Source organism: Parabacteroides gordonii MS-1 = DSM 23371 (genome assembly GCF_000969825.1).
Classification (GTDB): Bacteria; Bacteroidota; Bacteroidia; order Bacteroidales; family Tannerellaceae; genus Parabacteroides; species Parabacteroides gordonii.
The window spans coordinates 3,170,420-3,285,762 of sequence record NZ_KQ033919.1 but is presented as its reverse complement, the minus strand read 5'-3'; the positions used below and the strand labels follow the sequence as shown (position 1 = coordinate 3,285,762).

The window sequence follows — 115,343 nt, the reverse complement described above, 5'->3', positions numbered from 1 at the left end:
GATACACACGGGCAATTACAGAATATGGCTACCAAGATCGGTGACTTACTGCAAACAGTTGAGACAACCGTGGCCCAGTCCTGCTGGATGGTAGAAGAGAATCTGTCCGAGCCGGACTCATTGTTCCGTATCATTACGGCGGTAGCCGAAAACAATGACCTTATCGTAAGTAGCGGCATTGCGTTCGAACCCGACTATTACAAAGAAAAAGGGAAATATTTCATGCCGTATGTCTCACTAATGAACGGAAAGACCGAATGCACGGTACTGGGTAGCTCAAGCTATGATTACCCTTGTATGGATTGGTACCTGATCCCTAAGTTGCTCAAACAGAAATACTGGAGTGAACCTTATTATGACCAGGGAGGGGGGAATTTCATTATGACTACGTTTTCTATGCCTCTATACGATAAGGCTGGGGAAGTTTATGCCATCTTTACAGCTAACATTTCGCTGTCCCAATTCACAGACATGGTGTCGCAGTTAAAACCATATGATTCCAGTTTCACTTTTCTATTGAGTCGCAACGGTAGTTACTTAACAAACCCCGATCGTGACAAAATAATGAATGAAACGATCTTAACCGATGCCCTGGCCAGTAGAAATCCGGAAAAAGAACAGATCGGCAGGGAGATGTTGGCCGGCTATACAGGAACTGCCTTAATAAAACTGGACGGGAAGCCTGTCTATACTTTTTATACATCTATTCCTCATATCGGCTGGTCGGTCGGCAATGTCTGTCCACCTAATATTATCTTAAAAGAACTGGATACCATATCCAAAAATATAATCATTGTTTCATTAGCCAGCATGCTGATCCTGTTTTTTATTGTTTATATCATCATCCGCCGGTTAGTCAATCCTCTGGCTCAGTTCTCACAATCGGCACGGGTCATTGCTACCGGCCGGTTCAATGTAGAGTTACCACAGGTATATTCGCATGATGAAATAAAGACTTTACGCGATTCGCTAGCCTACATGCAACAGTCATTATTCGATTACGTGATCAAGCTACGTGAAACGACAGCCAGCAAAGAACGGATTGAAAGCGAGCTGTTTATCGCCAAAGAGATACAAATGGGAATGGTTCCCAAAACGTTTCCACCTTTTCCGGGGCGTCATGATGTGGACTTGTATGCCATATTACAATCGGCTAAAGAAGTGGGAGGCGACTTATATGATTTCTTCATTGAAGGCGATCGACTTTACTTTATCATCGGGGATGTATCGGGGAAAGGGGTTCCGGCATCTTTGTTCATGGCCATTGCACGGAGCTTGTTCCGCACGATCTCCCGTAAGATAGAGTCACCCGCTGAAATCGTAACCGCTATGAACAATTCCATTTCAGAAAACAATGAGTCGAATATGTTCATCACACTGATTGTCGGCATATTAGACTTACAGACCGGGACACTGAAACTTTGCAACGCAGGACATAACCCTCCTGCATTGATCCTCCCCGACGGAAGTGTGTCGTTACTGGATATGAAAAAGCATTTAATAGCAGGTATTATGCCGGATTATGTATATTCAGACGAGATAATCAATCTTGAAAAAGGGACTAAAATATTCCTTTACACCGACGGTATCACCGAGGCGGAAAACACGGCAAAGGATTTATACGGAGAAAAGAATCTCGTAAAAACACTGGCTGCCAATACCCATCAGGATATACATGCAATGGTAAACACGATCATTTGCTCGGTCGCTTTCCATGTACAAATGGCCGATCAAAGCGATGACATAACAATATTAGCAATACATTACGAACCGGAAACTAGTAAATAAGAAAGGATCCATTATGAAAATGAACAAAGAAATCAGGATAGCCAATGATTTGGCAGAGATATCCCATTTATATGAATTCATTGAAGAATTGGGTGAGGAACTTAATCTGTCTTCAGAGACCACGATGAATATAAACCTGGCGCTGGAAGAAGCTGTAGCCAATATCATCATGTATGCCTACCCGGAAAGAGAACAACATGAAATATTGTTGAAGGTAACTTCCTGCCCACAACAACTAATATTTTTACTAACAGATAGAGGGCAGTTATTCGATCCGACCCAGGTTCCTGACGCCGAAATCAATTTGCCGATCGAAGAACGAGCGATCGGCGGACTTGGTATTTTTCTTATCCGCAGCATCATGAACGAAGTTTCTTATCAACGTCTGGATGATGAAAACCTGCTGATCATGAAAAAGAACCTGTAAAGTAAGGCAAACAGGATCGCACATGATCCGTAATTGTAGTTTTTATATACCTTTGTCTTTTCTAATAAGAATACAAAGATGAATAAGAAGCTCTTCGCCTTTTTACTATTTCTTGCCTGCATCCCAATCGTACAGGCTCAAAAGAGTTATTCTATAAAAGGGATCGTAAAAGAAACGGCCAGCGGCGAACCGATCCCTTATGCTACCGTACTGATCTGGAACACATCACAGGGGACGGCAACCGATTCTGTCGGAAACTTCGAGATCACTGGCGTTGCTCCCGGAAGCTACCGGCTTCAGGCCTCTTTCATCGGCTATAAACCGACCGTTACGGCAGAGTTCCGGGTGGCCAACAAGGATATCTATTTCCCGGTCGAACTTGAAACTTCCAGCGAAAGCCTGCAGGAAGTGAATATTGTAGCTTCCCCTTTCCGTAAAACGGCAGAAAGTCCGCTCGGCCTGCGTGTTATCGGTTTTAAGGAGATAGAAAAGAGTGCGGGGGGAAACCGGGATATTTCGCGTGTCGTACAATCGTTTCCCGGAGTGGCATCCACTGCTGCCTTCCGTAATGACCTGATGGTAAGAGGGGGCGGGCCGTCCGAAAACCGTTTCTTTCTGGATGGGGTCGAGATACCTAATATCAATCACTTCTCCACGCAAGGAGCTTCCGGGGGGCCGGTCGGCATCATCAATCCGGACTTTGTGCGCGAAGTAAACTTCTATTCCGCGGCTTTTCCTGCCGCCAAGGGCAATGCGCTCAGTTCTGTCCTCGACTTTAAGTTGCAGGACGGGAATAAAGAAAAGTTCTCCCTGCGGGGTACACTCGGAGCTTCCGATGTGGGCGTATCGGCTAATGGCCCGTTGGGGGATAAAACGACCTATCAGGTTTCCGTGCGCCGTTCGTATCTCCAGTTCCTGTTCGATATGATCGGTTTGCCTTTCCTTCCGACCTTTACAGATGCCCAGTTCAAGATCAAGCATGCCTTCGACAAGAAGAACGAACTGACCTTTCTCGGGCTCGGCGCGATAGACGACATGAAGCTGAATACCGGAATGAAGGATATGAGCGAAAAGAACCAGTATATCCTGGCTTATCTGCCGGTTGTCAAACAGAAAACCTATACGCTGGGGGCTGTGTATAAGCATTATACCGGTCGTAATATCTACTCGCTTATTGTCAGCCGCAGCCAGATGAACAATAAAAACATCAAGTATCGTGATAATGACGAGAGCTCACCGGCAAACCTCACGCTGAATTACCGTTCGGATGAAATAGAAAACAAGTTCCGCAGTGAGAATATCTTCCGCCTGCCTTATATCCAACTGCATGTGGGGGGAAATATCGATTATTCGGAATATACGAACAATACTTTCCAGAAACAATTCACCACGATACCGAAAGAGATCAACTACCAGACAGACCTGGGGATCTGGAAATGGGGATTATATGCTACCGCGATCTACGAAAGCGTGAACGAACGTTTCACCGCCTCACTGGGCCTGCGTACGGATGCCAACAATTATTCATCCCGAATGAATAATATGCTCGATCAGCTGTCGCCACGCCTTTCGCTATCTTACCGCCTGGTTGGAGACATGTATCTGAATGCCAATCTGGGACGTTACTACGAATTGCCTCCTTATACCGTCATGGGGTTCAAGGACGAGAAAGGCTATTATGTGAACAAAGCCAACGAACTGCAATACATCCGTAGCGACCAGGCCGGACTGGGACTGGAATACCGTCCGTCCTCTTACCTGAAATTCACTGCGGAAGGATTCTACAAGCACTATGATCATTACCCGATGTCGGTTATCGACAGTATTCCTCTGGCATCCAAAGGTACGGATTACGGCGTATTGGGAAATGAAGCCGTAACCGCCACTGCTACCGGACGTGCCTATGGGGTCGAATTGATGGGACGCTGGTATAATTACAAAGGTCTTACCTTCATCGCCTCCTATACCTATGTCCGCAGCGAATATAAAGATGGACGGAACACGGGGAAATACCTACCCTCCGCATGGGATAACAAACACCTGCTAACCTTCAGCGGCACCTATTCACTTCCTAAAAACTGGGATGTAGGAGCTAAGTTCAGGGTTGTAGGCGGTGCACCTTACACTCCCTATGACGTAGAAAAGAGTAGTTATGTAGAGGCATGGGATGCCAGCGGTAGTCTTTATTACGATTACAGCCGTTTCAATAGCGAACGTTTGAAAGCGTTCACCCAGCTGGACTTGCGTGTTGACAAAACGTTTTATCTGAAAAAGGTGATGCTCGGACTATATATCGACATACAGAACGTACTCAATTCGAAGTATAAAGAGCAGGATGTCTATATCAAAACAGGGAAAATACTGAACCCCGAAGCCCCTCGGGAGAAGCAACGGTATGAATTAAAACCGATAGAGCGCATGACCGGAACGCTATTACCCAGTATCGGCATCCTGATTGAAATATAATAGCCTTGATTTTCTTATGTTTTTATTAACCATAGTTCTGCAATAGATAGTAAATTATTCCTATTTTTGTAGCCGGGAAAAACAAATAATAATTTGCCTGGGGAAAATCAATGCACAAAGCAGTTCTAAATAATATTATATGCCACATACAAATCCTGCTCACACTTGTGTGTCTTGTATGTGCTACCCCGACACAAGCCGAAGAGGTTCATCCGATCCTCATTATCAGTTCGTATAATCCGGATACCCGAAATACAACCCAGAATATCTCCGAATTCATGGAAGAATATAAACGGTTGGGCGGAACTGCTCCCGTTATTATCGAGAACATGAACTGTAAGAGCTTGCCGGAAGCCCCCCTGTGGAAAAGCAAAATGAATGCTTTGCTCAATAAATACAAGAATGAAAATACCCCGGAGGTTGCCATCATTCTCGGACAAGAAGCCTGGTCTTCTTATTTATCGCAGGATGAGCCGGTTTTAAAAGGAATACCCATCTTATGCGGAATGGTGAGCAGCAATGCGGTTATCCTGCCTGATTCAAGTGAAGTGCTCTCCGAATGGGATCCTGAAAGCATCGATATAGAAAGGTATATCAGCCAGGGGCATTTCCTGTCGGGATTCTTATATACCTATGATGTTAACAAGAATATCCAACTGATTAAAGGCCTTTATCCCACCACCAAAAACATAGCCCTGGTGACAGACAACAGCTACGGAGGCATCGCTTTACAGGCTTTGGTGAAGAAAGAGATGAAAACATTCCCCGACCTGAATTTGATCTTGCTGGATGGCCGGAAAAATAATATCTACACCATCATCGAACAAATTAAGAAGCTGCCTAAAGAAACAGCTATCCTACTGGGTACCTGGCGTGTCGACGTGAATGACGGTTATTATGTAGGCAATGCCACCTATACCATGATGTCGAGTAACCCCACTCTACCGGCTTTTACCTTAACATCCACCGGACTGAGCCACTGGGCTATCGGCGGTTATATCCCTGAATACAGGCCGATCGGAAAAGACCTGGCTAAACAGGCTATCGATATACAGGCCGGTAAGATACAACAAAAGGATTTGCATGCAATCAATATTCCGAATGTCTATACTTTCGATGCCCAAAAACTGAAAGAATTTAACATCGATAAGAACATTTTGCCGACCAATTCCATCCTGATTAATACCGAAGGCAATCTGTTTATAAAATACAGATTCGAGATTCTGCTGATCGTAGCCTGTATCTTGCTGATCTTCCTTTTAATGATCCTGTTGTTCCTGTTTAGAACCAACAGGCTGAAAGACATGCTAATGAACTCATTGGAACAGCAAAAAATCGTTGAGAGCGAGCTGCGCGTGGCTAAAGAGAAAGCGGAAGAGTCCGATCACCTGAAATCGGCCTTCCTGGCTAATATGAGCCATGAAATCCGTACCCCGCTCAATGCGATCGTCGGTTTCTCCGGATTACTGGCAATGGCAGAGAATTATGAAGAACGTGACGAATACATCAATATCATCAACAATAACAATGAGTTACTGTTACAGCTGATCAACGATATTCTGGACTTGTCGAAGATCGAGGCCAATACGCTTGAGTTTGTCTATTCCGATATCGATATCAACCAGTTGTTATGCGACATCGAACAAACCTCACGGCTGAAAGCGGCTGACGGCGTACAGGTTTCATTCGTTGAAAAACTTCCTCACTGTATTATCAGGACGGATAAGAACCGCCTGTCGCAGGTAGTAACCAACTTTATTAATAACGCAATTAAGTTTACGAAAGAAGGCAGCATATACTTCGGTTACAAACACAAAGAGAACAATCTATATTTTTACGTATCAGACACCGGATGCGGCATAGATAAAGACGTAAAAGACAGTGTATTCCAACGCTTCGTCAAACTGGATAGCTTTGCACAGGGAACCGGCTTAGGCTTGTCTATCTGCCAGATGATCGTACATAAATTAGGCGGGGAGATCGGAGTGGATTCCGAACTGGGACAAGGATCTACTTTCTGGTTCACACTGCCTGACACCGTTATTGAAGAGTCTCATATATCTGTTGCCGAAACGAATAAAACAGAGGTAAGCACAGAAAGCCCGACCGATAATAAAACCGCTACTTTGCTGATCGCCGAAGACAATGAAAGCAACTATACTTTAATCAAAGCGATCCTGAAAGATTACAACCTGCTACATGCCTGGAATGGGCAGGAAGCTATTGATTTATATCGAAAATATCATCCGGATATGATCCTGATGGACTTGAAGATGCCAATCATGGACGGCTATCAGGCAACAGAGGAAATACGTAAGGACAATACGATAATCCCGATCATAGCCGTTACCGCTTTCGCTTTTGCCGAAGATGAACAGCGGGTCAGCCAAAGCGGATTCAACGGATATGTAGCGAAGCCTATCAAACCGAACAATCTGAAAAAGAAGATTGTAGATCTTTTGTAACAGCAGTTTACAAAGCACGTGTTCCGGGAAACAGCATCGTGAATACGGTACCTTTTTCCATTTCGGAAGTAACCGTGATATTACCACCGTGACGATTCATAATCTGGCGGCATACACTGAGCCCGATCCCCGACCCTCCCGGCTTGGTGGTGAAGAACGGGACAAACACTTTATCCAACGCTTCCGGCACGATCCCGCTACCGTTGTCCGATATGGTTATAACCGGTATTCCGTCCTTTCTGAAAGCCTCTACACGTACTTCGGGAGAAGGGCTGTCGCCACAGGCTTCTACCGCATTCTTCAACAGGTTGATAAGTACCTGCTCTATCATACCCCGGTCTGCATATAATCTCAATTCGGACGGTTTAATAGAATAAATGAAATGGATGCCATTCACCGGTACCAGCTTTTGCAGGTCGTCAAACAAGGCCGACACAGGGAATATTTGCATGGTCGGCGCCGGGATACGGGTTAGTTTCCGGTAGTTCTCAACAAAGTCGAGCAAGCCCTTGCTACGACGGTGGATCGTTTGTATGGCTTGCAGCATGATTCCATAATCGCGCTCGTTCATTCCGTTCGATTCGGCCCGTTCCGTAACCGTCTCCGACAAAGAAATGATCGGAGCGATAGAATTCATTATCTCATGGGTTAGTACCCGGATCAGTTTCTGCCAGGCTTCCGTTTCCGCTTCGGCCACAACAGAATTATAAAGCCGTGAGCGGAAAGCGTTTAAAGCCTCATTCATAGAACGGGTGAGCTGTGCCTCCGCTCCACCCGATGAAGGTACCGGAAAAGACAAATTCAGGTCGCCATAATGGATATTAGCGATCAGATGCTCCATCCGGCGGATTGTTTTCTGCTGATCCCAATACAAAGAACAAGCCAGTACGATCAGGATCGCCGCCACCATAACCGTTGTGAAATACAGGCCTTTCAGCAGCAGGAAAGCTATTGCCAGTGACAACAGCACGATCAGAATAATCTTTATCAGGATCACATACCGTTTCATAGGCCCAGCTTATCGAGTTTCCGGTACAAGGCAAAACGGGTAATCCCCAATAGTTCAGCGGCACGGGTCACATTCCCGTCGGCACGGCGCAAAGCTCGTTCAATGGCTTCTTTCTCCAGGATACTCAGGTTGAGTTCTTCCGTCTCGATCTTCTTCCTGGCGGCAGACGGTTGAAGCATGAAATTCTCCGGTTTCAGCATTTGCCCGTCAGACAGGATGACGGCACGTTCTATGGCATGCTGCAACTCGCGCACATTACCGGGCCAGTCATAATTCTGCAATTTAGTACGGGCGTCACGGCTCAGGCCTTTGATCTCCTTCTTATACTTACGGGCATAACGGGTCAGAAAATAATCGGCCAGCAACTGGATATCGTTCCCCCTTTCACGCAGAGGCGGGATATGCAGTTCGATCGTATTGATACGGTAAAGCAAGTCCTGACGGAAAGTCCCTTCCTCTACCATACTCCGTATATTCATATTAGTTGCACATATCAGGCGCACATCGATAGAGACGGGACGGGTAGCTCCCAGACGGGTAATCTGTTGTTTTTCTATCGCGGTAAGCAATTTGGCCTGCATAGGCATACTCAGGTTTCCGATCTCATCCAGAAAGAGGGTTCCGCCCGTTGCCACTTCCATCCGTCCGGGCTTATCCCGGCGTGCATCCGTGAAAGCTCCTTTCTCATAACCGAAAAGCTCGCTTTCGAAGAGCTGTTCGGGAATACTTCCCAGATCGATCCCCACAAAAACCTGTCCGGCACGTGGCGAATGATGGTATAGAGCACGGGCAACCAGATCCTTTCCCGTTCCGTTCTCTCCCAAAATCAGGATATTGGCATCCGTATGGCGCAGCTTTTCTACAGTAGAGAAGATTTCCTGCATAGCATTACTTTCACCTATAATTTCAAAACCGCCTTCTTCTGCCGTTTCCAAAGCAGCGACCTGCCGTTTCAGGGTACGGACTTCCGTACGGCTTTCCCGAAGTTTCAGTGCGGCAGACAAAGTGGCCAGCAACTTCTCCTTCTCCCAGGGCTTTGGAATAAAATCGGTAGCACCGGCTTTAATGGCACGGACTGCCTTTTCGGTATCGGCATACGCAGTGATGAAAAGGACAACGGCATCAGGGTCTGCCTTTTTTATCTTTTCAAGCCAGAAAAAACCTTCCTGCCCGCTGATAGCATCCCGGCGAAAGTTCATATCGAGCAAGATCACATCCGGTGAGTAGCTTTCCATAAAATGCTCGATCCGTTCGGGTTGTGTGGTTACACGGATCTGTTCTACATACGGCTCCAACAGTAAGTTCAGGGCAAAGAGGACATCCTCATTGTCATCGATGATCAGTATTTTTCCCTGTTTCATATTTCGTTCTTTATTCATTCGCCATCCAGCAAAGTGTTTTATATCGGGGTTAAAGATAAGCATTAATACGACAAGAAGGATGTGCGGATGCGAACGTTTTTCGTGCGATATTGCACACGCTTCAGAGTATAAATTAATCAGAATAAATCGGTTATAAAATAATCACAAACCGGATTTATCATTATATTTGTACAACTAACAATTAATCACTTAAACTCTCATTATGAAAAGAAATCATTTTATCATTCCCTGCCTGCTGACACTCATTACAGTGTTCGGCTTCCTGCAACCGGAACAGGCCACCGGAACAGGCTCAGACAAAGAGACACCTTCGATCACGGCACCACCCACCGCATTGAAGCTCGACCCCTTCTACAAGAAATACATGAATGTAAACGGCATCCATGTCGTCAGTTCGTGGCGCGTACCGGATTCCTGCTTCTATGCCGCCTATGTGAGTATCAAAGCGTTAACCGATGTATTGCCTAAGGAAGTGCTCGAGTCGCTAACCAACCGGAATACCCGTATTGGTATCATGGCACGCTACGAAGGGACTACCGATATTCCCGAACATGCCTTTCTGGTGAATGATACGACTCTCAACTGGGATGTAAGAGCCAGGGGATTGGGCGGTACGATCGAAATGCCTTTCTCCACCTCTGCAGAAGAGAATATTCTCGCCTATCAGATCGATAAATATCATGCCGAGGATATTCTGATCCATGAATTTGCACACACAATCCATAACGTAGGCATAAGCCCTGTCTATCCTACCTTCAATAAAGAATTACAGGCTGCCCTCGACGAGGCTGTAGCCAAAGGACGTTGGAAAAATGTGTATGCTTCGACAAATATAGAAGAATACTGGGCGGAAGGTGTGCAGAACTGGTTTAATGTAAATGCTGAAGTCGATAACGACGAGGGAGACGGAAAGCATAATAAGATCAACACCCGCGAAGAACTTAAACGGTATGATCCGGGATTATACAATATCCTGGCACGCTTCTTTCCGGAAGTAAAGGAGCAGGTTAGCCGTCATAAGAAAGTAAACTTATATAACTGGCAGGAGAAACCCTGACCGCATCAGCTGTGCGTCTACGCACATTCTTTGTGCGCTGACGCACTGGGCTATTCTACCGTACGCGTCCTTAACCACTAGCTATCAGATGTTTAAAAATGTGGCATGTTATTTGTTTTTAAGAAAGCATGACACATACAAGAACATACATAATATCCGTTATCCTTGCCCTGCTGACCATCGGTTCGGCTTATCCGCAGGATACATTACGTCTCACGTTGTCCGAAACCATTCACATGGCTCAGGAGCAATCGCCCCAGGCAATCGCTGCCCGCCATTCATTCAGGGCGGCTTACTGGAACTGGCGTACTTTCCGGGCACAACAGTTACCCAGTCTGACATTCACCTCCACTCCTTCGCTGAACCGGTCGATCAGTTCGGTCACCCTGCCGGACGGAGGAGAAAGTTTCGTACACCGTAATCAGTTGATGGTGGATGCAGGATTTACGATCGACCAGAACGTCTCTTTAACGGGTGGTACCCTTTTCGTAAAAACGGCCTTGCAGCGACTGGATCTTTTTTCAGAGAAGACAAGCTCCTATAACAGCACCCCCGTCGTGATCGGTTACGAACAGAACCTGTTCGGATACAACCAATTCAAATGGGATCGTAAAATCGAACCGATCCGTTACACCGAGTCGAAAAAGAACCTGACGGAAACGCTTGAACTGGTTGCCGCACAAGCTACTTACCAGTTCTTCCAGCTAGCCACGGCACAGACAAACTGGGAGATCGCACAATATAATTATTCCAATGCCGATACACTCTATCAATACGCGCAAGGCCGCTACAATATAGGTACCATCACCGAAAACGAAATGCTGCAACTGGAGTTGAACCTGCTGACGGAACAGACCAACAAGATGAATGCCCGTATCGAAATGGACAACTGCATCCAGGCATTACGAAGCTATCTGGGTATCAACAATTCATCCGAGCTACAGGTGATCATCGGCGAGAATATACCTCATTTTGAAGTAAAGGTAGACCAAGCCCTCCAACTGGCTTACGAAAACAATCCCGAGCCGGAATCACTTCAGCGTCAACGTCTCGAAAGCGAATACAAAGTGGCCGTAGCCAAAGCGTCACGCGGATTTAAAGCCGACCTGTATATGCAATTCGGGTTAACCCAAACGAACGAGAAACTGAAGGAGGCCTACCGTAGCCCTCTGGATCAGCAATTAGTCAGTATCGGCATCCGCATCCCTATCCTTGACTGGGGAGTCGGAAAAGGGCAAGTCAAAGTGGCTCTCAGCAACCGCGACAAAGTATATACCGACGTGGAACAGGCACGCAACGACTTCGAGTTAAATGTGATCAAGATGGTCAAACAGTTCAACCTGCAAGCCGATAAAGTAGCCATTGCACAAAAGACCGACCAGACAGCCCAGCGCAGGAACGATGTTGCACAGAAGCTATACCTCCTGGGTAAGTCCACCATCCTCGACCTCAACGCCTCCATCACCGAGAAAGACCGGGCACGCAGGGATTATATCAATGCCTTATATAATTACTGGAACCTGTATTACGGACTCCGCAGCATGACCGGTTACGATTTCGAGCAAGGCCGTGAACTGACATTCAATTACGAACAATTAATGAAATAAGATAATGGATAAACCTATTGAAAAGAAACCCGTATATTACCGTTACCGCTGGCACATCGCCGGAGGGGTAGCCTTTATCATCCTTTTAGTCTACGTCTCGATCGTTGCTTCCGGCGGCCGAAAATTACGCACCGAAGCCGAAAACCTGATCATCGGCGAAGCGACAGCCGATAAGTTTCTGGAATACGTAGATGTGGAAGGTGTAGTTCAACCGATCCTGACCATCAAGATCAATACCCGTGAAGCAGGTAGCGTCGACCGTATCGTAGCCGAAGAAGGCACTATGATGCAAAAAGGCGATACGATCCTGACCCTGTCGAACCCGGATCTGATACGTACCATCGACGACCAGCGCGACGAATGGGAGAAGCAACTGATCTCTTATCAGGAAAAAGAGATTGAGATGGAACAGAAGAGCCTCGACCTTCAGAAACAGACGTTACAGACGACATATGAACTGAACCGCCTGAAAAAGAGCTTTGCCCTCGACGAAGAAGAATTCCGTATGGGTGTGAAAAGCAAAGCCCAACTGGAAGTGCAGCGCGACGAGTTTGTCTATAAAACCCAGAGCACGGCCCTGCAACTGGAAGGCCTGCGCCACGACAGTGCCGCTACGATCCTCCGCAGCGAACTGATGAAGAACGACTTGGAACGCGAACGGAAAAAGTATGCCCGTGCACAGGAGCGTATGGATAACCTGATCGTACGCGCCCCACTGGCCGGCCAGCTCAGTTTTGTGAAGGTTACCCCCGGGCAGCAGGTACAGAGCACCGAAGCGATCGCCGAGATCAAAGTGCTGGATCAATTCAAAATACATACCTCGCTAAGCGAATATTATATCGACCGGATCACCACAGGGCTTCCCGCCACCATCAGCTGGCAGGGAAAGAAATATCCCCTGCGGATCACCAAAGTCGTTCCGGAAGTAAAAGACCGCAACTTCGATGTCGACCTCGTTTTCACCGACGAGTCTCCCGAGAATGTACGTATCGGAAAGAGTTTCCGCGTGCAGGTCGAACTCGGACAGCCGGAAGAAGCCCTGGTCATCCCACGCGGCGATTTCTTCCAGACTACCGGAGGACAATGGATATATAAACTGAACGAAGCCGGAACGAAAGCCCGGAAAGTAAACATCAGCATCGGCCGCCAGAATCCGCAGCAATATGAAATTACAGGCGGTTTACAGCCGGGCGATAAGGTTATTGTCACCGGATATAGTACTTTTGGAGATGCGGAAGAGCTGATACTTAAATAAGGAATAAGAAAACAGATACCATGAAAATATTATTACTTGCTATCCGGTCGTTATCACGTTTCCGACTGTACACCGCTATCAATATAATAGGCCTGGCCATGAGCCTGGCCTGCGTGATGACCATATCCCGACATGTGTACAGGGAACTGACTGTAGACCATTTCAATAAAAATTTGGATCGGTTATGCCTGGTCACACAGCATTTTGAACAAGAAACAATGCCTCGTTTTTATTACAATTTCAATCCCGGAACAGGCATGGGTGATTCCCGCTTGATAAACAATCCGTCTGTTGAGAAAGTAGCCCCTTTCTCTTCTTTTACAGAAGACTATATAACAGTTAATGATGTAAAATACAATGCGCGAATCCTGGTTGCCGATACTGCTTTTTTACAGATTCTGGATTATCCGGTTATATCCGACAATAAACAAATTCCACTACAGGATCCGCAAAGTGCAGTTATTACACGGAAGTTTGCCCGAAAGCTGTTCGGAACAGACAAAGATATAGTAGGAAAAAGCATACAACACTCTATCGGTAAAACAATTACGATCACCACAGTAATCGACGACCCTGTCGATAAAAGTTCCATTCAGTTCGACCTCCTCGTTTCCTGGCAATTGCAAGAAAAATGGGGACGTGCTTTTGAAGCTATCGTATTATTGGCTCCCGGCACTGATATTGATAAACTGAATAAAGAATTTATCAGTAACATAAAAGAAGGAAGTAAGGAAACACCTAACCAACTGCTTCCCCTCGGCAAATTGTACTTTGACAAAACTGTCAACACGTTCGATGACACTTTTCTACGGGGAAACAAAAGCAATATCCTGGTTCTCTCCGGTGTCGCTTTTCTTATTTTGCTTGTAGGCATCTTCAACTTCATCAATATCTATACTGTCCTGATGCTGAAACGGGCACGCGAGTTAGGGATGAAAAAAGTATTTGGTGCCAGAGCTTTACAAATGCTGATGCAACTCGTTGGTGAAAACATAGTAATGATAGGCTGTGCCCTCTTTATCGCCTGGATATTAATTGAGATTAGCGGAGGAGCCATTGAATCGACCCTGGGTATCTCGCAAGTAAACAGTCTGACATTTGACTTTTTACTTTCAATGGGTATTCTCTTCCTGCTACCAGCCATCACCTCCGTGTATCCTTTTATCAGATATAATTACACGCCACCTATAACTTCACTTCGCTCGGTAAATCACAGTGGTAACTCTGTGGTCTCACGTTCTGTTTTTATTGCATTTCAATATATTATCACCTGCTGCCTGATAATCGTATCTTTGTTCTTTATGAAACAACTCCATTTTATGCTGAATGCAGATCTGGGATATAAAACAAAAGACATTATAAAAGCTCAGTTTATCAAACATCCTAGCAATGTATGGAGCATGTCGGATGAAGACCGTATAAAATACTTCAATAATATTAACCGGCTAGATGGCGAGATAAAACAGAAAATGGATGCCAGTCCCCTTTTTATTAATTGGGTATATGGAGATAGCCCCCACACGATACAGGAAGGCGGTATTCGTTTGAAAACAGCGGACGGAGAATATAAAGAAGTTTGCTCTGCCTATATGTCTGCACAAAATATACAGATGTACGGCTTAGCATTAAAAGAAGGGCGATTTTGGAACGATTCCATTGATAATACATATGGTTACCAGTTCATTATTAACGAGACAGCACAAAGATTATTTGGTATAACCGATATAGAAACAGTACAATTACAGCCGGATAGCCGTTTGTGGCTTACCAGCCGGGAGAATATGGAAACAAATCCTCCTTATCAGGTTATCGGTGTGGTAAAGGATTTCAAGTTCACGCACTTGTCCAAGCCCACCGCCCCGTTGGTTATTTCCAACTCCGGAAGTTATAACAGTCAAAAATTAATGGCTACCATCGTTCCCGGAAAAAAACAGGAAGCAATTACCTTTCTGAAGAAACTCCACAACGACACCGTAGGCGGTGAGTTTGAATATTCATTTGTTGAAGACGAAGTTGGTGCTCTTTATAAAGATGATAAAAAGGCTGCTTATATCTATTCCATATTCACAATCATAGCTATTCTAATCTCTTCATTAGGTTTGTTCAGTTTGTCTCTGTTTGATGTTCAGCAGCGATATCGAGAGATTGCCATTCGTAAGGTAAACGGGGCTACAACCAATGTTGTCATGCAAATGATGTTACGCAAATATTTCAAATTACTGGCATTAGCATTTATGATATCCATTCCGATCTCACTGCTGGCTATTTTCAAATACCTGGAAAACTTTGCCAACAAAGCTCCTGTCTCCTGGTGGATCTTTGCTGCCGCTTTGATCGTTACGGCCGGAATATCCCTGGCTACACTGATCTGGCAGATACATAAAGCGGCACAGACTAATCCGGCGGAAGCCATGAATGCGGAATAAACAAATACAACATATCCATGAAGATCATCCTGCTTGCCATACGTTCACTGGTACGTTTCCGGTTATACACGATTATTAATATTCTCGGTCTGGCCTTGAGTCTGGCCTGCGTCATCATCATCAGCCGGTATGTGTACAGTGAGGCAACGACCGATCATTTCAATAAAAAACATGAGCAACTGTACCTGAGTCTACGCCATCGGGGAAACGGCGAACTGCCACCTGTCCTGTGTACTACGGATAATGTACTCCTGAAGAAAAACTATATTAATCCGCTGGATATTCCGGAAATAGAGAAAAGGACATCCTTTGTTTCCCTCAGCGATGTAGAGATCAATATTGACGAGAAGAAATTTAATGCACACGTATTAGCTACAGATACTCTTTTCCTGCAACTGCTAGACTATTCGGTATTGGAAGGAGATCGTGCCCGCTTACTGGCCGACCCTAAAGAGGCGGTTATCACCAGCAGGTTCGCACAGAAGTTGTTCGGCAAAGAGAACCCGGTCGGCAAGAATATTGAGTATAACGGAAATATCCTGACGATCAAAGGGATCACGGGAAAGACGGTAACGCAAAGTTCTCTCAACTTCGACCTGCTGATATCAAAAGAGTTGCAATGGCGGTGGCCTCCCGTAAACTACTACACGATCGCTCAAGCTTTTCCCGGTATCAGTGCCACCCGGATCAATGACAGACTTAAAGCAAACCATAACGCGGACGATACCGATAATTTTCTTTTCCAGGTTATCCCGTTGGATAAGCTTTATATGGACAAGGCTGTTGACAAAGGGCAAAATACGTTCCGTCAAGGCAATGCAGACAGTCTGAAGATCCTATCGTTCGTTGCCATCTTACTGTTGTTGATCGGGGTATTTAACTTTATCCATATCAGTTCGGTCGTTATCATCAAACGCAGCCGGGAACTAGGGATGAAGAAGGTATTCGGAGCCAGGCCTGTACAACTGTTCATCCAGTTGTATGCCGAGAATCTGGTATTAACGGCAGCTTCACTCTTTCTCAGCTGGATGATTATCGAGATCACCAACCCGATGCAGATAAACCTGCTCGGTATTTCGACGGTTGTCGGATCGTCTTTTAATACGATATTATCCCTGGGGCTTCTGATTGGATTACCATTGGTCATTACTATATATCCTTTTTTCAATTATAGCTTCCGGCAGACAATCCGTTCACTGCAAGGCGCTGTTCCGGAGAAGAACAAGATGGGAACCCGCTCCGTCTTTTTAATCATCCAGTATGGTATTACCTGCTGCCTGATCATTTCTTCCCTGTTTTTTATGAAGCAGCTTCACTTCATGCTGAATGCCGATCTGGGATACCGGACAAAGGATATTATAAAAGTATGGTTCATGCGCCCTTCCTCTCAAATGAGTTATGGAGAGGAAGACCGGAAGCGGTCTGATGAGATTTCGTTCAAGGTGCAGAATGCCATCAAAGCGTCTCCTTTATTTCAGTCGTTTACCTATGGACTGAGTCCATACGAAATACCGAACGATCAACTCAATAAGCAGAATATGCGCATTCCCGGAGGAGAATGGCAGGAAGTATTTCATGTAAAGGTTTACAACAGTTTCTTCGATGTATATGAGATAGCTGTATCAAAAGACAAACTTCCGGAGAGCGAACACGAGATACTGATGAACGAAACAGCTAGAAAGCTCTTCAGTAAAGGAGGTCAGTCCCCTACGGAACTGGAAATGGAATCATATAATGGAATCCACTCATATCTGGTAAAGGGCTTCACGCCTGAATTCCAGGTCGTGCATCTCTCACAACGCAACCAACCGGTCATCATCACTTCCAAAGATGTAAAAGATGAAATGTTCTGGCCCGGAAAGTTAATGGCTTCTATTGTTCCCGGGCATCGGCAGGAGGCTATCCAATTCCTGAAAGAGTTTCATACCGGTACTGTCGGAGGAGAATTTGAATACACTTTTGTGGAAGACGAGATCAGTGCCATGTATGAGAAAGATCGGCTGGTCGCACGGATCTATTCCGTCTTTGCCCTGATCGCGATCCTGATCTCTTCGATGGGGCTCTTCAGCCTGTCGCTGTTCGATATCCAGCAACGGTATAAGGAGATAGCGATCCGTAAGATAAACGGGGCGACCACCTCCATGATCACCAGGCTGTTGCTGCGTAAGTATTGCCAGTTGTTGCTGGTCTCTTTTGTGATAGCCACTCCGTTATCCTGGCTCGCTATCCGGCATTACCTGAAAGATTTCTCTCATCAGACAGCTATATCCTGGTGGCTGTTCGCCATTGCAGCCATCCTGACTGGGGGGATTGCGCTTATCACAGTTATCTGGCAAATACGCAAAGCAGCCGGAACAAATCCGGCACAGGCTGTTAAAACAGAATAGGCGATCAGTGCGATAATGAACACATTACGTGCGAATACACACGGAGCGGCGGACGAAATTATCTCATAACAACAACTATATCAACAATTTACCCATTTGGCATACATTTTGCTTTTTATTTAGTAAACTTGTAACAAATATCAGTATAAGAATGAGTATGCTACGACACTATTTCAAATTAGCTATCCGCAACCTGTTAAAATATAAATCGCAATCTGTTATTAGCATTGTCGGACTGGCGGTGGGTTTTACCTGTTTTGCATTGGCTACTCTGTGGATACGGTATGAACAGACTTACGACACGTTCCATGACGGAGCCGACCGTATCTATGTGGTTCGGATAGCATCAGAAATGTATAACGACGGCATATCACAGATCACTCCCTATCCGCTGGCGGCTTTTATGAAAGAGACATTTCCGGAAATAGAGACAGCCTGCAATATGCAGGCTTGGAATTGCCAGTTCAAATACAAGGAAGTAGAATATAGTTCATTTGAAATAGGGGTCGACTCGGCTACAATGGAAATGTTCCGGTTCGATGTAATAAGCGGTAACCATAACTTCATGCTTCCTGACAATGAAGAAATAGCCATTACCGACCAGCTGGCTGCACAATTGTTCGGGAAGGAAGATCCGATCGGCAAGGAGATCGATATTTACGGAAAAAGAAAAATATGTGCCATCGTAAAACCCTGGGATATACACAGCAATATGCCTTTTGAAATCCTCGCGTCGAACAGGTACGAAAAAGAATGGAATATGTCCTCCTGGCAAACATTCATCAAAATAAGAAAAGGTGTCGATATAGAGACCTTCCGGAAGAAGCTGAAAGAGTTTAAGGCAGATAAGGATCCCTCTTTCGTAATCAGTAAAACGGAACTGACCCCGATCACAGCCATGCGCTACGACCGTCCTAGCCGGGAAGTAACAGTGAAATACGAACATATTCTACTGTTTGCCTCAGCCGGAGGACTGGTTATCCTTTGCGCTTTATTCAATTATCTGACCCTGTTTATCACCCGGATACGAATGCGTAACCAGGAAATAGCACTTCGCAAAGTATGCGGTTCATCCGACAGTAACCAACTGGTTCTGTTTGCCGTCGAGTATATGCTGACGCTGGTTCTGGCCTTATTCACCGGCCTGATCCTGATAGAGCTTGCCTTGCCTACGTTTAAAGAGTTATCCGATATCAAACTGGACAATACCGCTATCTATCTGGAGGCAGTTAAATACTCGGGAATCATCGTCATCCTTTCGTTCCTGTTGTCTTTATATCCGATCTACTATTTCAGACGCCAGACTTTAAATGCTATGCTGAAAGGCTCTGCGGGAAACAGGAATAAAAACACATTCCAGAAAATAAGTATGGCTGCACAATTCATCATCAGTATCTGTTTTATCTTTTGTGCTGTCATACTGATGAAGCAAATACATTTCCTGAACCGGGCTGATTATGGGTTGGAACGAACCAACCGGGCGAATGTCAATGTCTACCCGAATATCGATGGACTAAAAGAGGAGATCAGTAAGATCCCGTTCGTCACGGAAATATTTCCGGAGAAACTCCCTCCCCTTTTCCCCCGCTATGCACGCTCTTTCCGAAGCCTGAACGAATGGGAAGGACGTCAGGACTCTACCGCATCCGTACAATTTGAGACGATAGACTGTAATGAAGAATATTTAAAATTTTACGGGCTACAGCTTGTTGAAGGGACATTCCCGGCTAACAGTTCCGGCAAGCAGGTATTGATAAACCAGGCCGGGGTAAAAGCCATGAAGATGGATCATCCCGTCGGAAAAACAATGCTGAAAGGAGAAAGTCAGCTGGTCATTGCAGGAGTGGTTAAAGACTTCTATATCGCTCCACCTACCATACCCGCCAAACCGGTTATGCTGGAAACGACCAAAGAGTTCAATTCCAATTATGATGAAGGTATCCTCTTCAAATATCAGGAAGGAAGCTGGCCCGAATGCAAGCAACGGATAGAGCAACTGGTGAAAAAAATGAACCCGGATATCCGAAATTGCTCTATCGTAAATATGGAAGAAGAGTACGCCAAGTTCCTGAAATCAGAGAATGCCTTGTTGCTGATGCTGGATTTTGTTACGCTGGTCTGCGTACTGATCTCTTTGTTCGGTGTCTTCTCGCTTGTCACGCTCGATTGCGAACAACGCCGGAAAGAGATCGCTATCCGGAAGGTAAACGGAACTACGACACGTCATATCATGTACAAATTCTTTATGAAATATATGTTGTTGCTGCTCACCGCTACTGCCGTCGCATTCCCGGTCGGTTATCTGATAATGAAACCCTGGGTAGAGAACTATGTGATTCAGACAAGTTTCGACTGGTGGATATATCCGGCTATATTGCTTTCACTGGCAACCCTTATCTCTTTGTGTACAAGCTGGCGTATATGGAAGGCTTCCAACCAGAATCCGGCAGAAACAATTAAATCAGAATAAACGATTGAGTATGTTAAAGCACTATTTGAAAATAGCGATACGCAACCTGTTGAAGTATAAGCAACAGTCACTTATCAGCATTATCGGGCTGGCGGTGGGAGTTACCTGTTTTGCCTTCTGTTCTTACACCCTACGGACAAGCATGGCCTGGGAAAGAAGCATCACGGATATCGACCGGATCTGCATCCTCTACTCTGAAACGGAACAGGGATCAGAAATCTGTTACGAACATTACGCACCCTACGCTTTAGCCAAAGCTTTTCCCGAAATAGAATCGGCCATAGCTTACAGCAATATAGGCCCTTACACAGATAAACTCTGTGAAATAACGGCTGCTGACGGAACGGTCACTTACTTTAATGAAGTATTCCTGTTCTCGGAACCCGGATTCCTCGATTTTTTCGATATATGGCTTATCAATGGAAATGAAAAGAACATTCAACAGATACCGAACGCTATTCTGGTCACAGAGAAAACGGCTTACAAACTATTCGGTACCTTGGATGTCGTTGGAAAGACCTTTACAAACATCGATGACTTCAACGACCAAAAGGAAGTTTTCACCATTCAGGGAGTCATCGAAGACTTTCCCGTACAAAGTTCTCTGGAGAGATACAGCGGTATCGAACTGAATACCACGAACCCGGCAATTGCCGATCCGGAAAGTTCGATGCACTACAACGGGTATTCTTCTTATGTAAAGATTAAACCGGGTATAAATCTGTCTCAATTAAATAAGAAACTAGCGAATTATAACCTAGAATATCTCAAAGGGAAAGATGCCATTGCCGAATTAAAAGTGCAGCTCAAGCCGCTGACACAGCGAAGGGAGCTGTTCCTGAAAGGGAAATTCGACAGTGCGGAATTAATCTTCTTCGCTATCGGTGCGTTAGTCCTGCTGACAGCCTTGTTCAATTATGTCATCTTTATAATCGGACGGATGATGAACCGGATCCGCGAATGTGGTATCCGTCAGGTGAACGGGGCGGAAAAATGGTCGTTGTTCACGCTTCTTTTCACAGAGGCGGCCATCGCTTTTATTGTAGCTTGTTTTCTGAGTTTTATCATCACCGAACTGATTACTCCTTATATAAGCAACATACAGTTATACTACACATTAAACCGGTCTTTCATATTTAAACTGTTGATACAGTATAGCTTCGTCGGATTGATTCTGATTGCACTACTTTGCCTGGGAGTGATCGGTAAAATTGGAAAGTTCTCTATCATAGAGAGCCTGTTCAACGACAAAACGATCCGGCGCCACAGTATTCTGCGTCATTTATTTATTTCTATCCAACTGGTTATTTGTTTCCTTTTCCTGGGAATGACCTGGTTTGTCCTGCAACAAAGCAAACTTCTGGAATCCCGGCTAACCGCAGGATTAAGTGAGGCAGACAAAACCACTTTGTTCGAAGTATCTCTCAATGGGGACAAATTCGTTCCCATCCGACAGGATATGCTTCGTAAGTTCGAACAAAACCCGAAGATAAAAACGGTCTGCCGGAATGCGATGGGATTATCCGGAGCGTGGCAATTGGGTGAAGGCCGCTTTTCGTGGGACGGGATCACGGAACAGGAAGCAAAAACAACACTTAGCCATGTTTATACCGACCCTTCCTATTTCGATCTGATCAACCAAAAACCGGTAAAAGGAAGATTATACAAACCGGAAGAAACGGATAAGGCAATTATCAACGAGTCATTAGCCCGATTGTTAAACCGGGATCCGATCGGCATGCAGATCAGTGTCAGGTATTGGGGAAAAGAAATGACGAGTTATCAGATTGTCGGTATCTTACCGGATGCCATCAGCAACCTGAATGACTGGAATTCAAGCCAGTCCGTATTACCTTGCATCTACATGCCTTTTCCGGAGAATAGCGTCAATATGAGCTGCCTTGTAAAGGTAAGTCCGGAATACAGGAAGGATTTCACGGCCGAAGTAAAAGCGGAGTTATACAAATACGTCAATCAGGCGACTCCGATCTATATCAACAGTATGAAGGAACAGGCCGGGTTTTATCTCAATTACGAACAGAACCTGTTTCGCCTGATATCTATTCTTTCCATTGTCTGTATCCTTATCAGTTTACTGGGGATATACGCTTCCGTTACATTATCTACGGAAAGACGGAAAAAAGAAGTCGCTATCAGGAAGATCAACGGGGCTACCCCGCAAACGATCCTGTTCATGTTTTGTAAGAGCAGTATTTTACAGTTATTTATTTCTGCTGCTATTGCTTTCCCTTTACTGATAATGATATTGACATCATGGTTACAGCATTATACCGTACGGATCCCGATCGGAGTAATCCCGTTCATTATCCTGTTCATCCTGATGGTTATCGTCGTTGCTGCCACTATTATATGGCAACTAAGGAGGATTGCGAACCTCAACCCGGCAGAAATTATTAAAACCGAATAAACAAAAATCATATGAATATGAAACAGTCTCTATTCTTACTCAGCATCCTTTTTTTAGTCGTTTCCTGTTCCGGAGACCGAAGTAAAGGTTCTGTAAAAAATCATCAGATAAAAACGACTATCACAGGAGAGTTATCCGGAGAAATAGTTTTTCAGGGTAACAGCCGGCATAATTATTACGACATCGCTATTACAGACGATTATTATGCGTTTATGGATTATTATAGCGATACGCTCCTGCAAGTCCGGAATAAAGAAGATTTCTCATTGCATCAGATCGAGTTGAGAGAGAAAGATACTTTTGTTATCTCTTCTCCTCACTTTACAAAATATGACTTCACCTGCAACAAGATGAAGAATGGTATATCTGTCTGGGATAACGACTCACACAGTTTGAAACAAATCAACCTAGATGCCACGCAGGCTGCACCGCTAGTCACCGTTAACTCTACTTCTTCTTTCGAATTTACACCGGGTGACGGATGTACCAACTGCTGCATTACCCCTGATAAAACGTATGCAGTCATGTTCAATCCCGACAGATCCCAGGTATTTTATTCTGCGGACAAAACAGGCGGACTTTACAAAGTACCCCCCTACCCCGTAATCAAAGTGCCGATGATCGATGATGTTCGAAGAAGAGCATTCGCATCCGATCTCGTAGTCAATGAAGAAAAAGGAGTGATCGTTGCCGCCCTCCGTTTCATCGACAGTGTCAACTTCTACGACCTCAACGGCAATATGACCGATGCCATTTCCTTTGCCGACTATTATTCTATCCCTGTCGCGGATATCACGAATAAATATATGGATGCCGAGCATAGTAAGAAATGTTTTATCGATATCTGCTGTTCAGACCAGTATGTATTTTGCCTGTTCGACGGCTCGACAGACTTCACCGGCAATTCAGTGATTTATGTATTCGATTGGGACGGAAAACATAAGGCAACTTTACAAGCCGACCATAACTTACGTAAAATCGCCACAGAGAAATCAGGTAAATACTTATTAGCTTTGTCCCCCAACGAACAAGGTGGACGGGATGTGGTAAGATACAACCTGAAAAATAAAATCTGATAAACAAATAGTATCCATGTTACAACACTATTTTAAAGTAACCTTCCGGGAACAACTTAAATATAAAACACAAGCGATTGTCAGCATTATCGGTCTGGCAATCGGTTTTACGGCCTTTATCCTGGGGGGCTACTGGTTGTGGTGGGAAACGCACTTCGATAACTTCCATCCCCAGGGTGACCGGCTGTATTGCCTGACTACCTCCGGGATAGCTAGAAAAGCTACCGGGGCAGAAGCCGACCTCGACCAGCTTCATATCAACGACCGCGCCGAACTGAAGAAATTACTGCCTGAAATTCAGGAAATATGCATCTTTGCCAACACTACCTATACGATCAAAGAAAACAATACCAGCAAGTATATCTACGGACTGACTTGTGACCATTCCTTTTTCAAGATGTTCAGGACGGATTTCATCACCGGGACAAACAAAGGGGCCGTGCTGGACGGTTTGTCTGTTGTCCTCACTCAAAGTACGGCTATGAAATTCTTCGGTACGACCAACTGTATCGGGAGAGTGTTCGAACTGACCGGACATTACCGCCCCGTCGTCGTAGGGGTCATCAAGGATTATCCCGATAATTCGGATCTCATCTTTCAGTTTCTGATCATCAACAAAGTAAAACCCATACCGCATGTGAACCGGAATATAACCTATGTGCGCTTATATCCGGGAAGCAACGTCCGAAAAGTCAAAGAAAAGCTGGCCTTATACAAAAGCCATGCCGACGATCCGCATGGTGCAAATCATGTAGATAAATGGAAAATAAACCTGCGTACCCCGGCGGAAGTACACCTCTACTGCCATCCCGAACTGGAAAGCCGGATACGTAATATCCATATCCTGGCTTTCGCCGGGCTGATGGCTTTCCTCAGCGCTTTGATGAACCTTTTGGTACTATTTATCGGCCAGCAACAGCGTAAGAAACAGAAAAACAGAACCTACCTGTGTATCGGAGCATCGCCCAGGCAGATGCTGCTGAAAGGATGGATCGAGCTTTTCTTCCCTATGTTCTTTGCCTATCTGCTGGCATTCTGCCTGATGGAAGTCATTTTCCCTTATTACGAGAGTTATACCACCTGGAATCATTACGGCATTTACGAAGGGGTTTCACGGCATATCGATCAGTCTGCTTTGGTTCTGACCGGACTGGCTGCGATACTTGTCAGCACGGTGTTGTTCGGGTTATTCAGCTTTATTCCTATCCGGCAGGTCTTGTGTAATCCACAAAACCAGTCGGTATTTTTCAAAAGAGGACTGATAGCCGGGCAGATATTTATTGGCTCCCTGTTCTTTTTCACTTCGCTGGTTCTCTTCCAGCAACTTCATTTTATCCTTACCAAAGATAAAGGTATACGGTATGAAAACGTGTTGCAGGTAGATATGGGCTTTGAAAATGCCTATGAACACGACCTGAGAACACTAGCTCCGGAACTGCGTAACCACCCTTCTGTGGATGCAGTCTGTTATACCGCGGTCAACTCGCCAGTCTTTACTGAACAGGGGGATTATTATGGAACCTTTATCTCCCATTTATCTTTCGATCCGGCAGAAACAGACCCAACCCGGGAAGATTATATTATGTTGGTCAGTAAAGAGTTCTTTTCCCTGTTCGACCTCACACTGGAAGCCGGGGAATGGCTCGACGATAGTAATACAGACAATTTCCTGGTCAACAGAACCGGCTTCCGGAAACTGGGTTACAAAGATTTACTGGAACGAAATATCTATAAATACGACGGGAAAAGCCACATAGCTTCCAACCGGAAAGTAGCAGGCATATTGAATGATTACCTGTATGCCCCGATGCAATATCCGGTTCTGCCGATCTTTTTCCGCTTATATACCGATCAGGATATGAAAGAATATTCTCCGGTTCAATATTTCTATGTTCGCCACCTTCCGGGGCACCAAAAAGAAGTGACCGAATATATCAGGCAGGTCGTACAAAAGTTTAACCACAGCGGGATCCCCAACAGCAATTTATGTATCCGCTTAAGCGATCTGGTCGATAAATTCAATCGTCCGGAGAAGGTCATATTCAGTGTATTCAGTATCATTGCTGTCCTTTGTATCCTGATCTCCACATTCGGTATTTATTCGTTGGTCAGCCTTTCTGCCCAACAACGGAAAAAAGAGATCGCCATCCGCAAAGTGAATGGTGCTACTTTCCTGCATATCCTGCAATTATTCTTCCGGGAATATCTGATACTGGTCATTATCAGCAACCTGTTTGCCCTACCATTGGGATATATCCTGATGCAGCAATGGCTGGAAACCTATGCCAACCATATCAACCTGGCAGCATGGCCTTTTATAGCCGTATTCTTTATCACCTGCGGAATCGTCCTTCTTTCTATCTTCCGTCAAGTCAGACAGGCAGCACAGACAAACCCGGCAGAGTCGATAAAAGCGGAATAAAAAACTAAATAAACACAAATTCCGTGCAGTATTTCAGCTTCCCGCGCGTTTATTAAAAACAAATGCGGGAAGCTGAACGATTTTAGATGAGTAGAAGAATAATTATATGGATGTTGATATGCCTGAACGGTACGGAATACGTATACGGACAATGGACAGAGAAGGATTCGGTATGGCTTCAGAATATCATTTCAGGCAAGGAAAAGATAGAACTGAACCCGGAAGCGCTGAAAGCAATAGAATCCGGCACACTCATCAACACGGACAAACCGGCGTCGAATATGATCATGGCGCCGTCTGCCTCCCCCGCCTCTTCCATTCTAAAAGACTTCTCTGAATATGTTCGTCCCGAAGATGTAGAAGAGAAAAATCCTAACCGGAAAGTTGCCCTGAAAGATCTGCCACCGGCCGTCTTTATGCGGTACGGACTGGATAAACCATTACCTCGTTTTAAAATGTTCGGTTCTTTCTATGTCTCCCCCGATATCCGGGCAAATGCCGTGAAGCCGTCGGGTATCTCATTCGACGATCTGCTCCAACAGGTCTTTATGCCCAGTGCGCGTTCCAAAAGAAGAAACGCCCAACGTTGGCAGACACAGAAATATTACAACAATTATCCGTAATTTTTTCATACATTTGTCATCTCATTTACACGGCAACTTGTCGTTTTATGTTTAACACACTTGAATGATAAAATGGAAAAAATTATTTCGTACCTGCTTTCGGCCATCTATTATGTGTTATTTGGTTTTACATTGGCTTTCTTTCATGTAGTACAATGGATATGCTTCAACCTGTTTGGTTACAAAGCACACAAAAAAAGCGTGGATGTTTTAAGTTTTTTCCTGGTTGCCAACACCTACGTACTGGGAACAAGATACAAAGTGACCGGACTGGAAAAACTTCCGGCCAACCAGCCCTTGATCATTGCTTCAAATCATCAAAGCTTGTATGATATTACCTCCATCTGCTGGTTCATGCGCAAGGTACACCCTAAGTTTATCAGTAAAATCGAACTGGGGAAAGGCATCCCCAGCATCTCATACAACCTCAATCATGGCGGTTCCGTGCTTATCGACCGGAAAGACCCGAAACAGGCATTGTCAGCCATCCGTATAATGGCTGAATATATCGAAAAAAATAAACGTTCGGCAGTGATTTTCCCGGAAGGGACACGAAGTAAAACGGGTACCCCCCGCCCTTTTGCTGAAAACGGACTGAAAATCCTCTGTAAGTATGCACCGTCGGCTTACATGGTGCCGGTCACCATCAACAACTCATGGAAAATGACCAAATGGGGTTCCTTCCCTCTGGGACTCGGCAACCACATCGAACTCATCATCCACGACCCTATTCCCGTGAAGTCTAAACCTTTCGCCGAACTATTTGCCGAAACAGAACAGACAGTTACCGGTAGTATTACAATATAAATACGATCAAAAAAATAGCCCCCCGAAAGTCTGACTTCCGGGGGGCACATCATTTCTTCCAGAGGTATTTTACCTGATGGAAACTTCGCTATTACTTCACAATCACTTTAGTGCGAATCACATTCGAACCATCTTCCAGTATCACACCATACACACCACCTGCCAACTGAATACGGCCATCACCACTGACCTGTTGACGCTGCATACGACCATCCATGCTGACAATGGTTACTTTACCTTGTGTAACACCTTCGATCACGAGGTAACCTTGAGTACCATATATCCTTGCAGTTACAACAGACTCAATACCTGTCGGTATGCCGCTAAAGAGAGGCTTAATAGTTACATCCTGTGTAAGTGTCAGCGTACGCAACTGGCTCTTCACTTCTTTATCATCCGACCACCCGTTGAACATCACGCCACTTTCCGGATATGCGACCAATGTAATCACATCATTATAATAGCATACACCGTCTGCCGGGCCATCTACCTGTACTTTACCCATCACATATCCATTGTCATTCTTCGTAACTGTTTCTACTGAAACTTTCAACGGAGTAGGGTTAGCCAACGAGATCTGAACGGTAGTATTCTCACTTACTTTTGCGATGGTATAGGTTCCGTCTGTCGATTTCAGCTCTGTTCCGTTTACCTTTACAACGATATTACCAAGATCCGCAGCTAACGCTCCAAGTGTAAAACTAAAAGATTTATCCTTCAAAACAGCATTTACTCCCGGTTTGCTGATTACAACGCCACGCACTTCTCCTGCTTTCGGCAAAGTTACTGCGTATTGGCTGTTCGGGTCGATCACCGGATCACTTGGTTCTGGATCTACCACCTTAGGCTGGAAAGTCGCTTCAATAGCGACAGAGGAAGTCCCCACTGTATAAACTCCTGTATTATTCGAGCCGTTTACTGTCAGCGATTTCAGTTCCAGACCTTCACGAGGTTCAACCTTTATAGTCAGCACATCTCCTTTTGTTACAGCACTACCGGTAGGTAATGTTTGTCCCAACTGGTTAGTTACGGTTATTGTTCCTTCCGTCTGTACAAAAGTTACTATTTGCAGATCGGAAACACTAACGGAGACATAATCGACTTGCGCAGTGGTTCCTTCCCCCCCGGTTTCCACAGACAGATAATTCTTATCATATCCAGCTTCCGGTGTAAATACTACCGGCTGTTTATAAGATCCGGCAACAGAGAAAGATTTCGTACCATCTTTCCAGGTAAATTTACCAGGAATATTGACTGCCCCCCCTGTCAGGTCAGACAAAGAAAGAGTCTGTCCTTTGGCAATCACGGAAGCCTTTGGCATTGTATAAATAACCGGTTTAATCTTGTTGACAATAAAAGCGGCACTTTCAGCAGTAGTCTCCACGTACCCTGTTGCTTTATCTGCTGCAATCGACACACAAACAGTATATGTACCAGCATCGACAGGCAAAGCAACTACTTTACCGGAAGCATCTTTATAAGTTACCGATACAGAAGAACTAATAGTAGCCCAAGAAACAGGCTGATCATTCTTATCTGAGATCGTCAATCCCGTTTCAGGGTTATATGCTAGCGGTTCGCCCGTGAAATCGGTTTTCTGACTTCCTATTTCAATATTATACGTATCACCGGAGCCCTTGACAACACTAAAGTTTGTATTTTCTTTTATTGTAACAGTATAAACCAACATTCCATCTTCTGTAGTGGTAGGAGTAACCAGAGTTGGACTAATATCAGACGTTTTCTTCAACTCAACACCTTTTGTTCCTTTTGGATAAGTTACAATAGCTGTCAATTCTGTATCACCAGCAAAAGTATCTGTCGAAATATCCACCGGTTTATTGCCATTCAGCCATTGAATACTGTACGAGGTTGGCAACTCATTCATTGTAATCTTATACAGATCGAGGGCACTTCCCGGAACCATCACATTTACGTTTGCTTCTGCATCTTCAAAGTTTGCAGCATCAGCAGGCAAGGTCGGAGCGAAAGTTACTTTTACGGGATGAGATTTACCCGGAGTTGAAGCCGAAGGAGATGATGTTTCAAATGTACCCTTTATCTCAGCATTATTGAATATTACTTTACCACCGGTTATTTTGTACGTCTTGTCCTTTTCAACTGTTACAATCGGTAATGTCTCGATAGTCAATGAAGCTTTCGTTATTTCCAATTCGAAATCCTCAACACCTGCCACTACTTTTGGTATATAAGAGTCATTCTCTTCAAATACCAAAGTTGCTTTATATTTACCGGCATTGATAGGAGTATCAACTGGAGTAGAATTTGCATCATTCGTTTTATAGGTAATCTTCACATGTTCATTCAAATTAGCCGGAACGGTACTGAATAATACAGGTTTCACTTTACCATCATAAGTCTGTAACTGACCACTAACACCATCATTAATCACAGGTTTAATATCCACTTCCTGCATGGTCTTTGTTGTGATAGAAATAGTCACATCTGAGGTTTTTACAGTAAATGCAACTGTATATTTCATATCCTGACCAGACTTATCTTTCTCTACGGTTTTCAATTCACCTCCGTTGATAGTTATATCTTTTAAGCGATAAACTCCATCAGGGGCAGTTCCACCGGATAATTTTTTAGTTGTAAAAATAGCCTGATACGTTGTATTCGGTTGTAACTCAACAGCAGTTGCATCTTGAACATCTGTTGTAGTTCCATCCGGCTTTTGAATAGTCACTTTCTGATCTGCAATATAATCGATTGAAGAAGCCAATGCCGCTCCATTCACTTTAACAAAAGCATCTATTGAAGGATTTATAAAAGTAACAGAAACCGTAATAGATGTATTATCTGCATAATTAGCATTAGCAATATCCTCGCTATATGTATAATTTACAACATCGTCTGGATCTACCTTAACTTCAGATGTTTTATCAGCACCATTTACTGTCAGCTTAAAATCATATCCTGTATTCGGTTTGATCTTAACCAGCAGCTTTTCGCCGGTTGCAATCGTTTTACCTGAAGCCAGATCGGATGTTGTTGTACCGGAGACTTTCTGAACTGTAAAACTTCCACCTTCCTGCGTTTTGTTTTCGTAAGAAACAGGATGCTCCTTACCTAAAACAACTGCTGTAATCTGAGGAGCAACAGTTATTGTCTTTGCATCATAAAGCCCCTTAACTATAAATTCAATCGATTTACCTTTATATGGTTCCTGTTGGCCGGAGATAGCAGGAACCATGCCTTTTACCGTATAAACAGCCGTTTCGTAACCATCATTAGGTTCTAATGTAAAAAGGAGCTTCTCCCCTTGCTTTACAGTTTGAGGAGTAGTTACAAAATCAGCCGCAGTTCCACCGTTTATCGAGACTTTAAACGAATTTGGTTTTGCATTTACAGGTAACACACCTTGCAAGCTAAACTCAGCAGGATTCACTGTCAGATCAGTAAGTTTATACTGACGGCCGCCCGTTGTCAATGAACATTGGTAAGTACCTTGAACAAACTCTTTCGTTGTTGCATCGTAGAAACGGTATTCACCATCCCAGGCATCCGGTTGATGAACGGTTTTACTATTATCTTCTTCGTAAACATTATTCTTCTTTACTTGCCAGGTAACATTTGAATATTCAGGTTTACCGCCTACAGGAATATTAGCCTCAGTAATTAAGTTAGAGATACGGACTCCAGAATGAGCTTTACAGTCACTTATCGAGGAGACTGATAATGTTTGTACTCCCCAGGTAATTACACAAGCCGGATTACCCGGATTAGCGGATAAATTCAAAATATTATTGTCTGAAATATCCAATTTTGCTAAAGAAGTCAAAGCATTAAGACTTGTCAAACCTGTTAATTTGTTCTTAGAGACATTTAACTCGGTTAATGCATTATAGCTAGAAACATCCAGAGCTGCATTTAATGCATTTCCGGATAAATTAAGGCTTATCAACTTTGTTGTAACAGAAGGCAAAGAGACCTCACTAAACACCAACTTATTATCAGAAGCATCCAGCGTCTTCAACGCAGAAGCACCGGTTAAAGTCAACGTTTCCATTCCCAAGCCGGAACAAGTAAGAGATTCTAATGCAGAACCGGAAACGATCAGTTCCTTTACATAATTATCCTTACTCAAATTGAGAGTTTTCAGTTTACTATCGCCGGCTATTTCCAGCTTGTCCATCCGACCGGTCACAGTAGCAGTTGTAGCAGAAGTTGAAATAATTTCAACTTCTGCTGTGTACCCTTGCGCAAGGGTCACTTTTTTCCCATCGGTACTGAGCGTGACTTTTCCACTATGCGTTGTTGTTAAATCAGTCACCGTAGCTGCCTGATCCAATGTAACCGTTACCGGCATACCACCGGTGGAAGTCACTTTTATATTTACATCCGCTGCTCTCGCCATCCCCAATACCGCAAATAGCATCAGGAACGCATAAAGTAATCGTTGTTTCATAATCATGATATTTTTAGTTTATAATCTATTTTATGAAAGAAATTTGTGATTTTGTAATAAGGATTTTACCCTGTCAGTTGTAAAAAAGCCCCTGCCGGTCAACGACCTGCCGGGGCTTTGTCTTGTATCTGGTTTCGCTCTTCGCAGAGATACTATCAGATGAACTTTATTTTATTACTTTAGTATTAATACTGCCACTTGTTCGCCCTCACGGGATACTTGGTGTTTACACCACATGGCACTTTTAGAATTATTTGATTATAAAAAATCCTTTATTATTTAACCACTGCCTTTACAGCTGCTTCGCCCTCAACAGCTACAACTACGATACCGGCTGGTACTGCGATTGTTGCGTCGTCGGAAGAAAGAACTGTAGAAGCAAGAGTCTGGCCAAGTACGTTGCATACTGTCACTTTCTTAGCAGCAGCACCCTTGATTGTTACGATACCGTTACCACCTACAACTGTTACGCTGCTTGCAGTAATTTCTTCGTTAGCAGTCGGAGCACCTTCAGACTTCTTAGCCTGGAATACTTCAGCTTCCTGAATTTCCGGAGTTACAACCAATACGTGGTTAATAGTCTTCAACCAACCGCGAGTGTCCTTATCATACATTGTTTCGATATAGAAGTTTTCACGTTCAGCATCGCAATAACGGAAAGCGAATGTTGCATAGTTCAGACCGTTTTCGCCAAGAGCAGCATCGCTCAAGTCGTATTCAGCGCCACTCTTATCGAATGTCAGTTTAGAACCTTCATGTTTAGCATTTACAAAGCCCAGACGATAGTACTTAGTTGAGTTCTGATCGATGTTCTTATACATGTAAACAGGATTTGCACTCACTGAGTCGATCATGTTAACCAGGTAAGCAGCTTCTGTGAAGAGATGACGGTTATGTTCAGGAATACTTGAATTCTGTTCATAAGTATCTACATTACGCAGACCCAGTAAGAAGCGAGTACATTCCGGACGAGATACGTTAGCTGTATCCAGGAAGATAGCATTGTTCTTACCCAGGTTTTTATCCAAACTTTCCAATAAACCTACGTTAGCACCTTTAACAGTGTTTTCGCTCAACAGATAGTTGCCTGCTGCATCGTCAGCCTTGAAGAATTCCAAAGTATCACGGCTGAATTCGCCACGAAGATCTTTGTAGTTGAATGCCTGTTGTTTTTCAACACTGAAGATACTTGAAGCATAGCTATTAGCATATCCGTCAGAGATCAGGCTGCTCGGCTGTACTTCAGCAGTCATCTGGTTAACGAACAAACGAGCACCATAAGCAGTCTTTGTAGAAGTACCGTTACCTGTCTGAGTTACAACCAGCGGATCAACCAATACGAACTGAGTAGGATCTTCAGTAGAGATCTGTTTTACATAGAATGCGCGACGGTTCTTCACATTTTCTGTTCCTGACATTTCATCAGCATCCAGATTGGTAGAGAACAGGTTATCATCAAACTTAACCTGGATTGAAGTCAAACGATATTTACCGCTTTCCAGTGTGATATATTGACGAGTCTTAATACTTGAAGGTTCGATACCTGAGTTAGCATTTACTTCATCTTTATAGATATAGTATTTAGCACGAACCAACATTTTAGCAGTATCCACAGCATTGCCCTTTGCAGGAACATAACCATAGATCAACTCATCTGTACCCATTGTTTTCTGAGAATAGATATCTTTATCTTTCACCAGAACTCTTTCCATTTTGTATTCACCCTTAGCATCCTGAACCAGTTTCAATACACCGTCTACACTTGTCAGAGAGAAGTGAGTATCACCCAGGTTCTTCATACCGATAGCATATACACTCGTATCAGCAATAGCTTCAGCCTGTGTCATATCCAGATAACCCATAGTACGGTTAGTCAGTTCTGCCTGCGGGATCATTTCGATACGGATAGTATCACGGTATGTCTGCATCAAACCGGCTGCATCGTAATAAGTAGCCATGTTTGCATAAGTATTCGGTTCAGAAGTCTTCCACCAGTAGCTAGTACCCCAAGTACGTCCTGACTCACGGTTGATGATTGTGTAGTAACCACCGTTACCCTTAACATACCACTGAGCAGAAGGAATAACTTTCTTATCTTCAGAGTAAACCAGGTTACCGATATTGCTCAGATCGTTTTTGTGCATATCAGCATTGATACCAGTATTGTTCGGATTATTACCGTTTTGAACATCACCTCTATCCCATTTCTGAGTCATTGCATTCCAATAAGTAAATGTAGCATTGGTTGCAGCCAAATCTTCATAACGATAGTCACCTTCTTTTGTCAGATCAGAAGAAAGTTTCTTCGCATTCCGGATATAATAGAAACCTTCTGCGATATCAGCAACTTCGTTCAAATCCGATTCAGTCTTAGTTGTCTTCAATGTGATGTAAGTCAACAGACCGTTGTATTTAGCATCGTTTACATCATGAGGACCAGCTGTCAATACAACATGAGTCGGAGTCAAAGTAACCAGACGAGCTAAGTTGCTGTGAGCTGAAGCATATTGAGGTGCATAGATAAGCATAAGGCCAGCATCAGCTGCAGCCACTTCGTTTGGATTAGCTGTTTTGAACTCAGCCATATTAGTCGTAGTTACTGTAGAAGCCGGATCTAATACCCAAACATTTTGATCACCTGTACTAGCTGCATCAAAAGCTGCAGACAGAGCAGTCGCAACAGCTTTATTTTCTTGCAATACGTTTCCTACTGCATTCCATAACATAACATTAACATCTGCTAAACCATTTGTTGCATATCCGTTACGTTTAGTTACATCTGTCATATCTGTTACAGCCCACGGAGAAAGATAATGAAGAAGACGATTACCTTGTTTTACACTTGCAATTTCCTGTGCATAAGAAGGATAGTATCCTCTGGCAGCTCCACGTTTATTAACCGGATCAATACTAGGATCAGCAGCACATTCAGCTATTAGCATCGTATAATCTGTACCAATTGTTCCGGCAGCCCAGTTAGCAGCAACAGAAGTACCTACTGCTGTTCCGGCAGCATCTTTTGCCATCTGCTCCCACCAAGAAGCCGAATTATTCTTATCAGCCTTATACAACATTTCAGCTTGCAAGCGTAAACTTTGAGTAGACGGATAGAAGATAGGACGGAAGTTTGACTGACGTTTCAATTGTGTATAAGCACTCATTGTATTAGGAGCTTTACTTAACTTATCAGCAGCAGTAGCACCCAATAAATCACCATACTTCTGAGCATCAGTCATTACAGATCCACCCATCATCAACTCGCCATCCGAGTTTACAGTTCTTCCATCAGCAGCAACAGCATATCTCGGATATAAGATCTGCCCAACTGTTAATTTCAGATCGTAACGACCGTTTGGATTCGGATCATAATAAGCAGTATCAACATGCAGATATTCTTTCTTGAATTCAGATGATTCATTTTTCGTTGCATTTGTAACAAAGCGAACATAACCATCAGGAGCATCACCCGGTACACGGTCAAAACCGCTTTTTGCGTTTTCTGCTTTGAAAGCCCCTGACAACATTACATTTGTATCTCCCTGAACATCGGGATCAAACACAAAGTTAAAACGATTCGGAGTTTTCTTATCTTCTGTCAACAAAACTTCATTTCCTAATTCAGCATTAATCTGATCTGCTGTCAGGATGATAGGATTGGCTTCCCAACTTTCAAATGTGACAGGATAGAAAGTCGCGCCATTAATAGTTACAGCATCAGTATTAACCGCAAATGCTTTGTTACTATTCATTTTAACGGCTCCTAAAGTAATTTCACCGCCAGATGCAACTTTTCTTGCTAAACGAATAGTCATTCCATTATTATACTGGGCACGCAATTGATTTTGCAGAACAGTTCCGGCAGTAGGTTCAATCTTTGAGTTAACAGAAGCAACCTGTCCGTCAGCCCAACGCCAGTTTGTTTGTCCATTAACCACTTCCAAAGCAATTTCAGCTTCTCCAGCAGCATTAGGAGTTCCAACTACTTTATCGATAGACAACTGCATGATAGCTTCAGAAGCCTTATTCTGCAACTGATAATACAGAACAGTACCTGCTGCATCTTTGTTTGCAGTAACTTTCCACAAAGTACGATCCAATGTAATACGGTTGTTAGATACATTCGCGTTATTCACATTTTCAACCTGTACTTCAAAATGTCCTTGCCCTGAAGTAGCATTGTCTGCATCCACCCAAACCATTGTCAGAACTTCTTTTCCATCACCAGCTACAGCCGAAGCTGCATGGAAAGACTCACTTATGGCAAACTGAAAATAACGACCATCAGCAACACCGTTTACATGTTGCAATGAAGATATAGGCTTTGCACCATAAGTCGTTTTTAGTTCAAAAGGGGACACCGCAGGAAAAAGCTTATTTCCCCGACTACTTGCATCTTCTTGTACAAATTGATTAAACAGTGCACCGGCAGCAGAAGCCTGGACTGTATAACCATCTGTTGTGGTAGATGCAGCATCAATCCTTACCTGTGCCCATCCGTTTGCTCCCGTGGCCAACATCGCGATGGCCATCAAAGTAGAAAACTTTCTGTTCATAAATCTAAATTTTAATATTAATAATAGTGTTAATGAAATTAGTTCTTATAAACTCTTTATATATCCTAGTCAAGTATGGATGACTAGCCAAAACGATCGTTTATTCTAGTCACCATTTTTTGTCATAAGGCAATTGGTAATGAAAAGGCACAATTTTGTACAGACTTTGTTATTATCTTGATAAGAAAGAAGATAACTGAGAAAAAATTATTTAGAAAAGAATTGCAGTTTCAAAAGTTATAATTAATTTTGTTGGCGAGAATAAACGATCGTTTTAGTTAGTCACTCATTTTTCTATATCACTCTTTATTTTCATAGGATTAACTTACATTCATCATTCATAGTAATTATCTTTGTATTATAATAATGTACGTGCGTACATTAAAATATTACAGTAATATAGTTCAAATCATCACACAGCCCCAACTGAGATATAGCACCTTATATATCAATACATTATAGACAACACAACCAACTTAAAGCGGTATTATTCTGCTGTTAACAACTCCATCAGCACAGGAATAGCAGAACTAAGACTTTTCATCAGGAATCCTAAGAAAAGAAGACAGGACAAATTATGGCAATTCTCCAATATTTTATAAAAGTAACGCTAGCCTTACATATTTGCAAGGCATATCTTACTATTTTGTAAAGCAAGCCTTTCTTTTTTGTAAACTAATCTTTACAATAAAAAAATAATAGAGGAAATTGCTTAGATATGCAGACCTTTAAACTTAATATTCCCGATGAAAATCCTAAAACTTTCACTCATTCCAGATATGGGCTCCACATATACGAAATCGACAAATGAATATTTTTTTTCAACCTTTATGCAGTATTTTCATTTTTTATCCGTTTTATTAGTAATAATTGTTATAAAGAAAACGTCTTAGATGCAGCATTCCTTTGAATTATTGCGTCTTACGATTAAGAAATAATACAAAAAAGTACAGACATTTATGACTAAATTACAGATATTGGCACTTTTGCTAGTCTCAATCGCTCTGATATTCTTTACCTCCTGCGATAGTGAAAACTTCCAGGAGCCGGATGTATATAAGGTGACTCCCGATCTGCGTGCGAGGATCAATACCGGATTAAGATTAACAACCAAGTCCGATAGAAAAATATTTAATGAGAAATTCGACCTGTTTCTGGAAAAGTGCGATGAAATGACAGTGGCCGGTAACCCGCATATGTATATGGAAACGGAAGAATATAAGGATTTCAAAAGTTTCGTTTTATCCACTTCCCCTAATGTTTATTATTTGGTGATGGATAAATTCCTGAAAGGTAAACCGGACTTTTTCTCCTATATCGCCTATGACCTGCTTGTCAGCTCCAAACCGGCTCTTGCTGACGAGATCTCTGAAAAGATGAAAGCCGTAGGAACACTGGAAGAAAGTTTCTACTTATATCCTCAGCTATGTCTCGATATATGGGTTAACGCATTGGAAAATCAATAATAAACGGCACAATATGAATACGATTAACGCTCGGTATTCATATTGTGCCATTATTTGTTTTATTCCCATTCGGGAGGTTCCTGGTTCAATAAATTCTTTACAAAGAAATCGTGGATGCGGTGCATTTCATACGGCCCGCCTAAAGCATGTCCTTTGCCCGGCAGATAGAGTTGCTCGAACTTCTTGTTCGCTTTCATCAGGGCATTGACAACCTGCAAAGTAGAAGCGGGATCGACATTATCGTCCAGTTCACCGTTAACCAGCAGCAACTTACCTTTCAGGCGATACGCATTATCCACATTCGAAGAAGCACTGTAAGACTCGTCGATAGGATACCCCATCCATTGTTCGTTCCACCAGATCTTATCCATCCGGTTATCATGGCAACCGCATAAAGCGACCGCCGCCTTATAGAAGTCGTTATGAAACAGCAAGGCAGCCATTGCATTCTGTCCGCCTGCCGACCAGCCGTAGATACCGACCCGCGACGTATCCATCGACGGGTATTTCTCTGCGGCCGCTTTTATCCAGGCGATCCGATCCGGAAAACCGGCATCCTTCAGGTTCTTCCAGCATACGTCATGGAAGGCTTTCGAACGGTTGGATGTTCCCATTCCGTCGATCGAAACGACCACGAAACCTAATTCCACCAAACGGGAGATCAGATGATGGGCGGGTTTAAAATCCTTATCCACATGCGAGTCGTGCGGCCCGGCATAGATCATCTCAACAACCGGATAAGAACGGGACAGATCGAAGCCGGTAGGACGATAAATATTCCCCCATATATCCGTTTTACCGTCTCTCCCTTTGGCACAGAATACTTCAGGCATTTGCCAACCTTCCGCCACCAGGTCGCTGACATCGCACTTTTCAAGTACGGTTACCACAGAAGCATCATCCGTCTTTCTTAACTGGCTGACAGCCGGGAAGTCAGGTCGTGAATAAGTATCTACGAAGTAAGCCCGGTCTTTAGAGAAAGAGATCCGGTGATTCCCATTTTCGGGAGTCATATCGGTAAAGCCTGTCCCATCCAGATTGATACGGCAATAATGAAGGTTGTAAGGATCTTCTCCCTTATTGAAACCGGAAGCATAGAAATAGACCGTGCGGCTGGCTTCATCCACAAAGTCAACCCGGCGAACTACCCATTCGCCTTTGGTTACCTGTTGCTTTACATTTCCCGTATTCCCATCCATCAGGTAAAGATGGCGCCAGCCGTCGCGCTCCGAACTCCAAAGCATTTCCTTACCATCGTTCAGGTCGTAACGGTAGTTCTGGTAATAATGGATAAAAGTCTTCGACTGCTCATCGGCCAGATGACGGATACTACCGTCGGTGGCATCTACCTCGCCTACGATATAACGCTGATGCCCGCGCTGATTGAACTCAAAGGTGAAAGCACGGCTATCCTTGCGCCAACCGGTCAGATACAAGGAGAACTGATTAGCATACGGCTCTACGTCCAACGGGATCTGCCGGCGTGATTCCACATCCAGCAAGACAGGCAGGCAAACTTCAATCACATCGCCGGGCTTGGCATAGTCGCGCCACTGAAGAATAGGCTGGCGCTGGCTTTCGGGACTGGACTGAATAAGCGGGATACGGCGTTCCTGCACGCCACGAACCTTCACAGTGGCCAGTTTACGGGAATCGGGCGACCAGATCATATAGGAACTGTAAAACAGGTTCGTCGTCCCGTCGGTTGTCAGGGCTATTTCTTCTTTCTTCTTCTCTTTTTCTTCCCCGGCAGGACGGATATATACGTTGTTGTCCCTGATATAGGCTTCCCATTTATTATCGGGAGAAACGACCGGTTTTGCCTCTTCACCGGTTCTCCGCCGGTTCTCATTCTTATCTTCTTCTTTCAACAGGATTTCAGCCAAAGGCTTTTGTTTCCCGGTCAGGAAAGAGGCCAGCTGCTTCTTATCCGTTCCCCGTTGCTTTTTTCCGGTCTTTGCATTCACCAGATAATAGAAATCTCCTCCTCGTTCATGATTCTTATACCAGAAATAATGCGAACTGTCGAGCCAGGCAGGTGCAACAGCAGCAGCATACATCCTGGAAGAACATGTCAGAAAGGTATCTGCGCGCAGGTAATCCGCGGTAGTGACCTGCGCCGTAGCAGTTACTATCGGCAAAGCCAGCAGTAAAAGTCCCAGACAAGATAAAAAGGTAAGTTTTTTACACATAAATACTATTGTTTTGAGGTTATACAATGACTACAAATCCTATTGCTCCAGCCACCAGTCGATCATCTTGCGGGCCAGGCTGAGCTTCCGGGGAAGTTCCGGCAGATTATCTTTCGTAAAGAATGCGCCTTCGCTCAGTTCTTCATCCTGCAAACGGATCGTTCCTCCGGCATAATCGGCAATAAAGCCCACCATCAGGTTGCTGGGATAAGGCCAGGGCTGGTTACCGAAATAGGTGATATTGCGGATTTCCAATCCGGTTTCCTCCATTACTTCCCGCTTTACACATTCTTCCAGCGTCTCCCCTGTTTCCAGGAAACCGGCCACCAAGCCATGAAAAGATCCTTTGAAATTACGGGCATGAACCAAAAGAATAGAATCTTCTTTACGGATCAATACCAGAATAGCAGCGGAAACAGCCGGATAAATCTCGTATTTACAGGCCGGGCATTGTTTGGAAATGGCTGTCTGCATCACCGTCTTTGTTCCGCATGAAGGGCAAAAGCGGCTGTGCTGATCCCAATAAACCAGTTCATAGGCCTTTCCCGCCATCTTATGCAAAGCGCCATCCAGAAAATCATACGAAGCACGCAAGCCCATCGGCTGATACCCGGCTGTCTCTTCCAAGGGGATATCTACAGATGCAGTACGGCAGGGTATATCCTGAAGTGAACCGACTTCCAACACATGGCCGACTTGAACAGGGGGATTGATACTATAAGGGATCGTATAAGTTTCACCTTTTTTCTGAAGCAGTAACTGATCGTTGAAGAAAATAAACCAATATGCTGGCGTATTATTTATATTGTTCATCACTTTTTTCGTTTGAATGATGCAAATATACAGACTAATGTAAAATATACATCAAAAAAAGATTTCTATTTAAAATATTCTTCCGCCCCAATCGTCTACCAAAATAGAAGGCATGTCTTACTAAGCAATTTTAATTATTAAATGGAAACAGAAAATGTTCGGAAGAAAGAGAAAAGAAGTAATATCTTTACAAGTCTTTGCATACGAGTGTAGCGGATGCGGGCATTGTGTAAAGAGATGCCGGAGAGATGTATTGAAGATGGTGAACAACGGTAGCTGTAGCTACGCTACCGTTATCAATCCGGATAATTGCGTAGGATGCGGCAACTGTGTAAATGTTTGCAATACCCATGCGATCGAATTAATAACAGAGTAAAAAACAACATCAAAAAATCAAATCACAATGAGAAATTCAGGAAAACTAAGAGGAGCATTAGCCATATTATTTTTTATCGCCCTGTTTGCACTGGCCGGTCTGGCTGTTATGTATCTGTGGAACCTTTTGATCCCGGCTGTTATCGGCTGGTCGGCTATCAACTACTGGCAGGCGCTGGGCTTCATGGTGCTGACCCGCATCTTGTTCGGTGGCTTCGGGAAGTTCGGCCCTTTCGGACACTTCGGACATCACCCGGGTGCATTCTGGGGTAGCCGGGAAGAGCATGAACGCTTCCATGAGCAAATGAGAAATATGCCGTGGGAAGAACGCCGGGAGCATATACGCCGTCAGATGGCAGAATTCCGCAACGGCAGGAACGGGATGCAGCGCCCCGGTTCCGACAATAAACCGGAATGATGGAGCACTTAAACAAGACCCTCCCGAATGAGGAACGGAGTGTACGCATTGCGGATATCTTCAAGAAATACCAGGCACAGCTGCGAGGTTTTATAGCCCGGCGTGTCTCATCCAAAGAAGACAGCGAAGATATCCTGCAAAACGTATTCTACCAGTTTATGAAAAACGACCAGGCAGATAATCCGATCGAACAGATCTCTGCCTGGTTATACTCCGTTGCCCGCAACCAGATAATCGACCGTAGCCGTAAGCACCGGGAGGAGGAAATGCCTTATCTTTCGGGGTATGATGAGGATGGTACCTTTCTGAAGGAACTGTCCGAACTGATGCCGGATGAAGATCAGTCGCCGGAAATGGATTATCTCCGTGCGATGGTTTGGGAAGAGCTGGAAAATGCATTACTCGAATTGCCGGATGAGCAGAGAACCGTTTTCGAACTGACGGAACTGGAAGGTGTCCCGTTCAAAGAGATTGCCGAATCGACCGGAATACCGGTCAATACGTTGATATCACGCAAAAGGTATGCGGTTTTATTCCTTCGGAAAAGATTAAGTAGTTTGTATGATGAGATTCTTTAGACGTAACGTTATAAGAAAGTCTCCCCTAGCAAATATGCCGGAGGAGACTTTTTTTGTCTGTTTTTGCTCTTCACAGAGATCGAACAGAAGAACTTTATTTCATTACTTTAGTATTAATACGACCGCTTGTTCGCCCTCACGGGGTAATTGGTTGATTCTTGTCCGATATCACCGCGCAGTCAAATTTAAATTTATTGATTATAAATAGTTTCTTATTTTACGATTGCCTTAACAGCAGCTTCGCCTTCAACGGCTACTACAACTACACCAGCAGGAGCAGCGATTTCAGCCTTATCAGAAGAAAGAACTGTGTTAGCAATTGTCTGGCCAAGAACGTTGCTGATAACTACTTTCTTGTCGGCAGCACCCATGATTGTTACGGTACCTTCGCCAGCGATAACTGTTACTTCAGAAGCATTGATGTTTTCGTTAGCAACAGGAGCTGATGATTCAGCAGCCAGATCAAACTTGTCACCGGCTTCGTAACCCTTAGCAACAACTACTACACCGTTGATGTTCTTTAAATAACCGTTGTTAGATACATCCGGGCGTTTACCATTAGCTACATAAGCATCATAATCATAGTAACCTGTCTGGATCTTGAATGAACCGTCTGATTCATGGTTGATCGGGTTGATATACTGGAAGGCAAACTTAGCTGTATTGAAAGCACTTGTACTCAAGTCGATCACGTCAGATGTTTTTCCACTCTTCTTATAGTTCTTGTCAGTGATATACAGTTTATCGCCTGTGCGGAAACCATATACGAAACCTAACTTAGCAAAGTTTTCACCTGCTTCACCTACATTAATATACTTGTTAGTGTGGATAGCACCCTTCGTGTAAGCAATATAAGCAGTATCAACCAGGTTAACCAGGAAGCGACCATAAGTTGTATCCGGATGAACTGTCGGGTGACCCGGGATAGTACATTCCTGTTCAGGTACATACTTCGGATTAACAACCAACAGATACTGGTAGCGGCTGTTGTGGCCACGGTTCACATAAGCAGTATCGACATACAAAGCAGGAGCCATGTCTTTCAACTGAGCTTTATTACCCAGGTTCAGGAATTCACCGTTTTCATACATCTGATCATATTCATTTTCCTGACGGAAGATACGGATCGTATCACCCATGTTCTTCAAGCGATATTCAGGAGCAGCAACCAACTGAAGGTCGAACAGGTCGTTAGAATTTACTTGTTCGTAAGCAGCTTCAACTTCCACAGCACCCTGTTTAGTTGTTGTTGCGCCATACAACTTCTTACCCAAGTCTATCTCAAACGATTTGTTAGTATTCTGTGATACACCAACCAGGTTATACAAACCATTCTGTTTTTCTTTCAGGATGAAACGGTAAGCAGCATTCAGATCTTTGGAAGTTGAATAACTCTTAGAGTCCTTATCGCAAATCATAGACAGGATATCCAAAGTCTGAGGATTTTCGTAAGTCAGATATTCGTCGTTAGCAGCATTCTGTAAAGCGTAGCTGATGATAGCCAGCGTGTCGCTGTAAGTCTGATATCTTCCCTTAGCATCATAGTAACCCACCTGAGAGATCTGATAGATTGAATCTGTCGGAGTTTTCAATGTACCGAATGAGCCATAAGTAGCTTTTGCTGTCAGCGGAACCAGTTTCCATGTTGCAGCGCCTTCCAATTCTTTAGTCAGCCCCAGCAGGTGTTTGCCTGAATGGTTTTCTGTAACGTAGAAGTTAGTTTCTTCTGTTGAAGCTACAGCCAGACGATATTGATTATCTTGTACATCCAATGCTTTGAAGTTAGCGTAACCGTCCATCTGAACAGTGTTGTTATCCAATTCTGAAGCAGCAGAAGGAGTGATAACCAATGTATCGCGTGAAGAAGTTGAGAATCCGAACGGATTGCGATCGGTATAGCTTACAGCATACTTGTCGTTACCCAATGAATACATATTTGCCACTTTAACTATTTGTTTCTGTGATTCACGGTTTGTGAATGTAAACGCATAAGCCTCAGATTTCTTAGTTGCAGTATTCTTTACACCGTTTGTAGCAGTTACAGCCCATTGTCCTTCCGGTTTGTTGAATAAGAACTTGCTAGCCTGTACAGCAGCAACATCACCATCTTCACCCATAGCCAACACTTTATTGTTTACTTTGGCATTTTTAGAGATGAATGTAATATTTACATACTTATAGTTCAACGGATTGTTAGCTTCATCTGTTGTTAAAACAAATGCATCGCTACCAAAGGATGCGTAAACTAATACACCAACCTGAGACGGTAAAGTCTTACCTGCAGACAGGAAGTAACCTTCGTCATTATTATATGAAATAACCCGATAAGTATTTGTGTTAGTAGCAGGAGCTACACCCTTTACTTCAATAGAGCTGATTGCATTCTGATCTGCAGCACTATGATTGACAGAGAAAGTATAAGCGATCTGTTTTCTTACATCGTAAGCAGCATCACCAGATTTAGAGTTCATGATAGTCTTCATATCATCTTCAGAAATCGTCTGGAATTTGAAACCACCATTTACTCCGTTGAATTCAGTGATACCTTCAACCGACCATTTTTCTTTCTGATTCAGGTTCAGCACGATGATACCTTCGTCGTTTGCCAACATATAAGAAGTTACAACGTCAGTAGACTTATAAGATTCAAATCCGGTAACTTTGCTACCATCCATCTTTGGCTTAACAACTTTCAGCTTACCCAGGAACGGATTACCCTGTAAGTCAGTTACGCCATCTTTCTTATTTGACAAGGTCATTGTGAAACCATCACCTAACTTTGCTACCAAAGCACCGGCTTCATAAGCGGTTGAGGCGGCTTTGTGGAAAGAGAACGCTACAATATTTGTTGCAGTAGCAAATTCACTTGCACCATAACTACCACCAGTATAAGTTATTACTTTCTTGCCAGTTTCGTCAAGCAAATAATACAACAGACCATTGCCATCAACTGCAGGAACTTCTTTTACGATAAATTTCTGAATATTAGCCAAATCAAGAATTTCACCATCAGCATTCACAAAACGATAAACATTACCATCTGAGTTAACAGCTTCTGCAGTCCAATATGCAGCATTTCCTGCAGCAGCATCTGCCAAAGCAACTCCGGCTGTTTTAGAAATATACTTATCCGCTACATTATTGCTAGATCTATGAATCATAAATGTTTCACCAGCAGCAAAGGCTACAGATGCATCTTTATATAAAGCATCTGCAGTAATATTGGAAGTCAGTGCACCATCACTTGCTGCAATAACATTAGATGTCAAAAAGTTAGTACCAACTTTCTCTCCACTTACATACAAATTAGTACCAGCTTTTTCAACCTTAGCACCAGTAGAACCTAATGTAACAGTTGCAGCTGAACTAATGCCAGCAACTTTAACAGCAGGATCAGAAGCCAAAGAAATAACTCCGTCAGCATCTACATTCCACATGTATTGATCAGGGGTATAACCTAGAATCAGTAATTCTTTATAAGTACCGCAATCTACCAGATCAGCCTTTCCATCAGCTTTAACAACCAGATACTTATTAGCACCAATGGTGATAGGAGTAGGTTCTGATGTCTCAGTCAATACAGGAGTAGTTACCATGTAGAAGTAAGCAACTGCTTCTGATGCCTTATTAGCATCTGCTCCTTGCGAAAGATCTAAGTAATTTGATCCATCATCCGTGATTTTAATACCGTCTAAATCTCCGCTTCCGGCAGCTAACGTCTGCAGAACTCCTGCAGAAGCGTTAAAAGACCAAGTTCCTGTTGAACCTTTCAACCCACCAGTACCTGTTTGTTTCCATATCAATTTTGTTTTAGAAGTCCCAATTGTCCAAAGACTATTAGATGACTCTATATTAGCATTAGAAACTTGTTCGAATGCTAAATTACCACCACTTACAGTCAATACATTTATCGGATCTCCATTTGTCGGGAGTTTTTGTGCTGCAATAATCACGTTTTGATTATCAGCTACATCCCCACCTTTCACCAACACCACACCGGCCTCTGCCGTGAATGTTGCACCGGCAGCCAGGAAGACTGCCATAAGCGTAGAAAACTTTTTGTTCATAATCTTTAAAATTAATTGTTTATAAATTAGAGTAAAAAAACTAACAACTAATTTTACGGAGGGTGAGAATATCCTCGCGAATGATTATGAACAGGCATAAAAAAGACGCGAACGTATTGCTCATTATCAACTCTAAGGCATCTGGAAAAGCCCCGTATGGTGATAATGAAACAATAGCCCGCGCCTATACGATATAATATAATCCACCACAAAGGTAGATAAACTCATACGTAGTCAGCGCAAGCATTTACTGTCCATTATTCCCCCATACTTAAAATTTTCCAGATTTTTAGAGTAGGAATAATCTTCGTAAAATACTTACAATATGTAATTGATACCGTATATCGCAAGCCTCTGCTCGCTACGGAATCTGTTGCAAAGGTAAAGAGGTTTTTCGAATCAGCAAGGAAAAATGCTCCTAATTTTCCGAAATAGGAGTATTATCGGACGAAACAACACGATTTATGCAACGTATTACCTGGTTTGGCGAATAAACACCAACCAGCCCAAGAGGCGTAAGCCGTCTACGAGATGGCATTAAACTTACAGCCATTCGCATCCGGAAGGATCGTTGACTGGTAAATTACTGGTCTTTAGAAGATAAAAATGCCATATATTGTAATACTGTTGTGTCATAATATATGGTACTCTAGTGTCATAATATATGATAATTCAGTATCACAATATATGATACAGTAATATTACCAATCCGGGTTGATCTGTCTTGTCCTGAAATAGGTTCAGTTAATAGTGTAATCCTTAAATAGGTTATCATTGAAATACTAACTCCTTGTTCTCAAAACCTCCATATCAACCTATTCTACACCTGTGTCTCGACGATGCTTATATCCGAGCTTCGAGAGCGTCAAGAGCCGGATACAAAGCGATATCTGTCGTCATATATCTGATAATTAGATATATATCACATGTAAAAAGACCGGCATGTATCCGGTTTCAGGACGAGACAGTGATAGTAGGGTGATAGATGAGTGATAGTTAAAATCGGCAACTATCACTGTTGCGAGCCTTGATTATAACGGTATTAAATGGACTAGTGATAGTATGATAGTTGTTTCTCTAAATATACTTAGTAAGTATTGTAGACTCACCTTTTTCTATCCTTTTAGTATATTAAAAAATATTAGTCGCGATACTAATTCATTTTACCCGCTATATTAATCCCAATTAGTCGCTATACTAGTATCATTTTGTCAAATCATCATCCGTCTGTGCGTTTCCGAACCCTATTCGTGCGGATATGCACAGAGAAAGAAATCCGAGAACCAAACAACATCGTAATAAACAAGCATTTACAACATTGGCACAGCTTTTGTTTTCTTCTTATCAAATTAAATATCTATTACTCATGATTAGAACAGTAGCATTAGAGAAAATTTTCCGCACAGAAGAAGTGGAAACATGGGCTTTGAACAAGGTGAATATTGAAGTGAAAGAGGGAGAGTTTGTAGCGATTATGGGGCCTTCCGGTTGCGGTAAGTCTACGCTGCTGAACATTCTGGGACTGCTGGACAACCCTACGGCCGGTGAATATTATCTGAACGGAACCGAAGTCTCCGGTTTTACCGAAGCGCAACGCACCAAATTACGCAAAGGGATTATCGGGTTCGTATTCCAGAGTTTCAACCTGATCGACGAACTGAACGTATACGAAAATATTGAACTTCCCCTGCTCTATATGGGTGTTTCGGCTTCCGAAAGAAAACAAAAAGTACGGGAAGCGATGGAGCGTATGGCTATCGTTCACCGGGAGAAGCATTTCCCTCAACAGCTATCCGGCGGTCAGCAACAGCGTGTTGCCATTGCCCGCGCCGTCGTTGCCAACCCGAAACTGATCCTTGCCGATGAGCCTACCGGTAACCTGGATAGTAAAAACGGGCAGGAAGTAATGAATCTGCTTAGCGAACTCAATAAAGAAGGAACTACCATCGTAATGGTAACCCACAGCCAGCACGATGCAGGGTATGCGTCACGCATCATTAATTTATTCGACGGGCAGGTGGTTACAGAAACCGTCGTTTAAATCAGGAGAACCGTTTTAAACAGAAAAAATGCATTGAATAGATAAAAAGCGTTATTTTATTACGAAAAAATCGTAATTATTATGATTAACAGAATTATATTCATATATTTCAGTCCGATTCGGTGAATATTTAATTCTAATTCCATTGATATGAAACAAACAATTACATCACTTATTGTTTTCTTCTGCTGCACGATGTTGCAGGCAAAAGAACGGATAGTCGAACTTCCGGCATTCAACGCATGGAGTTCCACTTCTATCGAAGTACAGAAAATCGTACTGAACGACACGGCAACGATCGTATATATCGACGCTTTTTATCGTCCCAACAACTGGATAAAAATTGCCAAAGACAGTTATCTGCAGGCGGACGGGAAACAATACAAAATCCTGTCGGGCATCGGTATGGAACTGGATAAAGAAATATGGATGCCTGAATCGGGTACCTATTCTTTCCAGATGATCTTCCCGCCGCTACCTGAAAATACGGCGACTGTCGATTTCTCCGAAGGAGATTTCGAGGGGTCATTCAGTATCTGGGGCATCCACCTGGACGGCAAACCGGCTTACTCTCCCCTTGCCGGAAAAAAGAACCCGAAGGAAGCGCCTGTATTGGAAACTCCCGAACTTAAAACCGGTATAGCTACACTGAAAGGCCATATTGCCGGTTTCATCCCGGAAATGAAATTGCAGGGAGCTACATGGACATACAATCCGGTGACCGGTGATGTGGATGAAAATAAAATCATCGTGGATAAGAACGGAGATTTCACCCTGGAAATTCCCCTTAACCATATCTCTGTGGTCAATGTATCAGCCAGCTTTATGCAGGTTCCGGTCTACCTGAAACCGGGAGAAACGACTTCCGTGGAGATAAACTTCCCGGAAATATGCCGTGCACAATCCAAATTGCAGAAAGATAAACCGTCGTTAGGCGAGAAATATTATTTCAGCGGGGCTTTGGCTGCCTTAAATAATGAAGCTTGCAACAGTCCGTTGCGCTATCTCCCGGTCAATATCAATTCGCAGGAAGAATATGAACAGATGTTCAAGGATGTTGCCGGTATGAATATCGACCAGTACAAACAATACTGGCTAGATCGCAGGGAGAAAGGGATCAAAGAGCTGGATAAATATCCGGAAATCAGCGATGCATATCGTAAAATTCTATTAATAAATGCAGATATAGAAACATCCACACAATTAATGGGATATTATGTGCTGGAGTACGCCTATCGAAGAGCCAACAATATTCCACGTGACTCGGCTGCCGTAGGATTTGTACAGCCGGTTATCACGGCCGGATACTACGATTTCATTCCCCGGCTTGTTCCAAACGATCCTATCGGATTGTATGCTTCTAATTACAGCTATATATTAAGGAGCCTTCAATATGCCAATATCTCCGGGCAACCGACTCCGGAAGGGGCTAAAGAAGCACCGGACAACACCGCTGACCTTGCCAAATTAATGGGCACGGACAAAGGTATTCTGTTCGACCTGATCGCTTCTCAGAAACTGGCACGCCCCATCCAGGAGTTCAAGCCGTTAACCGACGAGGAACTGGCTCAGGCCGGAAAGATTTCTCCTGTCATTAAAGAGGTGCTCACAACGATGAACGACAAACTCAAACAGACGATTGAAGAGAACAAAAAGAAATCCGGCTACACGGTCGACCGGGTAAACATAGCCGATATCCCTGCCGAAGAGTTGTTCAACGCCATCACGACTCCTTATCGCGGAAAAGTGGTATTCGTCGACTTCTGGGCAACATGGTGCGGCCCTTGCCGTATGGCTATGGAGCAATCGGAGCCGGTGAAGAAAGAGTTTGAAGGGAAAGAGGTCGTATTCCTCTATCTTGCCGCCGAAAACTCTCCGAAAGGAGCCTGGGAGCAAATGATCCCCGACATCAAAGGCGATCATTACCGCGTCACTTCCGACCAATGGGATTACTGGGGAAAGAAGTTCGGTATCCAGGGCGTACCTTCCTACATGGTACTAGCCAAAGACGGAACCCCGGTTCATTTCCAGGTCGGTTTCATGGGAGTAAACAGGATGAAGGAGATGATCGAGGAGCAATTGAAGAAATAAAATTCAGAATATAGCACTTAATGAAGGCGGAGTACCGGTAAAGGTCTCCGCTTTTTTTGTGGTAAAATCAAAAAGTCGTAATATTGCATATCATAAACATAACACACGTAATCGATCTTATGAGGTATCTTAAACAATTGGGATTTTTTATTTGTCTGAGTGCTTATTGTACACTTTCTGCACAGGAAGCAAAAAAGGCAATGACATTCGAGGAGATGGTTAGCTGGAAACGGATCACCGAACAATCTATTTCGCATGATGGCAAATGGGTAGCCTGCAAAATGGAACCCTGGAGAGGAGACGCCAGCATACTGGTTTATAACGCTAAAGGAGAAATGACAGCCTCTTTCCGTCCGGCAGGACATGCTGAATTTTCAGCATCTTCCCGCTATCTGCTGGTCACAAAAAAGCCGGAACTGGAAAAAGTAGAGGCCTTAAAACTGAAAAAGGCCAAAGAAGAAGAGATGCCTGCAGACGAACTGATCATCTTCAACCTTCCCGATAAGAAAGAGACGATCGACTCTTTAAAATCATACAAACTCTCTGAAACCGCAGACTGGATCGCCTATAAAAGAAACAGTAAATCAGATACCGTATTGCACGTCCGCTCACTGGACAGACTCAAAGAGGCGATAATAGCTGACGTAAAAGAGTTTGGTTTCGCTAAAAAAGGAAATATCTTATATTATACAACAGACTCCACCTTATCCACCTTCACTCCCGACAAAGGCCGCTCGTTGATCTTTGAAGGAAAAGGAGTTATCAAAAAAGTTTCTTTCGATGAAACAGGTAACAAAATAGCTTTTCTGCATAGCCCCGATAAAGATTCTACAGCCACACAATGTACCCTTTATCTATCGGAAAATAATGCACCTGCCCGCCAGATCGCAGACCGGGAACAAAGTTTTATCCCTGCCGGCTGGGTGATCAGCGAAAATGGCGACCTTCGTTTCTCGGAGAATGCACAACGTCTTTTCTTCGGTACAGCCCCGGCTCCCCAACAAAAGGACACGACCGTATTGGCCGATAATCGTCCCGATGTACAGATATGGAAATGGGATGAAGCCGTACAATATACCCAACAGGTGTTCAACAAGGAAAAGGATCTGAAAAAGTCCTATGCCGCTGTATATAACATTCCCGAAAACAAGCTGATTCAGTTGGCTGACAAAGAAATTCCGACTCTTCAGACTGCTACGGAAGGCAACGCATCCATAGCATTGTTATCGACCAATCTGCCCTACGCAACAGAACAGATGTGGGAAGGCAGAAGCCGCTACGATATTTATACAGTCAACCTCGAAACCGGTGACCGCCAGCAAATCAAAAAAGCGACCAATACCCATATGCTTCTCTCCCCGAAAGGCGCTTATGCTTACTGGTATTGTGCACAAGACAGCTCCTGGTATACACGTTCTATGAGTGATGGTAAAGAATATCGTCTGACGACTCCCGCTTCATTTACAGCCTGGGATGAGGATAATGACGTGCCTGACTATCCGTCACCTCACGGGCTGGCCGGATGGACTGCCAACGACCAATATCTATTGATCTATGACCGGTATGATATCTGGAAATTCGATCCTACGGCTCAGACATCCCCCGTCAACCTTACTCTGAACGGACGCAAAGAACAGTTATCATACCGACTGGTTAAGCTGGATAAGGAGAAGAAGTTCATCAATCTGACTGAACCTCAATTACTGCTGGCTTTCAACGAGAAGACAAAAGGCTCGGGATATTACAGCACACACCTTTCTGCTCCTGCCGTGCCTAAAACATTACTGGCCGGAAACTTCATGCTTAAAACTCCGGTAAAGGCAAAAGATGCCAATGCCGTCATTTATACATCCGAGACATTTGAACAGTACCCGGACATCCGCCTGTCAGACCTGGCTTTCAAGAAATCTGTCCGGTTAACAAACGGGGGCGAACAACAAGCCGACATAAACTGGGGCACAGCAGAACCGGTATCATGGATATCACTGGATGGGATACCCCTAGAAGGGGTTGTCTACAAACCGGAAAACTTCGATCCGAACAAGAAATACCCGGTTATCGTGAATTTCTACGAGCGTAATTCGGAAACCCTTTATGCTTACCACATGCCGGAACCTCATCGTTCAACGATCGATTATCATTTCTATACCAGTAACGGATATATCATTTTCAATCCGGATGTACGTTATGTAGACGGGTATCCCGGAGAAAGTTGCTATAACTGCGTTATGCCGGGTATCACTTCACTGATCGCCAAAGGATATGTTGATGAAAAAGCAATCGGCGCCCAGGGGCATAGTTGGGGCGGATATCAGGTTGCTTACCTGGCGACCCGCACAAGCCTGTTCTCTGCTATCGAGTCAGGTGCACCGGTCGTTAACATGTTCAGTGCATACGGTGGTATCCGCTGGGGATCGGGACTGAACCGTTCTTTCCAGTATGAACACGGACAGAGCCGTATTGGCGGTACACCGTGGGATTCACCGCTGCAATATATGGAAAACTCTCCTTTGTTCAATATGGATAAGGTGGAAACTCCGATCCTGATCATGCACAACGATAACGACGGTCATGTGCCTTGGTATCAGGGTATCGAGTACTTCATCGCACTCAAACGCCTGCAGAAACCGGTATGGATGCTAAACTATCCGGGAGAGATCCACTGGCCGATGCGGCTGGCAAACCGTATCGATTTCCAGAAACGTATGTTCCAGTTCTTCCAGCATTATCTGAACAAACAGCCAATGCCCCAATGGATGAGTGAAGGCGTTCCCGCTGTCGATCAGGAATTCAAGTTGGGTTACTGATAAGAACACTTCTTTTATATTACAAAGATATAATGATTAGAAAAATCTTTATATCTTTGTAATATAGATATATGAACGAAATGAAAACAACAGGAAACATATTAAGCATACAAGTGGATATTCCTCAGTCGGAAGTCTCTGTATTCGAGTTTCTGGCAAAAAAAATGGGGTGGAAAATTCGTTCTGAAAAGAAAGAAGCGGAAGAAGAAGTAAAGATTGAAGAAGAGAAAAAGCTGTTTTTCACTAATTCAAAACGTTCTATGGCAAAGCATATAGAAAAATACTTATCTGAATGAAAGTCCATCAGAGAGACATAATAGAAGTAAACTATCTTTTTCCGGACGGGACAACCAAACCTCACATGGCTATTGTTGTCTCAAATGACGAACTACAGGAAACTGAAGATTTCTTCTACATTGCAATGATTTCATCTAAAAATTATAATCCTCAATATACATATCCTTTAGATAATGAAATGTTGACGAAACCTCTATCTAAAAAGAGTTATGTAATATGCCAACTGATCGGAGGATATACTGAGCGGGATGTCGTAAAGATTTGTAGCCGCATTAAGAGCCCGGCCTTTCAGGAAGTAATAGAAAAGATCAAGCAAACAATATTTTAAAGACCTTTGTCCACATCTGTTATCAACAGGTTTATCAACAAAGTTATCAACAGGGTAATACACAGATACACAAACAAAAAGACCATATTTTACTATCCATTCGTAAACAAACGATAAAATCGTATTTAATAATCACCATTCAATAAATAATTCTTATTTTTGAACCAATCAATTTAATACCTGATATCATGAAAACATATCCCGTCCTGATTTGTCTTTGTGCAGCATGGATCAGCATACTGAGCAGTTGTAAAGGAAAAGAAGATAAAAGTGTCCCTTCGTTCACTCCTCCTAAATACAGCGGAAAGGTAGATCTATCCGCAGCCCCGGCCAATATAGATGTAGCAGAGGCGCTCGACAAATCTACAACACCTCTGAAGCTAAGCCAGATCGCTTCACAAATAGATTATTACATCGTTGGAGATGGGAACTATACGATTACACAAGCTATCGCCGTGCCGGACAGTGATGCTTTTATCACATTCAACAATCCCCGGATCTATTACCGGAAAGCCGGAATTCCCAGCAAGCGTTATGGCTTCAAAGCTTTAGTTTATAAGTGGAATAATGATGTGAACGGGCATAATCTGTTTTACGACAAAAAGACCACCCGGATGTATTGTGCTTTAAGCGGCAGGGATCAAAATAACAAGGAAAGCCTGGAGCTTTTCGATCCGCAAATCGGAGCATTACCTCCGTTGGATACAATGCTGACTATCGACCGGTATATTTTCCCAGAAATTTTGGAGGAGAAATATACCGTCAACCTGAGAAACGACAAGCTACTGGGCTTCTCTTCCAACGGCTACATGTTAAGTCATTATGAAGACTCCTGCGGTATCCCCACCAGCATGATGACCTTTAATCCGGCAGGAGAAACACTCTGCAAGTTTGATTTAAAGGGTAAATCCTCTTTATCCCGGGAGCAGACGGATAATATTCCTTTTTTCCAGACCTCTTACTGGAACGACACGCAAGACCGGATGACTTTTATGATCCCGTTCTGCGACACCGTATATCAACTTCGCGATCCGCAAACAGTCGTACCATTATACGCTATCAATTTAGGGAAACATGGCATTTTCGCTGACTATGAGGTTGGAAAAGAAATAAAAGACGGTAAAATATGGCTTCGTACCTTATACGAAAACCCGAAAGGGTTATTCATGGGAATGTACCAGAAGAACGGGCCAAAGATTTTATCCTGGCTGAATTTCGAATACGAATACAAACCGACACTGAGTTATCAGGCTGTTTATCTGAAAGAAGAAGGAAAAACATATATCCTCCCCAAGAGAGAGAAAGGATTCATCAACGATCTGGATGGCGGATTTACTTTCTGGCCGGACGGTCAGACGGATGAATACCTGTACATGATCCTCACATTAACTGAAATGAGGCTTAATGTGAAACGAACCGGCTCTCCACAGCAGCAGAAACTGATCGATATGCTCGATAACAAAAGAATAAAGGAAAATCAGTATGTGATGATCGTTGTTAAATAGACCGTTCTTTACAGGTTGTATTTCTTCATCTTATTATAAAGCGTCTGGCGGCTGATATTCAGCTGCTGGGCGCAAAGGGTAAGGTTGCCTTTCTTCTCGGCAAGCACTTCGCTGATGAACTGTTTTTCCATTTCGTCCAATGTCACAGGGCGGGAAACCGGAGTTGCTGAGTCTTCTATATAAAAATCATCGGCATCCAATAAGGAAGCATTGGAAAGTAATACCGCCCGTTCAATCGTTTGTTGCAAAGCGGCCAAATCGCCGTTGAGCATCATTGCCGACAGTTTTTGCAGAGCTTCAGGCGTGATGCCCGGAAAAGGTTTACCGTAGGCCGTCGCATATTTGCGCAGAAGGGAATTGACAAGTAAGACAACTACGGAATCTGTTTCTTCCGAAGGGAACCCGGAATCCTTCCGAAAGGAATTTTGTTTTCTCCCGGAACGGGCTTTCCAGGCAGCAAGGACGGTCGAGAGCAGTTTCTCGTTATCCCACGGCTTCACAACGAAATCGGCAGCCCCTCTTTTCAGGGAAGCGACGGCCAGTTCGATATCGCCAAAAGCAGTGATCAGGATCACTGCCGGAGGGTTTGGGCGTTCGTGGATACGATCCAGCCAAAACAGTCCTTCTCCCCCGCTCTGCTTGCCTGTCCCAAAATTCATATCCAGCAAAACGACATCCACGTCATCTTCCCGGAGCAAAGCAGGCAACAAGGTCGGTTGCGAGGTACAAACCACCGTTCGGAACTCGCGCGAAAGGATCATCCGCAACGTTTTAAGCACCGCTTCGTTATCGTCTACCACTATTATCTTTCCGTCTATCATAACCGGAGCAAAGATAAAAGGATAATCCGTTATTCTATTTCCAAAGAGAAAAAACTTTCAGCAGACAACCTGCGCCGAACGGAGCAGATGATGCTTTCCGAGGCGAGCATACTATCTGCTCCGGTCGGAGCAGGCTCCATGTAGAGAAGCACTGTCCAATTATTAGACGTTTCGCATCGGCAACCGGATTATTTTCTCTTATTCTTTGCCTTACAAACGAAAAGAGAATAGTTTTACGGAAAATATTATTCAGATGAAAACAATCGCATTCAAACTCGTCCTGCGTAGCTGGTGGCGGAATAAGACATTCTCCGTTATCTCGATCGTCAGCCTGGCAATCGGGATTGCCTGTACGAACCTGCTGGCCGTGTTTACCATTCATGAATACGGTATAGAGAAAGGGAACCCGAATAAGGAACATATCTGGGTACTCAGTCAGGACTGGCCGATGAAAAACGGGGAGAAAACGATATATGCGGGGGCTGAAATCCCCGGAATGCTGAAAGATAAATACACCGAGGTCAAAAGTTATCTCCGGATTAGCGGACAAACCGTCAAATATATTTCCATTGATAATGTGAAACATGCCCCTGTCCGCCTTGTCTCCGCAGATCCATCTTTAGCGGAGTTTTTCCCTTATAAAGTACTCTACGGAGATCTGAAAGAGGCCTTGACCCAGCCTGATAAACTGGCCCTGACAGAACAAACTGCCCGAAAACTTTTCGGGAAAGCCAATCCGATCGGTAAAATAATTCATTTCAGCCTTCCTGATGAAGAATTGAACACCAAAGGCAGTGCAAACAACGAACATGCTTACCAGGTTGCCGCCATTATTGCCGACAGGGAACAATCGTTTTTAAAGCTGGAAGCGATAACGGCTATTTCTGATTCTTTCTATGGCGGTACCAGCCTGTTACTGATGAACAGGCCGATCGACCGGAAAACTTTTGAAGCACAATTAAAGAAAGACAAAATACCGACTTTACAGGGTGACGTGGGAAATTACTACCTGAACACGCTACAGGAAAGTTACTTCTACACTTCCGAGCAACAAAAATCGGATTATCTGAATTATCGGCAGCCGGTATTGCTTTATGTCGGGCTGATCTCCGCTATCCTGATCCTATTGATAGCCTGTTTCAATTATATCAACCTCAACTTTTCACGCTTACTACAACAGGTGCGGATGATCCATACACAGAAACTGATGGGGGCAACCGGAAAAGAGATCAACCGGCAATTATTTATCGATACTTTTCTTACGGTTCTGATCGCTTTCTTTTTTTCCTTGCTGATCACACATGATTTATTACCGGTCTTCAATTCGATCGTAAACGGCCGGTTGCATACAGCCTTCTTCTTCAACTGGCAATCCCTGCCTTTGATCTGCGGGTTTATCTTACTTCTGTCTATTGTTCCGGCAGCTTATATGAGCCGGAAGATCTCCGGGCTTTCCAGCGCCGGCTATAAGGAGTTTTTCACCGGGAATAAAAAGAGAAGGATCGTTACCTCACTATCTATTGCACAATACGTTATCTCCATCGGTCTTATTATCGCCACACTGACGGTAAACGACCAGATCGGTTTTATCCGAAAAGGAGGTGAAAATTACAAGAACCTGATCGAAATAGGGAATTGGCTGGAAGACGGTTCTTACATCCGCCCCTTAGCCCGTGAATTAAAGAACCACCCGGAGATTGCGCATGTTTCCCTTGCCGGAGGTTCCATCCTAGATAGCTGGATAGTACAAACAGTCCTGAAAAATGAAGACGGCAGCGAAAGGTACGTTCCTCAACTCAATTACTTCGGCGATTCCGGCATCCTGGACGCTTTGCAGGTTAAGTTATTGGAAGGCCTTCCGCCCGATAAAGCCCTGGAAAAACAGGGCCGTCCGGTCTACATAAACGAGAAGTATGCCGAGCTATTGGTCAGCAAAGGGGAAGATCCCATCGGAAAGCCGTTGAGTGTCTTTGAATTCAATAATAACAGCGAAGATTCTGCGGATGGCACACCGGTTACAACAGTTGCCGGGATCGTCAGCAATCTTTATACAAATTCATTGGAAAATGAGGTGTATCCTTTTACTGTCCAGATCAATAACAGTGAAAAAAGTACATTCAACTATATCTACATACGTCTCAACGGTGATAAAGAAAAATCCATCGCCACTATCCGACAGGTATGGAACAAGGTCAATCCAGGGAAATATTTCTCTTATCAGGATGTTTACCAATACTTTTTATCCCGTAACCATAAAGCGACCGAACTGTCGCAACTCCTGCTGATGTATTCCTTCATCAGTATCTTCCTGACCTGTTTCGGGTTGTTCGGAATGGCTTTATATGCTACGGAACAACGCACCAAAGAGATCGGTATCCGGAAAGTGAACGGGGCAACAAGTTCACAGATCATGTTGTTGCTGAACAGGCAGTTTATCAATTGGATAAGCATCGCTTTTGTTATCGCAATTCCTATCACCTGGTCGTTGATGAACCGTTGGCTGGAAAGTTTCGTATATCGTACGGAGATCGGCATCGGTATTTATCTGACGGGCGGACTGTTCGTTCTGTTCATTACCCTACTTACTGTCAGCTGGCATAGCTACAAAGCGGCTTCCGGCAATCCCGTTAACGTTTTAAAAAGTGAATAAACCGGTTACAAATATGAAAACAGTAGCATTCAAACTCGTCTTTCGCAGTTGGTGGCGGAACAAAACATTTTCAGTCATCTCGATTGTCAGCCTAGCGATCGGCATTGCCTGTACTAATCTGCTGGCCGTATTTGTCATCCATGAATACAACCTGGAAGCGGATAACCCGAACCGGGAGACCATTTATATGATGGATCAGGATTCGCCGATCCAACCAGGTGAACGGGTTTGTTTCACTGCCGGTGGTATTGCGAACGAGATCAAAGAAAAATATCCGGAAATCATAGATCATGTCTGCCTCAATAATATCGGAATGGATTACATAAAAGTAAACAATACCCGTTTCAACCCCATCATAATCATGATAGCAGAAGCCTCGTTTCCCCATTTCTTCCCTTATAAGGTATTATATGGAGATTTGAACGAGGTGTTGACACAACCGAACAAGATCGCCTTATCGGAGAAATGCGCCCGAAAGTATTTCGGCAAAGAAAATCCGATCGGTCAAACGATCATAACAGGTGAAAACTATGCAATGACACGCATACAGGAAAACGAAGAGGGAAATAATGAAACGACCTATCAGATTGCAGCTGTCCTGAAATCGCGTGAACAATCTTATATCGACTTCGATGCCGTAATCGGAAATGACGGGCCACTCCCCGGAGGAGTATGTCTGTTTATGACTAATCGCCCGATCGACACCAAAAAGTTTGCCGAAAAAATCCATAAAGACGGCATACAAACCTTTGTACCTAATGGGAAATATAGCCTGTACACTTTACAAGAAAGTTATTTCAAAAAATACACACAGGAAAGTTATTTCTTCATGACCAGCCGACAGAAGACATTGCTTTATGTCGGACTGATCTCCGCCATTCTTATCCTGCTAATTGCCTGTTTCAATTATATCAATCTCAACTTCTCCCGCCTGTTGCAACAAGTGCGGATGATCCATACGGAAAAACTGATGGGAGCAACAAAAAACGATATCAACCGCCAGCTATTTATCGATACATTCCTGACCGTCATGGTAGCCTTCCTGTTATCTTTGCTGATAACACATGATCTGATCCCGATATTCAATTCGATCACTTCCGGAAAGATAGAGACTTCTTTTTTCTTTAACAGACAGGCATTACCGGTTATCACACTGTTCATACTCCTGTTATCGATCATTCCTTCCGTTTATATCAGCCGGAAAATATCCAAACTATCGGCCTCCGGCTACCGCGAGTTTTTCACCGGAAACAAGAAAAGAAGGATCGTAACGGCTCTTTCGATTGCCCAATATACAGTCTCTATCGGGCTGATCATCGCAACACTTACAGTTAACAACCAACTTCATTTTATACAAAACAAAGCGGAAGGATATCACGGATTAATCGAGGTGGGCAATTGGGGAGCAGACAATTCCTACTTACCGGCTTTTGCACGCGAAATAAGAAAAATACCCGGCGTAGAAAATGTAACACTTACAGGTGGTCCTTTACTAAACATGGGAATAACTCCCGTAGATATAAAAAACCAGAATGGAAGTGAAAGCCATTATATGAAAGCGCAATACATGGGAGGACGTGATTTCCTGAGAACATTAAAAATCGACATCATACAGGGAGTTGAGCCGGATAAGGCGCTCGGACAATTCCAAAGTCCGGCCTATATCACCCGGAAATATGCAGACCTACTGATTCCGCCGGGAGAAAATCCGGTCGGCCAGCTACTGAGTAAATACGACAAAGATTCAAAAGAATATGAAAAGGACAGTAACCACCCTAAAGTGGTCGTTGCAGGTATTGTCGAAAATATGTTTGCCAATTCACTCGAAGAAGATGTTTTCCCCAGTATCATTTACATCGGCCAGGATGATGATAAGCGATATGCTTTTGCAGAAATCAAAGTAGACAGAGAACGTCAGCAAACAATCGCTACCATTAAAGAAGTATGGGAAAAGATGAATCCCGGTAAATATTTCACTTTTCAGGATGTTTATAAAGAATTCATGCAACGCAACAGGAGAACAAGCGAACTGGCAGAATTAATGATCATGTACTCGCTGATCAGTATCTTCCTGACTTGTTTCGGCCTGTTCGGTATGGCATTATACGCTACGGAACAACGCACGAAAGAAATAGGCATCCGGAAAGTGAACGGAGCCAGTACATTAGGGATCATGTTATTGCTGAATAAACAATTTATAGGCTGGATAGGAATAGCCTTCGTTATTGCCATCCCTATCGCCTGGCTGTTCCTCAACCGGTGGCTGGAACAATTTCCGTATCACACCGATATGTCTGTTTTCCACTTCCTTCTTGGCGGAATCACCGTACTGTTTATTACATTACTGACCGTCAGTTGGCATACTTACAACGCAGCTTCGGGTAATCCCGTTAACGTTTTAAAAAGCGAATAGATTTCCTCACAGTTTCTTTCGCAGGAAACTCCAGTTTCTTCCATAGGAAACGCCAGTTCCCACCAGAAGAAACTCCAGTTTCCTGCAGAGGAAATTACAGTTCCCTTATTAAAAAAAATTAGGAAACTGCAATACGCTGAAGGTCAACCATTATTGACTTTTTTATAATCTGCCAGGAACGTAGCCAAACCACTATCGGTAAGCGGGTGTTTCAACAGACCTTTGATAGCTGACAAGGGGCAAGTTGCCACATCTGCACCCGCTTCAATACACTGGATAATATGTTGTGTACTGCGGATCGAGGCGGCAAGCACCTGTGTTTCGTAGGCATAATAAGAAAACATATCGACAATACCTTTCACCAGTCCAATACCGTCACTGGAAATATCATCCAGACGTCCAACGAAGGGAGATACATAAGTAGCACCGGCTTTTGCCGCTAAAAGAGCCTGCCCACGGGAGAATACCAGCGTACAATTGGTACGGATCCCTTCATCACTAAAATGTTTGATTGCTTTGATACCGGCTTCAATGCAAGGAATTTTCACCACGATATGCGGGTTCAGGGCTGCAAGCTCCTTGCCTTCCTTTATCATTCCTTCATAATCGGTTGCAATTACCTCTGCACTGACATCACCGTCTACGATCTCACAAATCTTCAGATAATGTGCACGCTGATTCTCTACTCCTTTAATCCCTTCTTTGGCCATTAACGACGGGTTGGTAGTAACGCCATCCAATACGCCCAAATCGTTTGCTTCCCGAATCTGATCCAGGTTCGCCGTGTCGATAAAAAACTTCATTGCTTTATGTGTTTATAAATGTTTCTATTTAAAGAACACATTTACTATCGTATAGTTTATTTTAGAGTGATGTATTTAGAATGTTGAAAAATATTAATAGAAAAACTGACAGTTAGAGAAAGCAAATAGAGAAAGAACAAATTAAGATACAAACATAAAATAAGGACAGATTATCAATCATTTGATCAAGATTAAAAACACATACTTTCCGGTACAAATTGCATTAGTTCTGTAAGAACTACATACTTACGGATGCAAATATAGTCTATTTTTGAAATAATAGGTTAAATATTGAAGAATAATCCGACAATACAAAGCTCTTTTGTTAACAACCATATAAACTATCAGTTTTCACAGAATAAGGAGATAATATCAATTCTAGGCACACCACTGTATATCAATAAATTACATTTATACTACCACGTTAGTTCTTACAGAACTCATATACATAATACGCAAAAAGCAGGCATCTGGAATGCAATAGGAACAGGGAAATTCAACAGAGATTCAAAGCGGCAATGTGATGAGAAATAGCAGAGACTTACAAATTGTTACACTCTTTATCAGATAACAAAAACTACTTATGCGAATAGCAGATGGACCAATATTTGAAAAATTATTCCGGGAATATTATTCTCACCTATGTAATTATGCCGGCCAATTTATTGCAGACAGCCAAACCAGAGAAGATATTGTACAGGTATTTTTCATTTCTGTCTGGGAAAAAGAGCACCTGTCCGTTACACGGGAGACTTTCCTCCCCTACGCGTATCGTGCCATAAAAAACAGCTGCATAAACTACTACAAATCAGAGATGATCAAGGAGGACTTCATCACCTTCCTTGCAGAAGAATGGAAAGATCAGTTGAATGAAGAGGAAGATTTCATATACCAGAAAGAAGTGCAACAGGCTTTGCAGAAGCTTCCTGAAAAATGTCGTAATGTATTCCTCTTGAAATGCGTTACTGAATTAAAGTATAAAGAAATAGCCGAGGTATCCAATATCTCCGTAAACACTGTAAAATATCACCTGGGAGAAGCTTTCCGCATCATGCGCGAAGAGTTGAAGCATCTCACCTTTTTATTTTTCCTGTTTTTTTTCTGAAACGACCTACCCATTTTGTCTTCTCCGATTGTCAATAATAAAAAAGAAGAAAAATGAAGTCTGAAACAATATATCAAATCATCCTTTCCGTTCTGGCCGACGAAGCCACAAATGAAGAACACATTCTCTTCTCGCAATGGATAAAAAAATCAGAAGAAAACAGGAAGGAGTATAACAGAATAAAACGATTGTATCAGATCTCATTACGCCTTCCCAAAGAAACACGAGTCGATACAGAACAGGCCTGGCAAATAGTACGAAATCAAACGATCGACAAAAAGAAAATATTTAAATTCCCTGTATGGACACGTTATGCAGCAATGGTTGCGATCATTGTATCTCTCGGCATAATCCTATTTAACGAAGAAGTTCCTTCCGATACTCTCAGCCAGATGGAACAAATTGATATAAAAGAGTTTGTAGAACCTACGCTACTTTTAGAGAACGGAGAGAAAATTGCATTGAGTGAAGAATCCTTTTCCATCAAACAAGAACAGGTTGTCATCAAGAATGACAAGGACAACAAACTCGTTTATGAAGCTAAAAAGGAGGTTACTAAAAAAACGGTTTTAAACAACCACCTGGTCATCCCCAAGGGAAGGACTTACCGGCTACATCTTGAAGACGGAAGCCGTATCTGGCTGAACTCTGAATCAGAGCTCATTTATCCGGAGCAGTTCATCGGAGACAAACGTGAAGTAACACTTATCGGAGAAGCCTTTTTTGAAGTTGCTCCCAATCCGGAGAAACCCTTTTTCGTAAAAACCAAAGGTATAGAAATCATTGTATTAGGAACATCTTTCAATGTCTCTTGCTACGGAAAAGAGAATACGATCAGTACAACTCTTGTAGAAGGCTCTGTCTCCATACATACGGAACAGGGGGAAAAACAGATAATCACGCCCTCCGAACAATTCACCTATAATAAGAAAAATCACCTGACAAATATTCAGACGGTGAATACGGAACTTTATACTTCATGGATAAACGGCAAATACATTTTCAAAGATGCAACGCTGGAAGAGATCATCGACAAATTACAACGTTGGCATGATATCTATCCGAATTATATGGAGGAAGAGCTGAAAAGTAAACGTTTCTCAATCACAATAGACCGTCAATCGACATTAGACCAAATACTGGAAGTGATTAGTTTCACTTCTGATGTAAAATTAGAGAAAGCAGGAAATAGTATTAACATCAAAAAGCAAAGGAGGGAAGAATGACGTAAATCACACAATGGAAAAACAGAAGAGGTAGTATGGATCAGATACTACCCCTACACAGATCAAAAAATTAAAATCATTTGTTTAACCTGTAAATTACAAATTTATGGAAAAAAGAATATCGGAAGGCTTTTGTAAGACACAAAAAGTCTTAAAACGATTCTTATTTTTAATTTCACTTATTTGTTCATTATCAACTATTTCGTTAGATGTGTTTGCTTACGAATCTATATTTGAACAAAACTACACCTTAAGTCTATCGTTTCAGAATGCCCGGATGGAGCAAATACTCGATGCTATATCGAAGCAGTCCGGAATCAAGTTAGCCTATAGTAATGAAGAGTTGGCTTCAAATAAAAAAGTTTCTGTCAACCTGAAAACATCCAATATAGAAGAGGCTCTAAAAGCCGTTTTGGGTAATGAATATACATTCAGACAGATTGACGATTACATTGCCATTGCCAGGAGATCCGCAAATAAGAATACCCCGGCGGTACCCAGCGTAAATGACGAGCGTTCATGGACGATTCAAGGACAGACGCTCGAACAAAGCGAACCCCCACTCCCCCTGCCTGGCGTAAACATCTCTATCAAAGGGACTCAGTTGGGTACGATCTCAGACATGGGTGGATATTTCTCTCTCAAAGCTAAAAAGGGAGATATTATTGTCTTCTCATACCTTGGTTTCAAGAATTACGAGTATGTAGTCTCCCGTGCAATCAGTAACTTAAGTGTGTCTCTGACGGAAGACATCGAATCATTGGATGAAGTTATCGTTACCGGTTTCTCGGAAGAAAAGAAACTGAACTCGATATCTTCTATTTCCTCACTGAATGTATCCTCAAACCTGATCAGCAAACCGGTGACTTCTATGTCGCAGGCTTTACAGGGAGGGATCACAGGCCTTTCCGTATCACAGGGTTCCGGTTTGCCGGGTGCAGATGCTGCAACCATCAAGATCAGAGGTGTTTCGTCCTTACAAACCAATAATGACCCGTTGGTCTTGGTAGACGGTGTTCCAATGGATATGAATAACCTCGATCCAAATACGATTGAAAGCGTAACCGTACTGAAGGATGCCGCAGCAGCAGCTATTTATGGAGCACGTGCGGCAAACGGTGTTATCGTTGTAAAAACCAAACGAGGAACACCCGGTAAAGTAAACGTTTCTTACAACGGATATTATGGTATTCAAAAGGCGACATATCTACCGGAGTTCATTGACGGTGCCGGATATATGGAAATGGTAAACGCTGCGAATATAAACATCGGAGGAAACCCGGTTTATTCACAGGAAGCAATCAACAAGACCAGAGATGGTTCCGACCCTGTAAACTATCCTAATACGGACTGGACTGACTTCCTGTTTAAAAACGGTTCTGTTCAAAGCCATTCTGTATCCGTATCCGGTGGTGGTAATCTGGCCCGTTTTGCATTAACAGCCAACTATCTGAAAAATGACGGTCTGGTAGAAAACACAAATTCAGACCGTCTGAATATCCGGGCCAATACTTCCGTCAGTCTATTAGATAACCTGTCTGTAAACATGGACTTCAACTCATACCGGACAAACAGGGAAAAACCTTTATTCGATAATGGCGGTGACATTTTCACTTATATCTATTCTACGCCACCTAATACCGTGATCCGCTATCCGATGAAAGAAGGTAACGATATCGTGTATTACGGGAACCGCCCCGAACAACGTAATCCTGCCGCCATTCTCGACCGGGGAGGTATTCGTACGAACCTGGAAGACAATATCAGTATCAATATAGCCCCTCGCTGGGAGGTGATCCCGAAGTTGATCCTTAGAGGACAATATTCGTATCGCATCAGTAGTAGTGCACAACGGGATGAGCGCAAAGCCTATAACTTCTTCGATTATAACTCCGAAGCATTTCTTCAAACCTGGGGAGCCTCTTATTCAGCCTCCAAAGACAGGTCCAGCTATTATTATATCGGTGCAACGGCTGAATATACCTGGGAAAAAAAGAAACACCGCTTATTCGGTATCGGAGGTTACAATCAGGAGTTAACCAACCAGGGAGACTGGGATCGCTGGTCGATGACTTCCATTTTTGCAAAAGTGAACTATACATTCGACCGTCGCTATCTGCTGGAGGGAACTATCCGCCGTGACGGTTCTTCCCGATTCGGCAAAGGAAATAAATTCGGAGTATTCCCCTCCATAGCAGCCGGTTGGAACCTGCACGAGGAGAGTTTTATGAAGCCGTTAAAAAATCAGATCAACGAATTCAAGGTACGAGGTTCATACGGATTATTGGGTAATGAGAATATCGGATTATACAAATATCAGACATTGATCGATGCAGGAAACGGGAACGAAACAGTTTTCGGTAACCCGGATATCACCTGGGAAACAGTCAATATGTTGAATATCGGAGCTGACATCCGCCTGTTTAGAGACTGGACCATCACTTTCGACTATTACGACAAACTGACCAAAGACATGATCATCATTCCACCTATTTCTTTCATCGGAGGAATAAGCGCTGCACCGCTGAACTCAGGAGAAGTAAGAAACCGGGGATGGGAATTCGATGTAAATTATGGCAAACAATATAAGACATTCGGATTCAATGTTCATGCCGGTTTATCACAAAATAAAAATAAAATAGAGTCTCTTTTCGGAGCTCCTTACGATAACGGAAACCGTATCCATGAAGTTGGACATGCGTTGAACAGTTATTATGTCTATCCGACAGATGGACTACTGCAGGAAAGTGATTTCACAAAAGATACCGACGGAAAATGGATACCCAAAGAAGGAGTCACGATCTTTGACGGACAACAGCCCGGAGATATAAAATATAGAGATGTATCCGGCCCCGACGGTACACCGGACGGCAAAATCACGACCGACGACCGTGTGATACGTGGAGACGATCAACCGGATCTGAACTATTTTGCCAATCTGTCATTGACCTATAAAAAATGGGATTTTGAAATACTATTCCAAGGGGTTACCGGTGTAGATGCTTACTACAACGAACCTTATTCATTCGGTTTGAATGTATCCGGTGACGGGCAAACCCCATTGGCTGTACAAACGGATTACTGGACTCCGGAAAACACAGGTGCACGCTATCCGAGAATGGCCCCGAATTCAACTTACGGCAGCAACTATCACACATCCGATTTCTGGCATTTCAATGCAAGTTATTGCCGTGTGAAATACATCCAACTAGGATATACATTCGATCAGCTGGGGTTGAAGAAAATAGGTATTTCAAACATCAGGTTATATCTGAATGCGCAAAACCCGTTCACCTTTGCGAAAGAAAAACTGACAGACCCGGAAAGCCGTGGACAGAAAGGTTCTTATCCACTGATAAAGACTTATTCTGCCGGCATCAGCCTGAATTTCTAATTATAAACCTTAAAAACAGAATATATGAAACTGTATAATCAAATAAACCCAAAGGCATTCCTGCTTGTATGTATGTTATTTATATGTAGCAGTTGTTCCGACTTCCTGACGAAAGACCATCCGACAGGAGTCACCGACGAAGACTTTTGGAAAACAATGAATGAATGCGAAAATGCATTAGGACAATGCAAATTATGGGTAAAAGGTGCATACGGAGGTGAAGAACTGGGGTTAGTATTCCTCGAAGGGGCCACCGACAATATGTATTTTCAATCGAACTTTGAACAACGCATTGTAAGTATGGGAAACGGTTCACTCGTTCCCCCCACCGACAACAACAGGCCATCCAGCTGGGAAGCGACTTTGGACAGTTGGAAAAACTACTACGTTCGCATCCGCAGATGTAACCGTTTCCTCAAGTTTGTAGATAATGCTTATTTTGCAGACGAAAAAGAGAGATCACGTATGAAAGCTGAAGTAAGGGTTTGGAGAGCTTGGTATCACATACGTCTGCTGTGTTGGTACGGGCGTAACGATGGTATACCTATTGTCGACACCGAACTGACTCCGACCGAGATCTATAAGCCCCGTAATACCGTTGAAGAATGTCTGGACTTCATCAATAAGGAACTGGACATGGTAATCAATTCCAACGACCTTGAATTCCTATGGGATGAAGGACGCCGCGACCGTATGTCGATTTCTTCAGCCCTGGCCCTGAAAATGGATGTAAACCTGCAATTCAAAAAGTATGACCTGGCCAAAGATGCCGCTAAAAAGCTTATGGATTCAGGCAAGTTTGAATTATACTATTCTACCGCAACGGATGATGATCCGGGCAAAAACTATCGTGACCTGTTCCGCTATGTAGGTGAACAGAATAAAGAGCGGATCATGTTCAAATCGAATGGACTGGATAACATCTGGTTCCGTAACATGGGGACACCGTTAGGAGGACAAGGGGTATCTGCTATTCTAAAATCTTTCGTCGATTGTTATGAAACCATAGATGGTAAAACCATTCAATCTTTATCCGCCGAAGAAAAAAGCAACTACGAAAAGAACCCGTTGTATAAGCCAAGAGATCCACGTTTATACGCAACAGTTTTCTTACCGGGAGATAACACCACCATTTCCAATTACACCTACGAGCCATTCAATGAGAGTGGTAGCGACTATGTCGGAAAAAATGGCGCAGTCCGCTCCGGATATATGATGAAGAAGTTCATCGATGAGCAGGATCGTGCCACAGGAAACGGTAGTCTCGATTATCCGCTTTATCGTTATGCGGAAGTACTGCTCGATTATGTAGAATGTCTGGTTGAATCCGGTGACTGGCAAAATCCGGATGTTGAGAAATACATCAATATGATCCGTCATCGTGCCGGTATGCCGAATATGGACAAGAATGTCTATAATACGCAAGAAAAAGTACGCGAATTATACCGCCGTGAACGACGTGTAGAGCTTTGCTTCGAAGGGAAACGCTATGACGATATCCGCCGTTGGGGAATAGGTTCGCAAGTGATGACCGGTCCGATCCAGGGTGCATGGAACCCGAATGATAACGCATTCGTTACGATCGAAAACCGTAATTGTACATTCCCGAAATACGATTCATGGCCACTTCCTCAGACAGAAGTAACATCGAATCCGAATATCAGCCAACCGACCGGTTGGTAAAAACTAAAGAGGAAATCCGGCTTGGATTTCCTCTTTTTCTTTATATAAAAACGAAACTTATTTCTTCACCGCCAGTTTACTCAGCTGCTTGATCTCCTTCAGATTGGAATAATCGTATTGATAGATGCCATCGTCGGCAATCATCATCAAGACATTGTCGTGCGGAATGACATCATAGCCTTCCATTCCTGAATAATGAGCCAAACGGTTAGCCATCAGAGTTTGCGGATCTTCGGCATTATAGATTTTCAGACCATCGTCACAGAGGAAAAGCGTTCCGTTATCGATACCCAGGCCTTTCGGTTTAGTCATAGTATAGGAAACGATTGGCTGAGGATTTTTCACATCTTTGACATTCAGGATGATCAGTTCGTTGAAATTCTGTCCGCAATTATTGCCTGAATGAACTGTTACATAAGCGATGTCATTCTCTACAACTACCGGGTCGCAACCATATACATGCCACATCATCGACTGATATTCGGGTTTCAACGGATTAGCGACCGAATAGATTATCATACCGGTAGGAGTTCCCATAAACATGCAATCCTTATAACTGAAAATAGTTTCCACACTTCCTCCGATATACATATTTTCAACCGCTTTTTCCGGTTTATCGCCCGCCAGATTAAAGATACTCATATAATCATTCAACACGACATACAGATAATCTTTATACAAACCAAAACGCGACATCGAACCGTTTACGCCTGTCGAACCGCCGGAACTACCACCCGAAGAATTTGTCATAGCATCATTATACACCTGCTCATTTTTATAATATTCATATGTATGGGTTTCCTCTTCCTGGGTCCAACCCACAACAATATTCCCATTCGTTGCAGCCAAATTACACAGTTCAGAATCTATATAACCTTCTTCAATTGGAGGATAACTCTGCGGAAACACATTCTCCAAACGGCTCTTTAACACCGGTAAAGCAGGATTACTGATATCAAAACCAACCAAGTCGATATATGAATCGGCATACAATATATTATTACGGATAGCCACATCGGCATTACCTATCAACTCGATAAAACCAACCGAAGCAGGAGAAGCCGGATTACGGTTATCGATAATATGAATACCTTTACCCGGTTCCGAGATATATAAATATCCTTCATAAAAACAGATCTTCCCTTTTTGGGTTATCTCTTCCGGCTGGGTAGTCACTTTCACCGAAGAACGGAACACGTCGGCAGACATTAATACGGGTTTATTGACCGTATAAGTGATTGTTTCCTTTACTTTCATATCATCGTTACACCCACAAAGGAGGCAGATCAACGACACACAAAACAAACTCATTAGTTTTTTCATCTTAAACAAATTTAGAGGATTAATAATTATAATATCTTATCAGAATTCGAACCGGAAACCTGCTCCCAGTCCAATGATTACCGAGTTTTCAGTGCGGATACTTACCGGTTGGTCATTATCGAAATAGTAAGAGATACGAGGTTCCAGATAGATGCTCCAATCCCGGTGAAGACGATAGGAAACACCCGCTGATCCGTTCAGCGACCACTGGACACCGGAAATACCTTTTTTCTCGACCAAGGTCTCTACTCCGCTAAGAGAAAATTCTTCCTGTGTTTGTTTCGACCTCAGGCCTTTTTCAAGCATCACACCGCCTGACATATATATATTCCATTTCGGATTACTCCATAGTTTAACAACCAGATTGACCGGTACACCCAAATAATGAAGATTCAACCGGGAGTTGTAAGAAGTCTTGCCGCCTCTGGTCATGCGCGATGCCAGATAAGTATACACCAGCCCTGTTTCCACCCCGATATATCGACTGAGATCTTTCCGGACAGTCACCCCGAAAGATAGCGGCAACGAACAATCGATATCGCCATACTCTTCAGCCGGGATCATGCCGTTATTAGTAAAAGGAGGCTCGACTTCCGGCGGAGGAAGAGGTATTCCGGGTCCGATACTATTATTCATGTCGCCATAGATAGCATCATCACTACTCCCCAATAAATTAAGAGAAACATCTCCCCCTGTCCCAAACGAGGCATTTACCGACCAGTCCTTTTTTTCCTTCTTTCTTTCCGGAGAAACAAACCTGTATTTTTTCGATTCATAGTGGTTCAAATCCATTTGCTTCCCCGGCTTCTTTTTCTCCTCTTTTTTAGTGTCCGTAGCAGGCTTATTAACTGTATCATCCGTATCCGGTACCACTTCCGGTTGCAAGGCTGTAACCTCTTCTTCCGGTTGTTCAGTAATATTTACAACAGGTTGTTTTACAGATGCAACGGCAACCAGTTTCTTCGTTCCGACCGCTTTGTCAACAGGAGGAATCACTTCTTCCGGAGATACTTCAGGAACAGCAGGAGTTATTTCTTCTGTGAATGAAGAAACTTCCTGTTCATTTATCTTGTCGCTCAGTTTCTCCTCCATCTGAAAAGGGAGAAGCAAAAGTATTACAGCCACGGCAGCAGCCACAGAACTACCGATCCACCATACGAAATTCCGCTGACGGGACTTCATACGAGGCTCGATCTCCTCCCAGCAAAGATCATCAACTGGCAACCGGTGATCCTCCAGTTTCCACTTCATGAATTCGCTGAAATCATCCAACTGTTCTCTATGATCTGTATCACTGCGCATTTTCATGCATAATTAATGATTGAACACTTTTCTGTAACACTTTCCTGGCACGGATAAACTGCGTCCGCGAAGTTACTTCGCTGATATGCAACATCTCCGCTATCTCACTATGAGAGTAACCCTCTATGGCATAGAGGTTAAACACCGTTCTGTAACCATTCGGCAGACGAGCAATACAGGCATGCAGGTCGTCGGCGGATAAACGGTCAAGTACCGATACATCCACCTCATCCGGAAATTCCCCGCACTCGTCAAAATTAACGCTCAACCGGATTGCATCGTTTTTCCTGAGATATTCGAGGGCAGTCGTAACAAACACCCTCCTCACCCATCCGGGAAAAGCCCCGGTACCGGTATAACTACCGATCTTGGTGAATATCTTGATAAATCCGTCTTGCAACAAGTCGCGGGCCGTTTCCCTGTTATTTACGTACCGCATACATACGCTCATCATGGCAGGGGCATACAGCTCGTACACTTCCTTACGAGCCCACGACTCCCCACGCTTGCATCCGGCAATTAACAGCTGTTCGTCCATAGGTAATATTACTCTCTATTTGTATGATGAAAACACCCCTTCGAAAGTTGCAACAACAATGAAGAAAATACAAAATAAATATTTTTTAGAGAAAAACCAATAGAATAAATACCTTATTTTAAAGTAAATAGTCTATCTTAGCGACAATAAAATGATGTTGTGTATGAAGCGGGGATATTTTATAATTATAGCACTGGTAGCATGTGTTTTTTGTGGTCATGCTCAGTCCACTATGGACTTTGTTCTTAACCGTGAAGGGAAGGTTACAGCCGTACCCAAGTTCAAAGAATTTGACTTTAAGATTCCGGAATTTTCATACAAGACATATACACCGTCCATCAGGACAGATCTTGAGAAAAAACTCAGGGAGTTCACTCCCGACTTCCCTCCCCAGGTAGACGAACGTCCGATGGATATGCAGGTATTATCTCTTGCTTACCGTCCTTTCTTTAATGTATTTGCTCCGATGATACGCCGCGTATCACCGATGGCATTCGATTTCCAGGAATTTGAATTCACCCCGATAAACGAAAAAACCGGAGTGCTGACAGTAGGCGAACAATATACCTGGCCCGGCGCAGGCGGTATCACCCGGATCAGTTCATCGTTGGTATGGCAGCAGGATCGTTGGACACTGACGGGGGGCGCCTTTGCCGGACGATACTTTACACCGTTCAATCCCAGCCCCGACTTTATGGGTGGATTCAATGCAACTGCCAGTTATGAGGCAACCGATTGGCTGACTCTCAGAGGCTGGGGACAATACACCTTTTACGAGAAAAGGGAGCGGAGCAATCCGCAAATGCTGCTGAACCCGTTTTATAATCACACGAGCGTAGGTGGCGCCTTCGAATTCAAAGTGAAAGAGGATTTCGGCATCGGTGTCGGTGTAAACTTCGAATACAATCCTTGGAGCAGGCGGATGGATCCCCAGTTCCTCGTCTACCCTGCATTAAAAAACAAAAATATACGAATCGGATTTAATTGATTTATTCTTCGTAGATCATCTTCTTTGTCATACCTCCGTCGACTGTGATATTCTGTCCGTTAATGAAATCATTTTCAGGAGCGGCCAAGAAAAGACAGGTACTTGCTATATCCGAAGGACGACCTACCCGGCCGGAAGGATGTTGCTTGTGGTCGGCTCGTTTCAATAAATGATATTCCTCGTTTTGTATCCACCCGGGACTGATACAGTTTACCGTGATATTATAGTCGCTGAAAGAGAGAGCCAGTGCATGCGTCAAAGCAACTATTCCGCCTTTGGATGCAGCATACCCCTCCGAACCCGGTTCACTCTGCAGGTAACGGGTGGAAGCAATGTTTATGATCCGCCCGTAACGCTTCTTCCCCTCTTCATTATTCCGGTGAATAGCCAGTGCGCGTGAAGTTATAAACACCGGCCGCAGGTTTGTTGACAGTATCTTATCGAACTGTTCAATACTCGTCTCCACCAATGGAGAAAATTCACTGATACCCACGTTGTTAACAATCACATCCACATCACCCCACATGTTGATAAGTCTGTTCATAACTTCCTGAAGAGCTTTTTCGTCACTTGCATCAGCCTTAAAAAACTGCACGTATGACGGCATAAGGTCACATAAGCGAGCCGCCGCTTTTTCGTCGGTATCACAAAAAGCCACCCGGGCTCCCATTTTACAAAATGCAGATACAATAGCCTCCCCTATGCCCCTGGCACCACCGGTCACAAAAACTCTCTTACCATCCATGATGCTTTGTGTTAGATTGTAATTTGCAAAGATAAGAAAAGATGACAGTTTGTTCCAAGAAATACTTTTTTCTTGCCGGAATGATATGTTAAAATATATTAGTCGCAATACTAATTCAAATTAGTGGCTATATTAATCGCGATTAGTCGCTATACTAGTGTCATTTTGATAGTCGGCCTGAGCAGCGTCGTACGGGTAGAAAGAAAGGCTTCCTGCCTCTGCCGGTGAGATTGTTAATTCATCAGAGATAAAAAAAGGGCTGGAATAATTACTTATATTTGCATATAGAAATACTATAATATATGATTGGAACCGAATTATTTAAGGAAGTATCGCCACTATCTTCCAAAGATTGTTTTATCGTTATCGAGCGTCTGAAATCGACATTTAATTTCCCCATTCACGTACACCCGGAATATGAATTAAACTTCATTGAACATGCCAAAGGCGCACAACGCATAGTAGGCGATTCCGTTGAAACGATTGGCGACGACGAGTTGGTTTTAGTAACGAACCCGAAACTGGAACACGCATGGGTAAACCACGAATGCAAATCACAAAATATACATGAGATCACCATTCAGTTCCACCGTTCGTCGCTACCGGAAGAAATGTTGGAGAGAAGCCAGTTCCAAAGCATCAAAGTGCTTTTCGAACGGGCACAGAAAGGAGTTGTATTCGGTACACAGGCGATCAACAAAGTCCGCCCTTTACTAAAGACCATCACTTGCGAAACGGACGGGTTTTACTCGGTGATGAAGTTGTTGATGATCCTGCATGAACTCTCTATTTCGGAAGACATACGGGAACTGGCCAGCCACTCGTTCATCCGCCAGGAAAAACCACACGAAGAAGACCCGCGTATCAACAAGATCCTCGACTACCTGAATAAGAATTACGATCAACAGGTACGCCTGTCGGACGTGGCCGACCTGATCAACATGAGCGAACCCTCCTTTTGCCGGTATATCAAGCAGCGAACATCCAAAAGCTTCGTGGATTTCCTGACGGACATCCGCCTGGGGTTTGCCATACGTGCCCTAATCGACTCGTCGCAATCGGTGGCTGAGATAGGATATGCCTGTGGCTTTAACAACCTGTCGAACTTCAACCGGATATTTAAAAAGAAAAAAGGTATGCCGCCTACTGAGTTCAGGGAGAATTACAGAAAAAAGAAGGTAATTGTTTAGTTCAGCCCTGATAAAATAACTAATTTCGCGAAACTAAATAAAATAACAAAAAAGACACATACCATGAAAAAGGGTTTATTTACAGCACTTGCGCTGTTACTGATCGTTTTCAGTTTTTCCTCTTGCCAAAAGACTGAGACTGTCAAAGTTTTGCAATTTAATATCTGGCAGGAAGGCACCGTAGTGGAGAATGGATTCAATGCCGTTGCCGACGAGATTATCCGCAGCGATGCCGATTTCGTCACATTAAGCGAAGTACGCAACTACCACAACACCCGTTTTTGCGACCGTATCGTTGAAGCGTTGAAAGAACGCGGACAAACCTATTATTCATTCTATACCGAAGACTCCGGTTTGTTAAGCCGCTATCCGATCACCGACAGCAGCACCGTTTATCCCCTGAACGATGACAGAGGAAGCATCTACCGCCTGGTGGCAAAAAAAGGAAACCAGGAGTTTGCCGTATACACCGCGCATCTGGACTACCGCAACTGTGCCTATTACGATGCCCGCGGATATGACGGGAATAACTGGGAGAAAATAGAACCGATTAACGACCTCGACTCTATCCTGGTGCTGAACCGTGCTTCTGTGAGAGACGACGCCATCGCCCGTTTCGTCAGCACTGCTGAAAAAGACAAGGCTGCCGGCCGTATCGTCATTCTGGGTGGCGACTTCAACGAACCTTCCCACCTGGACTGGACGGAAGCAACCAAAGACATGCGCGATCATTACGGCCTGGTTGTTCCCTGGGACGTTTCCGTCATACTGGAAAAAGCAGGATATAAGGACGCATACCGTGAAAAGTACCCCGACCCTGTTACCCATCCGGGATTTACCTGTCCGGCAGACTGTCCCGATATCGACCTGAAAAAACTGGTTTGGTCGCCCGAAGCCGACGACCGCGACCGTATCGACTTCATCATGTATTCACCGTTCGAAGGCCTTACCCTGACCGATATGACCATTGTCGGCCCCAAAGGCGATATCCTGCGCGGCGAACGGGCTACAGAAAAGACAGCCGACCCGATCATCGCTCCCCTGGGTACCTGGCCTACCGACCATAAGGCCGTACTGGCAACATTCCAGCTCACAAAATAATCTCTGAAAAATGAAAGACACACACAAATACGGCGGTTTAGCCTTACTTCCGGCAGGGATAGCCTGTTTCATCTTTTTCCTTTACACCTGTCCCTACCATCTGCTTCACAAAGAGCAGACTACACTCTTTGTCTACACAACAGAGGCTTTATCCTCCTACCTGGATAAGCCCGCCGTATTATCGTGTCTTGCCGGGGAATTCCTGACGCAGTTTTTCCTGACTCCCGTAATGGCATCCGCCCTGATGGGAACTGTTATGCTTTTACTGGGACTGACTTTTTATACCGTGTTGCGCAAATGGATGAACGGCTGGCTGGCCGTCGTTCCTGCCATTCTCATAATGGGGTGGGAAGTTCTGCGCTCCTGCGGTTTGCTTTACCCGCTGTCCTCTACCCTTTCACTGATTGGCGGCGGTTGTTTATTCCTGCTCTACGACCTGATAAAGAACAGGTACCTGCGTATCGGTTTCGGATTTATCGGGATAATTGCAGGTTACTGGCTGTTCGGGTACGGAGCGTTTATCTTTGTATTGCTCCTGTTAATATCTTCCCTTATCAGCAAAAAAGATATTATATGGGCCGGGGTGATGATACTGGGAGCGATAGCCCTACCCGGGGCGTTCAGTAAAACTTACCTGCTGACCTATCCGCAAGCCAGCCAATATCCGGCAACCGACTGGTGGAACACCCCCAACCCATTATACGAACGTTTACTGGGATTAGATTTTGAAGCGGAAGCCGGGCATTGGGACAAAGTCAGAAAACTGGCTTATCCGGACGAACGCATCAGCGCTTGCAGCTACTATTACAACCTGGCTAACGCAGCCGAAAACAAACTACCCGAAGGACTGATGAATTATTACCAGCCGGGAGTAGAAGGCTTGTTTATCCCGATAAGCCCCAACTCGTCTTACCTCTCCTCCCTTTATGCCAACGAAGTGTGGTTCCATCTGGGTGATATGACGATGGCGGAACATGCCACCATACTGGGCATGATCTTCTCGCCTAACCATACAGGCAGCCGGATGGTTAAGCGCCTGGCAGAGATCAACCTGATAAACGGCGATGAGGAAGCCGCCATGAAATACCTCCGTATCCTGTCAAACACCCGTTTCTACAACCAGTGGGCAAAAGACAGAATTCCCGGAAAAGAAAGTGAAGCGGTCAGGCAATGGCTAAAAAACAAGCGGGCTTTCATCCCCCAGTCGGACACCATACGCATATCCACCACCGATGTAGCCAAATCGCTCCGCCTCCTGCTCGAAAGCAATCCTGACAATGGGATGGCGCGCGACTATCTCCTTTGCCTGCATCTACTGGCTAAAAACTTCCCCGGCTTTCTGGAAGACTATGTTGGAGAAGCCGGAAAAGCCCCCAAACGCTTATATGCCGAAGCCCTGATGATCGACCTGGTACGCCGTCAGGCCACCGGAGACGAGATACGGGAAACGATCGTCGATCCTTCCGTCGTACAGGATTTCAAAGAATATACCCGGCTGCATCAGCAATCGAAAGGAAACCCGCAGGCGCTGGTCGGTAAATACGGGAAAACATACTGGTTCTATTATCATTTTGCACAAAACCAATAAAGGAGAATGAAGATGATCGACAAAATAAAAAAACAGCTCCGGCTGATCTTGCTACTGGCATGTACGGCATGTGTCTCCCAACCCGAACAGGTGACGGAAGTCGGCGAACCGGCTCCGATCTATCCGGACTATACGGATGTAACCATCCCCTATAACATTGCACCTTTGAACTTCTTGCTCCGCAACGAAGCTACAGCCTTGCAGGTCACTGTCAGCGGACAGAAAGAGAGCCTGACGGTGACAGGTAGCCGGAAAGCCTGTTTCCCGCTCCGCAAATGGAAAGACCTGCTGGAAGCGGAGAAAGGGCAGACGCTGACAGTTAAAGTGACCGCCCGGATAGACGGCAAGTGGCTGCAATATCCGGCGTTTACCTGGCAGGTCGCTGCCGAAAAGATAGACGGTTTTATAAGCTACCGGTTGATAGAACCGGGTTATGAAGTATGGAATACCATCCAGTTGCGCGAACGTAATATCGAGAACTTTGAAGAAAAGGTGATTGCCGATAACAACCTGGCAGACGGCAACTGCATGAACTGCCATATCTACGGGAAGCAGGACGGCAACCTCTCCTTATTCCACCTGCGCGGAAAAGACGGCGGTACGATCCTGAACCGCAACGGCGACTTGCGTAAGCTCTCGCTGAAAGACGAACGGATGGTATCCGGTGCCGTCTACGGTGATTTCCATCCGTCGGGACGTTACGGGGTATTCTCTTCCAACATCATCATCCCGGCCTACCACGCCCAGGATAACAAACGCTTGGAAGTGTACGACACCGCTTCCGATCTGGCGATCGCCGACTTCGACAACAATAAGATGATCATAGCCCCCCAGATTGCCCGGAAAGATGTTTACGAAACCTTCCCGACCTTCTCGGCAGACGGGAACTGGGTTTATTATTGCGCTTCTCCTGCGGTGGAACTCCCCGACAGCATCCACCAACTCAAATACTCCCTCTGCCGCATCGCCTTCGATGCCGGAAAAGGGGAATGGGGCAACCAGATCGACACACTCTGGAACGCCGAAGAGCATAACGCCTCCGTTTGTTTCCCCAAAGCTTCCCCCGATGGCCGCTACCTGCTCTATTCGGTAGCCGACTACGGCACCTTCCCCATCTGGCACAAGGAGACAGACCTGAAACTCATGGATCTGCAAACAGGAGAGATCGACCCGTTGACGGCAGTCAATTCCGACCGCTCCGACACCTATCACAGCTGGTCGTCAAACAGCCGTTGGTTCGTTTTCGCCAGCAAACGGGGCGACGGGCAATACGGGAAACCTTATTTCGCCTATATCGCCCCCGACGGTACGGCCGGCAAACCTTTCGTCCTGCCGCAGAAAGATCCGGAACATTATGACAACACTTTCAAATCGTACAACATACCGGAGTTATCCTCCACCTCCGTACCTTTTGATGCCGCAGACATCCGCCGGGTGTATCAGAAAACAAAAGTGGAAGAATTCACTCCGTCACGATAATATTTGTACCCGACCTTATCGGCAAAGGCTGCTGTGCTTTTTACAGAAAGCATGGCAGCTTTTGCAAAAAAGCCTTACACCTTTTTTCCTACTATGCCAGACTCATACTATCTTTCACCGCACAGCCTACAATAAGCCCTAAAGAACTCCCCAAGCAATACAACGCCCACACCGAATACCATTCACAAATCAATGTTATACAACACAATACGAATTTACCTCAACCTGATAAAATCTTAACAACGGAGAGTCTCTCCCTTTTAGATTTCTTATGAACATTTTCCACTATTTTCAGTAAATAAAGGCTAAAGTCAGATATCCTGTTGATGGATATTTTGATAAATAATCATTACTAATAGCAAAAATCATACTTGATTTAGCCTGCTCCGTCCCCCTACCTTTGTAACGAGTAAAACACACATTGAATTAATCTTATAAACACACATTATGAACAGAAAACTAGCTTTCTCTTTATTGCTGGGCGCTTTCGCACTCTCCAGTTGGGCACAGCAAGCAGGTACGGTGAAAGGTACAGTAAAAGACGCGGACAACAATCCCGTCATCGGAGCAACAGTTGTTGTAAAAGGAACCACGCAAGGAACCACAACCGATATCGATGGTAATTATACCATTCATGTCGCACCGGGTCAGGTTCTTGAATTCTCTTATGTAGGTATGCAGCCTTCCAGCGTGACGGTCGGCAACAGCAATGAGATCAATATCACGATGGCCGACGGCGAACTGCTGGACGAAGTGGTCGTTATCGGTTACGGTACGGTAAAGAAAAGCCACCTGACAGGTGCCGTCTCCTCGGTCTCGGCTAAAGACTTGCAAGCCAGCGTTGCACGTAGCGCTTCTTCCGCGCTGCAAGGACGTATTGCCGGGGTTACCGTATCGACACCGAACGGACAGCCCGGTGAAGGGATGAATATTAACATCCGTGGTATCAGTTCCATGAGCTCCACCACGCCGCTGTATGTGATCGACGGCGTATATGGCGATATTAATATGGTAGATCCTTCGGACATCCAGTCGCTGGAAGTATTGAAAGATGCATCTGCCGCCTCTATCTACGGTTCGCGGGCAGCTAACGGGGTAGTCCTGATCACGACAAAGGGCGGACGCCTGGAAACACCGACCCGTATCTCTGTCGATGCGTATACCGGTATCCAGTCCGTTGCCAAATATATAGATGTAATGGATGGGAACCAGCTCCGCGACTTTGCTAAAGCAACGGGCTACAGTACGGCCGACGAGCTGATCAACTGGAACGGCGGTAAAGGTACCGACTGGCAGAAAGAGCTTTACAGCACAGCGATGGTAAGCAAAGTTGCCCTGAACGTATCGGGCGGTAACAAGACTTCCACCTACAACCTGTCGGGCAGCTACCTGAAACAAGACGGTATCGTGAAAACCACCGGCTACGAAGCCTGGAACATCCGCGCAAAAAACACCTTCTCTTTGTTCGACAACCATGTGCGCATGGGTTCCACCATCATGATGAAGTTCTGGCAAAAAGATAAAGAGAGTGTCTCTTTCACTTCTCCCCTGACTGCTGTCCCTATGTGGAAGCCGTATGATGAAAACGGTGAGTGGGGACAGGCGCCAACTTGGACACGCGGTGACAACCCGGTGGGCTGGGCCGAAGCACACGATATCCAGAACCACGGTACAGACATCCTGCTGAACGGTTTTGCAGAGGTAGACCTCGGTCTGAAAGGGCTTAAATATAAATTCAACGTCGGTATCAACAAATATACACGCCGCAACTACAACTATACGGTTCCTTACGTATTCAGTTCCACTTCCCAGAACCCCGATTACCAATTGGGCGAAGATACCAGCTGGCAGAACGAGTGGCTGATCGAGAACACGATCAATTACGACAATACATTCGGCGACCATACCGTTTCCGGACTGGTAGGTTACTCCTCACAGAAGAACAGCCAGCGCGGATTTGGAGCCAGCCGCCGGGATCTGCCCGAAGGACTGAACACAATCGGTGCCGGTTCCGTTTCCACACAGACCACCAGCGGAAGCGCCTGGGCTAACACGATGATCTCTATGTTCGGACGTGTCATGTATTCGTATGCCGACCGCTATATGTTATCGGCCTCTATCCGCCGCGACGGTTCTTCCAAGTTTGCCGACGGCCACCGTTGGGGTACTTTCACCTCCGCCTCTGTGGGTTGGAACGTGATGAACGAAAGCTTCTTCGAGAATGCCCGCGAGCTGATGAACGAACTGAAAGTACGTGCCAGCTACGGTACGCTCGGTAACCTGAACGGTATCGGCAACTATGCCACCCAGTCGGTTGTTGGGACAGGCTTGAACAACGTGATGGGTTCCTCTCTCTGGGAAGGAGCGATCACCGGTGTAAACTGGGTTTCCCCGTCCAACGTGACCTGGGAAAAGACAAAGACGATCAATATCGGTCTGGATATGGGCATCCTGAACAACAAGTTTACGTTGAGCGCGGATTACTTTATCCAGAAAACGGAGGATATGTTGCTGTCGATGCCTCAGCCGGGTAGCTTCGGATTAGGTGAAACTCCGGTCGTTAACGCCGGTACGGTGGAGAACAAAGGATTGGAACTCTCCATCAAGCACCGCAACAACATTGGCGAACTTTATTACCAGGTAGGCGTTAACGCTTCCTTCATTAAAAACGAGCTGACCAAGGTTAACGGTTCACGCGACGAATGGACAGGTTTCAACCCGCACGACAAAGGGGCTATCACCTATGCAAAGACAGGATATCCGATCGGTTATTTCAACATCATCAAGACCGACGGTATCTTCCAGACCCAGGAAGAGATCAATGCCTACGTCAATAAGGATGGCAATATGATCCAACCAAACGCGCAACCGGGTGACCTGAAATACGTGGACTTCAACGGTGACGGTAAAATCGACAACCTCGACCGCCAGGACTGCGGTAGCGCCTTCCCGAAAGTGACGCTGGGTATTAACCTGGGTGCGGAATGGAAAGGGTTCGACCTCAACCTGTTCTTCGACGGGAACTTCGGCAACAAGATCTACAATGCACAATACTTCTCGACTGTTTACAACGAAGTGACAGCCAACCAGTACGCCGAACGTGCCAAGAGCTGGACTGAAAACAACCGCAATACAGATATTCCACGCTATGTATCCGGCAACGACAACAACGGTACGAACTGGGGATATACAGACCGCTGGCTCGAAAACGGTTCATTCCTCCGCCTGAAAACACTGGAATTCGGTTACACATTGCCTAAAGGACTGGTTTCGAAAGCGAAAATGCAGAGCCTGAGAGTGTATACGGCGATGGAGAACCTGTTCACCATCACCAGCTACAAAGGATATACTCCCGACCTGGGTGTTGCCGACAGCGAATCGAGCATCATGACACGCGGTTGCGACGACGGCCGTTATCCTTCGGCACGCACCATTACTTTCGGTCTGCAATTGAACTTCTAATTTAAACACGTAAAATCTAAAACGATATGAAAATGAATATCAAGAAATATATAGTATCGCTGGCATTGGTTCCAATGCTCATGACTTCCTGCAGCGACAGCTTCCTGAATGAAGTCAACCCCAACAATCAGACCCCTTCGACATTCTGGGTGAATGAAACGAACGTGATGAAAGGTTTGTCTGCCGCCTACAATCCGATACGCCGCATGAGCTGGGGGTATTACGGTGGTTATGAAGGCATCCTGCATTACCAGATGAGAGCCGACGATATGTATCCTACCCGCGGCGAAGAAGCCGGTATCTGGGAAACGCTGGCTTTCACGAACACACCGAACACGGGAAACGGCTGCTGGGAATATATATACAAAGGTATCCAGCTGGCCAACGAGTTCCTGTACAGAGCACCTAATGCAGAGATGGACAAAGCCAAGCTGGATCAGCTTTTAGGCGAGGCTTATTGCCTGCGCGGTTTCTGGTATTTCCGGGTACGCACCGATTTCAATGAAGGCGTACTCCGTACTTTGCCACAGGATGCCGATCCAGAAGCTCACCCGCTATCGACACCGGAAGCTATCCTGGATCAGGCGATTGCCGACTTGAAAGAGGCGAAAAGCCGCCTGCCTAAAACCCGTCCTACCGACGAAGCGGGACGTGTTACCCAAGGCACCGCGATCGCCCTCCTGGGGAAAGCTTATCTCTGGAAAGGCGACTATGCAGCCGCTAAAGCCGAACTAGAAACAATAATGAATGGTTACGGCTACGACCTGATGGCAAATTACGAAGATAACTTCCGCGACGATACCGAATTCAACCAGGAGTCTGTCTGGGAAATTAACTTCGAAGCTTTCGGCGACTCCGGGGATGCCTGGGGCAGCAGTACGGGCGACAATGCTTTTATGGGTAACGTGATCGGCCATTATTTCGGCCCGACACTGAAAGGTGGAGCCGGAACGGGTCTGAACCAAGGTGGCGGCTGGTATAAAATGCATCCATCCCCCTTCCTGGTCAAACAGTTTATTGCAGAACCCCGCCCTTCAGGCTCCGACAGCAAATGGGACAAACGTCTATATACGACCTGTTTCTTCAAGTATTCCGATTATAACGATACGAAAGCAGATGAGACATTCTTCGACTCGTTCCCGTTCGATAGCATTTACAAATATACGGTTCTCCCCGAAGGTGACGACAAATACCGGATCAAGAGCGGTATGAGTCCCGCTTATCCCGATATCGAAGGTAAAGAAGGACGCTTCCTGATGAAAAAGCATACACCCTGGTGGAACAAAGCCGGATGTACCATGTACTCAAACAATGCAGGACGTATCACGAATTACCGCATCATGCGTTTCGCTGAAGTCTTATTCCTTCACGCAGAGGCTTGCCTGGAAACCAGCGACAATGCAACTGCGATGAGAGATATCAACCGGATACGCGTTCGTGCCGGCTTGCCGGAAAAACAGTTGGGAGACAAAGGGGCGATCATGGAAGAACTTCGTAACCAGAAGTTGTTGGAGTTTGCCGGCGAGAATGTCCGTTGGGACGATATGATCCGCTGGTACGGTTTCGACGAATTGAAATCGATCATGCAGGCCCGCAAAACGGACACAAAGGTATGGGAGCCGATCTGGGGCAGCGACGGAAGCGGCGGACAGGTTATCACCGGATACCGTTTTACCGGAGAGATCGTTGATACCCAGAACTTCAGTAACTTCCAGAAAAAGCACATGTATTTCCCGATCCCGCAAAGTGAAGTGGACGCGAACCTGAATCTGGATCAAAAGACAGATTGGCAATAAAAACAGCAAACAAGATTAAAGACCATGAAAAGGGGCGAACAGTACGCTTTGTCCCTTTTCTTTTGAAAAACACAGGCTTATGAAAACATCCGGCATATATATCTTCTCGCTCTTCTCTTTTATCATGGGCGTCACTGCATGTAGTGACAACGATGAGGTAGATTGCAGGGGCGCGATACAGACCATACAGACACAGTTGCAGGAAAGCGATTTGTTGAAATCCTCGGCAGTCGAAGGAGACAACTATGTACTGAGTTTCGAAACGAAAACCGTAGAACTTCCGGCCAACACCGTTCAAAGCTTGACAACCAATCCTGACGAATGGAAGTCGATACTGACATTCATCGACGGCAGCAGCTACACGATACCGAGCGTAGGCACTTCGATCGACAAGCTGGTCACCAATGTGATTGTCAACCCTTCAGGGTATAACCCGTTATCCGCCTATGCGGTCATGAACCTACCGGCACTGGGGCGTATGAAAATGATTGTCCACAGTAAAGATGGACACCGCACGCCGGACATCGAATATTTCTTCAAGAGCATTGAAAAAGGACAGACTGTGACTATCCTGGGGTTATACCCGGATTATAAGAATAAGGTCACACTGGTTTACACCGACAAGGACGGGAAAGAGCGTGCCCGCTCTACCATCCATATCCAAACGGAGAAACTTAAAAACCCGAACCTCCCTAAAAAGACAAATGTCGTAACCGCCGATATATCCCGGATGGAACCGGGCATGAACCTGATCAGTTCCCCCGGAGAGTCGGAAGCCGACACAGCCATCCCTTATATGATAGATGCCGACGGGGAGATCCGTTGGACGCTCGACTGGGTGAACCATCCGGAGTTGAACCATATAGACATCGGTTGCGGGTTGTCGCGCATGAAAAGCGGTAACTACCTGCACGGAGACGGCTACAGGGATAAACTGGTAGAAGTAAACACCCTGGGCGAGATCGTGAAAAGCTGGGACTTGCGGGCGATGGGGTATTCTTTCCACCATGATGTCGCCGAGAATGCGGACGGTAAGTTACTGGCCACTGTCAGCAATATATCCGCCAAACTGGCGAATGGGAAAGACATCCGTTACAACGACTATATGATCGAGCTCGATCCGGTAAAAAGCCAGATCACACAGGTTTGGGATTTGGCCGCCATGATCGACTCCTCCCGTTACCAACTGACAGACCCCAGCCTACCGGGAGCCGCATTCGGACAGACACAATCCAATTGGGCGCACAACAACGCACTCATCGGGATAGGCAACGATTATCTTGCAACGATCCGTTTCCAGGGAGTATGCAAGTTCAACCATGCCGGCGGTGTGAAATGGATCATTTCACCTCACCAGGGCTGGCGTGATAAATATCAGAACCTGTTGCTGAAACCGTTACACGCCGACGGCAGTCCCATCACCGACCCGGATGTAATTGCCGGAGTAAAAAGCGGGGATGACTTCGACTGGCCCTGGGGAGCACATACCGCCGTCCCGTTACCTAACGGGAATGTCATGGTATTCGATAACGGGTACGGACGCAACTTCGTACTGGCACGCTTCGACGACCAATCGCTTTACAGCCGTGCCGTCGAATATGAGGTTAACGAGGAACAACGTACGGTCAGACAGGTATGGCAATTCGGCAAGGAAGGCGGCCACAAATATTATGCACCGGCCAGGTCGGGGGTACAGTATCTGCCGCAAACGGGCAACCGCCTGTTCTGCCCCGGCATGGAAAATAACCTGAGCGACGGCAGCACTGGCGGACGTGTCGTAGAAATCGACCCGGCCACCGGGCAAGTGATTTTCGAACTGGAAATATCTTACGCCGTTTATCAACGTGCGAGACGTATCACTTTATATCCGGATAATCTATAAAAACGATCTATGAACACTCTTTTTAAACAAAGACTACATGCGTTGCAGCAACAGTATGAAACATTGTTGCAACGACAAAATACTCCTCTGGAAGATACCAACAGTATTGTTCGCCGATATACATTTCCGGTTGTCACGAACGGTCATATCCCGCTGGAATGGCGGTACGACCTGAACCCGGTAACCAACCCGTTCTGTCTCGAGCGGATCGGCGTGAATGCCTGTATGAACTCCGGCGCGATCAAATGGAACGGTAAATATCTGTTGATGGTGCGGGTGGAAGGCTGGGATCGGAAATCCTTCTTCGCCATTGCTGAAAGTCCGAACGGGGTGGATAACTTCCGGTTCTGGGAACGCCCTGTCGATCTACCGGACATCGACCCAGCGGAAACCAACGTATACGATATGCGCCTTACGGCACACGAAGACGGATGGATATACGGTATCTTCTGCAGTGAACGCCATGATCCGGACGCTCCTCCGGGGGATCTGTCCGCCGCTGTGGCAAAGGCCGGGATTGTCCGCACCAAAGATCTGGTCGACTGGGAAAGGTTACCGGATCTGCAGACCAGGAGCCAGCAACGCAACGTTGTCCTGCATCCAGAGTTTGTCTATGGCAAATACGCCTTGTACACTCGTCCGCAGGATGGATTTATCGCAGCAGGCAGCGGTGGTGGCATAGGCTGGGCACTTATAGACGACATGGCTGATGCCCGGGTTCTCTCTGAACTGATTATCGATAAACGCTACTATCATACAATCAAAGAGGTTAAAAATGGGGAAGGTCCGCATCCCATCAAGACGTCCGAAGGCTGGTTGCATCTGGCCCACGGAGTCAGGGCATGTGCCGCCGGGCTTCGTTATGTACTATACCTGTATATGACGGCTCTGGACGACCCCACAAAGGTTATCGCACAGCCCGGCGGCTATTTTTTGGCACCTAAAGGGGATGAACGTGTAGGGGACGTATCCAACGTCTTGTTCTCCAACGGATGGATTGCCGATGAGGATGGAACGGTTTTCATTTATTACGCTTCCTGCGATACACGGATGCATGTAGCGGTTTCTACCGTAGATCTACTGGTGGACTACTGCATGAACACGCCGCAAGACGGCTTACGGTCTGCCGCATCCGTCGCCAGGATTAACGAATTGATCGACCGTAACAAAGAATACAAAGAAAGATAGTATCCGCTCCGGTTTGCTCATGGTGTTAGAGCCGGAGCGCTCATGCCGTATGCTCCGAGGCACTCATGCTGCATGCTCCGAGGCGAGCATACGACATGTTCCGAAGCGAGCATGCAGCATGCTCAATTATATTCATACAAAAGTCCGGGGATAAATAAAAGGGTTATTACCTTTACCGGATCAATAAAAAAAGGATCACATTATCATGAAAACATTGAAAGCACTAGGTTTACTTCTTCTGTTATCTTTATTCCCATTCAAAGGGATCAGCCAGGAAAAGGTTGCCAACACGATAAAAGTTATTTCATACAATATATGGAACGGTTTTGAGAAGGACGCGGCACGGCAGGCTCGTTTCACCGAATGGATGAACGCCCAGCAGCCGGATATCGTTGCTTTGGAGGAACTTGTCGACATCAACGAAAAAGATCTTGCAGCACTTGCCGCCTCTTATGGGCATCCGTATGTAGCCATCGTAAAAGAGGAAGGATATCCGGTCGGGCTTACTTCCCGCCAGCCGATCAGGGTGGTAAAGAAACAGGTAGAGGGTTTCTGGCATGGTATGTTGCATGCACAAACGTACGGACTGGATATTATCGTGACACACCTCAGCCCGTTTGAATGGAAATACCGCCTGAAGGAAGCGGAAGCCATCACACACTATATCCGTGAAAACAAGTTGGAGTCGTGTATGGTCATGGGCGATTTCAATGCCTATTCTCCTTTCGATGCTGATGAGGTTGAAACGCACACCCAACTGAAGCAGAATATGCTGGGTTGGGACAAAAGCCACCCCGAATATGGTAATATGCGCGGCGAACGGTTCGATTATTCCGTTTTATCGGAGTTCCTCTCCATCGGTTTCGCCGATCCTGTCAAGATGTTTGTCCCGGCAGCAGAACGTATGTCATATCCTGCCGCCACTTTATACGAATGGCAATGGGGCGATCCGCGTCTGAAGATGCTCGGCGAACGGTTGGATTATATTCTGGTTTCACCTGCATTGGCTCCCAGATGTATTGACGCTACGGTTCATAACGGCAAGGAACTGGAAGGGATTTCGGATCATTATCCGGTTAGTTTGCTTTTGGAATAGCAACCGTAAGGCTATCCACACAGGCTGCCCCCAAGATACCTAATCCACCATCGATATTACAAAATACACGGACAGGTTCTGCCAAACCGATATCGGCCAGGTCATTATTTAGTGAACCGTCATACAAAGATGTCAGTGCGGACAGGTATTTATAATAAGGCTCGGTAATCGTATACAGATACACCCTGACCGAGTCAGGCAAGTACTCTTCCGGCTGGGGAAAGATTGGGTTATGACTATACCATATATTGCTTTCCAGCGTCATTGTATATTCTTTCCCATTAAATAGTTCGTCAGAGAAAGGTCGGCCACCATTTCCTGACAACCAGTCATTCCCCATTACTCTATCCAGAATAGAAATCTTGTTATCGAACACCGGGTCGGAAGAATAATCTATAGATTCACTATGCCAGGTATATCGACCTTTATAGACGGGTGGCTTTTCATAATCTTCATATTCATAATAAGGATATCCTCTGTAAACCATGATAAGATAACAGTTACTAGCGGAAGGTTCATCCCGGAATGTTATTTTATAGCGACTTTGTGTATCTTGACTATTGTAGTCATTTCTAATGAAACTCTCTGCCTTCAAAGAAATCAGATCAGGCTTGAATGGAACTATTTCTTCGGCTACAACACGATTAAATCCTTCTTTCTCCACCTCGATCCTTACCTTATCACCTGAAACCGGAATATAAGACGACACATAATTACCATAAGAATAATAATCGTTTGCATCCATATTTAAGGTCATTTCCTCCTTGAAATGATCGTTTATATACAGGCTCATCCGGGCTTCTAAAAGAAGATTAGGCCTTTTATCCGTGTAAAACCAGGTACGAGACAGAGAAGCCTTCAGTATATCTCCGTTGGAAACAACACTATTCAACACAAGCTTGGGAGTAGGGCGAAGATGCTCGAGATCGACTTCTTTCATACAGGAAGAGGCCAACAACAAGATACACAAGAATAAAACAGGTTTCATATTTACTATCATAATCGTCAGAATTTATACGTGTAAGAGACAGAAGGAATAATAGGCATGATACCAACAGTCTTGAATACAGGAATATAATCGTATCCACTGCTGCTATTCGGATCACGTACTTCCTTGTCTTTCTTATAGATCATAAATGGGTTCATTCGCGAATAAACATTGTAGACACTGATCGTCCAGATCCCCATCCGTCCTTTCTTTTTAGGACGATAAATCTTAATCCCCAGATCAAGACGATGATAAGCCGGCAATTGGTAATTGTTACGCCCTTCATAATAATCGATCGGATCATGGGAGCCTGGGGTATCATAATCATAATAACCATCTCCCGGACGTGGCTTAAGACCTCCACTTGAATCATAATCTTCCAACGATAGGGTCACATGATTGCCTGATGCATACGACCAGGCAGCCGATAGCTCTACTTTCGGAGATATCTTGTGCATCACTACAATATTCAACTTATGGCGGTTGTCGAAACGGGCAGGAAAACGTTTGCTTTGGTTCAACTCCTCAAACTGGCGATCCGACCAGGAAAGGCCGTAACCAATCCATCCAGTCGTACGTCCGGTTTCTTTGCGCACCATAAATTCTGCTCCATATGAACGCCCTTCACCAGCAGTCAACTTATCCTCCCAATCCAGGTAAGAGGGGGTAAATGTATGTCCATCCCTATATTCCAGCAAATTATCCATAGTCTTATAATATCCCTCCACGGAAAAGCTATATGCTTTATTGAGATCATAATAGAAACCGGCAGAAACCTGATCACTGACCAACGGCTTCAACTTCCGCGTAACAGGCATCCAGGCATCGGTAGGCAGACTGATAAAGCTATTGCTTATCAGGTGTACATACTGGTTCATACGTGAGTAAGAAGCTTTAAAACTTAGGTTTTCATCCATCAACCAACGAAGAGACACACGAGGTTCCAACCCTGTATAGGTTTGTCCCTGTACATTGAACAGACTGAAACGCAGACCGGCATTCACACGCACTGCCTCCGACAATGACCAGTCGTCTTCTACAAACACACCTGCTTCGTGTCCCCATAACAGATCGTTGGCATATTCTTTATTGATCTCGGTTGATATCCCTGCACTCTTATTATACGCCACCGAATGATTGTATTCAGGACGGAAACGGTGTACCAGATAATCTCCCCCGAAACGAACATGGTGTGAGGAAGCCGGCAGATAATCAAAAGATGTACGCAATCCCAGATCCATAATACCTGTATTTGTTGTACTTTCATTAAACGAATCATAATAATCTTCTTCTCCTTCATTCCCTGCCACATCGTGTATAGTACTCCTCAGTTTCGAATGATAGCGGGTAAAAACACCGGATACCTTGCCAAACAAACGGTTATTGAACACATATGTCCAACCGGCTGTTGCCATGATATTCCCCCAACGCAAAGAGAGGTCGGTATCATAATTGTAGTTTGTATCACTACCCTCCCACGGAAAATCAGTACTTCCTCCCTTCAATACATCATTCCCGTTATACAGTGTGAAGAACATACGGCTCCGGTCATTAAAGATATGATTTACCTTCAGGTTGAGGTCATGGAAAGCATAACGTGCCCGTGTTTTAATTCCATCTTTTTTATCTATTTTATTAATAATGGCTAGCGCCGGAGCCGAAAGCACATCGAGCCAGGTACGTCGTAGCGCAATATTAAACGAGGTACGATCCTTAATGATCGGCCCCTCAAAATTCAGGTTACCGGAGATCAGGCCGATAGTAGCGCTACCATGATATTCCTTCATATTGCCTTCTTTCATATGCACATCCACCACCGACGAAAGACGTCCTCCGTAACGTGATGGGAAGCCCGACTTGAAAAAGTCCATTCCACTGACTGCCTCCGGATTAAAGGCGGAAAAGATCCCTCCGATATGATTAATCTGGTACACTGGATTACCATCTATCAGGAACAGGTTTTCATCCACATTACCGCCACGCACATACATACCGGCCGTTCCTTCCGTCCCGGCCGACACACCGGGCGTAAGTTGCAATGTTTTTATGATATCCGCCTCACCGAACATAGTAGGTGTCGAACGGATCGTTTGCTGGTTAATCTCCAAAGCTCCCATCTGGGTACTCAATACCGATTGCTTGCTGTTATTGGTTCCCAAAACAACCACTTCCTCCAGGGCGGCAGTAGGTGTAAGTTCGATGGTCAATACCGTATCTTTCTCCAGTTCAGGGAGATGAAACTGGCGGCTCCCATATCCAATATAAGAGGCCAGGATCGTCGCATCACCTCCCGGCAGCGTCAGACTAAAGAATCCGAAATTATTCGAAGCCGTCCCCATCCGGGTGTTGGCTTCATAAACCGAGGCACCGATCAGGGATTCGGCGGACTTAGCATCTCGCACAAAACCGCTGACCGTTACCTGCTTTGGTTTACGCTTCAGGATCACCACGTTTCCTGTCAACTTGTACACTACCGGAAGATTCGCGAATAAACGCTTCAGGCAATCCGGCAATGCTTCATCATCCGCTTTGAAACTGGTTTTCGGAAGCTCTTTCAACAAAGATGATTCATAGGAGAAGGTTACTCCGGTCTGCTTTTGTATCTCGTCGAGAATTTCCCGGACAGGAGCCTTCTGCATGTTCATCGTAACCTTCCGTGTTTCATCCGCACCTTTTGTCTGCGCCTGAAGGGCAAACATCGCTAACATCATCATCATTACAACCATTGTAACACGGGCAAACAGTTTTGCAGGGTATACTTTCTTCATCTCATTAATTGTTGATATCTATTTCTTAGACAGGATTTTCGGAAATACCCCTATCGGGCAAGACAAAAATAGCAGAATTATTCGAAAATCCTCCCCACTAATATATGACAACTAGTGTATCTTATTTTTAAATCAGTCCGCAAAGGACGATTCTCCGATTTATTTTCTTATCTTTGTGAGTGAGTTAGAGTTACGTAGTTCTCCTTATTTACACATTATATTAAGCAGGCCTTCCTTTATTATACTCCTTACTCCGAATTAGTATTTATCATATAATAAAATTATAGTTACATGGCAAGATCCCTTTCCGTAGACAAACGTGAGAATGAAAAGAAAAGACTCGCAAAACGAGCAGAGAAACAAAAGAAGAAAGATGAAAAGAAGCTATCCGGCAAGACGAGCAGTTTTGAGGACATGATAGCCTATGTCGATGAAAATGGAGTAATTACATCGACTCCACCAGAGGAGAACCCTCAAAAAGAAGAGATCAAACAGGAAGAGATCATGATCTCGATCCCTAAGAAAGAGAAAGAAGAACCGGTCGTTCTGAAAGGGAAAGTAGACTTCTTCAACACCTCGAAAGGATTCGGTTTCATCAAAGAACTGATAAGAGGTGAAAGATACTTTTTCCATGTAAACAATATCCTTTCCGCAGCAATTGCCGAAGGGGATATCGTTACATTCGACCTGGAACGCGGCCTGAAAGGGATGAATGCGATCAATATTCGTCTGGAAAACGAATTACCTCCCGTGGAAGATATTCCCGAAGAGTAAACTTCCATCCCCAATAAGGTGGTACACTACCGACAGGCATGGTGATGCGACGTGTCGACTTCTGATAGCCGGTCACAACACCGAAGCCGTCGGTTACATTCGAATAACTGGCGGTTGGTTCCAACTGGCCGCTCATATCCGTATCACCCAACAGGATGGAAAAGTTACGGATTACCTTTAAGTAATTATAATAATCTTCCGAGATAGAAAGAAGATGGATATCGTAATGCACAGTGGCAGACAAGGTATCGGTTACAAATGAATAATCAGGATAAAACGAAAAGGCCACTGCATACTCCTTCCCGTTAAACAGGTCATCTGAAAAAATACCCCGGTAAAAACCATCTCTATGATTATCCATTGAAGGAATATCGGGTTGAAAGACCGGATCATCATAAGTCAATGACAACCAATTAAAAAAAGAATTATTATCCACCTCAAAGCGGTCACCGGATATACTGACCCTGTATCCCTTGTCATCAAAAAACTGACTTTTCCACATCACACTATCCCCTTTGTGATATTCATCCAAACGTTCTACAACTAAACGATAATAATTACGTTCGGATGGATTATCACGCAAAGTCAGATAGACATACATATTATAAGTATTAGAATAAAACGCTGTATCGAGTGCAGCTATCTCCGACTTTTGAGGAATCTTTGTCTCGCCCGCTACCGGAGCAAATTCGGGCGCTTCCGCCTCGAACCGAACTTTATCACCGGCCTTTACATAACAACCCGGCAATTTGTACTGTCCTTTATATTCTGTACTATCTTCCGGATTATCGGAACGTTGCATAGTTCCGCGAAACACGTCGTTTACATATACATCTATATTTACATCTTTCTCCGGAAGAAGATACTGCGGAACGCTATCCAACAGGAACCAGCTTTTCGAAAGGAAAGCAGCAACCTCTCGATCGGGTGTGACAGATGCATTCAACACCAATAACGAAGGTACGGGGTCAAGCTTCAACACGACATCCCGTAAACAGGAAGAGCAGAGGAGATGCAACAGCAGCGGCAGTAATATGAATAGTCTTTTCTTCATCTCTTTTAGAATTTATAGGTATAAGATACAGAAGGCAGAAAAAGAAACAGGATGGATTGTTCCAGAAAGATTTCCTGTTTCCCGGTAGTGATGTCCTTATAAGAGGCTTGCTCCACCGTAAACGGATTCGGCCAGCAATACGCATTGCACAGACTGAGGTTCCAGATGCCCATACGTCCTTTCTTCTTATAGCGATAGAAGTTTAGACCCAGATCCAACCGGTGATACGGTGCCAGTTGATAATTGTTACGGGAACTGGCGGCAGAATCAAATCCACTGCCACCCGGAACTACACCGCTCCCCTGCATAAAACCATGATTAGTTTGCCCTGTTCCTCCCAGATAAAGTTGATCCTTGATCGTGATATAATTACCCGAAGCATACATCCAAGCTGCCGTCAGCTCTACCTTGCGCGATAGTTTGTAGGTAGCCACAACATCTATCTTATGGCGGTTATCATATTTGTAAGGGAAACGACGGCCTTTGTTAACACTGCCGTCCGGGAAAAGGCGATCCGACCAGGATAGTGTATAACCGATCCAGCCGGATAACCGTCCGGTCTTTTTCTGTGCCATAAGCTCTACCCCATAAGCACGTCCATAACCCTCGCCTACCCGTTCTTCCCATTTGGAATAATCGGTTCCTACCAGGAAGCGGTCTTTATATTCGATCAGGTTGTTCATTCGCTTATAATAGCCTTCCACCGAAAAGTTGTACTGCTTATTGAGCTTATAATAAAGTCCGGCAGTATATTGATGTGCACTCATCGGGCGGATGTTGCGGGTTACCGGTACCCAGATATCTGTCGGCTGGCTGATATAACTGTTGGAAAGCAAATGGATATACTGGTTCATCTTCGAATAAGACAGTTTCGCCGACAAGTTGCGGGTCAGCAGATAGCGGGCCGAGAGACGCGGTTGCAATGACTGATAAGTCTGCCCCTGCACATTAAAAAGCGTATATCGTAAGCCGGCATTCACCTTCAGCCGATCTATCACATGCATTTCTTCTTCAGCATATAAAGATACTTCATGTCCATGAACCAACGAATTAGCATATATCATATTCGTTTCCTGCGACTTTACAGAGTCCTGGTACCAGCTTTTCCTTGTATTCTGCTCGGGACGGAAAGTATGGAACAAGTAATCGCCCCCAAACCGTAGACGGTGTTTTTCATTCAAACGATAGTCGAACGAAGCACGAAGGCTCACATCCTCCATTGCCGAGCGGTAATGGCTTTCCTCATTGAACACCTTTTCATTATTAATATTGGAAGACAAGGCATAATCCGCCTTATCCTGCATAATGTGCGAGCGATAACGTGTATATCCCGCCGTAAAGCTGGCAAACAGTTTATTGCTGAACACATGGTTCACTCCCGCGGATCCGATCAGGTTTCCCCAGCGCCAACGAAAATCTTTCCCCAGACGATTGCCATAGCTAAATTCTTCCCCATCAAGATAGCTGTCGCTTCCCATATAGAAACTCAGGTAAAGGCGGGTACGGTCGGTGAAAGAATGGTTCACTTTGGCATTCATGTCGAAGAAGTGATAACCACCTTTTAATTTGTTGTTCCTGTCTTTGTTTACCGCCTTCAGGATCGGCCAGGTGAAAAGCTCCATCCAGGTGCGTCTGACGGAGACATTGAATGAGGATTTCCCTTTTATAATAGGGCCTTCGAGGTTTCCTCGCAACGCCAACAGGCCGATAGAGAAGTTGCCATGATACTCGTAGCGGTCGCCGTCATTTGTCCTCACATCTACAACCGACGAGAGCCTTCCCCCATATTCGGCAGGAAAGCTCCCTTTGTAAAACGTTGTATTCCTGACGGCATCAGGATTAAAGGCTGAGAAGAAACCGAGCAGGTGGTTGGTGTGATAGACCGGGTTCCCATCCAGCAGATAGAGGTTCCCGTCTGAGTTGCCCCCTCTCACATGGAGGCCGGTCATCCCTTCAACCCCTACTGCAACACCGGGCAAGCGTTGCAGGGTTTTCACCACATCCGTCTCCCCCAGCAGGGCAGGCATCGACTTGATGCGTTGGGAGGGTACCTCCACTACCCCGGTGCGTGTGCTTAATACTTCCGAACGGGGATTCAGTCCTTCCACCACGATCTCCCCCAAAGCACCGAGAGCATGTAAAGGTATATCGACCAGCGTGTCACGGGAGAGCTCGAAGGTGACTTCTTTTGCATCATACCCGACAAAGGAGGCACGTAGCGTTACTTTCCCGGGTGGGAGCGTTACACTGTAGAAACCGTAATTATTAGTTGTCGTTCCGCTCTTGGTATTCCGTTCGAATACCGAAGCGTTGATAAGACTTTCGTAGGATACGGAGTCGCGCACGAATCCGCTTATCGTGTAAAGACGCGGCTTACGTTTCAGGATAATGATCTGCCCAGTCATCCGGAAAGTGATCGGAAGGGCATAGAACAGTCTCCTCAGACAATAAGACAGCGATTCGTCCTGCGCTTTAAACGAGACCTTCTGAAATTCGTCCAGCATAGAGGATTCATAGGAGAAAAATATCCCGGTCTGCTTTTCCAGTTCCTGCAGGATCTCCAGCAAGGGAACCTGGCGCTTATTCATCGTAACCGTAGGCGTAGGTTCGACCGGAAGGTCAGCCACGTAAGGCCCCTCTTCGGCTTTTACCTGCGGAAAAAGCATAAGAATTCCTGTCAGTAATATCCATATACGTACCATCGGTTACTTATTTATTGGGGTCAGGAGCCAGGCGGGTATCCAGTGTCTGGTTAATAACCAATAAAACATCTTCCAGCGGAAGATCATTGAAAGTGGCCGTCAGTTTCAGATTCGGGGTTTCTGCTTTATTGATTACTTTCACCTGATAGTATTCGTTCAAGTCGCTGATCACCTTTTCAATCGGGGTGTCATTGAAGCGCAACTGCCGGGTTTTCCACGACAGGCTGTTGAGGTCTTCTTCTTCAAGTATCGTGATTCCTTTACTTTCCATAGAGTATGAAGCCGACATACCGGCGGTTAATATCACTTTATCCGTCTCACATCCGGTAACACCAAAACTGACTTTACCGGTCATCACATCCACGTCTGTACCGTCAGGTTGTTCGTCTATCTGGAAACTGGTTCCTAACACGGTAACTTCCGTCCGTTCAGTATAAACAGAAAAGGGGCGTGACTCATTGCGCTGCACCTGGAAAAAGGCTTTTCCTTTCATCTCCACTACACGCCTTTCCTTTCCGTAAGCCTTTACATCATATCGTATGGAAGAGTTTCCAGCCATCGAGATCAGCGTACTGTCAGGCAGGTAGACCTCTTTCAGTTGCCCCGGCGCAGTGGTTACGGCCACCCATTCCGAAGAGTTACGATCTGTAATATAATAAGTACTGAATCCAATGAGCAGTAATAATACCGATGCAGCTGCCATCCAGTAGCGGCGGAAAGAGACGGAACGGCGTACCTGATGCTTGCCGGCAAACTGTTGCCAAGCCTTATCAGTATCCAAACGTCCTTCCTCGTAGTGCTTTGCTACAAAACGGATGCGTTGTTCCAGTTTATTGTCCTGCTCGTTGTTCATTTATTATTTTCCTAATTTAAACTTATATCCCACTGTCAGCGAGAGGGTGTTGTAATTGGAGCCTATGCTTCTAAAACCATCACCTTCATCTCCCAGAGAAAGTTCATATCCTGCATTCATCACCCAATTATTCACTTCAATACCGAACGATGTTGTCAATCCCCAATCGAAAGAATTCGTGTTGCTAAAAGGCCGATTATCATACGGATATTCATACCTTCCATAATAGCCATATCCTCCAGTTTCCGTACCTGCTTCAGGTTTTATGGTGGTAATCCCCCATGAATGCCATTCCCAAGGAGTGGATACCGCAACTCCGGCGTACATGCCGACTCCCAGATGCATACGTACATTCTTTACTTTCCAGGAGAAATCAGCCATTACAGGCAATTGTAAGAAATGTTGAGTGATACTTCCACCTTCCATTCCATACTCAATTGTACCATCCGGATAGTCCCATCTCGTCGGATAATCGCCTAAAGAATATCCACGGTTAGTATAAAACAACCCGGCTTTAATTCCGATCCAGTCCGGCTTGAACTGGTAACCCAAATTAGCTCCGATCTTTATACCCGGACGCCAACCGCCTGTTCCTACACGCTGCACCGCCGTTATACCGGCTTCAGGTGTCAAACTCCAACCAGACTGTGCTTTCGCTGCCCAACCAATCATCCACACACATACCATCATCAATAAAACTTTTCTCATAATCTTCTCTTTAATTAGATACAAATTAATCATGTTCTATTCCTTAGACAAGAAATCAGAGAAAACCCCTATCCGCCCGGATACTTTTTTATCCAAAAAAGAAAGTATAGATACGTACCGCCATCTCCCGCAATGACTTCAACGCCTTGCCCATCTGATTCTCAACCGTTTTGATCGAGATATTCAGTTCCTCAGCTATTTCCTGATACTTCAGTCCGTCGCGTTTGGAAAGTAAAAAGATTTTTTTACGTTCGGGAGGTAATCCGTCTATCGCGTTCCACAGGCGGGCATCGCGCTCGGAGTTGTAGACCTGCTCTTCTTCCGACAAGTCTGCCATATCCGGAAGCTGGTCGGTGGTCTGCATATCGGCAGGCTGTGTAACAAGCGAAAGGGAACGGTTACGTACGGCCTGATACATGTATGACTTCAGATTATCGATCAATATATTGTTGATATTCTTATCCCATACATCGGCAAAAGCCTGTTGAACAATGTCCTCTGCATCATCTAACCGCTCAGTGAATCGAAGCGCAAAAAGGCACAGGGGTTTATACAACTCCTTAAAATACCGTTCGAACTCTCCGCTGGAAATGGTTGCCATACGTTTGTTATCTGTAACTATTCTTTGCAAAGAAAAGCAGTTTTCCTGATAACCCGACTGTTTTTCAGTTTCTTTATCACTTATTTAAGAAATAATGAACTAAAGGATAGTTAATCCGCTATCAAATCCAACACAAATTATTACAAGATTGCTATCTTTGTTGTGATAACAAAAAGACAGGAGGTAGTATGAACCACATTTTACACAATAAATTGGAAGCTCTAAAGGAGCTTTGTCGACGGTATAAGGTAAAAAGCCTTTATGCTTTCGGCTCGGTAAATACACCCCGGTTTACCGAAAAGAGTGACATCGATCTACTGATAGAGTTCGAGCCGGATATTTCTTTTGAAGAATATACCGATAATTATTTTCTTCTGCATAATAAACTAACGGAACTATTTCGAAGGAAAATCGACCTTGTCACCCGTCGTTCACTCTCAAACCCATTCTTTATTGCCGATGTAGAACAGACTAAACAACTTCTTTATGGCACGTAGTATTCAGAAGTATCTATATGATATACAACAATCGATCTTATCGATTGAAGAGTATCTGGGTGAGAAAAGGGATTTCTTTGCCTATGAACAAAACAAATTGTTACGCAGAGCTGTAGAACGGGAACTGGAAATTATCGGTGAAGCTGCAAAACACATATTAGATATGGAACCCGATATCCAGATAGATGATGCCAGAAAGATTGTTGACTTACGTAACTTTGTAATTCACGGCTATGATAAAGTCGATAACGTCATCATCTGGGGAGTAGTTAACAAGAGCCTACCGAAACTGAAAGAACAGGTTGAAGACTTATTAGGAGGCTTTACTATATTATAAAGGCACACAGAATAATCTCTGCGTGCCTTTCTTTTTCTTCTTAAACTATCAACTTTATCAATAAGGACGGAACCCGATGATCTCGCGCACTTCGGCTAGCGTTTTGGCTGCGCTTGCGCTTGCTTTTTCTGCTCCCATGCGGGCTACCTTTTCCATATATTCTTCGTTGGAACGGATATCGAGGATACGTTCACGGATCGGGGCACAGAAGTTGTTGATATCTTCGGCCAGCTGCTTCTTCAGATCGCCATAGCGGATCTCGCAGTTGTTGTATTTCTCGTTGAAGTAATCGTAAGTATCTTTTGTCGATACGATATCCATCATGGCAAAGAGGTTGGCGATCGGTTCGGGCTTCACGCTGTTCGGCTCTGTTGGACCGGCATCGGTTACTGCCTTCATTACCTTTTTCTTGATCGCCTTTTCGTCATCGATCAGGTAGATCGCGTTTCCTTCGCTCTTACCCATCTTACCGGAACCGTCCAGGCCGGGCACTTTCACGGCCTTCTCTGTCAGGTGGAAAGAAGCGGGTTCGGGGAAAAACTCAACCTCATAAGTAGAGTTGAAGCGGCGGGCAAAACGACGCGCCATCTCCATATTCTGCTCCTGGTCTTTTCCAACCGGCACTTTCACAGCCTTATGGATAATGATGTCGGCTGCCATCAAAGTAGGATAAGTCAGCAGGCCGGCATTTACACTATGACGGTTTCCTTCGTTAAAGATCTCTTTTTCCACATCGCCTTCGGCCGTATTTACACGGTCGATATGGAGCATCTGACGTGCCTTATCCTTGAAGGAAGTCGTGCGCATCAGCTCACCGATACCGGCATTCATATTGAGGTAGAGATACAACTCTGCCACTTCACGCACATCACTCTGTATATAGATCGTTGCCTTTTCCGGATCGATACCGCAGGCCAGATATTCAGCCAGGATTGTTTTCGCACTGTTACGGATGTTTTCCGGGCGCGGATGCGTAGTCAGGGAGTGCCAGTCTGCAATAAAGAAAAAGCAATTATACTCATTCTGCATTTGCAGAAAACTCTTTACTGCTCCGAAGTAATTCCCCAGATGCAAATTACCTGTTGGCCTGATGCCACTTACTACTGTTTCCATTTCTAAATTCTTTATTTATTTCAAACGGCCACAAAGATAGTAAATTTAGAGCACAAAATCCTATCGGAAGAAGGGGTAAATATTCCTGAGTGCCTGACCCGGCTCCGATTATAGCCCGGGAGAAGTTCAGCTCCCCGGCAGCAGATCTTCCCCACCCCCGCAGGGAATAACGGGCAATCAGGCAGATAATCTTTGTCCGACCCGGGTCGAACAGCTGTTCGACGGAGGTGAGACAGCTGTCTGACGAGTGTCGAACAGCTGTCCCACACTTGTCGGACAATGATTATGTAGAGAGCCTATCCACTTTACCCCGGCAGTCGGCGGAAATCAGTTGGCTACCGGTTGCAGTTTGTACGCCAGTCCGGCCACGGTAGCCAGGGAGGCCTCGTAGTATTCCTTCCCGCCAGACATCACCGGGGAAGAGGTAGCTACTTCTTTTTCTCCTTGCTTCACGACAAAAGGGACGGATGTTCTCACCCGGCAGTCCTGTCCGGCAAGGGAACGGATCGTTGCTTCCGACAGTTTCCCATCCTTCCAGGCCATCGCGATCTCGAAGTTGCCGCGTGCCTTCAGACCGGAAACGCGGCCTTCGCCCCACACATCCGGCAAGGCGGGCAAGAGCTGGATAAATCCGGCATGGCTCTGCAAAAGCATTTCGGCCACTCCGGCGGTATAACCGAAGTTACCGTCGATCTGGAAAGGCGGATGGGCGTCGAGCATGTTCTTGAACAGTCCACCGCCCTTGCGCCCGTTGCCGAAGCCGACGGGATTAAAGAGGTTGGAGACGATTTTATAAGCACGGTTACCGTCGAGCAGGCGAGCCCAACTGTTTATTTTCCAGCCCATCGACCAGCCGGTGGCCTCATCTCCACGGAGATTCAGGGTTTGTTTGACGGCTTCAAACAGGTCGGGGGTAAGATCAGCTGTGATCTGGTTGCCGGGATAAAGGCCATACAGATGGGAGAAATGGCGGTGTTGCGGTTCAGCTTCCTTGAAATCGTACATCCATTCCTGTAACTGTCCGCGTGCGCCGATCCGGTAAGGCAGGAGGCGGGGAAGTTTCTCCTTCAGTTCGGCACGAAGCGGTTCGTCGAGGTCGAGCATTTCAGCCACTTCGAGCGTACGGGTGAAGGTTTCGCGGACGATAGCCATATCCATTGTCGGGCCCATAGTCATGGCACCTTGCTTGCCGTTATCCATGATGAAACGGTTTTCGGGAGAGACACCGACAGGAGTCACCAGATGGCCGTCGCCATCTTCTATCAACCAGTCGGAGAAGAACTCGGCGGCCCCCTTCATCAACGGGTAAGCCCTGTTCTTCAGGAAGTCTTTATCTTGCGTAAAGAGGTAATGTTCCCACAGGTGGCTGCACAGCCAACCCTGTACCATCGGCCAGAAAGAGGCGGTCGGTACATTGTCGTTCGGCACAGACTCCCGCCAGATAGAGGTATTATGATGCCCTACCCACCCGCGGCGGTTATACATATTGCGGGCCGTTTCGGCACCCGAGACAGCCAGTTCGTCGATCAGCCGGAAAAGTGGCTCGTGGCATTCGGAGAGGTTGGTGAGCTCGGCCGGCCAGTAATTCATTTCGGCATTGATGTTCATCGTGTAACCGCTATTCCAGGCAGGCACGATGTCTTTGTTCCAGAGTCCCTGCAGATTCAACGGCTGTCCGCCGGGACGTGAGCCGCTGATCATCAGGTAACGGCCGAACTGGAACAATAAGGCGGCAAGGTCAGGATCGGCCACTGTTTCAAATTGTGTGATACGCTGATCGGTAGGCAACGCTTTTTGTTCGGGCGAAGATGCCAGCTGCAAGTCTACCCGGTCGAAGAGCGACTGATAGTCGGCCACATGGCGTTGCTTCAACTGCTTATAATCATAGGCAAGCGCTTTATCTAAAACACCTGCGGCTTTGGCGGACGGATCCACTCCTTCGCGGCTGGGGCTTTTATCGAAACCGTTGAAGCTGGTAGCGAGGCTCAGGACAAAATAGACCTCACCGGTATTATACACATGTACGCCGGTATCGGTTATTTCATAGTCGCCCCCCTTTGGAAAGACAGGCTTCAACTGGGCTTCAAAGAACATACCCTTCCCTCCGATCTCGTCACCGTAGAGAACCCGCTTATCGAATTTGCGGTTCCCTTTCCCGTCGTACAGTTCAGGGTGTTTGTATTGGTCGCCCCAGGCTTCCATCTGTTCGAAGGTACGGCGTTCGACATATCCCGGAGCTTGTCCGTGCAGCACTAGGCGGTCAGCGCCTTTCGTTTGTCGGGCGGTGGGATGGGGCGAAGTAAAGTTCAGGGAAAAATCGAGCCCGTCGGGAGCATTGCTTTTCAGGTGGACGATGATTACGTCATCGGGATGGGAAGCGAAAACTTCGCGTTCATACCGGATACCGTTCTGCTCGTACACTGTGCGGGTGACAGCCTCCGAGATATTCAGTTCACGTTTATAGCCGGAAACTTCACCGGGTTTATTGTTTTCAATGAACAGGTCAGCAAAGGGCTGGTAATACTGGTGCAAACGGCCCAGCCAGTGTTTGCAGACCAGGTCGGAGGCTTCATCGTATTTCCGGGCTTTCATCAGTCCGACTACTTTATCGAACATCCCGGGAGTGATCTTTATATCTTTGAATACTGTAGAAGGTTCTCCGCTATAAAGCGTGTTTTCGTTCAGTTGCAGCTGCTCCTTGTCTACACCGCCGAACACCATGGCACCGGCGCGACCGTTACCGACAGGAAGGGCTTCGTTCCAGTTCTCAGCAGGTTCGTTATACCATAGAACAAGCGGGTCCTCCTTCTGTGTCTTCGCACACGCAAGACAACAAAAAAATAGGAGAAGGGAAGATAGTAAGCGTATATTCATGATGATTAGGTATTAAATACGGATACAAAGTAAAGGAAAAGTTTCGAGAATAGCACACGGATGACGCGTATTCCGCGTCATCCGTGCTCCATTCAATGTATTATCAGAGCAGGTCTAATTCGGCAATGGCTACGACCTTGCCGTTGGCTGCTATTTCGGTTGCCTCGATACGGACGTAACGGGCGGATACCGGTTTCTTGAAATAATGGTAACGCTTGGTCGGGTCGTTGATAAGGTTTCCGAACTCAAAGGACTCTACTCCTTTCCAGTTCTTGCCGTCGTCGCTGACTTTCAGGATGCCTTTTGCCATCATTCCTTCCGAGTTGCGGGTCTGCGGAGTGTAGGCGAAGCCGTTCAAGGTTTCCTTCGCACCGAGGTCGATCGTTATGAATTGCGGCAGGCTGCCTTCTTCCGAACGCCAGAAAGTGGCGGGTTTGGCATCGAATGCGGCTGTAGCGGGGTTGCGTTTGGTTTCGCTGCTTGCTTCCACCAGCTTCCAGTTTTGCTTGGTCAGTCCCAGGCGTTCGCTATGCATGGCTCCTTTCTCTCCTTTCAGGACGGCGATGGCTTTCAGTTCGCCGCGTTCCATCTTAAAGGGTTCCTTATACTCGGTAGAGCTTTCGGTCGGTTCTTTTCCGTCGGTCGTATAATAGATCTTATAGCCTACGTTCAGGTTTCCGGCAGCATTCTGTCCGTGAGGATTCCAACCGAAGTCCTGCAATTTAGGCTCGATCGTAACCAATCCGTTCACATCCTTCCTGAAACTCAACTGGGGCGGACGGGATTTGTAATAATGGGCGGAGATATGGCTGATAGCAGGTGTAAGACGCGATTCGAGCAGGCGTACCCGCAGCTTATCCGTCGTTACTTCCGGGAAGCGAAGGATACGTTTATAACCGATATTGGTCGAAACGACTATTTCTTTCCAGGCGCCGTTTATCCAGGCGTCTACGGCATGTTTCTCCACCCGTTCGCCGTTCGTTGCAACAGCTTCCTGGAGCATGATACGGTTGATCGTCACAGGAGAAGGGGTAGTTACGATAAATTCTTTATGCCCTTCATCCATCATCAGCCAGGTATCGGGTTTGCCGTCCAGTACTTGCTGCGGGCCTTTCGCTCCCTGCAACAAATCTGTTCCGTATGTTTCCTTTATCCGTTTACCGGCTTCTTTCAACGATGCTACATCTGCAGGTGAGAACCGTCCTTCGCGGTTGGGCGGGATATTCAGCAGGAAGGTCGAGTTGCCGCCTACCGCACGTTCGTAGATATCGAATACATCGTCGGCACTTCTAACCTTCTGATGCGTGTCGTCGCGGTAGAACCAGCCCTCACGGATGGAGGTGTTGGTTTCTGCCTGTTGATAGTGGAGGTATTTTGCTTTATACAGTTCGTCACGACCGCCCAGCACAGGGTCTGTCATGTCCGCAAACTGTGTCATCGTATCGGGATCTGCCTGGTAAGGGATCACATTCCATTCGGTCGGCCTCGTTCCCCCGGCTTCATTGCCGCACCAGCGTACATCTTCGCGTCCGAAGATAACGGCATTCGGGGCTAACGTACGGATCAGTTTCTTCCAGGCCAGATAGTTATAGGTCTGTCCACCTTTTCGTTTCGGGTGTGCGCCGTCGAACCAGACTTCGTGGATCGGCCCGTATTCGGTCAGCAATTCAAACAACTGATTCAGAAAGTATTCGTTATAATCGTCCACCACAAACTCAAACTTCGTCTGGTTGGCAAACGGCCTGCCGGGTACTTCGCGCGGGATCGTCCGTTTGGTGTATTTACTTAGATTACCGTACAGCCCATCCGGACTTTCTATCTGGAACAGATCGGCCGGCGACAGGTAAACGCCCAGCTTCAACCCGTATTTCTGACAGGATGCCGACAATTCCTTCAGGATATCTCCCTTCCCGCCTTGAAAGCCGGAAGACATGATGCCGTGTTTCGTATACCGGCTTTGCCACAGGACGAACCCGTCATGATGCTTCACGGTAATAATAACCATTTTCATACCGGCAGCTTTCATGGCTTCGCACCACTGGTCGGTATCGAGTTCCTTCAGGTCGAACACCTTCGGGTCTTCCATCCCGTTCCCCCACTCCATCCGTGTAAACGAATTGGGCCCGAAATGGATAAAAGCAATGTATTCATTTTGTAAAGCACTCAACTGGTTCGGAGTGGGAATGACATGCGCGGCTTTCTCAATAATGACCTCGTGGCTGTCGCCGGGTTCGATTTTAATGGTGTTTTGGAAAGAGATACTATTGTCCTGCGCACAAAGGGCAGCAGAGAAAAGCAGACTTCCAAACAAATAAACAATACTATTCCTCATGATTAGCAGATTGATTTGAAGTTAATAAATGAGATACCAAAAATACGCCTTTGTCTGCTGTGTACGAAATATATCCGGTAAAAATTACGCAAACGTTTGCGTAGCACCCTGCGAACAGATAAAAAATATCCCGGATGATCGCGTTGCCACCCGGGATATATAGTAGTTATACGTTACGTTTTATTCCATCCAGCTCAACTGCTTCCAGACTTCCGGCCCGTCATTCTTCTGAGGAGCGCCCGGAGTGCTACGGCCATCCTTTACGTATTTGACCATCAGTTCTTTCAGTTCTTTTACAATCTCAGGATGTTCGGCATATACATTCTTTGTTTCTGCAGGATCATCCTTCATATTATACAGCTGAATCGACGGCAATGTTTCGATCACCTCATTGTCTTTACCCGATCTGGGGAAACTCCATCCACCCGAACTTGGCGATAACAACAGCTTCCACTCCCCCCGACGGATCGTGAAGTCACCGTTTATAGAATGATGGACAGTCGCTTCACGAATCGTGTTACTCACCTTTTCGTTCAACAGCAAAGGCAGGATGTTGTAGCTATCCTCTCCTTCCGTATCTTTCAATTGATAATCGGCAACAGCAGCAAAAGTGGCAAAGAAGTCGGTCAGGCACACTGTCTGATCCACCACATGAGGCTTTATCTTAGCCGGCCATCTCACGACACAAGGAATACGGTGACCGCCGTCGAACAAGTCAGCCTTATGCCCGCGATAAATATAGCTGGGATAATGGCCTTTTGCCTGAAGATCATCGAACTTGGCTTCAGGGCTACAACCGTTATCCGTACTGAATACGATGATCGTGTTGTCTTCCACCCCGGATTCCTTCAAGGCATTCATCACCTTGCCTACCATATCGTCCACCATCAGGACGAAATCGCCGTAAGGGTTCAATCCCGATTTACCCTGATATTCCTTGATCGGAAGGATCGGGGTATGGGGAGCCGGCAACGGAAGATATAAATAGAAAGGCTTATCACCCTTCGACTTCTCATGAATATAATCCACCGCCTTATCGATCAGATGGGGAAGCGTCTGCTCATGGTCGAAATCCGCGCCCGTCGGCCCTTTACGCCAGAACCCCATTCCCGTATTGACCGTTTCACGATCCGGCAAAGCGGTTACCTTATCATTTTCCACATACACATAAGGAGCCATATCCAGGGAAGCCGAGATACCATAATAGTAATCGAAGCCACGTGTAGTCGGCCCGTTGGTGATCGGTTGGCTAAAGTCCACACTATCCGGGCCGGCTTCGATATTGTTCCAGTCCCAACCCAGATGCCATTTGCCGATAGCGGCGGTCTGGTATCCGCACTCTCCCAGTACATGGGCGATTGTCCGGCGATCCTGCGGGATAAGCGCTTTATCGTACCCGTAGAGTACGCCCGACTTCAGGTCAGACCGCCAGTTATAACGGCCTGTCAGCAAGCTGTACCGCGACGGGGTACTGACGGACGAGCTCGAATGGGCATCCGTAAATATCACCCCTTCATTGGCGATCCGGTCGATATTCGTCGTCTTCAGTTTAGAGTTTTCATTCAGGGCCGACACGTCCCCATATCCCATATCATCGGCAAAGATGAAAACGATATTGGGTTTCTTAGGATCCTCTGCCTGTCCGGTACAGCCGGAACATAAAACCGATAGCCCTCCAATGGTTAGTAACACATTCTTTCTTTTCATGATATAATAAGTTTATGTTTTATTATTTATACCCCGGATTCTGTTCTCCCAGCTTCGCATTATTTACGAACTCGGTAGATGGCACCGGATACAAGTAATAAGGTTTATTCGTCATCGGATGAGTAATCATCTTATTCTGCGGGAATTTCAACCCCAGATAATCCAACTGAGGCTGCATAACCGATTGCATGACACCCAACCTGTTAAGATCGAAATAACGTTTGCACTCAAACGCCAGTTCAATACGCCTCTCTTTCATGATATACTCCCTGAAAGACTGCTGGCTGGTAACATCCGACCCTTTCAAATCTGCCAGGCCGGCCTGCTTCCTGATCTGATTGACCAAAGAAAACGCTTCTCCTCCGGCAACATATCCTTTCTCATTCAATGCCTCAGCCTTCGCCAGCAAAATCTCGGCATATCGTATTAGAGGATAATTCCAGATACTTTTACCTACCGGATCAGTCGTATTGTAGTATTTGTTTACGTAATACAAGCTACCATCCGGCTGCGATGCATCCACAAAGTTAGCTAAACCATACGTATCTATAATCACACTTTTACGGTTATCATCCGGTCTGTCATTAAATAACTGTACAAATCCGTCGCCCGATGAAGGCCCTCCCCCTTTTCCGTTCAGATTATCATCCGTCGGCAAAATAAGGGCGCTACCGCTGGGCGTGGAAGTCGGAGCAAAAAAAGTGCTCAACGAAGAAGTGGTCGACGTAGTAACACCACCATACTGTACTTCCAAAAACGACTGGGAGCCATTCTCTGCCGAGCCGTTAAAATTCTTCACATAATCGATCAGCGTACCTTTCCCTATCACCTTATCGGCTGCCGCTATGACTTTGTCCCACTGTTCTATCTCCAGATACACCAGTGCTTTCAACGCACTGACCGAATAAACCGTCGGCCGGCCGTTTTCCGAGCCCGTATCTCCCGAATAAGAAGCTGGTAAAAGACGTTCCGCATCATCCAGGTCTTTCTCGATCTGGTTATATACTTCCTGTATGGAAGCCCTGGGAACCTGTGCATCTTCCAGCAGAACCACCTGATGTTCGAGGATAGGGACACCACCGAACAAACGAACCAGATTGAAGTAATAATAAGCCCTCATAAACTTGGCTTGCCCTTCAAAATAAGGCCGTTGCTGTTCTGATTTATAATCCGTCACATTCTCCAGATTGTCCAGTACCACATTGGCACGGCCTATTCCCATATAATGTTGCTTCCAAACCGTTGCGGCATAGGAAAAGTCCTGTTCTACGATAAAAAGGTCTGTCTCCAGCTCGTTTCTCCACGTCCAGCCGTCATCACAAGCCAGATCCGTCATACGTTGCATAGTCCCGCTAAACAGAGGTTGCAGAGGTTGGTAGATACCGTTGACGGCAGTCAGCATACCTTGTTCCGTACTTATGAGCTGTTGCAGCTCCGTCGAACCTTTCATCTTCGGTTCCAGAAAATCCGAACATCCCGAAACCAGCAGGATCAAACCCGGAATAAATAGTATAGACATTAGTTTTCTCAACATAGCAGTATATTTTAGAATGATAATTGTAATGAGAACGAATAAAAACGGGTAGAAGGGTACGGAGTATAATCGATCCCTCCGGACAACAGGCTTGTCGTACTCGATGCTTCAGGATCCAACCCCGTATATTTGGTAAAAGTAACCAGGTTGGCACCGCTGACCGACACGGTTGCATCACTGATATTCAATTTTGTCAGGAATGCCTTGGGAAGTGCATACGAGAAAGATACGTTTTTCAATCTCAGGTACTTTCCATCTTCCAGATAATTGGTTGAAACCCGGGTGGCCAGGAAAGTCGTATTTCCTCCCTGCGACGGACGGGGTATAGTATTTGAAGGATTATTTTCCGTCCAGAAGTCCGCCACCTCCGCCAATTGCTGGTTGAACGGGACAGCCCTTGCATTCAGGTTACGCATGGCATGGTAAATCTTATTTCCTCCTGCAAAATTAAAGAAGATATTCAATGAGAACGGGCCATACCTGAATGTATTCGTGAAACCTCCGAAATAAGTAGGCAGCGGAGAGCCGACAAAGTCTTTATCCCCTGTATCCAGCGATTTACTGTTATTCCTGTCCACAAATTTAGGATCACCGGGAACAGCACCGAACAAGGCAGCTTCTTCCGCTTCATTCTTCTGCCAGATACCATCGAACTGGTACATGTAAAAAGCTCCTACCGGATGTCCTTCTTTGGTCAAGTTCGCGAAATCATTCGGCAACGAAATGTTCTCACCCGGAATTTGCAACGGCTCACCTAGAGCATTCGTTCCGATATCCAGCACTTTGTTCTTGTTAAAACTGATATTGAAGCTTGTTGTCCAGGAGAACTTTTTCGTTTCGATATTGCGGGAATTGATTCCTACTTCCAAACCTCTGTTCTGCACAGACCCCAGATTTACATACGGATTTTCGGTCACGGCCGCAATATAGGGCACCGGTGTCTGAATAAGCAGATCCTTCGACCGTTTGTCGTAATAATCAATAACAACGGACAATCTGTCTCTCAGGAAAGAAGCATCGAGACCGACGTTGAACTGCTGGGCCGACTCCCATTGCAATTTCGGATTTCCCATATTCACGGAAGAATTTCCTACCACCATACTGTTTCCCCAGATATAAGGGCTGGCACCGGCGCGGGTCACATAAGCAAAATCCCCGATATTCTGGTTTCCGGTCAACCCGTAGCCTACACGCAATTTCAGGTTTGTCAGAAAATCCACATCCCGCAGGAAAGCTTCTTCCGACATTCTCCAGGCACCCGAAATAGAAGGGAAAATACCATATCGCTTATCCGGGCCGAATTTGGATGAACCGTCGCGTCTGACTGTTCCCGTGAATAAATAACGGTCGTTGAAACTATAATTCAAACGAACAAAAGTAGATGCCAGAGCTGATGTGACCGAAGTACCGGTCGCTGTAAAATTAGTCTGGTTCGACAACTGATCCAGTGAATTGTCGATAGTTCCGGTACCGGTCGTACTTGTCTGTTTCACTACATACTGCTGGGCTGAAGCTCCGATCAAAGCGCTTAACGAATGCTTCTTCCACGTTTTACTATATTGTAAAGTGGCTTCCGTTACCCAGTTGATGGTCTCTTTGGAAGTATTTGTCGTACTACCTTCCGTCCGGGTATACCGGCCGTATTTGTACACTGGCAGATAGCGGTAGCCATTTACAAACCCCAGGTCTGCCCCCGTATTAACAGTAAAGATCAAATCATCCAATATCTTATAATCCAGCTTGATACTAGCCATCATTCTCGATGAGTTTTCTTTATTTACATCCATCAACTGGTTGATCAGCGGATTACTGTTCTCCCCGAAATAAGGATCGGCAGCCGATGTTACTGCAAAGAAATCTCCGGTTTCATCATAAGCAGGCAAATAAGTGTGGCTACTGATCAAACGCTGATAAGCACCGCTTCCCCAGGCATCATTGCTTAATTTATTCTGACGCTGATGAGCTCCACTAAGGCTCGATGCGATCTTCAGTCTTTTGCCGATGGAAATGTCATTGTTCGCACGCAGGAAGAACTCGTTCAGGTCACTGTTTTTCATAGTTCCTAATCTTCGTGAGAAAGAACCGGAGATAGCATATTTATTATTTTCGCTTCCTCCCTGCACACTCAGGTTGTAATTCTGCCTTACTCCCGTCCGGGTTCCTAAATCCTGCCAGTCTGTTTGTATCTGCCAGACCGGATCATTGATGTTTTCATAGACTTCCGGATTCCTGTTGGTATTCTTAAACGCTTCGACAAACAAGCGGCGTTGTTGGTCGGTAGTCAGCACCTCATACCGTTTGGCTATATTCTCGAACCCCAGATCCATGCTGAAAGAAATCACCGGCTTACCGGTTTGTCCGCGTTTTGTCGTAATGATCACGACACCGTTAGAAGCACGGGCACCATAAATGGCCGAAGCAGAGGCATCTTTCAAAACATCCACCGAAACGACATCTTTCGTGTTCAATGTAGAAAGGTCATTGTTAAAGAGCGGCACTCCATCGACAATAAGCAGAGGGTCATTACTTCCGGTCACAGAACCGGTTCCGCGCACCGAGAACTGGAAACGTCCTGTCAGGTCGCCTCCCGTTTCCTGTATCATCACCCCGCTCATCTTACCTTGCAAGGAACCGGCCACCGAAGGAACGGAACGGCTTTGTATTTCACTTGTATTAATGCTGGAAACGGCTCCCGTCAGGTCTTTTCTCCTTTGCGTACCATAACCGACCACAACGACTTCTTCCAGATTCTGAGTATCTTCCGTTAGTTGTACATTGATCACCTTCTGGTTATTCACCCTGATCTCACGGGAGATATATCCTATATAAGAGATCTGCAGGACAGAATTGGCCTGTACATCCAGTGAATAACGCCCGTCCATATCCGATATACAACCGTTCGTCGTTCCTTTTTCAACGACATTCACACCAATTACAGGATCTCCGTGTTCATCCGTTATCACTCCCGTCACGGTCAGCGATTTTCCTGTATCCTTGGCATTTGCCGAAATAACAATATGATTATTTTTTACAACGAACGAACATCCCGTACCTTTCAACAGGATATTCATGGTTTCTTCCAGGCTCTTTCCATCGATGGCTGTATCGATCTTCCGATGGAGATTTATTACCGATTCATCATAATCGATCGACATATCCGTTTGTTCCTCTATTTCTGCAAAAGCGCTCTTTATGGTTAGAACGTTTCCGGACAATGTAATTGTCTGCGACCACAGAAAAGTATATTGTGAGAAAAGGAAAAGAAAAAGTATTGCGATCACCCTGAATGAAGTAAAACGCTTCATCCTTTGTATTTTCTGGTTTATTTCCATATCTTTGTGAATTAGATTTTTAAAGTTGAATATTATATTGTTTCCCACCTGTTTCAGGCGAGCGATAAATTGGTATTCTACGATTTCAAATCCGGGAAGTTCCGATTGGCGTCGACTTCCCGGGTTCTTTTTTTCATAAAGTATCCTCCTGCATCTTTAGTTGATGTATATTATGTTATCTTTTATCCTGTAATGCAATCCGTTTATCATTTCCTGCAAGATATCCAGTACCTGGTTTAATCCTTCATCCGGCCTGAACTTCATGGTGAAACTACGTCCTGCAAATTTACCTGTCTCATAATTGATCGTAACATCGAAACGACGCTCGATCGTTTTCACAATATGATCGAAAGAGGCTCCCTGGAAAGTCAGGTATCCGTGTTTCCATTGCAATACTTTCGCGGCATTGACAACCTCTTTGGAGACAGTTTCCGACCGGCTGTTATAGATAAACTGTTCATCCGGATACAGAATAACCGGTTTATCCGGTGCCAGATCGGTAACGATCCGCACTTTCCCTTCCTCCAGCGTTGCAGTAGTCAATTCGGAGTCCGGATAAGCTTCCACATTAAAATGAGTACCCAAAGCCTCCACTGCCAGATGGCCGGTCTTTACAATAAAAGGTTTGTCCGGATCTTTTGCAACCTTAAAACTGGCTTCTCCATTCAGGTAGATCGAGCGTTTACCACCTTCGAAGTTGGCTGAATAAAGCAGCAATGAGCCCGAATTCAACCACACTTCCGATCCGTCCGACAAGATGATCTGCTTTTTCTCACCATTCGGCACAAAACATTCGATCCACTCGGGTTCGATCATCCGGGGCTCGTTTTGCATGATAAAATAACTGGCAGCAGCTCCCAACAAAGGCAATAGCAGGATCGCAGCAACACGCATGATTTTCCGGAACAGCGTCCTCTTTTCCACGACCGGTTCTGAAACGGACTGAATACGACAGTGCAATTTCACCAACTCTCTTTTTGTCTTTTCGTCCACTTCCCCGGGTGTTTGTTCCCAGATATCCAGCATAGCCTCTTCCTTGTCCTGCCGGCAGGTATCATCGACAAACCATTTCCGAAAGGCCATCTGTGTTGCTTCCGGAAGGTCATTCCCGAAGAATTTTGTAAGTAAAGTATGTATTGTTTTATTCGCCATTCTATCCCGTGTTTATATTAAAGACGGGGAAGGCGGAAAGCACACACGGCTCAAAATAGATTTTTTCTCAAAAAAGTAACAGGACAGCTCCGCGCAACACTCCCCGAAGATCGGCCAGGGCTTGTGTTATATGGTTTTCAACCGTACGTTTATTTATTTCCAGACGTTGGGATATTTCTTCATTGG

Annotated in this window: 72 protein-coding genes (2 of these 72 running past the window's edge); 44 read left to right on the top strand and 28 right to left on the bottom strand. The window is 45.0% G+C overall.

All coding sequences use genetic code 11. From position 1 onward, the window contains the following. The 4 genes from HMPREF1536_RS12360 to HMPREF1536_RS12345 form a co-directional block, all read left to right on the top strand. Nucleotides 1-1,788: the 3' portion of a SpoIIE family protein phosphatase gene (locus tag HMPREF1536_RS12360; RefSeq protein WP_028729892.1), read on the top strand. Its footprint begins 150 nt before the window's first position; the window shows 1,788 of its 1,938 coding nt (coding positions 151-1,938); its start codon lies beyond the left edge, outside the window; it ends in the stop codon at nt 1,786-1,788. A 19-nt stretch (nt 1,789-1,807) separates the two neighbouring features. Further along, nucleotides 1,808-2,215, top strand: coding sequence for an ATP-binding protein (locus HMPREF1536_RS12355; RefSeq protein WP_028729893.1), 408 nt, complete (start codon nt 1,808-1,810; stop codon nt 2,213-2,215). Between the two features lie 78 nt (nt 2,216-2,293). Then, complete coding sequence (locus HMPREF1536_RS12350) at nt 2,294-4,681, top strand: TonB-dependent receptor (RefSeq protein WP_028729894.1); 2,388 nt, start codon at nt 2,294-2,296, stop codon at nt 4,679-4,681. A gap of 110 nt (nt 4,682-4,791) precedes the next feature. Further along, a complete protein-coding gene (locus HMPREF1536_RS12345) occupies nt 4,792-7,146 on the top strand; it encodes an ATP-binding protein (protein WP_028729895.1) in 2,355 nt (784 codons plus the stop codon). 7 nt (nt 7,147-7,153) lie between these two features. Here the strand turns inward: HMPREF1536_RS12345 and HMPREF1536_RS12340 are convergent, their stop codons facing one another. Beyond that, nucleotides 7,154-8,155, bottom strand: coding sequence for a sensor histidine kinase (locus HMPREF1536_RS12340; protein WP_028729896.1), 1,002 nt, complete (start codon nt 8,153-8,155; stop codon nt 7,154-7,156). Then, the gene (locus tag HMPREF1536_RS12335; RefSeq protein ID WP_028729897.1) at nt 8,152-9,516 is read right to left on the bottom strand and encodes a sigma-54-dependent transcriptional regulator; all 1,365 of its coding nucleotides are present in this window, start codon (nt 9,514-9,516) and stop codon (nt 8,152-8,154) included. The genes HMPREF1536_RS12340 and HMPREF1536_RS12335 overlap by 4 nt, the downstream gene beginning before the upstream one ends. A 223-nt stretch (nt 9,517-9,739) precedes the next feature. On the opposite strand from HMPREF1536_RS12335, the gene HMPREF1536_RS12330 reads away from it, so the two are divergent. The 11 genes from HMPREF1536_RS12330 (at nt 9,740) to HMPREF1536_RS12280 (ending at nt 28,095) form a co-directional block, all read left to right on the top strand. Further along, nucleotides 9,740-10,594, top strand: coding sequence for a hypothetical protein (locus HMPREF1536_RS12330; RefSeq protein ID WP_028729898.1), 855 nt, complete (start codon nt 9,740-9,742; stop codon nt 10,592-10,594). Nucleotides 10,595-10,722: 128 nt separating this feature from the next. Then, entirely contained in the window at nt 10,723-12,201 is a 1,479-nt protein-coding gene (locus HMPREF1536_RS12325; RefSeq protein ID WP_028729899.1) for a TolC family protein, read from the top strand. Between the two features lie 4 nt (nt 12,202-12,205). Continuing rightward, the gene (locus HMPREF1536_RS12320) at nt 12,206-13,456 is read left to right on the top strand and encodes an efflux RND transporter periplasmic adaptor subunit (RefSeq protein WP_028729900.1); all 1,251 of its coding nucleotides are present in this window, start codon (nt 12,206-12,208) and stop codon (nt 13,454-13,456) included. 20 nt (nt 13,457-13,476) lie between these two features. Further along, on the top strand, nt 13,477-15,882 hold the full coding sequence (locus HMPREF1536_RS12315; protein ID WP_028729901.1) for an ABC transporter permease: 2,406 nt from the start codon (nt 13,477-13,479) through the stop codon (nt 15,880-15,882). Between the two features lie 17 nt (nt 15,883-15,899). Beyond that, the gene (locus tag HMPREF1536_RS12310) at nt 15,900-18,269 is read left to right on the top strand and encodes an ABC transporter permease (protein WP_028729902.1); all 2,370 of its coding nucleotides are present in this window, start codon (nt 15,900-15,902) and stop codon (nt 18,267-18,269) included. Nucleotides 18,270-18,420: 151 nt separating this feature from the next. Beyond that, nucleotides 18,421-20,739 carry an ABC transporter permease gene (locus HMPREF1536_RS12305; protein ID WP_181988977.1) on the top strand — a complete coding sequence of 773 codons (2,319 nt, stop codon included), beginning with the start codon at nt 18,421-18,423 and terminating at the stop codon, nt 20,737-20,739. Nucleotides 20,740-20,749: 10 nt separating this feature from the next. Next, nucleotides 20,750-23,167 carry an ABC transporter permease gene (locus HMPREF1536_RS12300; protein ID WP_028729904.1) on the top strand — a complete coding sequence of 806 codons (2,418 nt, stop codon included), beginning with the start codon at nt 20,750-20,752 and terminating at the stop codon, nt 23,165-23,167. A 17-nt stretch (nt 23,168-23,184) separates the two neighbouring features. Then, nucleotides 23,185-24,243, top strand: coding sequence for a hypothetical protein (locus HMPREF1536_RS12295; protein WP_028729905.1), 1,059 nt, complete (start codon nt 23,185-23,187; stop codon nt 24,241-24,243). Nucleotides 24,244-24,259: 16 nt separating this feature from the next. Next, nucleotides 24,260-26,665, top strand: a complete 2,406-nt coding sequence (locus HMPREF1536_RS12290; RefSeq protein ID WP_028729906.1) for an ABC transporter permease — start codon at nt 24,260-24,262, stop codon at nt 26,663-26,665. Between the two features lie 86 nt (nt 26,666-26,751). Then, nucleotides 26,752-27,288, top strand: coding sequence for a DUF4858 domain-containing protein (locus tag HMPREF1536_RS12285; RefSeq protein ID WP_028729907.1), 537 nt, complete (start codon nt 26,752-26,754; stop codon nt 27,286-27,288). Nucleotides 27,289-27,360: 72 nt separating this feature from the next. After that, a complete protein-coding gene (locus HMPREF1536_RS12280; RefSeq protein ID WP_028729908.1) occupies nt 27,361-28,095 on the top strand; it encodes a lysophospholipid acyltransferase family protein in 735 nt (244 codons plus the stop codon). A 91-nt stretch (nt 28,096-28,186) separates the two neighbouring features. Here the strand turns inward: HMPREF1536_RS12280 and HMPREF1536_RS12275 are convergent, their stop codons facing one another. Continuing rightward, nucleotides 28,187-32,527: a leucine-rich repeat domain-containing protein gene (locus tag HMPREF1536_RS12275; protein ID WP_150115621.1), complete on the bottom strand. Its 4,341-nt coding sequence runs from the start codon at nt 32,525-32,527 to the stop codon at nt 28,187-28,189. A 275-nt stretch (nt 32,528-32,802) separates the two neighbouring features. Continuing rightward, the gene (locus tag HMPREF1536_RS12270) at nt 32,803-37,080 is read right to left on the bottom strand and encodes a DUF6383 domain-containing protein (protein WP_147337565.1); all 4,278 of its coding nucleotides are present in this window, start codon (nt 37,078-37,080) and stop codon (nt 32,803-32,805) included. Between the two features lie 959 nt (nt 37,081-38,039). Here HMPREF1536_RS12270 and HMPREF1536_RS12265 point away from each other — a divergent pair. Continuing rightward, a complete protein-coding gene (locus HMPREF1536_RS12265; RefSeq protein ID WP_028729911.1) occupies nt 38,040-38,546 on the top strand; it encodes a hypothetical protein in 507 nt (168 codons plus the stop codon). Nucleotides 38,547-38,605: 59 nt separating this feature from the next. Here HMPREF1536_RS12265 and HMPREF1536_RS12260 read toward each other — a convergent pair whose 3' ends face one another. Together HMPREF1536_RS12260 and nudC are read right to left on the bottom strand one after the other, a co-directional pair. Continuing rightward, a complete protein-coding gene (locus HMPREF1536_RS12260; RefSeq protein WP_044193393.1) occupies nt 38,606-40,738 on the bottom strand; it encodes a S9 family peptidase in 2,133 nt (710 codons plus the stop codon). A 39-nt stretch (nt 40,739-40,777) separates the two neighbouring features. Further along, nucleotides 40,778-41,551 (bottom strand): NAD(+) diphosphatase, encoded by a 774-nt coding sequence (nudC, locus tag HMPREF1536_RS12255; RefSeq protein ID WP_028729913.1) that lies wholly within the window; start codon nt 41,549-41,551, stop codon nt 40,778-40,780. 154 nt (nt 41,552-41,705) lie between these two features. On the opposite strand from nudC, the gene HMPREF1536_RS27100 reads away from it, so the two are divergent. Genes HMPREF1536_RS27100 through HMPREF1536_RS12245 form a run of 3 tightly spaced genes read left to right on the top strand, consistent with a single transcriptional unit; the run spans nt 41,706 to nt 42,922 of the window. Continuing rightward, nucleotides 41,706-41,927, top strand: a complete 222-nt coding sequence (locus tag HMPREF1536_RS27100) for a 4Fe-4S binding protein (protein WP_081693417.1) — start codon at nt 41,706-41,708, stop codon at nt 41,925-41,927. Between the two features lie 27 nt (nt 41,928-41,954). Then, nucleotides 41,955-42,344, top strand: coding sequence for a hypothetical protein (locus HMPREF1536_RS12250; RefSeq protein ID WP_028729914.1), 390 nt, complete (start codon nt 41,955-41,957; stop codon nt 42,342-42,344). Next, nucleotides 42,344-42,922, top strand: a complete 579-nt coding sequence (locus tag HMPREF1536_RS12245) for an RNA polymerase sigma factor (RefSeq protein WP_028729915.1) — start codon at nt 42,344-42,346, stop codon at nt 42,920-42,922. Before HMPREF1536_RS12250 ends, HMPREF1536_RS12245 begins: the two co-directional genes overlap by 1 nt. Nucleotides 42,923-43,134: 212 nt before the next feature. Here the strand turns inward: HMPREF1536_RS12245 and HMPREF1536_RS12240 are convergent, their stop codons facing one another. Beyond that, nucleotides 43,135-46,989 carry a DUF6383 domain-containing protein gene (locus HMPREF1536_RS12240; RefSeq protein ID WP_028729916.1) on the bottom strand — a complete coding sequence of 1,285 codons (3,855 nt, stop codon included), beginning with the start codon at nt 46,987-46,989 and terminating at the stop codon, nt 43,135-43,137. A 1,366-nt stretch (nt 46,990-48,355) separates the two neighbouring features. Here HMPREF1536_RS12240 and HMPREF1536_RS12235 point away from each other — a divergent pair. From HMPREF1536_RS12235 to HMPREF1536_RS12210, 6 genes are all read left to right on the top strand, one after another. Continuing rightward, nucleotides 48,356-49,030 carry an ABC transporter ATP-binding protein gene (locus HMPREF1536_RS12235; protein ID WP_028729917.1) on the top strand — a complete coding sequence of 225 codons (675 nt, stop codon included), beginning with the start codon at nt 48,356-48,358 and terminating at the stop codon, nt 49,028-49,030. 150 nt (nt 49,031-49,180) lie between these two features. Further along, nucleotides 49,181-51,121 (top strand): TlpA family protein disulfide reductase, encoded by a 1,941-nt coding sequence (locus tag HMPREF1536_RS12230; RefSeq protein ID WP_028729918.1) that lies wholly within the window; start codon nt 49,181-49,183, stop codon nt 51,119-51,121. Between the two features lie 119 nt (nt 51,122-51,240). Beyond that, nucleotides 51,241-53,928 (top strand): alpha/beta hydrolase family protein, encoded by a 2,688-nt coding sequence (locus HMPREF1536_RS12225; RefSeq protein WP_028729919.1) that lies wholly within the window; start codon nt 51,241-51,243, stop codon nt 53,926-53,928. Between the two features lie 71 nt (nt 53,929-53,999). Next, entirely contained in the window at nt 54,000-54,224 is a 225-nt protein-coding gene (locus tag HMPREF1536_RS12220) for a hypothetical protein (RefSeq protein ID WP_028729920.1), read from the top strand. Beyond that, complete coding sequence (locus tag HMPREF1536_RS12215; protein ID WP_028729921.1) at nt 54,221-54,553, top strand: type II toxin-antitoxin system PemK/MazF family toxin; 333 nt, start codon at nt 54,221-54,223, stop codon at nt 54,551-54,553. Before HMPREF1536_RS12220 ends, HMPREF1536_RS12215 begins: the two co-directional genes overlap by 4 nt. Before the next feature lie 188 nt (nt 54,554-54,741). After that, nucleotides 54,742-56,058, top strand: coding sequence for a DUF4933 domain-containing protein (locus HMPREF1536_RS12210; RefSeq protein WP_028729922.1), 1,317 nt, complete (start codon nt 54,742-54,744; stop codon nt 56,056-56,058). Nucleotides 56,059-56,066: 8 nt separating this feature from the next. On the opposite strand, the gene HMPREF1536_RS12205 is transcribed toward HMPREF1536_RS12210, so the two are convergent. After that, on the bottom strand, nt 56,067-56,879 hold the full coding sequence (locus tag HMPREF1536_RS12205; protein ID WP_028729923.1) for a response regulator: 813 nt from the start codon (nt 56,877-56,879) through the stop codon (nt 56,067-56,069). 253 nt (nt 56,880-57,132) lie between these two features. On the opposite strand from HMPREF1536_RS12205, the gene HMPREF1536_RS12200 reads away from it, so the two are divergent. Both HMPREF1536_RS12200 and HMPREF1536_RS12195 read left to right on the top strand, forming a co-directional pair. After that, nucleotides 57,133-59,529, top strand: coding sequence for an ABC transporter permease (locus tag HMPREF1536_RS12200; protein ID WP_028729924.1), 2,397 nt, complete (start codon nt 57,133-57,135; stop codon nt 59,527-59,529). 13 nt (nt 59,530-59,542) lie between these two features. Further along, a complete protein-coding gene (locus HMPREF1536_RS12195) occupies nt 59,543-61,942 on the top strand; it encodes an ABC transporter permease (RefSeq protein WP_028729925.1) in 2,400 nt (799 codons plus the stop codon). A gap of 143 nt (nt 61,943-62,085) precedes the next feature. Here the strand turns inward: HMPREF1536_RS12195 and fsa are convergent, their stop codons facing one another. Continuing rightward, nucleotides 62,086-62,745, bottom strand: coding sequence for a fructose-6-phosphate aldolase (fsa, locus tag HMPREF1536_RS12190; RefSeq protein WP_028729926.1), 660 nt, complete (start codon nt 62,743-62,745; stop codon nt 62,086-62,088). A 583-nt stretch (nt 62,746-63,328) separates the two neighbouring features. Between fsa and HMPREF1536_RS12185 the strand changes: the two genes are divergently transcribed. From HMPREF1536_RS12185 to HMPREF1536_RS12170, 4 genes are all read left to right on the top strand, one after another. Beyond that, complete coding sequence (locus HMPREF1536_RS12185) at nt 63,329-63,850, top strand: RNA polymerase sigma-70 factor (protein ID WP_028729927.1); 522 nt, start codon at nt 63,329-63,331, stop codon at nt 63,848-63,850. A gap of 53 nt (nt 63,851-63,903) precedes the next feature. Beyond that, entirely contained in the window at nt 63,904-65,076 is a 1,173-nt protein-coding gene (locus HMPREF1536_RS12180) for a FecR family protein (RefSeq protein WP_028729928.1), read from the top strand. A gap of 277 nt (nt 65,077-65,353) precedes the next feature. After that, the gene (locus HMPREF1536_RS12175; RefSeq protein ID WP_233426404.1) at nt 65,354-68,470 is read left to right on the top strand and encodes a TonB-dependent receptor; all 3,117 of its coding nucleotides are present in this window, start codon (nt 65,354-65,356) and stop codon (nt 68,468-68,470) included. Between the two features lie 24 nt (nt 68,471-68,494). After that, nucleotides 68,495-70,153: a RagB/SusD family nutrient uptake outer membrane protein gene (locus HMPREF1536_RS12170; protein WP_028729930.1), complete on the top strand. Its 1,659-nt coding sequence runs from the start codon at nt 68,495-68,497 to the stop codon at nt 70,151-70,153. Between the two features lie 57 nt (nt 70,154-70,210). Here the strand turns inward: HMPREF1536_RS12170 and HMPREF1536_RS12165 are convergent, their stop codons facing one another. Genes HMPREF1536_RS12165 through HMPREF1536_RS12155 form a run of 3 tightly spaced genes read right to left on the bottom strand, consistent with a single transcriptional unit; the run spans nt 70,211 to nt 73,316 of the window. Next, on the bottom strand, nt 70,211-71,476 hold the full coding sequence (locus HMPREF1536_RS12165; protein ID WP_028729931.1) for an LVIVD repeat-containing protein: 1,266 nt from the start codon (nt 71,474-71,476) through the stop codon (nt 70,211-70,213). A gap of 39 nt (nt 71,477-71,515) precedes the next feature. Then, entirely contained in the window at nt 71,516-72,784 is a 1,269-nt protein-coding gene (locus HMPREF1536_RS12160) for a porin family protein (RefSeq protein WP_225607942.1), read from the bottom strand. Continuing rightward, nucleotides 72,768-73,316 (bottom strand): RNA polymerase sigma factor, encoded by a 549-nt coding sequence (locus HMPREF1536_RS12155; RefSeq protein WP_028729933.1) that lies wholly within the window; start codon nt 73,314-73,316, stop codon nt 72,768-72,770. Before HMPREF1536_RS12155 ends, HMPREF1536_RS12160 begins: the two co-directional genes overlap by 17 nt. Nucleotides 73,317-73,479: 163 nt before the next feature. On the opposite strand from HMPREF1536_RS12155, the gene HMPREF1536_RS12150 reads away from it, so the two are divergent. Next, nucleotides 73,480-74,304 carry a hypothetical protein gene (locus HMPREF1536_RS12150; RefSeq protein WP_028729934.1) on the top strand — a complete coding sequence of 275 codons (825 nt, stop codon included), beginning with the start codon at nt 73,480-73,482 and terminating at the stop codon, nt 74,302-74,304. A gap of 1 nt (nt 74,305) precedes the next feature. On the opposite strand, the gene HMPREF1536_RS12145 is transcribed toward HMPREF1536_RS12150, so the two are convergent. Continuing rightward, nucleotides 74,306-75,049 carry an SDR family NAD(P)-dependent oxidoreductase gene (locus HMPREF1536_RS12145; protein WP_028729935.1) on the bottom strand — a complete coding sequence of 248 codons (744 nt, stop codon included), beginning with the start codon at nt 75,047-75,049 and terminating at the stop codon, nt 74,306-74,308. A gap of 302 nt (nt 75,050-75,351) precedes the next feature. On the opposite strand from HMPREF1536_RS12145, the gene HMPREF1536_RS12140 reads away from it, so the two are divergent. The 9 genes from HMPREF1536_RS12140 to HMPREF1536_RS12100 all read left to right on the top strand — a co-directional run bounded on the left by HMPREF1536_RS12140 (nt 75,352) and on the right by HMPREF1536_RS12100 (nt 89,831). After that, on the top strand, nt 75,352-76,239 hold the full coding sequence (locus tag HMPREF1536_RS12140) for an AraC family transcriptional regulator (protein ID WP_028729936.1): 888 nt from the start codon (nt 75,352-75,354) through the stop codon (nt 76,237-76,239). A gap of 63 nt (nt 76,240-76,302) precedes the next feature. After that, the gene (locus tag HMPREF1536_RS12135; protein WP_028729937.1) at nt 76,303-77,340 is read left to right on the top strand and encodes an endonuclease/exonuclease/phosphatase family protein; all 1,038 of its coding nucleotides are present in this window, start codon (nt 76,303-76,305) and stop codon (nt 77,338-77,340) included. Nucleotides 77,341-77,350: 10 nt separating this feature from the next. Beyond that, nucleotides 77,351-78,928 carry a DUF6057 family protein gene (locus HMPREF1536_RS12130; RefSeq protein ID WP_028729938.1) on the top strand — a complete coding sequence of 526 codons (1,578 nt, stop codon included), beginning with the start codon at nt 77,351-77,353 and terminating at the stop codon, nt 78,926-78,928. A 12-nt stretch (nt 78,929-78,940) separates the two neighbouring features. After that, the gene (locus HMPREF1536_RS12125; protein ID WP_199884257.1) at nt 78,941-80,407 is read left to right on the top strand and encodes a TolB family protein; all 1,467 of its coding nucleotides are present in this window, start codon (nt 78,941-78,943) and stop codon (nt 80,405-80,407) included. Between the two features lie 447 nt (nt 80,408-80,854). After that, nucleotides 80,855-83,869: a SusC/RagA family TonB-linked outer membrane protein gene (locus tag HMPREF1536_RS12120; protein ID WP_028729940.1), complete on the top strand. Its 3,015-nt coding sequence runs from the start codon at nt 80,855-80,857 to the stop codon at nt 83,867-83,869. Nucleotides 83,870-83,895: 26 nt separating this feature from the next. Then, on the top strand, nt 83,896-85,665 hold the full coding sequence (locus HMPREF1536_RS12115; protein ID WP_028729941.1) for a RagB/SusD family nutrient uptake outer membrane protein: 1,770 nt from the start codon (nt 83,896-83,898) through the stop codon (nt 85,663-85,665). Nucleotides 85,666-85,744: 79 nt separating this feature from the next. Continuing rightward, on the top strand, nt 85,745-87,547 hold the full coding sequence (locus HMPREF1536_RS12110) for an aryl-sulfate sulfotransferase (protein ID WP_028729942.1): 1,803 nt from the start codon (nt 85,745-85,747) through the stop codon (nt 87,545-87,547). Between the two features lie 9 nt (nt 87,548-87,556). Beyond that, nucleotides 87,557-88,735 (top strand): glycoside hydrolase family 130 protein, encoded by a 1,179-nt coding sequence (locus HMPREF1536_RS12105; RefSeq protein WP_028729943.1) that lies wholly within the window; start codon nt 87,557-87,559, stop codon nt 88,733-88,735. 205 nt (nt 88,736-88,940) lie between these two features. After that, nucleotides 88,941-89,831, top strand: a complete 891-nt coding sequence (locus tag HMPREF1536_RS12100; RefSeq protein WP_028729944.1) for an endonuclease/exonuclease/phosphatase family protein — start codon at nt 88,941-88,943, stop codon at nt 89,829-89,831. Here HMPREF1536_RS12100 and HMPREF1536_RS12095 read toward each other — a convergent pair. After that, nucleotides 89,812-90,831 (bottom strand): DUF4249 domain-containing protein, encoded by a 1,020-nt coding sequence (locus HMPREF1536_RS12095; RefSeq protein ID WP_028729945.1) that lies wholly within the window; start codon nt 90,829-90,831, stop codon nt 89,812-89,814. The genes HMPREF1536_RS12100 and HMPREF1536_RS12095 overlap by 20 nt on opposite strands. Nucleotides 90,832-90,836: 5 nt before the next feature. Then, nucleotides 90,837-93,587, bottom strand: coding sequence for a TonB-dependent receptor (locus HMPREF1536_RS12090; RefSeq protein WP_044193399.1), 2,751 nt, complete (start codon nt 93,585-93,587; stop codon nt 90,837-90,839). 291 nt (nt 93,588-93,878) lie between these two features. Between HMPREF1536_RS12090 and HMPREF1536_RS12085 the strand changes: the two genes are divergently transcribed. Beyond that, complete coding sequence (locus HMPREF1536_RS12085; protein ID WP_028729947.1) at nt 93,879-94,361, top strand: cold-shock protein; 483 nt, start codon at nt 93,879-93,881, stop codon at nt 94,359-94,361. Here HMPREF1536_RS12085 and HMPREF1536_RS12080 read toward each other — a convergent pair. The 5 genes from HMPREF1536_RS12080 to HMPREF1536_RS12060 form a co-directional block, all read right to left on the bottom strand. Beyond that, nucleotides 94,306-95,415 (bottom strand): DUF4249 domain-containing protein, encoded by a 1,110-nt coding sequence (locus HMPREF1536_RS12080; protein WP_044193402.1) that lies wholly within the window; start codon nt 95,413-95,415, stop codon nt 94,306-94,308. The genes HMPREF1536_RS12085 and HMPREF1536_RS12080 overlap by 56 nt on opposite strands. Before the next feature lie 5 nt (nt 95,416-95,420). Further along, complete coding sequence (locus HMPREF1536_RS12075) at nt 95,421-98,117, bottom strand: TonB-dependent receptor (protein ID WP_028729948.1); 2,697 nt, start codon at nt 98,115-98,117, stop codon at nt 95,421-95,423. Nucleotides 98,118-98,124: 7 nt separating this feature from the next. Beyond that, entirely contained in the window at nt 98,125-98,970 is an 846-nt protein-coding gene (locus HMPREF1536_RS12070; RefSeq protein ID WP_028729949.1) for a FecR family protein, read from the bottom strand. 3 nt (nt 98,971-98,973) lie between these two features. Continuing rightward, nucleotides 98,974-99,678, bottom strand: a complete 705-nt coding sequence (locus tag HMPREF1536_RS12065; RefSeq protein ID WP_028729950.1) for a porin family protein — start codon at nt 99,676-99,678, stop codon at nt 98,974-98,976. Nucleotides 99,679-99,766: 88 nt separating this feature from the next. Then, a complete protein-coding gene (locus HMPREF1536_RS12060) occupies nt 99,767-100,279 on the bottom strand; it encodes an RNA polymerase sigma-70 factor (RefSeq protein ID WP_028729951.1) in 513 nt (170 codons plus the stop codon). A gap of 188 nt (nt 100,280-100,467) precedes the next feature. Here HMPREF1536_RS12060 and HMPREF1536_RS12055 point away from each other — a divergent pair, with 188 nt between their 5' ends. After that, the gene (locus tag HMPREF1536_RS12055; RefSeq protein WP_028729952.1) at nt 100,468-100,776 is read left to right on the top strand and encodes a nucleotidyltransferase family protein; all 309 of its coding nucleotides are present in this window, start codon (nt 100,468-100,470) and stop codon (nt 100,774-100,776) included. Then, nucleotides 100,766-101,113, top strand: a complete 348-nt coding sequence (locus HMPREF1536_RS12050; protein WP_028729953.1) for a HepT-like ribonuclease domain-containing protein — start codon at nt 100,766-100,768, stop codon at nt 101,111-101,113. The genes HMPREF1536_RS12055 and HMPREF1536_RS12050 overlap by 11 nt, the downstream gene beginning before the upstream one ends. A 57-nt stretch (nt 101,114-101,170) precedes the next feature. Here the strand turns inward: HMPREF1536_RS12050 and trpS are convergent, their stop codons facing one another. From trpS to HMPREF1536_RS12010, 8 genes are all read right to left on the bottom strand, one after another. Further along, nucleotides 101,171-102,226 (bottom strand): tryptophan--tRNA ligase, encoded by a 1,056-nt coding sequence (gene trpS / locus HMPREF1536_RS12045; protein WP_028729954.1) that lies wholly within the window; start codon nt 102,224-102,226, stop codon nt 101,171-101,173. A gap of 327 nt (nt 102,227-102,553) precedes the next feature. Then, on the bottom strand, nt 102,554-105,100 hold the full coding sequence (locus HMPREF1536_RS12040) for a glycoside hydrolase family 95 protein (protein ID WP_028729955.1): 2,547 nt from the start codon (nt 105,098-105,100) through the stop codon (nt 102,554-102,556). A 103-nt stretch (nt 105,101-105,203) separates the two neighbouring features. Beyond that, nucleotides 105,204-107,432 carry an alpha-L-fucosidase gene (locus tag HMPREF1536_RS12035; RefSeq protein WP_028729956.1) on the bottom strand — a complete coding sequence of 743 codons (2,229 nt, stop codon included), beginning with the start codon at nt 107,430-107,432 and terminating at the stop codon, nt 105,204-105,206. Nucleotides 107,433-107,612: 180 nt separating this feature from the next. Then, nucleotides 107,613-109,139: a sulfatase family protein gene (locus tag HMPREF1536_RS12030; protein WP_028729957.1), complete on the bottom strand. Its 1,527-nt coding sequence runs from the start codon at nt 109,137-109,139 to the stop codon at nt 107,613-107,615. Nucleotides 109,140-109,161: 22 nt separating this feature from the next. Further along, nucleotides 109,162-110,673, bottom strand: a complete 1,512-nt coding sequence (locus tag HMPREF1536_RS12025) for a RagB/SusD family nutrient uptake outer membrane protein (RefSeq protein ID WP_081693419.1) — start codon at nt 110,671-110,673, stop codon at nt 109,162-109,164. A gap of 11 nt (nt 110,674-110,684) precedes the next feature. Continuing rightward, on the bottom strand, nt 110,685-114,005 hold the full coding sequence (locus tag HMPREF1536_RS12020) for a TonB-dependent receptor (protein ID WP_081693420.1): 3,321 nt from the start codon (nt 114,003-114,005) through the stop codon (nt 110,685-110,687). 156 nt (nt 114,006-114,161) lie between these two features. Continuing rightward, nucleotides 114,162-115,157 carry a FecR family protein gene (locus HMPREF1536_RS12015; RefSeq protein ID WP_028729960.1) on the bottom strand — a complete coding sequence of 332 codons (996 nt, stop codon included), beginning with the start codon at nt 115,155-115,157 and terminating at the stop codon, nt 114,162-114,164. 67 nt (nt 115,158-115,224) lie between these two features. Beyond that, nucleotides 115,225-115,343, bottom strand: partial view of an RNA polymerase sigma-70 factor gene (locus tag HMPREF1536_RS12010; RefSeq protein WP_044193406.1) — the 3' portion only. It continues 439 nt past the right edge of the window; 119 of the gene's 558 nt are visible here — the last part of the coding sequence; its start codon lies beyond the right edge, outside the window; its stop codon occupies nt 115,225-115,227.

Coding starts and splice junctions, on each gene's coding strand:
- HMPREF1536_RS12355 (WP_028729893.1), top strand. CDS start 1,808: ATGAACAAAGAAATCAGGATAGCCAATGATTTGGCAGAGATATCCCAT.
- HMPREF1536_RS12350 (WP_028729894.1), top strand. CDS start 2,294: ATGAATAAGAAGCTCTTCGCCTTTTTACTATTTCTTGCCTGCATCCCA.
- HMPREF1536_RS12345 (WP_028729895.1), top strand. CDS start 4,792: ATGCACAAAGCAGTTCTAAATAATATTATATGCCACATACAAATCCTG.
- HMPREF1536_RS12340 (WP_028729896.1), bottom strand. CDS start 8,155: ATGAAACGGTATGTGATCCTGATAAAGATTATTCTGATCGTGCTGTTG.
- HMPREF1536_RS12335 (WP_028729897.1), bottom strand. CDS start 9,516: ATGAAACAGGGAAAAATACTGATCATCGATGACAATGAGGATGTCCTC.
- HMPREF1536_RS12330 (WP_028729898.1), top strand. CDS start 9,740: ATGAAAAGAAATCATTTTATCATTCCCTGCCTGCTGACACTCATTACA.
- HMPREF1536_RS12325 (WP_028729899.1), top strand. CDS start 10,723: ATGACACATACAAGAACATACATAATATCCGTTATCCTTGCCCTGCTG.
- HMPREF1536_RS12320 (WP_028729900.1), top strand. CDS start 12,206: ATGGATAAACCTATTGAAAAGAAACCCGTATATTACCGTTACCGCTGG.
- HMPREF1536_RS12315 (WP_028729901.1), top strand. CDS start 13,477: ATGAAAATATTATTACTTGCTATCCGGTCGTTATCACGTTTCCGACTG.
- HMPREF1536_RS12310 (WP_028729902.1), top strand. CDS start 15,900: ATGAAGATCATCCTGCTTGCCATACGTTCACTGGTACGTTTCCGGTTA.
- HMPREF1536_RS12305 (WP_181988977.1), top strand. CDS start 18,421: ATGAGTATGCTACGACACTATTTCAAATTAGCTATCCGCAACCTGTTA.
- HMPREF1536_RS12300 (WP_028729904.1), top strand. CDS start 20,750: ATGTTAAAGCACTATTTGAAAATAGCGATACGCAACCTGTTGAAGTAT.
- HMPREF1536_RS12295 (WP_028729905.1), top strand. CDS start 23,185: ATGAAACAGTCTCTATTCTTACTCAGCATCCTTTTTTTAGTCGTTTCC.
- HMPREF1536_RS12290 (WP_028729906.1), top strand. CDS start 24,260: ATGTTACAACACTATTTTAAAGTAACCTTCCGGGAACAACTTAAATAT.
- HMPREF1536_RS12285 (WP_028729907.1), top strand. CDS start 26,752: ATGAGTAGAAGAATAATTATATGGATGTTGATATGCCTGAACGGTACG.
- HMPREF1536_RS12280 (WP_028729908.1), top strand. CDS start 27,361: ATGGAAAAAATTATTTCGTACCTGCTTTCGGCCATCTATTATGTGTTA.
- HMPREF1536_RS12275 (WP_150115621.1), bottom strand. CDS start 32,527: ATGAAACAACGATTACTTTATGCGTTCCTGATGCTATTTGCGGTATTG.
- HMPREF1536_RS12270 (WP_147337565.1), bottom strand. CDS start 37,080: ATGAACAGAAAGTTTTCTACTTTGATGGCCATCGCGATGTTGGCCACG.
- HMPREF1536_RS12265 (WP_028729911.1), top strand. CDS start 38,040: ATGACTAAATTACAGATATTGGCACTTTTGCTAGTCTCAATCGCTCTG.
- HMPREF1536_RS12260 (WP_044193393.1), bottom strand. CDS start 40,738: ATGTGTAAAAAACTTACCTTTTTATCTTGTCTGGGACTTTTACTGCTG.
- nudC (WP_028729913.1), bottom strand. CDS start 41,551: ATGAACAATATAAATAATACGCCAGCATATTGGTTTATTTTCTTCAAC.
- HMPREF1536_RS27100 (WP_081693417.1), top strand. CDS start 41,706: ATGTTCGGAAGAAAGAGAAAAGAAGTAATATCTTTACAAGTCTTTGCA.
- HMPREF1536_RS12250 (WP_028729914.1), top strand. CDS start 41,955: ATGAGAAATTCAGGAAAACTAAGAGGAGCATTAGCCATATTATTTTTT.
- HMPREF1536_RS12245 (WP_028729915.1), top strand. CDS start 42,344: ATGGAGCACTTAAACAAGACCCTCCCGAATGAGGAACGGAGTGTACGC.
- HMPREF1536_RS12240 (WP_028729916.1), bottom strand. CDS start 46,989: ATGAACAAAAAGTTTTCTACGCTTATGGCAGTCTTCCTGGCTGCCGGT.
- HMPREF1536_RS12235 (WP_028729917.1), top strand. CDS start 48,356: ATGATTAGAACAGTAGCATTAGAGAAAATTTTCCGCACAGAAGAAGTG.
- HMPREF1536_RS12230 (WP_028729918.1), top strand. CDS start 49,181: ATGAAACAAACAATTACATCACTTATTGTTTTCTTCTGCTGCACGATG.
- HMPREF1536_RS12225 (WP_028729919.1), top strand. CDS start 51,241: ATGAGGTATCTTAAACAATTGGGATTTTTTATTTGTCTGAGTGCTTAT.
- HMPREF1536_RS12220 (WP_028729920.1), top strand. CDS start 54,000: ATGAACGAAATGAAAACAACAGGAAACATATTAAGCATACAAGTGGAT.
- HMPREF1536_RS12215 (WP_028729921.1), top strand. CDS start 54,221: ATGAAAGTCCATCAGAGAGACATAATAGAAGTAAACTATCTTTTTCCG.
- HMPREF1536_RS12210 (WP_028729922.1), top strand. CDS start 54,742: ATGAAAACATATCCCGTCCTGATTTGTCTTTGTGCAGCATGGATCAGC.
- HMPREF1536_RS12205 (WP_028729923.1), bottom strand. CDS start 56,879: ATGATAGACGGAAAGATAATAGTGGTAGACGATAACGAAGCGGTGCTT.
- HMPREF1536_RS12200 (WP_028729924.1), top strand. CDS start 57,133: ATGAAAACAATCGCATTCAAACTCGTCCTGCGTAGCTGGTGGCGGAAT.
- HMPREF1536_RS12195 (WP_028729925.1), top strand. CDS start 59,543: ATGAAAACAGTAGCATTCAAACTCGTCTTTCGCAGTTGGTGGCGGAAC.
- fsa (WP_028729926.1), bottom strand. CDS start 62,745: ATGAAGTTTTTTATCGACACGGCGAACCTGGATCAGATTCGGGAAGCA.
- HMPREF1536_RS12185 (WP_028729927.1), top strand. CDS start 63,329: ATGCGAATAGCAGATGGACCAATATTTGAAAAATTATTCCGGGAATAT.
- HMPREF1536_RS12180 (WP_028729928.1), top strand. CDS start 63,904: ATGAAGTCTGAAACAATATATCAAATCATCCTTTCCGTTCTGGCCGAC.
- HMPREF1536_RS12175 (WP_233426404.1), top strand. CDS start 65,354: ATGGAGCAAATACTCGATGCTATATCGAAGCAGTCCGGAATCAAGTTA.
- HMPREF1536_RS12170 (WP_028729930.1), top strand. CDS start 68,495: ATGAAACTGTATAATCAAATAAACCCAAAGGCATTCCTGCTTGTATGT.
- HMPREF1536_RS12165 (WP_028729931.1), bottom strand. CDS start 71,476: ATGAAAAAACTAATGAGTTTGTTTTGTGTGTCGTTGATCTGCCTCCTT.
- HMPREF1536_RS12160 (WP_225607942.1), bottom strand. CDS start 72,784: ATGAAAATGCGCAGTGATACAGATCATAGAGAACAGTTGGATGATTTC.
- HMPREF1536_RS12155 (WP_028729933.1), bottom strand. CDS start 73,316: ATGGACGAACAGCTGTTAATTGCCGGATGCAAGCGTGGGGAGTCGTGG.
- HMPREF1536_RS12150 (WP_028729934.1), top strand. CDS start 73,480: ATGAAGCGGGGATATTTTATAATTATAGCACTGGTAGCATGTGTTTTT.
- HMPREF1536_RS12145 (WP_028729935.1), bottom strand. CDS start 75,049: ATGGATGGTAAGAGAGTTTTTGTGACCGGTGGTGCCAGGGGCATAGGG.
- HMPREF1536_RS12140 (WP_028729936.1), top strand. CDS start 75,352: ATGATTGGAACCGAATTATTTAAGGAAGTATCGCCACTATCTTCCAAA.
- HMPREF1536_RS12135 (WP_028729937.1), top strand. CDS start 76,303: ATGAAAAAGGGTTTATTTACAGCACTTGCGCTGTTACTGATCGTTTTC.
- HMPREF1536_RS12130 (WP_028729938.1), top strand. CDS start 77,351: ATGAAAGACACACACAAATACGGCGGTTTAGCCTTACTTCCGGCAGGG.
- HMPREF1536_RS12125 (WP_199884257.1), top strand. CDS start 78,941: ATGATCGACAAAATAAAAAAACAGCTCCGGCTGATCTTGCTACTGGCA.
- HMPREF1536_RS12120 (WP_028729940.1), top strand. CDS start 80,855: ATGAACAGAAAACTAGCTTTCTCTTTATTGCTGGGCGCTTTCGCACTC.
- HMPREF1536_RS12115 (WP_028729941.1), top strand. CDS start 83,896: ATGAAAATGAATATCAAGAAATATATAGTATCGCTGGCATTGGTTCCA.
- HMPREF1536_RS12110 (WP_028729942.1), top strand. CDS start 85,745: ATGAAAACATCCGGCATATATATCTTCTCGCTCTTCTCTTTTATCATG.
- HMPREF1536_RS12105 (WP_028729943.1), top strand. CDS start 87,557: ATGAACACTCTTTTTAAACAAAGACTACATGCGTTGCAGCAACAGTAT.
- HMPREF1536_RS12100 (WP_028729944.1), top strand. CDS start 88,941: ATGAAAACATTGAAAGCACTAGGTTTACTTCTTCTGTTATCTTTATTC.
- HMPREF1536_RS12095 (WP_028729945.1), bottom strand. CDS start 90,831: ATGATAGTAAATATGAAACCTGTTTTATTCTTGTGTATCTTGTTGTTG.
- HMPREF1536_RS12090 (WP_044193399.1), bottom strand. CDS start 93,587: ATGAAGAAAGTATACCCTGCAAAACTGTTTGCCCGTGTTACAATGGTT.
- HMPREF1536_RS12085 (WP_028729947.1), top strand. CDS start 93,879: ATGGCAAGATCCCTTTCCGTAGACAAACGTGAGAATGAAAAGAAAAGA.
- HMPREF1536_RS12080 (WP_044193402.1), bottom strand. CDS start 95,415: ATGAAGAAAAGACTATTCATATTACTGCCGCTGCTGTTGCATCTCCTC.
- HMPREF1536_RS12075 (WP_028729948.1), bottom strand. CDS start 98,117: ATGGTACGTATATGGATATTACTGACAGGAATTCTTATGCTTTTTCCG.
- HMPREF1536_RS12070 (WP_028729949.1), bottom strand. CDS start 98,970: ATGAACAACGAGCAGGACAATAAACTGGAACAACGCATCCGTTTTGTA.
- HMPREF1536_RS12065 (WP_028729950.1), bottom strand. CDS start 99,678: ATGAGAAAAGTTTTATTGATGATGGTATGTGTGTGGATGATTGGTTGG.
- HMPREF1536_RS12060 (WP_028729951.1), bottom strand. CDS start 100,279: ATGGCAACCATTTCCAGCGGAGAGTTCGAACGGTATTTTAAGGAGTTG.
- HMPREF1536_RS12055 (WP_028729952.1), top strand. CDS start 100,468: ATGAACCACATTTTACACAATAAATTGGAAGCTCTAAAGGAGCTTTGT.
- HMPREF1536_RS12050 (WP_028729953.1), top strand. CDS start 100,766: ATGGCACGTAGTATTCAGAAGTATCTATATGATATACAACAATCGATC.
- trpS (WP_028729954.1), bottom strand. CDS start 102,226: ATGGAAACAGTAGTAAGTGGCATCAGGCCAACAGGTAATTTGCATCTG.
- HMPREF1536_RS12040 (WP_028729955.1), bottom strand. CDS start 105,100: ATGAATATACGCTTACTATCTTCCCTTCTCCTATTTTTTTGTTGTCTT.
- HMPREF1536_RS12035 (WP_028729956.1), bottom strand. CDS start 107,432: ATGAGGAATAGTATTGTTTATTTGTTTGGAAGTCTGCTTTTCTCTGCT.
- HMPREF1536_RS12030 (WP_028729957.1), bottom strand. CDS start 109,139: ATGAAAAGAAAGAATGTGTTACTAACCATTGGAGGGCTATCGGTTTTA.
- HMPREF1536_RS12025 (WP_081693419.1), bottom strand. CDS start 110,673: ATGTTGAGAAAACTAATGTCTATACTATTTATTCCGGGTTTGATCCTG.
- HMPREF1536_RS12020 (WP_081693420.1), bottom strand. CDS start 114,005: ATGGAAATAAACCAGAAAATACAAAGGATGAAGCGTTTTACTTCATTC.
- HMPREF1536_RS12015 (WP_028729960.1), bottom strand. CDS start 115,157: ATGGCGAATAAAACAATACATACTTTACTTACAAAATTCTTCGGGAAT.